Source organism: Paraburkholderia sacchari (assembly GCF_000785435.2).
Taxonomy (GTDB): Bacteria; Pseudomonadota; Gammaproteobacteria; order Burkholderiales; family Burkholderiaceae; genus Paraburkholderia; species Paraburkholderia sacchari.
Genome location: NZ_JTDB02000006.1, coordinates 229,310 through 344,652 on the forward strand (window position 1 = coordinate 229,310; position 115,343 = coordinate 344,652).

The following is a 115,343-nucleotide window of genomic DNA, read 5'->3' on the forward strand; positions in this document are numbered from 1 at the left end:
CTTTTTCGCGATCCTGATTGCCCTGATGTTCTTTGGCGACAAGGTGAATACACTCTATAAAGACCTGTTGTACACATTGCTGGGCGTGGTTGGAACCGGCTGGGCCAACGTCATCGGCTTCTACTTTGGATCTAGTGCGGGCTCGGTTCAAAAGACCCAGGCGCTAACGGCAGTGATTACTGCGCGGCAACAACAACAGCAGTCAACTTCAGGACCGCCGCGCTCGAAGCCGGCGGCCTGACTTTCATAAAGTCCTAGTGATGGGCATACAGTGGCAGGAAAGGATCTTTTGCGCGCGGTGCGCCCTCGCTCGTTGGCCGCGATGAATCCGGCGCGTGCGGTTGCGGGCATTGTGGAATGCTTGTGCGAGGCGCAGACAGGCTCAGAACCTTGGTGAAATCATTCGCGGCCTTTACGCGCGCCGTGAAGTTCAATGCGCCGCCAAGCCCAAGCACGGCGTCCGTGGTCTTCAGGATCGACGTATGATCGTACAGCGTGTGGTCGATCGTGCCGGCAGGAACGAAAGGCGAAACAACGATCGCGGGCACCCGCACTCCAAGCTGGTTGAATGCAAACTTGTGCGTGTTCAGCGCAGGATTGTCGGTCGAGCCCGGCGCGACCGCTGCGGGCGGCGTCACATGATCGAAAAATCCGCCATGCTCGTCGAACACGATCAGCAGCACGCTATTGGGCCACAGCGCTGAACCGCTAATGGCGTCGTAAACCTGTTTGACCAGCGCTTCGCCTTTGCAAACATCGCAGGCCGGATGCATCGAATTCCCATTGCGGAAGTCATTCGTGGCATCGTAGGTGGGCTCGATAAAGACGAATTTCTCCGTCACCTGCCCTGCCGCGAGTTGTGCCAGAAACGTGTGCATCGAAATAAATCGATTGAGCGAATTATGTATGCCGGCAATCCCTCGGGTCTGCGCGACATCGCCCTGCACGACGAGCCAGTCCGATGGCTGCAATGCCGAAAATATCGTGCCTGCCGGAAAGTTGAAAATGGGTGCATTCGTAAATACGGCCTGAAAAACTTGCCCCGCGCCTGGCGAATGATCGAGCCCGGACGACGTGCCCGCGACTGCAAAGAAGCGGTTGGGCCACGTGGGTCCGGGCATGGACGAAAACCAGTTGTCGCACACGCAGAACTGACTCGCCAGAAAGTTCAATACCGGCAACTGATCAGGCGTGAACACGCTGAAGGCATCGGCAACCGTATCGGAGTGGTCTTCGTACGTTGCGGCAAAACCCGTGTTAGCCGTGGCCGACGCCAACGGCGGATATTTGCCAGCCGCAAGAACGAGCGAATCGTTAAGCACGGTGGTCCCGCTGGCGACCTGGAGCCCGCATAACTGGACACACGCATCGGTGAATTCATGGCCGGGATCGAAGCCCAGCGCGAAGGGCGAGCCGTGTCCTAACGTGTATGGGGTTCCGGTTCGCCCGTAGTTGATAATGGGCTCTGCCGGCAACCCATTGGCCGTAGTGGCGCCACCGCCCGGCAGCGTGCCGGTAAAGTTGGAAAGGCCAAAGATGCTGTCGTACGAGCGGTTCTCCAGCATCAGGACGAATACGTGTTCGATCTCTGGCATAGGACTACCTTCAGGCTCGGTGTTGACGCCCATCTCGCGACGGGCTGGGAACAATGAACGGTTCGTGTACTCACACAACTCGCCAATTATGTGCGCTTTCGAACTGTTCGGTCAAAGAGTGAGGTTTCAGAGAGAAGCGGATGGGCAGGACGATTTGCATATTAATTTCTGAAACAGACCATGCATTTTCCCAGGCTGCCAGCGTCTTCACACATAAACAAATCTATTAAAATGACGAGACACCCCAAAGCTATATAACCGAGTCGCAGCATCAGGATGCAAACGGCCAGGCTCGCACGTTTGCGATCGTGAGCACGGTCGATATCGCGCCCGCGCCAAGACCGGCATCGCACCTGATCTGGACAGGCAATGTGCCCATTCTGCCGATTAGGGGATTTCCCTCATCTGGTGTAAAAACAGACGACGGAACCTAAGATTCAAAAAGGCTGCTCCGTCCGTCTGAAGATGTTCCAGAAGACGAGGGAGCAGCCGAGTTTGAGAAATGCTTCGTGAATGTCGGCCCAACGTTCGAAGCGAATGCGAAGACGACGGAAGTTGTGAAGCCACGCATGGGTACGCTCGACAACCCAGCGGAATTTGTCTTCCGCCAGTCGCGCGACCGTCTCCAGCAGGTTGAACCCGAACCAAATCCCAATTTTTTCGAGACGCCGCACCAGCGGATAACGTTCTTGAGTACGAACAGGATTCCGTTCAGTGCAGCTCGGTTCGAAACCGGCAACCGGCCTGGATACTTCTCGCGCCGCGGTTTTGGCGTCGGCAGCAATGGCTCGATCAGTGCCCACAGTTCGTCATCAACGGTCGGCGCGCCCATCCTTGGCTCCATGCGCGCTGACCTTCAGCTATGAAACCAGGGTATCGACACGTCTACTGTTGGAGTTGATCCAGGTCAATCCGCGCGTTCCTTGCGGTGCTTGAATCAACGTGCAAACAGGAGGAGCGACCATGATTCCCCGTTCCGTCAAGGCGCCGACGATTCCGATTCCGTTCCACAAGTTGCTGAAGGTGGTGGCAATCGTTGACCGCGGTGATCCCGATACCAAAGAACTGCTCGACTGGATTGCCGCAGAAAACATAAGCGTTGAGGTCACCGACAACGCCGCGCGAGATTTCGATGAAGACGCAGACGTTGGCGCTTATATCGTACGAGTCGACGGAGAACACCTTGAGCAGGCGCGTAGCCTCGCGTTTGGCGTGCGCTCGATCGGTTTTCATATCCCGCTCTGGGCGTTGGCCAACACCCATCGCATCACCGACCTCGTAGTGGCGGGCGGGCTCGGCGAAGTCGACGGCTATATCTACCTTGGCCAGCAGACCCCCGCCTTCTACGCGAAACAGGTGGCTGCAAGTCTTGTGAAGTACGGCATGTCCCTGCTTCCCCCTTTCTTTGGAGGGCTAGTCGCCTACGACGCAGAAGCCAATATCGCGTTCGACTGTCCCGGACATCAGGGCGGACAGTTCTATCGGAAATCACCGGCGGGACAGCTCTTCTTCAAGCACTTCGGTGAAAGCATCTTCCGCAATGATCTTTGCAACGCGGACGTCGATCTCGGCGATCTGCTGATCCACGAAGGACCGGCGGCGGATGCCGAGCGTCACGCCGCTGAGGTATTTGGTGCGGACCAGACCTATTTCGTGCTTAACGGTACCAGTACGTCGAACAAGATCGTGACAGGTGCCGTGTTGCGACGCGGCGACCTGGTGCTGTTCGACCGTAACAACCACAAGTCCGTACATCAGGGCGCGCTGGTGCAGGCCGGTGCCATTCCCATTTTCCTGCCAACTGCACGCAATCCTTTCGGCATGATCGGCGCGGTCGACTGGGACGCATGGGACGAAGACTGGCTGCGCGAGCAGATCCGGGTAAACCCGCTCGTGAAGGATCCCGCGCGCAGCAGCGCAGACCGGCCGTTTCGGCTCGCATGCATCCAGCTCGATACCTATGACGGCACCATCTACAACGTGCGCAAGGTGCTGGAGAAAATAGGACACCTGTGCGAATACGTGCTATGGGACGAGGCATGGATCGGATACAACGCGTTCCACCCGCTGTTCGAAGACCACAGTCCGATGCGTCTGAAGCAATTGGCGCCCGATATGCCGGGACTGTTTTCGACGCAATCGGTGCACAAGCAGGGCGCCGGCTTTTCACAGGCATCACAGATTCACAAACGCGATGAACACATCCGCGGCCAGAAACGCTTCATCGAACACAGGCGGTTTAACGAATCGTTCCTGATTCATGCGAGCACTTCGCCTTTCTATCCGCTCTTTGCCTCGCTCGATGTAAACGCGAAGATCCATGAAGGCAAGGCAGGCGAGATGCTGTGGGACAGTTGCATCGAACTGGGTATTGAGGCGCGCAAGAAGTTGCGCGAATTCGTGCACCACTACGCGGCCACGGGGCAGTGCACAGAAGAACAGTGGTTTTTCGATCCCTTCGTGCCCGACGTCGTGACGCTGCGTGATTCGAGATTCATGAAGGACGTCGAGAACATGGCCTGGGAGTCGTTGCCGACAGACGTCATCAAGCGCGAGCAGCAATGCTGGGCATTCGATCCCGATGCGGCATGGCACGGCTATTCGGGCTACGCGAAAGGTTACGCGATGGTGGACCCGAACAAGCTCACGCTGCTGACGCCCGGGATCGACAGAAAGACGGGCGGCTATCTGAGTTTCGGCGTCCCGGCAACCGTCGTTGCCAACTATTTGCGCGAGGAGGGCGTTGTTCCAGAGAAGTGCGACCTGAACAGCATTCTCTTTCTCATGACACCCGCCGAGGATGAAAGCAAGCTCAACACGCTTATCGCCCGGCTCGTCAGGTTCAAGAACCTCTGGGATCGCGACGCCGCGCTGGAGGAAGTGCTGCCGACATTGTACGCCGCGCATAGCGCCCGATACGCAGGGTACACGCTGCGTCAGGTGTGCAACGAGATGCACAACTTCTACCGGGAATCCAACGTAAAGGAATTGCAGCGGCTCTGCTTCCGTGCGTCGAGCTTCCCCGAACTCGCAATGTCGCCTGAGGCCGCTTACGAGTCGCTTGTTGCAAACGACGTTGACTACGTGCCGCTCGATTCCGTTTCGGGTCGTATCTCCGCGACGCTTGCGCTGATCTATCCACCAGGAATTGGTGTCGTCTTGCCGGGTGAGCGTTGGGACGAACGCGCGCAACCCATGCTCGACTATTTCATGGCATTTCAGGAATCGTTCAACCGCTTCCCAGGCTTTAACTACGAAGTGCAGGGCGTGTTTCAGGAACGTGAAGACGGGCGCATCAGGTTCTATACGTACGTAGTGCGCGAATAGAGGTAACAACCGATCAGGACGAGGAGAATCACCATGTCTGATCAACCCAAAAAGATGAACGTCATCCAACTGACCTTCATCGTCACGGTGAACATGATGGGCTCGGGCATCATCATGTTACCGACCAACATGGCAAAGGTGGGCGCGATTTCCCTGCTGTCGTGGCTGGTGACGGCTATCGGGTCGCTGGCTATTGCTTATGGCTTTGCCGAAGCGGGGTTGCTGAATCAGCGCGCAGGAGGAATGGCGGCCTATGCGGAGGATGGCTATGGCAAGGACGGCTACTTCCAGGTGTTCTTCCTGTACTTCCTGTCGATCGCGATCGCGAATGTGGCGGTCGCAAGTTCAGCGCTCGGCTATCTCGCGGCGTTCTTTCCTGTGCTCACGTCATCGCCCGTCGCTACCTGCATCGGCGTGATCGCTCTGCTGTGGCTCACTACCGTCGCGAACTTCGGCGGACCAAAGGTCACGGGGCGCATTGGAGCGGTGACCGTATGGGGCGTCATCCTGCCCGTCGGATTCATCTCGATCGCGGGCTGGTTCTGGTTCCACGGCGGAACATTTGCCGCAGCCTGGAATCCCAAGGGGGTCAGCCTGCTCGAGGGCATGGGTTCGAGCATTTCACTGACCCTGTGGGCGTTCCTCGGCATGGAGTCGGCAGTCCAGAACTCATCGGCCGTCGAGAATCCCAAGCGTGATGTCCCGCTCGCGTGCATGTTCGGCACACTGGGCGCGGCGGTGATCTATATCCTGTCCACGACAGCCATTCAGGGCATTGTGCCCAATGCGGACCTCGCCGCATCGACGGGTCCATTCGGCCTGGCCTTTGCGCGCATGTTCAACCCTGCAGTCGGTTCGATCGTCATGGCGCTTGCGGCGCTGGCATGCGTGGGATCGTTGCTGGGATGGCAGTTCACATTAGCCCAGACCGCCAAGGATGCGGCGGACAGCAGAATGTTCCCAAGCATTTTCGGCAAGGCGAACAGCATGGGCGCACCTATCGCAGGCATGGTCATCATGGGCGTTGTCCAGTCGCTGATGGCGCTGTCGACCATCTCGCCCAACCTCAGTGAACAGTTCGCCGCACTTGTCAATCTGGCCGTCGTCACCAATGTGCTGCCGTACATCATTTCACTATCGGCGCTGTTCGTGATGATGCGCAACGCCGGTACGACGCCCGCGAAATACCGAGTCACTGCGATCGTAACGGTCATCGCGCTCGCGTACTCGGTCTATGCGATCTATGCGTCCGGCAAGGACGCCGTGCTAGGCGGCATGCTGGTCATGGCGATCGGCTATGTGATCTATGGATTCATGGCGTTCCGCTTCACTTCGGTGACTTCCTCTGGACGCGCGGGCGCGGCCTCTGCGGCGGCTGCACTGGCAATCGCTTTTCTGCTGCTGGCAGGCCTGCTGCCACGGCCAGCCCACGCGGATGAGCCTGCTTCAGCGGGAACGCTGGCGAGAGTCAAACAGTCCGGCACGATCAATCTGGGCTACGTCAACGACGCGCAGCCGTTTTCGTACAAGGACCAGACGGGCCGGATCACGGGGTACACCGTCGCGCTGTGCCAGAAGATCGCCGACGAGATCAAGACCGAAAGTGGTCTCGGCACGCTGAAAGTCAGCTGGGTAGCCGTCACGCCCGAAGCCCGCAAGCGCGCAGTGCAGGAGCACCGGATCGACCTCTTGTGCGGTGACGCCGATACGCTCGCGGGGAGGGCCGGCATGTCGTTCTCCATCCCCGTGTATCCGGGCGGCATCGGCGCGGTCGTGCGCTCCGATGCGCCGGCCGGGCTGAAGGAAGTGTTGTCCGGAGCGAGTCCATCGCATCCCACCTGGCGTGCGGTTCCGGCGCAGCTGATTTCGCGGCAGACCATTTCGGTTATCGATGGTTCGCCCGCACAACACTGGCTCGGCGGCAGGCTTGAGCAGTTCCAGATTACGGCCTCCGTCATTCCCGTCACCGATGTGCAGTCAGGCGTCCGCAGGGTTCTGGACCGGCAGTCGAATGTGTTTTTCGGCGAACGTTCGCTGCTGCTCGCAGTCGCCAACAGTAGCCCGGCGTCCGGCGACCTGACGGTGCTCGATCGTCACTTTACCTATCTGCCCGTGGCCATCGGAATGGCGCGAGGAGACGACGATCTGCGGCTGCTGGTCGATCGCACATTGAGCCGGCTTTTCGCTTCTTCGGAGTTTCCAGCGTTGTACACGAGATGGTTCGGTGCGCCTGATGCGGATACGCGCAATTTCTTCCGTCTCAGTGCGCTTCCCGAGTGAGATCAGCGGACAAAACAAGGTGGCCCCCAGTGAGGCAGCCTGTTTGCCTGGATTCGCCAGCTATCTGCAAGGCAGGGGCGAGGCATCCAGGTATGTGTGTGATCGCGCCGCAGTCCGGGGGATTGCGGCCAAGACCAGGGGACTTCGATGACAGCTCACACCGAACCCATCCTTCGCCGCCTCGGCATGAAGGCACTTCTCGTGCATCATGAGATCGAATCGCGTTCCGCAAGCGGACGCGCCACGCAAGCGTTAATTGCCGAACTCGAGCAGCGGTTCGTCAACGTCATTGTGGCGACTTCGGCCGACGATGCCGTTGCGGTCATCGCGGCGGATCCACTCATCCAGTGTCTGTTACTGAATTGGGAACTCGGCGACGATGAAACTCATTAGCAGGCGCAGCGTGTGTCCTTACGCTTCGCGCAGCGCTTGCATCAAGAGTCCTGAATTTCACCAGCAATGCTTCTTCAAAGACGTGCTCGATGTAATCGATCGTGGCACTGATGCGCACAGCACGAAAGGCGGTAAGCCTCGAGGTCGTTCAACTGTTGCTCGGCCGAAGCGAGCATGGAACGCAGAGCCCGTTAGCTGCCTCGGAAACGCTCGTGCCTCACCGTCAGAACGGGCCGACGACCAGTCCGGCACGATCCGGGCGTGAAGTAATAGGCGATAAGGGATTGCTGCCGGAAATGGACTCCGCATAGGGCACTTCGTGCATCGCGCGCCACGTGAATGCGACTCGTCCTCGGTATTGGGGCATTACATGACGACCGGCGAACTCGGCAACTCGTCGCGTGGAGGGCTGTGAACCGGAAAATGCTTCTTCAGCAATTCGGTAACCTGCTCGATGCCTCGCAAGACGCCAGACTGGTAAGCGCCCCGTCGAAACGCTGCTTCCATCGCATGACAGATTGACTCCCACTCGCTGCTACCGACCTTCGCGTGAATACCCCGGTCAGCAATGATTTCCACGTCCCTGTCAGCAAGGAGCAAATAGATCAGCACGCCATTGTTGTATTCCGTATCCCAGACGCGAAGCTGGGAGAAGACATCAATTGCACGTTCTCGGGCAGACAACCCTTTGAAAAGCGCAGTGCTGTGCAATGCCCCCTCGACCGCGAACCTGACCTGGCCAATGTGCGCCTGATGACTTTCCTGCACCGCCTTCTCGATGGCATGAAGCGAGCGCCGAGGAAAAGCCGCGTTGACCCGCCAACGGGTCATAAACAGGTGTCTGAAAAATCGCTTCAGGTCCATGATTACCACCTGCCCGATGCACCGCCACCGCCAAATCCGCCACCACCGCCCCGGAAGATGTCGCGATTTGAACCGCCGCCGAATCTGCCGGACCCGCCGCCAATGAACCGCCCGCCGACATAGGCGCCCATACCGCTCCCCAGAAGCGTGAACATCAATGCAATCGCACCCGCAGTGACGGCCACGAGAACGGCACCGGAAAAGAACCAGGCCAGCAAGCCAATCAGACCTCCTGTGACCAAAGCGCCGGGCAGCCTCCCAAATACCGCTCGCAGTATGCCGCCGGCGATGACTGTCACCATCAAAAGTACCGGCAGCAATCCTCTGGAGCCGCCAGCACTGCCCTGCCTCTCTGGTGGTGCAGGCAACGGCTCGCCGTTGACAACATGCATGATGCTGTCAATTCCGGACGAGATGCCACCGTAGAAATCTCCCTGCCTGAATCTCGGCACAATGGTTTCGTCGATGATGCGGTTGCTTGTCGCGTCGGTGAGCGCCCCCTCGAGGCCGTATCCAACCTCGATGCGCAGTGTTCGGTCGTTTTTCGCGATAATCAGCAGAACGCCATCGTCGACATTCTTGCGACCGAGCTTCCACTGCTCGACGACGCGTATCGAATACTGTTCGATAGTCTCCGGCTGGGTCGTCGGAACGATGAGAACAGAAATCTGCGCACCCTTTTGGGCTTCGAAATCGTTCAGCGTCTGTTCGAGGGTCAGTCTTTGCTCGTCCGTGAGCGTGCGTGTCTCGTCTGTCACCCGTGATGTAAGGGAAGGCACAGCGACATCGGCGCGAACCTGAGTGCCGACAAAAGTGAGAACTGTGACGATGAGTGCAATCGCCAAGCGCACCAGGTTCAATTGGACACCCCACCCGCTGATGCCGGCGTCGCCCCGAAATCCACGCGCGGAGGTTTGGAAATTTCCGCTTCGTTACTGACCGAGAAGTTGGGTTTTTCCTGAAAACCGAAGACCTTCGCCGTCAGGTTGTCCGGGAACGACCGTACCGTTGTGTTGTACTCCTGCACCGACCGGATGTAGCGATTCCTTGCGACGGCAATCCGGTTTTCCGTCCCTTCGAGCTGTGCCTGCAAATCGCGGAAGTTCGCGTCTGATTTCAGTTGCGGGTAATTCTCGGACACCACCAGCAACCGGGACAACGACGACGTTAGCTGCCGCTGCGCTGCCTCGAACCTGGCGAAGGCCTGTGGGTCCGCAAGGAGCTCCGGCGTCGCCTGAATCGAACCCACCTGTGCGCGAGCTTCGGTTACGCGCGTGAGCACGTCTTTTTCCTGGTTCGCATACCCCTTCACCGTATTGACGAGGTTCGGAACCAGGTCTGCACGACGTTGATACTGATTCAGCACCTCCGACCAGCTTGCCTTGACCTGCTCGTCCTCGGTCTGGATGGCGTTGTAGCCGCATCCAGATAATCCAAAAACGATTGCCAGCGTAAGCAAACCCAAAAGCGTGCGTGTCAACATTTTTTCAATCCGCAAGAAGCGTAAACCTGGTTCTGGCGAGCTCGAGACAAAAAGGCGGAGACAAGCTGCCAATCGCTTACGCGGTCAGATACTTGCACGCTACGCCGCCAGTTTCCGCCCCCTTTGATGCAGGTCAATCTTAATTGACCGACAACTGTCCCCTATCGGCGTAAAACCATTGATGTACATCAATATCATTTGCCTCCCTGCCGGTAGCGTGATCCTGATGGATTCTGGCGACGGGCGCCGGAGCTTGTAACGCCAGCGCTTGTCTTGGAACCGCAGGTCACGTAGATTCGATTTGGAGAGTGCGGATGAACGAAGTTCCACACGGCGCACGCCCTTTCTGGAAATCGCGAGCGGCGATTGCCATGACTGTCTTTGGTCTAATCGCGCTCTTTCTGATGTTTTCCGAACATCGTACTCACATCCTCGGAGCGCTCCCGTATCTGCTGCTGCTCTCGTGCCCACTGATGCATCTGTTTATGCACCACGGGCACGGTCATGGGCATCGTTCGCGACCGGACGGTGTCGACCGGGCAAATCCAGGAGACGACCATGATTCACCCAGATAGTGGGTACGGCTTGTGGGGACTGGTCGTTGCCAATTCTCTAGTATTCGTCATCTTTGCCTTCAGCTTTTTCAAGCCTTCGACGAAGCGGGACTGGCGGACCTTCGGCGGATTCTCAGCATTCATCGTCGCCCTGTTTGCTGAGATGTACGGCTTCCCGCTCACGATTTACCTGCTCTCCGGGTGGCTTCAGGCCCGGTTTCCTCAAACCGACCTGTTTGCGCACGATTCAGGCCACCTCTGGTGGATGATGACAGGCCGGCACGGCAACCCGCATTTTGCCCTCCCGCATCTGCTGAGCCTCGTCTTCATCTTCGGCGGCTTTTACCTGCTGGCGAAGGCCTGGCACGTGCTATACGAGGCACAGCGCGGTGGCAAGCTGGCGACCTCCGGACCCTATGCCAGGATTCGGCACCCGCAATACGCGGCCTTTGTCGTCATCATGTTCGGGTTTCTGATTCAGTGGCCGACGCTCGTGACGCTCGTGATGTTCCCGGTGTTGGTCCTCATGTATGTGAAGCTCGCCATCCAGGAGGAGCATGAAGCCGAAGACCAGTTCGGCCAGGCCTGGCGTGACTACGCCGTGCGCACACCGCGCTTCATCCCCAAATTATCGTGGGATGATGCAGCACATGTGCATTAAGCAATCCCGGAAGCGTTCACGATGTCTGACTCGCATACCCACGTCCACGGCACTGATGAGCCCTCGGATGAACACCTGTTCGGCAAGCACGACGTATCCGAAGCCGTCGACCCGGTATGCGGGATGAAGGTCACGACGGACTCGGCAAATCACGTCAGCCATCGCGACCAGACTTACTACTTCTGCAGCCGCAAGTGCCTGGATGCCTTTCGGGCTGAACCGGACAGATACGCACGTCCGGCTGCGGCAAAGGTCATTCTCAACCGCGTGCCGGCTTCCGGTGTCATCTACACGTGCCCGATGCATCCGCAAATACGTGCCTCGGCCCCAGGCACATGTCCTATCTGCGGCATGGCCCTGGAGCCGGTCACGCCGCCGGCGTCGGAAGAACGAAACATCGAACTGGAATCGATGACGAGACGTTTCTGGGCGAGTCTCGTGCTGTCGATTCCGCTGCTGCTCATGACGATGGGCAGAATGGTATTGCCCTTTGATATCGACGCGGAACTCGACAATCTTTTCAGCGCGTGGCCCTTGCCGCACTGGATGCAGGCGTCATGGGGCCAGTGCGTTCAGGCCTTGCTTGCCACCCCGGTGGTGTTATGGGCCGGCTGGCCGTTTCTGCAACGCGGCTGGAAGTCGTTCATGACGTGGCAGTTGAACATGTTCAGCCTCATCGGACTGGGCGTCGCTGCTGCCTACCTGTTCAGCGTACTCGCACTGTTCTTCCCCGACGCTTTACCTCAAGCGTTCAGGAGTGGAAACGAACTGCCGCTGTATTTCGAGGCAGCCGCAGTAATCGTGACCCTTGTGCTGCTTGGGCAGGTCCTCGAACTTCGCGCGCGCTCGCGCACGTCGAGTGCCATCCGCGACCTGCTGCAGCTTGCGCCGCACACGGCTGTGCGCGTCCGCCCCGACGGCACGGAAGAGATTGTGCGGCTCGAAGACGTCACCGTGGGCGACACCCTGCGCGTCAAGCCGGGTTCGAAGATACCGGTTGACGGCGTGGTGGTTGACGGCCGGTCCAGCGTCGACGAGTCAATGGTTACCGGTGAACCGATTCCTGCGGAGAAGGTCGCGGGCAGCAAGGTGACCGGCGCAACTGTCAACCAGACGGGAACGTTCCTGATGCGCGCAGAGAAGGTTGGCTCCGACACGCTGCTCGCGCGAATCGTGCAGATGGTGGCGGAGGCTGGGCGCTCGCGTGCGCCTATCCAGAAACTCGCCGACCAGGTCTCGGGGTGGTTCGTGCTCGTGGTCATTGGTCTTGCCGCAGTCTCCTTCATCGCGTGGTCACTGGCCGGTCCCGCGCCCGCGCTGGCAAACGCATTGGTCGTCGCCATCAGTGTGCTTATCATCGCGTGTCCGTGTGCGCTCGGCCTTGCCACTCCCGTTTCCGTCATCGTCGGGGTTGGACGTGGCGCTCGCGAAGGCGTGCTCATCAAGGACGCGGAAGCCCTTGAGTTGATGGAGAAGGTGGACACCGTCGTAGTTGACAAGACCGGAACCCTTACGGAAGGCAAACCGCGCGTACAGACGGTCGTTGCGCTGAATGACTCGTCCAGATCCCAGGTGCTGGGTTACGCCGCAAGTCTCGAAGGTGCGAGCGAGCACCCCCTCGCGCAGGCGATCATCGAGCATGCGAAGGGAGCTGGAACACACACGAGTCGCGTAGATGCTTTCGACTCGGTTCCCGGTAAAGGCGTGACTGGAAAAATCGAAGGCCGCACGATTTCGCTTGGCAATGCGCGCTTGATGGATGAGATGAAAATCGACTGTTCGTCGGTTGCAGATAGTACGGACCAGCTGCGCGAGGCTGGTCAGACGGTGATGTACATCGCAATAGACAGCGAACTCGCCGGCTATATCGGGGTGGCGGACCCCGTGAAAGGGACGACACCCGATGCAGTGCGCCTGCTGAAAGCGTCCGGCGTCCGGATTGTGATGCTTACCGGCGACAACCCCGTCACCGCGAACGCCGTCGCAAGGGTGCTCGCGCTCGATGGCGTCAAGGCCGGCGTGCTGCCCGAAGACAAGTACAAGCATGTGCAGGAGCTTCAGTCGCAGGGGCATATCGTTGCCATGGCGGGAGACGGTGTGAACGACGCGCCTGCGCTTGCGCAGGCAAATGTCGGCATCGCGATGGGGACCGGAACGGACGTGGCCATGAACAGCGCCCGCGTCGTTCTCGTCAAGGGAGACCTGCGCGGCATCGCACGCGCCCGCGCGTTGAGCGTCGCCACGATGAAGAACATTCGCCAGAACCTGTTCTTCGCATTTGCATACAACGCGGTGGGGATTCCTGTGGCGGCTGGCGTGCTCTATCCGTGGCTCGGTCTTGTGCTCAGCCCGATTATCGCCAGTGCTGCAATGGCGTTGAGCTCGGTTTCTGTCATCGGTAACGCGTTGCGACTACGGACCGCTCCGATGTAACGCGCGAACAACGCGCCAGTCCCCGTCCGCGTTTCCCGCCCGCCTTGCCGGGCGACGGAGGAGAAGCGAATGCCCGTTCCTCGCGACCAGCGCCCGGCGCCCGAGCGTAACGATCGGTTTGTAATTCACGCCGACGGCATTGGCAATGCTCGTCACATGCGACGAGCATCCGGAACAAGACGGCCCGCTTACGACGGGCACACCAGGAATCTGTCGCTCGTCTGTACGGTAGCGAACACCTGAAAAACTTCGCTTCGCTTACGATTCTTTCTAACGCTTCTTCACACGTTCCCCGGGGAGCCATGATGGAAAGCACACCGAGCACGGTTCAACAGGAATCTGGCGCTGATGACACGCATCAGCACGAACTCTCCCCTGACCGGCTACTCCAGCTCGGTATGGGGTTCTGGGCGTCCAAGGCCCTATTGTCCGCAGTCGAACTCCGCGTGTTCACGCGCCTCGCGACACGTCCGCACGACGCTGCAGAACTCGCTGACGCGATTGGACTGCATCCGAGATCGGCCCTCGATTTTCTCGATGCGCTGGTCGCGTTGAATCTGCTGGAACGTGAAGACGGGACATACCGCAATACACCGGACGCCAACTTCTTTTTGGACTCGGCCAAGCCCAGTTACGTAGGTGGATTACTGGAAATGGCCAACGCGCGGCTATATCCGTTCTGGGGCTCACTGACAGAAGCCCTTCGCACGGGGCAGCCGCAGAACGAGGTGAAAGAAGGGGGCAACCCATTCGACGCGATGTATCGCGACGAACAACTACTACGCGGTTTCCTGCGGGCGATGAGCGGGGTCAGCCTGGGCGCGGCCAAGGCGATTGCGCAACAATTCCCCTGGCAAAACTACAGCACCTTCATTGACATCGGCGCGGCCCAGGGCGCCTTGCCTGTGCAGGTAGCGCTCGCCCATCCTCACTTGCGCGGGGGCGGCTTCGATCTGCCGGTAGTGGGTCCCGTGTTTGAAGAGTACGTAACATCGCACGGCCTTCAGGAACGGCTGCATTTCTATCCGGGCGACTTCTTCAAGGATGCCTGCCCGGCGGCCGATGTACTCGTGATGGGACACATCCTTCACGACTGGGACCTCGAGCAGAAGCTCAAACTTCTCAAGAAGTGCTACGCGGCGCTACCTCCCGGAGGATGCCTGATCGTCTACGATGCGATAATCGACGATGACCGCAGGCACAATGCCTTCGGATTACTGATGAGCTTGAATATGCTCATCGAGACGCCTGGCGGTTTCGATTATACCGGTGCGCAATGTCGCGAATGGATGCAGGAAGTCGGCTTCACGCAAGTACGCGTCGAGCCGTTAACCGGCGGCGATTCAATGGTAATTGGAACCAGGTAGAAGCTCGGAGGGAGATATCGCCGCGCGGTGGGCCCACTCCATGAGCGCCCACCGCCGCAAAGACCATTCTGGCGTCCCCTCCGCTTGTCAGGACCCGGTATTGAATCCCAATGCGGCAGCCTTGGCGCGAAGGTCCGCGAAACGGTCCGACGTCGGGTTGGTCGCGAGTGGCGATTTATCGATTGCAGAGAGCGTGCCCGACGCCGCTGGCGCCCCTGGGCAGGCGCCGTCAAATGGCCCTTGAGCAACGTTGAAGGCCGATGCGTCGGTGCGCGGTGCGCCGGCAAAATCCAGCGCGTAGGCGAGGTTGACTGTGGCGGAATCGCTGCCGCGCACGCCGAGCGGCGACAAGCCGAAACGCCATTGCAGGAGCGCATGAATCGAGCTCGGATCGAACGGATAGCGCGTGAGCGTGCCCGCGCGAACGCGGGGGCCCAGCAGCGCGAGGGGCGCGCGAAATCCGAGCCTGCCGTCGTTACCGATCGCCAGTTCATTTTTGCTGATCGGTCTGACTGGCGGCACCACGTGCTCGATAAACCCGCCCCACTCGTCGTATACGACGATCATCAATGTGCGGTTCCATATCGGGCTCGTGCGCAGCGCGTTATAGACCTGCGCGAGAAACGCTTCGCCATAATCGGCGATCGTGTAGTTGCTCGCGACAGCGCTGAAGAATTCGAGGTCCGCCGAAGTGTAGTAACCAATGGGCAGCAAGTCGCCTTGCGTCTGATTGGTGCCCGGCGTGAGCAGCCATCCGTTCATCGCACCGGAAGCCAGTTGCGTACGCCCTCCCGCGTAGCTGTGATTGGGATCGTGGTAAGCGCACGCCTGGTAGCCGTAAGCCGGGTTCGCGGAGAGCGGAAACGGCGACTGCGGCGTGCCGAAGGCGTCGACGAAGTGCTGGTTCGCTGGCATGCCCTCGGCACCAGGCACCCAGCTCAAGAAATGATCGAAGGAGCGATTTTCCATCGTTACCAGCACGACAAAATCGATGCCGGAGTTGGCGGGGTCCGGCAATGGGGCGCGGGGGAGGCTATAGCGGTCGCCGCCGTTCGGCGAAGGCACATTGGTAATCGATGGCGCAGGTGCGTCGCCACCCTTGCCACCGCCCGGGTCTCCCCCGCCACCTCCGCATCCCGACATTGCGACGCTGCCTGCAACCGCGGCCATGCCCGCGAGAAATCGTCGGCGATCGTAACGATAAAGCATCTTGTTCCCATCTTACATGGCAATGTCTCCTGGTTGACCGCCGCGCGGACATTGCGCGCGCATAACGCCGATGAAGCGAAAGAGCTCGAACAGCAAAACGCTCGTTCACAGCAATATCCGCTCCCGGCGTGGCCGATGTGGCCAGCGCAGGTGGCAAGCCAATCGAAGGAGACTCAAATGACGAACACGTACTTTGCAGAGAGCAGTCCAGTCACCCGAAACCTGCCGCGCTCGCGGGCGACAAAAGCTGGCGATCTGGCGTTCGTATCCGGTCAAGTAGCTAGAAACGAAGACGGGCGCATTGTCACTGGCACGAAGATAGAAATCGAGACCATTGCTTGCCGGCCCTGAACCGCAAAGTCTTTTTTTGCGCCCAGAAGTGCTAAATGCCGGCGTGACAACGCCCACGCGAGTCGCGCATAGCGGCTCACCGGCGTCACATCGTAGTCGGAAGAGTTGTCGCGCGCGGTGCGAAAGCCCGGCGCATGCGCGATCGTGCGCATCCTTCCCGGCGCGCGTGTCTCCTTATGCCTTTCGAATCGCGTCGTCAAGCCGCCGAAAAAAAATTCACGCAGCGAATATTTGCTTTGAATAACTAACGAGTGATGTTCACGTCGAGTTCAATCAATGCAGCAGCGCGCGCCTTACTCGCACCCTTCAGGCCGCGAATTCCAGCGCCGGATCGCGCGGTTCTCGCGGTCGAAGCCGAGCACGCTGAGGGTGGCCGTGTCGAGGTAAAGATGCGCGCCCAGCGCCGCCGAATTGCCAATCCAGCATCCGGCGAGCACACGCAGGAAATGCGCGTGTGAGAAGACGGCAATGCGCCGCTCCGACCTGCTCTGCGCGAGCATCGCCAGCAGACTCTCGACCACGCCGCGCGCGCGCGTTTCCACCTGCGTGACGCTCTCGCCGTGCGGGATCAGCGAATGCCAGACGCTCCAGTCCGGCTCGGTCTTGCGGATATCGGCGGTCGTGCGTCCTTCGTAAATGCCGTAGTCCCATTCGTGCAGATCGGCCGACACCATCATCTCGTCGCTGAGGCCCGCTAGCTGGCAGGTCTCGATAGCGCGCGACATCGGGCTCGCGAGCACCGCGTCGAAGCGCTGCAAAGCGAGCGGCTTCGCGAGCGCACGCGCCTGCTCGCGGCCATGGTCGGTCAGCGCGATGTCCGTGCGCCCCGTGTGCTGGCCGCTGCGGCTCCACTCGGTTTCGCCGTGGCGGATCAGCCAGACCTCGCCGGACGTGGCGCTCGCGTGGGTATCGACAGACATCGGGGCACTCCGGTAACGGGTTGCGGCCTCGCGGCACAGGCCGCAAGGCGCAAGAACGAGTTCGCGGAGTCATTTTAAGGCAGCGCCGCGCACCCCATGGCGCGCAGCGCACAGTGAGACCAGTGGCCGCTCAGTGCCCTTTCTCAGTGCTCCTTGTCCGGCGCCTGGATCATCTTCCAGCCATTGCCGGCCGGGTCGCGAAAGCCGGCATCGACGCTGCCGTAGCGATCCACCGGCTCCTGCGTGAATTCCACGCCCTTTTCCTTGAGCGCCGCATAGCTCGCGCGGCAGTCGGCCACCGCCAGCACGAGAGGCGGCATGGCCCCCTTGGCAACCATGGCCCGCAGGGTTTGCGCGGTGGCCTCGTCGTGCATGGGCGGGCCGGGCGCGAACAGGCCAAGCTGGAACGCGGGCTGATCCGGATGCTGGACCGTCAGCCAGCGGTAATTGCCGTTGCGCACGTCCGTATGGACCCGAAAGCCGAGTTTGCCGACGTAAAACTCGAGTGCTTCGTCCTGATCGTCGACGTACAAGCCCACTACATTGATGCCCTGGTTCATGTGACCTCCTTGGTAGATGGCCGCACTGTATCTTGGGTCAACCGGCGGCGCTTCTCCAAAACTGCCATCGTGAGATCGGGGCGCTGCGCGGCCTTCAGCACGCACGCAGGCACGCGCGCGAGCGCGGACACGCCCTCGCGCGACTCGCGGCGCATCGCGCTCGGGCTCATGCCCGTGATGTCGCGAAAGATGCGCCCGAACGTGCCGAGACTCTCCCAGCCGGTCGCGAATGCGATATCCGTGACGCCGAGTTCGGTGTCGCGCAGCAGCGTGGTGGCCTGCTCGATGCGCCGCGTCAGCAGGTAACGGTGCGGCGGCACGCCGAAGGCACGCTTGAACGAGCGCGCGAAATGCGCCTCGGACACGCCGCTGACTTCCGCGAGACGCTTGACGGGCCACGCCTCGTGCGAAGCGGCGTCCATGCGGTCGCGCGCGCGCAGCAGGCGGCGCAGTAGGGCCGGGTCTTCGAGTGCGTCGGCGCAGCGCGCCACGGGAGACGCGGCGGGAGGCCGAGCATGATGATTCTTGCGTGCAGGCATGAGGTTCGGGAGCTGGCGACCTGATCGGCTCTGAGTGCAACAAGCATACCGGAGACCGGGTTGGCATCATGCGGGCCTGCCGGCTCGCCTTGTCCGTCCTCGCGAGGCTCGGTCTGCGCCTCGCCACACCCGCAATCAGACGCTAATATCGAGAGCACCCAATTTCTGCCCATTCTCATGCATACCGACATGTCATCGCCGCGCACTTCCTCCGCCAGCCGCGCTCTTGAGGTGCTGCTGGTCTTTCTCAGGCTCGGCGTGACAAGCTTTGGCGGCCCGATTGCCCACCTCGGCTATTTCCGCCGCGAGTTCGTCGAGCGCCGCCGCTGGCTCGACGACGCGGCCTTCACCGATCTGGTCGGGCTGTGCCAGTTCCTGCCCGGCCCCGCCAGCAGCCAGACCGGTTTTGCGATCGGCCTGCTGCGGGCCGGATGGGCCGGCGGGCTCGCGGCCTGGTGCGGCTTCACGCTGCCCTCGGTGTTCTTGATGCTGGTCTTCGCGGCCATCGCGCCGGACCTCCGCGGGCCGGTGGGCGCGGGCGTAGTGCATGGGCTGAAGCTCGTCGCGGTGGCCGTGGTGGCCCAAGCGGTCTGGGACATGGCGCGGCGGCTGTGCCCCGACCATCGCCGCGCAGGCATCGCGCTCGCCGCTATTGCATTGCTCAGCGTCCTGACCACGATTTACGCACAACTGATCGCAATCGCCGCGGGCGCCCTGCTCGGTCTTGCGCTTTGCCGCTCGGCGGTCGCTGGCGATACGCGCGCCGTGCTGCCGCATTCAGGGGCATTTCCCGTTTCGCGCAAGGCGGGCATCGCCGCGTTGATCGTGTTTTGCGTGCTGCTTTTCGGGCTGCCGCTGATGAGCGCAGCCGCGCAAGGCGTGCGGGTGTTCGAAGCGTTCTATCGCTCCGGTGCACTCGTGTTCGGCGGCGGACACGTGGTGCTGCCACTGCTCCAGCACGCGACGGTCGCAACGGGCTGGGTCGCGCCGAATGACTTTCTGGCCGGCTATGGCGCGGCGCAAGCCGTTCCGGGTCCGCTCTTCACGTTTGCAGCATTTCTTGGCTGGATGATGGCGAGCCCGCCCAACCACTGGAGCGGCGCGCTGCTGGCTACCGTGGGAATCTTTCTGCCGGGGCTGCTGCTAGTGCTGGCCGCGCTGCCGTGGTGGCACGCCTTGCGCAGCCGGCCAGCGATGTCCGCGGCGCTGGCCGGGATCAATGCTGCCGTGGTCGGCTTGCTGGCTGCCGCGCTTTACTCGCCGGTATGGACGAGCGCGGTGCGCACGCAGATCGATTTCGCCATCGCCTGCGTTGGCTTTTTCCTGTTGACGCGATGGAAGGCGGCGCCGCTGGTCGTAGTGGTTTTTTGCATGGCGATGGGGATCGCGCAAAGCGTGCTGAGTTGAAAAGCGCTTCGCGGGACCCGTGCCGCCGCACCAATAAAAATGGCGCCGCAGGCATTGAGCCTGCGGCGCCATTGTGCGAGCCGCTACGACAATAGCCTGGCGCGAAAACACCTCGCGTCAGGCCATCGTCAGATTTACATCGCCACGGTGTCGGCCACGTCCTTGAAGTCCGCGATCTGGTCGAAGTTCATGTACTGATAGATCTTGTCGCCGTTCGCGTTGAGCACGCCCATGTCGGCCATGTACTCGGCCTTGGTCGGGATCTTGCCCAGACGCGAGCAAATCGCCGCCAGTTCCGCCGAGCCCAGGTACACGTTCGTGTTCTTGCCCAGACGGTTCGGGAAGTTACGCGTCGAGGTCGACATGACCGTTGCGCCTTCGCGAACCTGTGCCTGGTTACCCATGCACAGCGAGCAGCCCGGCATTTCGGTACGCGCGCCAGCCGTTCCGAACACGCCGTAGTGGCCTTCTTCGGTCAGCTGCTTCTGGTCCATCTTGGTCGGCGGGGCGACCCACAGCTTGACCGGAATATCGCGCTTGCCTTCGAGCAGCTTCGAAGCCGCACGGAAGTGACCGATGTTGGTCATGCACGAACCGATGAACACTTCGTCGATCTTCGCGCCTGCGACGTCGGAGAGCGTCTTCACGTCGTCCGGATCGTTCGGGCACGCCACGATCGGCTCGTGCACGTCGGCCAGATCGATCTCGATGACGGCGGCGTACTCGGCATCCGCGTCCGGTTGCAGCAGTTGCGGATCGGCCAGCCATGCCTCCATCGCCTTGATACGGCGCTCGAGGCTGCGCGGGTCCTGGTAGCCCTGGGCGATCATCCACTTCAGCAGCGTGATGTTGCTGTTGAGGTACTCGATGATCGGTTCCTTGTTCAGGTGCACCGTGCAACCGGCAGCCGAACGCTCAGCCGAGGCATCCGAGAGTTCGAACGCTTGCTCGACCTTCAGATCGGGCAGGCCTTCGATTTCGAGAATGCGGCCCGAGAAGATGTTCTTCTTGCCCTGCTTGGCGACCGTCAGCATGCCTTGCTTGATGGCGTACAGCGGGATCGCATTGACGAGGTCGCGCAGCGTGACACCCGGCTGCATCTTGCCCTTAAAGCGCACGAGCACCGATTCCGGCATGTCGAGCGGCATCGTGCCGGTAGCGGCCGCGAAGGCGACCAGACCCGAACCCGCCGGGAAGCTGATGCCGATCGGGAAGCGCGTGTGCGAGTCGCCGCCGGTGCCGACGGTGTCGGGCAGCAGCATGCGGTTCAGCCACGAGTGGATCACGCCGTCGCCGGGGCGCAGCGCAATGCCGCCACGCGTGCTGATGAAGTTCGGCAGCGTCTGGTGCGTCTTGACGTCCACGGGCTTCGGATAAGCGGCGGTGTGGCAGAACGACTGCATGACGAGGTCGGCCGAGAAGCCGAGGCACGCCAGGTCCTTCAGTTCATCGCGGGTCATCGGGCCCGTGGTGTCCTGCGAGCCCACCGAGGTCATCTTCGGTTCGCAGTACGTGCCCGGGCGCACGCCCTGGCCTTCCGGCAGACCGCAGGCGCGGCCAACCATCTTCTGCGCGAGCGAGAAGCCCTTGCCGCTGTCGGCCGGCTGCTGCGGCAGGCGGAACAGCGTCGAGGGCGCGAGGCCCAGCGCTTCACGCGCCTTCGCGGTCAGGCCACGGCCCACGATCAGCGGAATGCGGCCGCCGGCGCGCACTTCGTCGAACAGCACATCGGACTTGACCTGGAACTCGGCGATCACCTCGCCGTTCTTGAGCGCCTTGCCTTCGTACGGGCGCAGTTCGACCACGTCGCCCATTTCCATCTTCGACACGTCGAGCTCGATCGGCAGCGCGCCGGCGTCTTCCATCGTGTTGTAGAAGATCGGGGCGATCTTGCCGCCGAGGCACACGCCGCCAAAGCGCTTGTTCGGGATGAAGGGGATGTCTTCGCCCGTGAACCAAAGCACCGAGTTGGTAGCCGACTTGCGCGACGAACCCGTGCCGACCACGTCGCCCACGTAGGCGACCAGGTGGCCCTTTTCCTTCAGCGATTCGATGAACTTGACCGGGCCGCGCTTGCCGTCTTCCTCCGGCGTGATGCCGGGGCGCGCGTTCTTCAGCATCGCCAGCGCGTGCAGCGGGATGTCCGGGCGCGTAGTGGCGTCCGGGGCCGGCGAGAGGTCGTCGGTGTTGGTTTCGCCCGTCACCTTGAACACGGTGATGGTCAGGCTTTGCGGCACTTCCGGACGGCTCGTGAACCATTCGGCGTCGGCCCAGCTTTGCATCACGGCCTTCGCGTTGGCGTTGCCCTTCTCGGCCAGTTCCTTGACGTCATGGAACTGGTCGAACATCAGCAGGGTTTTCTTGAGCGCGTCGGCAGCAACCGTGCCGACTTCGGCGTCGGACAGCAGCTCGATCAGCGGGGCGATGTTGTAGCCGCCCAGCATCGTGCCGAGCAGTTCGGTGGCGCGAGCGCGCGAGATCAGCGCGCAGGCCGTTTCGCCCTTGGCGACGGCGGCCAGAAAGCCAGCCTTCACGCGAGCGGCTTCGTCCACGCCAGCCGGCACGCGGTTGGTGATCAGGTCGAGCAGGGTCTGCTCTTCGCCTGCGGGCGGATTCGCCAGCAATTCGACCAGTTCGGCGGTCTGCTGGGCCGTGAGCGGCAGGGGAGGAATGCCGAGCGCGGCGCGCTGGGCTACGTGAGCACGAAAGTTTTCAAGCATGGGGGACCTGCTGATATGACGTTTCGGGGAAGGGCTGTTCAGGCACTTCGAGGCTGTGCCGGGCACTGCGTTGTGCGCAATTTTAATTGCTACACCCTACTGCGTCAAATATCTTATGTCTTATATAAGAGTTGGCCGGCGCTCTTTTGCGAGCGGTTCGACGCGCGCGTGCGCTACAGCGGTGACTCGGCCGTGTACCGGATCTCCGGCGGCGTCTCCAGCTCGATCACGCAGCTCGTCGCCACCACGGCTGCTGCATTACGGCGATCAGCAGCCGTGGTGGACTGCGATCTATGTCCCCTGCGTTGGCGCGCTCAGCGCGACTTGCGCGAGTCTGATGCGGCGCACCTACTGAGGGTGCGCGTAGTCGGCGGTCGAGGTCCAGGCTTTCGGAACGGGCGCGATATGTTGTCATTGCGTCGGGTCATACGGAACCGTGTGCACACTCTCGCCGTAGTTCGGCATCGTCGCCCCCGGCGGTGCATTTGGTGGCGCATAGCCGCCAGTGCTGGGCGTGGGCGGTGGGCCGTAGTAATTCGTGGCTGGTACGGCGCCGGGCGGTGGACGTTTCGTCGATCGATTCATCCGCCCCCCTTTCTCGTGCAAGTCGCCACAAGAACGCGTCTTACCGCGCAAAACCGCGCTGCACGTACGTCAACGACCGTGCAAACGATGTGCCACAACGATACGATCCGAGGTCGGCATCGTCATTATTCAGTGATAGCGTCACCATTTGTTACCCCCAAAACACCATAGCGCGCCGCAATCTTTCAATCAGGAGCCCGTCATCATTTACTTCGCATTCCAAATTACATAGGCAAAAAAAACGCCACCTCGAAAGGTGGCGTTCATTTTATGCGCGGCGTTCACACCATCATGACCGCCTCGCCCGACTTCGCCTCCACCGGCTTCACCGCGCCTGCCCGAGCTCCATCGGCCACCAGCCTGCGATACCGCGACAGCGCCCAGAGCGGGAAATACGCGGTATAGCCGTGATACTTGAGGTAATAAATGCGCGGGAAGCCCGGCGCGTTATGCGAGCGATGCCACCAGAAGCCCTCGCTGTCCTGTACAGAAAGCAGATACGCAATGCCGCGCCGCACCGACTCCGATTCGCAGTCGCCGAACGCCATCTGCGCGAGCAGCGCCCACGCCGTGAAGTTCGACGCGCTCTCGCCGCCATTCGTGCCCGCAAGGTGCTGGTCGATATAGCTGTCGTTGGTCTCGCCCCAGCCGCCGTCCGCATGCTGGCGCGACCTGAGCCAGGCGAGCGCCCGCGCGATATACGGCTGCGAAGGATCCTCGCCCGCCAGCGCGAGACCCGCGAGCACGCTCCATGTCCCGTAGATGTAGTTGGTGCCCCAGCGCCCCCACCAGCTGCCATCGGGCTGCTGCGTCGCCTTGATGTAGTCGATCGCACGCGCGAGCGCGGCCTTGTCTTCCTCGCGGCCCGTCACGCCGAAGCACAGCAGCACGCGGCCCGACACGTCCTCGGTGGGCGGATCGAGCAGCGCGCCGTGATCCGCGAACGGAATCGCGTTCAGATAGAGCCGGTCACAATCGGCATCGAATGCCGCAAAGCCGCCATTGCGCGATTGCAGCCCGCGCATCCAGTCGAGTGCGCGCGTCACGCGCGCGGCATACGGATCCGTGCCTGTGGCGCGCTCGATCGAGCGGCCCCGGCGATGCAACATCGCGGCCACGACCGCGCTGTCGTCGATGTCGGGGTAATACGGATTCGCGTACTGGAACGCCCAGCCGCCCGGCTGCACATCGGGCCTCACATTCTCGATCCAGTCGCCCGTGAGGTCGTCCACCTGGCGCGTCGCAAGCCAGTCGTAGGCGCGCGTGATCTGCTGCTGCAATTGCGCGCTGGGCGTCGATTCAACGCCCGGCGCGTCAGATGCATCCGGCACCGCCAGCGCCTGTTCGAGCGCCATCGTACTCCACGCGGTGTCCCATACGGGCGAGAGGCACGGCTGGCAGTACATGCTGCCGTCCGGACGCTCCACGAGCAATTTCTCCAGCGCGTTCTCGCAATCGCGACGCAGCGGATGATTCTCGTGATAGCCGAGCACTTCCATCATCTGATAGCTGTAGACGATGGGCGGGAAAATACCGCCCATGCCGTCCTCGCCGTTCATGCGTTCCGCGCACCATGCTTCCGCATGCTTCATCGCGCGCTTGCGCCACGACTGCGGAATCAGCGGCTCGAGATGGCGAACCGTGCGATCCAGCGCGAGAAAGAGCCTGCGCATGCCCTTGCCGCGCGGGAAATACTCGCGCTCGTCATCCGGCGGCGTGACGAACAGCTCGGGGATCGACACGTTGTGCGGATTGTGCGCTTTCGCCTTGAGCGAACACAGCGCGAGCAGCGGCACCATGGTCGTGCGCGCCCAGTACGCGACCTTGTACATCGAGATGGGCACCCACTTGGGGAACAGCACGAACTCGATCGGCATGAACGGCGTGGCGCGCCACGGCACCTGGCCGAAGGTGGCCAGCAGGATGCGCGTGAAGACGTTGGATTTCGCCGCGCCGCCCAGCTTCAGAATGGCTTCGCGCGCGCGCACCATATGCGGTGCATCGGGTGCGTCGCCGGCGGCCTTGAGCGCGAAATATGCTTTCACGCTCGCGGAGACATCGGGCGCGCCGTCCACGTAAAGGTCCCACCCGCCGTGCGTTTCGAGGCGCTGGATCGCACGCAGATAGCGCGCCATTTTCTCCTGGCGCGCCGTGTCGATCTTCGCCATGAAATGCATCATGAGGATGTATTCGGCGGTGATCGTCGCGTCGGATTCGAGCTCGAAACACCAGCTCCCGTCGGGATGCTGCCGGCGCGCGAGCGCATCGCGCCCGCGCACGATGGCGGCGTCGAGCAGCGCCGCGCGTTGCACGTTGGTTGGCATGTCGGAATTCTTCATGGTGGCGAATAATACCATCCGTACGGAATGTTTTGCGCTTCGCCCCCCGATGGTAAGATCGATGCATGAAGAATTCCCCCGTCAAAGCCTCTGCCCGCGCGGCAGGACACGCCGCCGGAAGCGCTGCGCGCCCGGCGCGGCGGCCCGTGCAGGTGTCCGCGCAAGTGCCCGAAAAGGCCCCTCGTGAGGCCGCGCGGCATCCCGGTGCAGAATCTGTCGAAACGTCAGACGGGAAGAATGCAGAGCCGCACGGCGCTCCGGCTTCGGGCACACGCCGCAAGAAAGCGCCCGTGCAGGTACGCGCCCAGTTGCTCCAGGCGGCCTCCGATATCGCCACCGATCACGGCGTGCAGGCCGTGACGCTCGACGCCGTGGCCGAGCGCGCTGGCGTGACCAAGGGCGCGCTGCAGTATCACTTCGCCAACAAGCAGGGGCTGATCGACGCCCTGTTCGAGCAGACGCTGGAGCGCTTCGGTGCGCAAATGGAAGCGCGCATCGCGGCGGACCGCAACGACCCGCACGGCGCAAGCGCGCGCGCCTACCTGCATTCGACGCTCGACGAAACGAGCCCCGCCGCGAGCACCAACGTATTGCGCGTGCTGGTGGCCGCGATGATGACCGACCCCGAGATCCGCGAGCGCCACTCCGCGCCCATGCGCAAGTGGACGCGGCCCGACCCGCTGCCGCTCGAACACGCGGCGCGGCTCATGATCTGCCGGCTGGTAGCGGACGGCCTGTGGATCTCGGACCTGCTCGGCTATCAGAACCTGTCGCCCGAGTTGCGCGACGAGGTCGTGAAGCAGATCGAGCGCATGACGATCGATAAGGCTTCCTGAGCGTTTGCCGATACGCCGTTGCGCCCGGCGAGCCACGCAAACCGCTCAGCGCACATCCTCTCCCAGCCACTTCTTGCTGATCGAGCTGTATTCGCCGTCCTTGTAGATCGAATCGAGCGCGGCGTTGATCGCGTCGCGCAGTTTCGGACTATCCTTGCGCACCGCAATCGCCATCAGCTCCGGATACAGCAGCGGCCCCACCGGCTTCGCGTCGATCTGCTTGTCGCGGATCGTCAGAATGCCGGCGATCCGGTCCGTCACGAAGCCCTCGATCCGATGGTTGCGCAAATCGATCAGCACATCGGGCAGTCCTTTGTAGGTCTTCACGTGGACACCGGGCATGTTCTGGCGCAGCCACGCTTCGTAGGTCTCGCCCAGCGTGACGCCAACGGTCTTGCCGTTGAGCTGGCCGATGCTCTGCACGTTGCTGTCCTTGGGCACGAACAACTGCGCGCCGGAGCGGTAATAGCTCTGCGTGAAATCGACGGCCTTCTTGCGATCGTCGGTGATCGCGAGACTGCCGATGATCGCATCGTACTTGCCGGCCAGCAGCCCGCCGACAATGCCGTCCCACGCTGTCGTGACCGGCACCGCCTTCGCGCCGAGCTTCGCCGAAACGCGATCGCCGATATCGACGTCGAAGCCCTGCAGCTTGCCGGACTCGTCGATGAAGTTGAACGGCGGATACTTGCCGCTCATGGCGAAAGTCAGCGTGCCGCTCTGCTTTACTTTGTCGAGGTCTTCGGCGTGCAGAGTGAAACTCGCGGCGCCAATGAGCATGGCGCAGGCCGTGATCGTGAACCGCTTGAGGATGGTCATTGCTGGTCTCCAAAAAAAATATATGACGTATCGAACTGGCCCACACAGCGCGTCGTGCGCCGGCGCGCCATCATGAGCGAGCGACTTCGAATAGCGCGGCCGCGCCCTGGCCGCCGCCGATGCACATCGTGACGACCACGTAGCGGACGCCGCGCCGCGCGCCTTCCAGCAGCGCGTGCCCGACGAGGCGTGTGCCGGTCATGCCATAGGGATGGCCGAGCGCGATGCCGCCGCCATTCACGTTGACGCGCTCGCGCGACAGGCCGAGTGCGTCGATGCAATACACCACCTGCGAGGCGAATGCCTCGTTGATCTCCCACAGGCCGACATCGTCGATCGACAATCCCGTGCGCTCGAGCAGCCGCCGCACGGCCGGCACCGGGCCGATGCCCATTTCGTCGGGGCCGCAGCCCACCACCGAGCACGCGGTCATGCGCCCGAGCGGCGCGGAAGACAGCGTGCCGAGCATTGCGTCGGACACCACCGCGCAAGCGGCCGAGCCGTCGGCCAGCGCGCACGCATTGCCCGCCGTTACCGAACCGCCTTCGCGTACCGCATCGAGCTGCGAAAGCGCTTCGACGCTCGTGCCGGGCCGCCTGCATTCGTCGGCGCTTACGCGCAACGCGCGCGGCTCCGACGTGCCGCGCGCCTTGTCGTGCTCGATCTTGCGGACGTCAACGGCCACGATCTCGTCGCGCAGCAAGCCGGCCTCCGCAGCCGCAGCGGCGCGCCGCTGGCTCAGCGCCGCATAATCGTCCTGCGCCTGCCGCGAAACGCCATAGCGCTGCGCAACAACTTCGGCCGTGTCGACCATCGGCATGTACGCATCGGGCTGCAGCGCTAGCAGCTGCGCGTCCTGCTGCCGATGCCGGTTCATATGCGCGTTCTGCACGAGGCTGATCGACTCCACGCCGCCCGCGAGCACGACCTCGGCCTCGCCAGTGGCGATGCGCGCCGACGCCAGCGCGATCGACATCAGACCGGACGAGCATTGCCGGTCGACCGTCATGCCCGGCGTGGCCACGGGCAGCCCCGCCGCCAGCGCGCCGAGCCGGCCGATGTTGTAGTACTGCGAACCTTCTGGCAAGGCGCAGCCGAGTATCACGTCGTCGATGCGTTCGGGATCGAGCCCGCTGCGCGTCACGCTCGCGCGCAGCGACAACGCGGCCAGCGTGGGCGCCGCCGTATCGTTGAACGCGCCGCGATACGCGCGCCCGATCGGCGTGCGCGCATAGCCAACGATCCATGCATTGCGCGAAGCTCCGGTCATGCGCCCTCCTCGTCCACAGTGAAATCCGCTTCGGTGATCGTGCGCAGCTCGGCGACACTCATCGCGCCAAGCCGCTCGACGAGCCGCAGCCCGCGCTCCGAACATGCAAAGACCGCATGCTCGGTGATGATGGTGGTAACGCGCTTGCTCGCGGTAAGCGGCAGCGTGCAGCGCGTGACGATTTTCGGCCGGCCAGCCTTGTCGACGTGCGGCATCGTCACGATCACGCGGCGCGCCTTTTGCGCGAGTTCCGCGCCGCCGCCAATGCCCGCCACCAGGCTGCCAGGCACGAGCCAGTTCGCCAGATCGCCCTGCGCCGAAACCTGCAACGCGCCCAGGAACGTGATGTCGATAAGGCCACGCCGGATCATGCCGAACGATGTCGCACTGTCGACGATCGCGCCGCCCGGCACGACCGACACATAGCCACCGCCCGCGTCGATCAACTGGCTGTCGAGATCGTCCGGGCGCGCGAGCGCCCCCACGCCGACGATGCCGTTCTCCGAATGCACCCACGCCGCCGCGGGTTCGTCGAGATAAGCGGGAATCAGCGTCGGCAGGCCAATGCCGAGATTGATCAGCTGGCCACGCGCGACTTCGCGCGCGGCGCGCCGCGCGATCACATGGCGCGGATCAGCGCAGGATGGGCCGGTATTCATCGAGTTCTCCGTCGATCTGGATCAGGCCATGCACATGAATGCCCGGCGTATGCACGCAATCGGGCGCAAGCGGCGCGTCGCAAACGGTGCGCGTTTCGACCAGCACCCGCCTGGCCGCCATCGCCATCAGCGGGGAAAAATTGCGCGCCGCGCCGCGATAGCTGAGGTTGCCGTACTGATCCGCGCGCTCCGCGCACAGCAGCGCGAAGTCCGCGTGCAGCGCCGGCTCGAAATAGAGCGTGCGTCCGCCTACCGAAATGGTTTCGCGCGACGCCCCCAGTTCCTCGGGCAGCTCGATGTCGTTCACGACGCCCGGCAGCCCGACGCCCGCACTGCGAATCTGCTCGGCGAACAGGCCTTGCGAGAAGAACTCCACCTCCAGCGTGCCGGCCAGATGCGCGCGCCGCGCGGGGCCGCTCAGTCCCAGATGCGTCGTCAGCAGCCGGCTCACCGCGCCGGATTCGATGAGCCGCGACACGCCATAGCCGTCCTGGTTCGCATCGTTCTTGATGATCGTGAGATTGCGCCTGCCCTGGCGACCGAGCTCCGCTAGCAGCGAGAACGGCGTGCCCGGCGAGCCGAAGCCGCCGACCATGATCGACGCTCCGTCGGGAATGAGCGCGATCGCGTCGGCCAGTTGCATGAGTTTGCCTGTCGGTTTGCTCATTGGGTTGCTCATCGCGGCCGGCCTCACAGCGCGAGCGCGCGAAACGCGTCGTCGAGCCGGTTCGCGATCTCGTCGCACTGCGCACGGGTGGTGATCAGCGGCGGCGCGATCAGCGTGTGGTCGCCCGTCTCGCCCATCAGCGACTTGCGCGGATAGATGATCACGCCGTGTTCGCGCGCGCAGCGCGTGACCTGCTCGCCGAACTTAAGCGACGAATCGAACGGCGCCTTCGTCTCGCGATCGGCCACGTACTCCATCGCGAGCAGGAAGCCGCGCCCGCGCACGTCGCCGATGAAGTGATGGCGCGTGGCCAGTTCCTCCAGCAGACCGCGCAGGTAAGCACCCGTAGAAGCCGCGTTCTCCACCAGTTGCTCGCGCTCGATCACGCCGATCACAGCCAGCGCCGTGGCGCACGCGAGCGGATTGCCCGCGTACGTATAGCCATGCTGAAACCCGCCCGATGCGAGGACCGGGTCGGTCAACTCGGCGCGCGTGACGATTGCCGAGGTCGGGTAGTAACCCGCGCCGAGCCCTTTCGCAAGACACAGAATGTCGGCCTCCACGTTCCAATGCTGGAAACCGAACCAGCGGCCGGTGCGTCCCACGCCGGTCATCACCTCGTCGAGAATCAGCAGGATGCCGTGCCGCGAGCAGATCTCCCGCACGCGCGCGAAATACGCATCGTGCGGCACCTCGGCCCCCGTGCTCGCGCCGCCGATCGGCTCGGCAATGAACGCGGCCACGTTGTGCGCGCCCACTTCGCGGATGGCGGCATCGAGTTCGTCGGCGCACTCCAGCGCATATTGCTCCGCGCTTTTGCCCGCGGGCACGCGGTACTGCGTAGGCGAAGAGATCTTCGGATAGAGCTGGAACATCGGCTGAAACGGCTGCGTGAGCGGCGTATAGCTCGTCATCGCGAGCGCGCCCATGGTCGAGCCGTGATACGAAGGCTTGCGCGCGATAAACACGCTGCGCTGCGGCTCGCCCATGCTGAACCAGTACTGACGCGCGAGCTTGAGCGCCGACTCGACCGACTCCGAGCCGCCGCCCGAGAAGAATACGCGGTCGTAGCGGCCGCCCACGAGATCGATCAGCTTGTCCGCGAGATCGAGCGCGGGCTGGTTTTCGAACTGGGTGCGATACGCGAATGCCACCTTGTCGAGCTGGGCCAGCATTGCGTCGCGAATCGCCGGATGCGCGTGCCCGAGTTGCGCGACGATCGCGCCCGAGCAGGCATCGATATGGCGATTGCCTTCGGTGTCCCACGCGTAGATGCCCTCGGCCCGCGCGATGGTCGGCAGCTTCACCGCGGACTGGTAGAAAAGATGATCGCTCATTGACGTCGATTCCCTCGTAAGTTCGTATGCCAGTCGCCGGCCGCTCAGCGGATATCGGCGAGAAATGCTTGAGTGCGTTCGTGCGCGGGTTGATGGAAAATGTCCGCCGGGCGGCCCGCTTCCACCACGCGCCCATCGGCCATGAAAACGACCCGGTCGGCCACGCGTTCGGCAAAGCGCATTTCGTGCGTGACGACCATCATCGTCATGCCGGCCGCGGCAAGCCGCTCCATGACCGCGAGCACGCCGCCCACCATCTCCGGATCGAGCGCCGAAGTGGGCTCGTCGAACAGCATGGCCTCGGGCTTGAGCGCAAGCGCGCGTGCAATCGCTACCCGCTGCTTCTGGCCGCCCGACAAATTGCCTGGATAAACGTCCTGCTTGTCGAGCACGCCCACCTTGTCGAGCAGTTCACGCGCTTCGTCGCGCGCCTGCGCCGCGCTCATGCGGAGCAACTGCACCGGCGCGAGCATGAGGTTCTCCAGCACGGTCAGATGCGGAAACAGGTTGAAGTGCTGAAACACCATGCCAACCTTCATTCGCATCGCGTTCAGGTAGCGCTCCTGTTCGCCGTGGCTGCGGTGCGGATCGTTCACGAGGCTGCCCAGCACTCTCACCTCGCCGCGCGTGGGCGTCTCCAGATGATTCACGCAACGCAGCAGCGTGCTCTTGCCCGAGCCGCTCGGTCCGATCAGCACGACCACCTCGCCCTTGTTCACGTCGAGCGAAATGCCCTTGAGCACTTCGAGCGGCCCATAGGTCTTGTGGATATCGCGCAGCGCGATGCGCGGTTCGGCGTGACTCATGACGTCCGGCCTCCCTTGAGAATCAGGCTCCGTTCGAGCTGGCGCAGCAACAGGCTCGTTCCCGTCGTTAGCAATGCATAGATCATGGCGCAGGCGAAGTAGAGCTCGAATGGCTTGAAGGTCGCGCCAACCAGTTGCTGCGTGCGCATGAAAAGCTCCGCGAGCGTGATGGTCGAAACGAGCGAAGTGTCCTTGGTCAGGATGATGAGGTTGTTGCCGAGCGGCGGCACGATCAGCTTGAGCGCCTGCGGCAGGATCACGAGGCGCATCGTTCGCGCGGCGCTGAAGCCGAGCGAGCGCGACGCCTCGATCTGTCCGTGTGGAATCGCCAGGATCCCGGCGCGTATCGTTTCCGCGTTATAGGCGCCGACATTGAGCGCGAGACCGATCACGCCCGATGCGAACGGCGAGAGTTCGAGGCCGAACTGAGGCAAACCGAAATAAATGATGAATAGCTGCACGAGCAGCGGCGTGGAGCGGATCAGCCAGATATAGGCGCCCATCGCATCGCGCACGATGCGATGCCGCGAGAGCCGGCCGAGTGCGGCGGCAAGCCCGATGACGAGTCCGGCTACGGTCGCGAGCAGCGTCAACTCGACCGTCACGAGCGCCGCTTCGAACAGCATCGGCAGGTATTTGAGAACTATGTGGATGTCGAACATGGCTCGATCAGCCGGCCCCCTGCGCGACGGCAAGGCACTGCCGGGTGGTGTCTCCTCTTTTGTTGACCGATTTCATTCATCACCTTGAATTCGCCTGAAAGACTTGGTAAAGAATGACTTTTTTGTATTGCATGACGAGATCGAAGTCTCGCTTTGAATTATTTTTCGGTCAATATATGAAATTATTCGATCAATTGATTGACGAGAGCGAACACCATGCGGACAGAATTCAGCCTGCGCGACATCGAGATTTTTCACGCGATCGCCACGACGGGGTCCACGCGCCAGGCGGCGGCGCGGCTTGACATGACACAGTCGGCGGTCAGCCACGCGCTCGCGCGGCTCGAGGGCAGCTTGCGCATCAAGCTATTCGAACGCGAGAACCAGCGGCTACAGATCTCGCCGGCCGGCCGCTATATGCTCGACGAAGCGGCGCAACTGCTCGGCCGGCTCGATCGCATCGAAGAGGAAATCTCGCTGTTGCAGGAAAGCGGTGTGGCGTCGGTGCGGGTGGGCTGCGCGCCGGGGCTGTGCCACCGCTTTGGCCCGAGGCTCGCGCATCAATACGCGCAGGCGCACCCAGGCACGGGCGTCGCGCTCGACATTGCGGCAAGCGGCGCGCTGATAGCGGACGTCGAAGGCGGGCGCCTCGATTTCGCGATCGTCTCGTACCAGATCCACGAGCCCGCGCTGATTTTTACGCCGGTGTTCAGCGCGCGGATGGTGGCGCTGCTGACCCGCAAGAACCGGCTCGCGAAACGCGAACAACTGACCTACGACGATCTGGCCGACCAGCAATACATCAAGCCGATCCAGTCCGATCATCTGGTCTTCCACGATTCGGGCGAGCGCAGGCGCCTCGGATACGAGCTGCGGGTCAACCTGAGTTCACTGGGGGAAGTGATCCGGCTCACGAACGGCGTGAGCCTGCTCAACGCGCTGACTGCGGCTGATTTGTGCGCGAACGGCGATCTCGTTGCGCGCGCATTCGATTCGAACCAGTGGTTCAACTTCTATCTCGTGCACCGCCGCGCGCTCAAGGACAATCGCGCGGTTGGCGACGTGCTTGAAATCGCGCAGGCCTGCGTGCGCGAGACGGCGGCGCAGACGGCTTACCCGGAGGCGTTTTCGGTTGAGTAGGCCACTATATTCGTGAGCAAGCGCCGCGCGCGCGCCGCAAACAGCGCCCAGGCGAGATCGATGGCGATGAGAACCGCCAGCATCGTGAGAACCAGCTCCGACCACTCGAACACGCCCACACGCGAAAGGTCGACCATCGTCGGCGGCAAGGCCATATAGAAAATCCCGATCTTCGGGTTGCCCAGCGTGACGGCGGTCCCGCCGAGAAACATGCGCAGCGGCGAGCGCTTGCCCGGCAGCTTGTCCGCCTGAAGCGCGGCGGGCGCGAACCACATCTTCCACGCGAGAAACAGCAGATACGCGACGCCCAGGAATTTGAGCACGATAAAACCGAGCGCAAAGGTATGCGCGAGCGCCGCGAGCCCGGCAACGGCACAGGTCAGCCAGACCGCTTCGCCGATCCACATGGCGGCGAGGAACGGCAGCACGTCGCGAAAACCGCTGGTCAGCACACGGGCCACCAGCGCTGCGACGCTCGGGCCCGGCATGCCGGCCACAATCAGCAGGGCGAGCGCGAATGCGCTCAAACTGGAAACCGCCATGGAAATCTCCTGGTGCACGAGCTAGAGCGCCCGCGCGCGAGAGCCAGTTTAACGCGTGCCAATCACCACCTACGACTGGCCGTCCGCTACGAAAACGACGATCGCCTCCCCGCCGCCGTGTAAACTGCTGCCTTTTTTGCCTCTTGTGGTATGGTCCATCCCCCGCAGCGCACCTCATTGAGCGGTCCGGCCCTCGTTCGCCTGCTGGCGCGCCTGAGCGAGGCCGAAGTGCAGGCATCGCCGCAGCCGCTCGCGGACCGGCTGAGCCAGTGGCTCGGCTGGACCGACGCGATCGCGCTCTCGACGGTGCTTGCCGCTCCGGCAGCGGCGAGTGCCGTGGCAAACGGCGCGCGCACGAGTGGCGACGACGAAGCGCAGCGGTGCCTGAGCCTGCGCTCGGCGCTCTCGAAGGCGATTGCGCTCGACGGCGTGCTCGCGCCCGCGAAGGCGCGCCGCGCGGGCGTCTATGGTCACGCTGGTCACGCGCGCGGGTTGCAACCAGCGCCGGTTCCGCAAGCACCCGTTACCGACGAAACCGATGCCGATTACGCCGTCTTTCGCCAGTGCTACGTCGCACTACAGCAAAAGATGGAGACCGACATCGGCGACTTGCGCGGGCGTCTGCGCAGCCGGCTCGCGACGGTGTCGCCCGCCATGGCGAAGCTCGCGACGCTCGATGCGATCATGGAACGCTCGCTCGCCGCGCGCGAACGCAGCCTGCTCGGCGCGGTGCCCAGCCTGCTGGGCGCGCATTTCGAGCGGCTGCGCAAGGTGGCCCGCGAGGCCGCGGCCCGCGAAGCCCAGACCGCAGCCAACGCTGCACAAGATGCGGGAAGTGCTCAACAAGCGGAAGGCGCAGCCGCGGCAAAGGCACCGGCTCATGCCGCGCCTGGCGCTTGGCTCGACGCGTTCCGCAAGGATGTACAGAGTGTTTTGCTCGCCGAACTCGATGTTCGGTTTCAACCGGTCGAAGGGCTGCTCGCAGCGCTTCGCGCCCACTAGCGCCTGCTAACCCAAACGCTATGTCCAGACTTCGTATCGATCTCGTTGTTTTCCTCGCCGGCCTCGCCGCAGTGTGCTGGATCGCCGCCGGCTACGCCGGCTCGAATCCGCTCGCGCTCGCGGTCACCGTGCTGATCGGCGCCTGCTATGTGGCCGGCGCGTTCGAGCTCTACCGCTACAAGCAGGCCACCGCCACGCTCGCGCACGCGGTCGGCGGCGTGGGCACCGCGCCCATGCCTGCCGCTTCGCTCGGCGGCTGGCTCGATCAGTTGCATCCGAGCCTGCGCAGCGCCGTGCGTGCGCGCGTCGAAGGCGAGCGCGTCGCGCTGCCCGGCCCGTCGCTCACGCCCTATCTGGTCGGTCTGCTGGTGCTGCTCGGCATGCTGGGCACGCTGCTCGGCATGGTGACGACGCTGCGCGGCACCGGCGTGGCGCTCGACGGCGCCACCGATCTCGACGGCATCCGCGCCGCGCTCGCCGGCCCGATTCGCGGGCTCGGCTTCGCGTTCGGCACATCGATCGCGGGCGTGGCGAGTTCGGCGATGCTGGGCCTGCTCTCGGCGCTGTGCCGCCGCGAGCGCATCGAGACCGCCCAGCGCCTCGACTCGCTGATCGCCACCACGCTGCGCCCGTTCTCGCACGCGCACCAGCGCGAAACGAGCTTCGCGCTCATGGCGCGTCAGGCCGATGCGATGCCCAAGCTGGTCGAGCGCCTCGAAGCGATGATGACAGCCATCGAGCGCCAGGGCGCCGCGCTCGGCGAGCGCCAGATCGCGAGCCAGCAGGCCTTCCTCGGCAACGCCGAGGCGGCTTATGCGCGCCTCGCAGCGTCGGTGGGCGAATCGCTCAAGGCGAGCGCCGCCGAAAGCGCGCGCGCTGCCGGCGCGGCGTTCGCGCCGGTCGTGGAAGCGACCATGGCGGGTCTCGCGCGCGAAAGCGCCGCGCTGCACGGCACGCTCACGCAAGCCGTGGAGCGCCAGCTCGACGGCCTCGCCTCGGGCTTCGAGGCCAACGCCACGCGCGTGGCCGGCATCTGGAACGAGGCGCTGGCTGACCAGCGCCGTTCGGGCGAAGCGCTCGCGCGCGACCTGCAAGGCGCGCTCGAACGCTTCGCCGCAACCTTCGAGGAGCGCTCGGCCAATCTGGTGCAGAACGTCGATGCGCGGCTCGCGGCGTCGGCTTCCGGTGTGTCGCAAGCGTGGCAGGACGCGCTCGCGCGTCAGGAGCGCGCCGGCGAAAAACTCGCGGGCGACAATCAGCAGGCGCTCACCTCGGCCGCCGCGACCTTCGAGCAGCACTCGGCCGCGCTGCTGCGCGCCGTGAGCGACGCGCACGCGAATCTGCAAACGCAGCTTGTCGCGCGCGACGAGGCGCGCCTCGCAACGTGGACCGAAACGCTTGGCGCGATGAGCGCCACGCTGCGCGACGAGTGGAGCGCGACCGGCACGCAGGCGGCGGAACATCAGCAGGCCGTGTGCGCGACGCTCACGCAAACCGCCGAAGCAGTCGCCGCCCAGACCGAAGCGCACGCGAACAAGACGCTCGCCGAAATCTCGCGCGCGGCCGTTGCGGCAGCGGCTGCGTGGCAAGCGGCCAGCGCCGAGGCTGCGGAGCGTCAGCAGGCCGTGTGCGAGACGCTGAACAAGACCGCCAGCGATATCGCCGCGCACGCCAGCGCGCACACGGACAGCACGGTCGCCGAAATCACGCGTGTGGCCGAGGCTTCGTCGGCGGCGTGGCAGGCGGCTAGCGCGCAGGCAGCGGAGCGTCAGCAGATCATCTGCGATGCGCTGGCAAAGACGGCGAACGATATTTCAGCGCAAACCGAAGCGCATGCGAGCGGCACGATTGCGGAAATCGCGCGCGCGGCAGAAGCCAACGCATCGGCGTGGCAAGCAGCAAGCGCTCAAGCAGCGGAGCGCCAGCAGATCATTTGCGATGCACTGGCGAAAACGGCGAACGACATCGCCACGCAAACCGAAGCGCATGCGAGCGGCACGATTGCGGAAATCGCGCGTGCTGCGCAAGCGAATGCATCGGCATGGCAAGCCGCAAGCGCGCAAGCAGCGGAACGCCAGCAGATCATCTGCGATGCATTGACGAAAACGGCTAACGACATCGCCACGCAAACCGAAGCGCATGCGAGCGGCACGATCGCGGAAATCGCGCGCGCGGCAGAAGCCAACGCATCGGCGTGGCAAGCAGCAAGCGCGCAAGCAGCCGAGCGCCAGCAAGCCACCTGCGATGCGCTCGAAAAAGCCGCCTGCAACATCGCCGCACATACCGAAGCGCACGCCAACGGCACCATCGCCGAAATCGCGCGCCTCGTCGATGCCGCGTCGGAAGCGCCGCGCGTGGCCGCCGAAGTGGTCGCCGAACTGCGCAAGAAGCTCTCCGAGAGCATGGTGCAGGACACCGCGATGCTCGAAGAGCGCGGCCGCCTGCTCTCCACCGTCACCACGCTGCTCGACGCCGTGAACCACGCGAGCACCGAGCAGCGCACCGCCATCGACGCGCTCGTGCAAACCTCGGCGGGCCTCATGCAACGCGTGGGCGAGCGCTTCTCCAGCCAGGTTGAGACCGGCGCGCAAACGCTCGAAGGCGCAGCCGCCCAGGTCACGGGCAGCGCAGTGGAAATGGCGAGCCTCGGCGATGCGTTCGGCGCAGCGGTCCAGCACTTCGGCGAGTCGAACGACAAGCTCATGACGCAATTGCAGCGCATCGAAACCGCGCTCGACAAGTCGCTCGCGCGCAGCGACGACCAGCTCGCCTACTACGTCGCCCAGGCGAAGGAAGTGATCGACCTGAGCCTGCTTTCGCAAAAGCAAATCGTCGAGAATCTGCAGCGCTTGCGCGTGCAGGCAGGGGCTGAAGCCGCATGAACGACGAAATCGACGGCGGCGTGGAGCCCACCGCGCCAGTCTGGGCCGCGTTCGGCGATTTGATGGCGGCGCTGCTGGGCGCGTTCGTGCTGATCCTCGTCGGGGTGATCGGCATGCAGCTCGAAGCGTCGACGCGCCTCGCCAACGAGGTCAAGCAGCGCCAGATCGAAACGCAGCGGCGCAAGACGCTCGAGCAGGCGCTGGCCGGCCCGCTCGCGGCGGGACGCGTGACGCTCGTGAACGGGCGCATCGGCATCAGCGGCAACGTGCTGTTCGCGCTGAACTCGGATCAATTGCAGCCGCAAGGGCGCGAGCTGCTCAAGAGTCTCGCGGGTCCGCTCGCCGCGTATCTGCGCGACCGCGACCAGATTCTGATGGTGAGCGGTTTCGCCGACGATCAGCAGGTGCATGCCGGCAACCGCCGCTTCGCCGACAACTGGGAACTCTCCGCCCAGCGCGCGCTCACGGTGACGCGCGCGTTCATCGATGCGGGCGTCCCGGCGCAATCGGTGTTCGCGGCGGCATTCGGTTCGGAGCAGCCCGTGAGTTCGAACGCCGACGAAGCGGGCCGCGCAAAGAATCGCCGCGTGGAGATCGCCGCTGTGCCGAGGCCCGCGAGCAGCAGCGCGCGTACACAAACCGGGGCGCGTGACGGCCATGAGTGACGGCGCCCGCGAACTCCCCTGCGAGCACGAGGAAACGACCGCACACGTAGCCACGCACACCCGCGCCACGCTCGATGCCTGGCGCGCGCAAGGCGCAGACCGGCTCGATCCCGTGCGCTACGCGTTGATCGACGCACTTGACCGGCGCGCCACCATGCATGCGGGCGCGGCGCGGCGCGTGCTCGATGCGCGCATCGACGGATTGCTCGCCGACTATGCCGGCGCGATCGAGCGCGCGGCATTGCACGCGGGATCGAATCCGCCAGGGCACGCGGAGAACGCGTCACCGCAAGGCGCAAGCGCGCACCGCACGCTCATGGCGCACCTCGGCAACGCGGAACATCTCGCCCGCGGCGGGCCGCCTGCGGAACTGCTCGATTACTTCCGCGAAGTCTGGTCGCACCTGAGCGCCGACCAGCAGGTGCAACAGTCGCTCGATCAGGTGCCGAAGAATGCGGGGCCGCTCAATTCGAGCAGCCTTGTGCACCGCGCGCTGCTGCTCATGCGCGAACTCTCGCCGGGGTATCTGCGCCAGTTCCTCGCGTATGCCGACGCGCTGTCGTGGCTTGAGGACCTGAGCGCCGCCACGGCGCCCGCGCCCAAGGAGATGCCGCGCGCGAGTAACGCAAAGGCGGCCGTGAAAGCCTCGCCCAGGAAGGGAACGCGCACGCGCAAAGGCACTGCTTAGGTGCGGACCTCGGGCGAGCCGCCAATGCCTCCTATCCACAAGCCCCTACGGCGATAACCCGCAAACATCCCGCGCAGAGGGGCGCACCGCCGTGGCGCGCCGCGGCGGATACCGCACCGCCCCCGTGCGTTCGGTCGCGCCGATTTTGCGCAAGCCGCACCGCTGTGGCGCATGGGACGCGGCACAGGCGGACTCTACAAGGGGGTCGTAGCATATCGAAGACTGGCACGATATTTGTTTTACCTTGCGCTGCACCCGTTCGGCAGGAAAAGAACGCGTGCACCACCCAGCCGGAGCGCAATGGAGAGAACTCAATGAAGCCATTCGACGAAATGCTGTCCGGCGATACAGTCAGGCCGCCTTATGTGCGCCTGAAGCAGTGGCTCGACACGCAAAATCCCGCGAGCCTCGCCCAGAAGGCCCACGACGCCGAAAGCGTCTTTCGCAGGACCGGCATCACATTCGCGGTGTACGGCGACGCCCAGGCCGCGGAACGGCTGATTCCGTTCGACATCGTTCCGCGCATCATCTCGGGCCAGGAGTGGAGTTGGCTCTCGCAGGCCATCGAGCAGCGCGTGATGGCGCTCAACGCCTTCCTCGACGACATCTATCACCGGCAGGAGATCGTGCGTGCCGGGATCGTGCCGAAGCATCTGATCTCGCATAACGAGGCCTTCCTGCCCGAAATGATCGACTTTCGGCCGCCCGGAAATGTCTACACGCACATCATTGGCGTCGACATCGTCCGTACCGGCGAAAACCAGTTCTATGTGCTCGAGGACAACGCACGCACGCCATCCGGTGTGTCGTACATGCTCGAGAACCGCGAGACGATGATGCAGCTGTTCCCGGGGCTGTTCCAGCAGGTCAAGGTGCGGCCGGTCGAGAATTATCCGCAGATGCTGCGCCAGTCGCTCGCCGCGGTGTGCCCGCCCGGCGGCAACCTGGACAATCCGACCGTCGCAGTGCTCACGCCCGGCATCCACAACTCCGCGTACTACGAGCATTCGTTCCTCGCGGATCAGATGGGCGTGCATCTCGTCGAGGGCAGCGACCTCCAGGTGGTCGATGGGCGTGTCGTGATGCGCACGACCGAGGGCCTCAGGCCGATCGACGTACTCTACCGCCGCGTCGACGACGCCTTCCTCGATCCGCTGACCTTCCGGCCCGATTCGGTGCTGGGCGTCGCCGGGATCATGGACGTCTATCGCGCGGGCAACATCACGATTGCGAACGCGCCAGGCACCGGCATCGCCGACGACAAGGCGATCTATTCGTACATGCCCGAGATCGTGCAGTTCTACACGGGCCGCAAGGCACTGCTGCAGAACGTGCCGACCTGGCGCTGCGCTGAGAAGGACAGCCTCCAATACGTGCTCGATCATCTCGAAGAACTCGTCGTGAAGGAGGTGCATGGCTCGGGCGGCTACGGGATGCTGGTCGGGCCGGCCGCGTCGAGGGCCGAGCGCGAGGCATTCGCCGCGAAGCTGCGCGCGAAGCCGTCGAACTACATCGCGCAACCCACGCTGGCGTTGTCCACCACGCCGATCCTGACCGAGGCCGGCCTCGCGCCGCGCCACGTGGACCTGCGGCCGTTCGTGCTGGTGTCGGACCGCATCCGCATCACGCCGGGCGGCCTCACCCGCGTCGCGCTCAAGGAGGGCTCGCTCGTCGTCAATTCGAGCCAGGGAGGCGGCACCAAGGATACCTGGGTGCTGGCCGACTAAACGGCCCCAATGACCCAAGTGGCCCCAGTGGCCCCAACCGCCGCGCGACCGCGCGCCTCTACCGCGCGCGACGTGGACAACAATGCAACGGAGTGGACCCGAGATGCTTCTTGGACGGACTGCGAGCGGACTCTACTGGATGTACCGCTACATCGAGCGCGCGGAAAACACCGCGCGCATCGTCGATGCCGGCTTGCGCATGGCGCTCACGCGCACGAGCGACGCGCCGGCCGAATGGTCGTCGGTGCTCGTGAGTACCGGCGCCGATGCCAGCTACCGGCAAAAATACGACGCCTACGCGGCCGAGCCGGTGAGCGATTACCTGCTGCGTGACCGGGACAACCCGTCGAGCGTGCTGTCGTGCATCGAGGCCGCGCGCTCGAATGCGCGCATGGTACGCACCGCGCTCACGCGCGAGGTCTGGGAGAGCGTAAACGGTGCGTGGCTGTCGATCGGTCAAGGGCTCGCCCAGCCGGTTGCGGCCAGCGAGCTGCCCGCTTTCCTGGACCACGTGAAGCGCGAGACCGCGCAGATTCTCGGCAGCTTTTACAGCACGATGCTGCGCAACGAGATTTTCGACTTCGCGCAGATCGGCGCGTTCATCGAACGCGCGGACAACACGGCGCGCATTATCGACGTCAAGTACCACCTGTTGCTGCCGTCGGTGTCGCATGTCGGCACGATTCTGGACAATTACCAGTGGGAGTCGATCCTGCGCAGCGTCGCCGCGCACCGCTCGTACCGCTGGGTGTACGACGTGCAGTACAAGCCCGTGAACATCGCCGACTACCTGATCCTGAACGGCCGGATGCCGCGTTCGCTGCGCTTTTGCTACGCCCGGGTCGTATCGAGCCTCGGGCATCTCGCGAAGGACTACGGCGTCACGCATCCGTGCCACGCCACCGCGGCGGGCATCCACCGCATGCTCGACGAAAACACCGTCGAGCGGATCTTCAAGAGCGGCCTGCACGAATTCCTGACCGACTTCATTACCCGCAACAATGGCCTCGGCGCGGACATCGCCGAAGCCTACAACTTCGATTGAGCCTGCCATGAGACTCGCCATTCGCCACATCTCGCGTTTCCGGTTCGAAGATCACGTCATGCATGTGTTGCAGCGTCTGCGTCTGCGCCCGCAGTCGGGGCCCGGTCAGACGGTGCGGGCGTGGCAGGTGACGATCGACGGGGTCGAGGCTGGGCTGTCCTACGCGGACGGCCTCGGCAACCAGATCAACCTCGTGCGGCACGAGCGCGCGACACGCCCGGAGATCGTGATCGTCGCGGCCGGCGTGGTCGAGACCCAGGACCGCGCAGGCATCGTCGGTCCTAACGACGGCTATGCGCCGCCGTGGATCTTCGAGCGCGAGACTGAACTCACGCGCGCCGGCGAGCGCATCCGCTCGCTGGCCGCCGCGCTGCCGCCCGAGCATCGCGGTCTCGACGCGCTGCACTGGCTGATGAGCGAGGTGCACGACCGGATCGCGTATGCACCGGGCAACGCCGCAACCGCGCCGGAGGAAGCGGAGAGCGTGCTCGGCGAAGGCGAGGGCACGAGCCGCGACCATGCCCACGTCTTCATCGCGGCGGCGCGAGCGCTCAATATTCCGGCTCGCTATATCTGCGGCTATCTGCTGGCCGACGGCGCCGCGCAGCGGATGGTCGACGCGATGCAGCACGCTGGCGGCGAGCAGCAGGAGCAGAGCGCCGGGATCAACGTGTCGCTGGGGACAAGCGCGACGATGCTGCCAGCGGGCCGCGCACAGGACGATGCACTGGACGACGCGCGCGCCGTCGCGCTGGCGTTGCCTCCCTGCGGCCACGCGTGGGCCGAGGCGCACGTCGACGGGCTCGGCTGGGTCGGCTTCGATCCGTTCATGAACCGCTGCCCTGACGAACGCTACGTGCGCGCCGCAACCGGATTCGACTATCGCGACACGCAGCCCGTGACGGGGCCCGGCACGCAGACGCTCGGCATCGAGATCAGCGTCGTGCAGTCGCCGGAACTCGTCTGAGCGCACGCACCGCGAAGCACTGACGCCTTTTCGCTTCCCGCGCCGGGTGCAACGCCCTGGCGCGGGTGGTGTCCGACGCCCCTGTTCAAACCGGAACCGCCATGTCCATCCATGTCGCGCTGCATCACGTCACCCGCTACCGCTACGACCGGCTCGTCAATCTCGGACCGCAGGTCGTGCGTTTGCGCCCGGCGCCCCATTGCCGCACGCCGGTTCTCTCGTATTCGATGACCGTCAAGCCGACCGCGCACTTCGTCAACTGGCAGCAGGACCCGTTCTCGAACTATCTCGCACGGCTCGTGTTCCCGGAACGCACGCGCGAGTTCGAGATCACGATCGATCTCGTCGCCGAGATGTCGGTGTACAACCCATTCGACTTTTTCCTCGAGGAGAGCGCCGGGCAGTTTCCGTTCCGCTATGACGAGGCGCTGGCCGTGGAGTTGGCGCCCTATTTCGCGTGCGATCCGCAAACTTCCGATGCGCCGGTCTTCCGCGCGTGGCTCGACGGGATCGACCGCACGCAGACCGGCACCGTGAACTTCCTCGTCGCGCTGAACCAGCAGTTGCAGCGCGACATCCGCTACCTGGTGCGGCTCGAACCCGGCGTGCAGACCCCGGCGCAGACGCTCGGGCTCGCGTCCGGCTCGTGCCGCGACAGCGCCTGGCTGCTCGTGCAGCTCTGCCGGCATCTCGGGCTTGCCGCGCGCTTCGTGTCCGGCTACCTGATCCAGTTGACGCCCGACGTGAAATCGCTCGACGGCCCGAGCGGCACCGAAGTCGATTTCACCGACCTGCATGCGTGGTGCGAAGTCTATCTGCCGGGTGCGGGCTGGATCGGGCTCGATCCGACCTCCGGGCTGCTCGCTGGCGAAGGACACATTCCGCTCGCATGCACGCCGCAGCCGACGAGCGCTGCGCCGGTCGAGGGGCTCATCGACGAATGCGAGGTCGCGTTCGATCACACGATGACGGTCACGCGAATCTACGAAGCGCCGCGCGTGACGAGACCCTATACCGACATGCAATGGAGCGCGGTGCTCGCGCTGGGCGGCGAGGTGGACGCGGCGCTCGAAGCGGGCGACGTGCGGCTCACGCAGGGCGGTGAGCCGACCTTCGTGTCGATCGACGACCGCGACGGCGCCGAGTGGAACACCGACGCGCTCGGGCCGACCAAGCGCGGCTACGCGAGCGCGCTCGTGCAGAAGTTGCGCGCGGAGTACGGTGAAGGCGGCTTCCTGCATTTCGGGCAGGGCAAGTGGTATCCGGGCGAGCAGTTGCCGCGCTGGGCCCTGTCGATCTTCTGGCGTGCGGACGGGCAGCCGGTCTGGCACGATCCGTCGTTGTTCGCGGACGAGCGCGAGCCCTCGTCCTGTACGACCGCGGACGCGAAGCGCTTCATCGACACGCTGGCCGCCCGTCTGAACCTGACGCGCGAATTCATCCGCCCGGGTTACGAAGACGTCTGGTATTACCTGTGGCGCGAACGCCAGTTGCCCGTCAACGTCGATCCGTTCGATGCACGCCTCGACGACGAGCTCGAACGTGCGCGGCTGCGCAAGGTGTTCGAGCAGAAGCTCGACAGCGTGGTGGGCTACGTGCTGCCGATCCGTCCGCTAGAAGGCGGGCCCGGCCCTGGCGGCGCGCGCTGGGAGACCGGGCCGTGGTTCTTCCGCGACGAGCGGATGTACCTCGTACCCGGCGATTCGCCGATGGGCTACCGGCTGCCGCTCGACTCGCTGCCGTGGGTCAGCCGTGCCGACTATCCGTACCTGATCGAGCGCGATCCGTTCGCGCCGCGCGAATCGTTGCCGGACGCCAGCACGCTGCGTGCGCGCCATGCTGCGCCGGGTGCCGTGCCGCAATCCGCGCCGAACGCCGCGCCGCTGTCGCCGCGCGAGACGCCGCCCCCACGCACCGTGTTGCAGGCACAGGAGGCAGGCCTGCCCGGCGCGCTGCATCCTCGAACCGACGCGCATCGCTTTCCCGCGCGCTTCGAGTCGGCCGACTGGATCACGCGCACGGCGCTATGCGTCGAGGTTCGCAACCAGATTCTGTATGTCTTCATGCCGCCGCTCGCCGCGCTCGAACACTACCTGGAGTTGCTGGCCGCGATCGAGCTGAGCGCGGGCGAACTCGGCATGAAACTCGTGCTGGAGGGCTATGCGCCGCCGCGCGACGCGCGCCTGAAACTGCTGCAGGTGACCCCGGACCCGGGTGTGATCGAGGTGAACATCCACCCGGCGGCCAATTTCGGACAGCTCGTGAGCCACACGGAATTCCTGTACGACGCCGCCTGGCAGACACGTCTGTCCAGCGAGAAGTTCATGGTCGATGGCCGCCACGCCGGCACTGGCGGAGGCAACCACGTGGTGCTGGGCGGCGCGACGCCCGCGGACAGCCCGTTCCTGCGGCGGCCCGACCTGCTCGCGAGCCTGATCGGCTATTGGCACAATCACCCGTCGCTGTCGTACCTGTTCTCGGGGCTCTTCGTCGGGCCGACGAGCCAGGCGCCGCGCGTCGACGAGGCGCGCAACGACCAGGTGTATGAGCTCGACATCGCGTTCAGGGAAATCCAGCGCAACAAGCTGCTGTACGGCGAAGACATGCCGCCGTGGCTCGTCGACCGGGTCCTGCGCAACATCCTGATCGACGTGACCGGCAACACGCACCGCAGCGAGTTCTGCATCGACAAGCTCTACTCGCCGGATTCGTCGACGGGCCGCCTCGGGCTCCTCGAACTGCGCGCGTTCGAGATGCCGCCGCATGCGCGCATGAGCGTCGTGCAGCAACTGCTGCTGCGCGCGCTGATCGCGCGCTTCTGGGCGACGCCGTATACGACGCCGCTCACGCGCTGGGGCACCGGGCTGCACGACCGCTTCATGCTGCCCGTGTTCCTGAAGATGGATTTCGACGACGTGCTGACCGAACTCGCCGATGCGGGTTTCGCGTTCGACCCCGCGTGGTTCGCGCCGCACTTCGAGTTCCGCTTCCCGCTTTACGGGAAAATCGCGGTGAACGGGATCGAGCTGACACTGCGCGGCGCGCTGGAGCCGTGGCACGTAATGGGCGAAGAGGGAGCGAGCGGCGGCACGGTGCGCTACGTCGATTCGTCGCTCGAACGGCTGGAGGTGCGCGTGAGCGGGCTCAACGACAACCGCCATGTGGTGACCGTGAACGGCCGCGCGCTGCCGCTGCAACCGACCGGCATCTTCGGCGAATATGTGGCCGGCGTGCGCTACAAGGCATGGGCGCCGCCCTCCGCGCTGCATCCGACGATCGGCATTCACGCGCCGCTGACGTTCGACGTGGTCGACACGTGGATGCAGCGCTCGCTGGGCGGCTGCCGGTATCACGTCGCGCACCCGGGAGGACGCAATTACGCGACGTTTCCCGTCAACGCGTACGAGGCCCAGAGCCGCCGTCTCGCGCGCTTTGTCGCGATGGGGCATACGCCGGGACCGATGGTCGTCGCAGCGCCCGTGCCGAGCCGCGAGTTTCCGTTTACTCTCGATCTGCGGCGCGACTGAAGCGCGGGACGCTACGGGCTGAACACCCTCGCCACTTCCTGAAGAACCGATTGCGCGTCACCTGGTATTCACGACGACCAGGGTCACGCGACAACAACGCGACAACGATACGATGCACACGCTCTTCGACACCGGCGCGCAATCCGACGCGGCGGAGCTGGCCGCCGCGCTGGCCTTGCCCGCCGGCGCGGGGCGCTACGACGAGCTGCGCGGCAGCGCGGCGGGCCTGCATGCGCCCACGCTTGCGCCCGCCTGGCGCGAGTTCTTCACGGCGGTGGGCAGCGACGGCCTCGCCGATCTCGACCGCCGCGCAGACTCGCTCCAGCGCCGGATGCGCGAGAACGGCCTGTTCTACCAACTCCACGAGCAGCGCGCGGGCGACGGCGCGGCGGGCCCCTGGTCGCTCGACCTGCTGCCGCTGATCGTCACGGCGAGAGACTGGGACGTGATCGAGCGCGGCGTGCTCCAGCGCACGCGGCTGCTCAACGCGATGATGGCCGACCTGTACGGCCCGCAGACGATTCTTGCGCGCGGCCTGCTGCCGCCTGCGCTCGTGACCGGGCACCCGGGCTACCTGCGGCCGATGCGTGGCGCGCGCGTGCCGGGCGGCACCTGGCTGCACATCGTTGCGTTCGACCTCGCGCGCGCGCCGGACGGTCAGTGGCGCATGATGGCGCAGCACACCCAGGGCGCGACCGGGCTGGGCTATCTGCTGGAAAACCGCCTGATCGTGTCGCAGCTGTTTCCGCGCGCGTTCCGGGGGCTGCGCGTGCAGCGGCTTGCAGCCGCGTACCGGGCGCTGCTTCAAAGCCTGCAGTCGCAGAGCCCCGCTGCCAGGAATTCGCGGATCGTCCTGCTCACGCCAGGCCCGCACAGCGCGACTTACTTCGAGCACGCGTATCTCGCGCGCTACCTGGGGCTCACGCTCGTCGAGGGCGGCGACCTGACCGCCCGCGACAACCATGTGTTCCTGAAGACACTGCGCGGGCTCGAGCCTGTGCACGGGATCCTCCGCCGTGTCGATGACGCGTGGCTCGATCCGCTCGAATTGCGTCCCGATTCGCTGCTCGGCGTGCCGGGGCTGCTCCACGCGGTGCGCGCGGGCAACGTGCTGCTCGCGAACGCCCCGGGCTCGGGCTTCCTCGAATCGCCCGGCGTGCTGGGGTTCCTGCCGCGCCTCGCGCAAAGCCTGCTGGGCGAGGTGCTTACGTTGCCCGCAGTCCACTCGTGGTGGTGCGGCGAGGCCGCCGCGTGCGCGGACGCGCTGCCGCAACTCGCACGCGCGATGGTGCGGCCGACGTGGCCCGCCGCCGCGCAGGCAGGTGGCGAAACCGCGCCGGTAATCGGCGCGCGGCTCACGCCCGCGCAACTCGACGAGTGGCGAGCGCGAATCACGGACGATCCCACGCGATACACCGTGCAGGCGGACCTGCCGCTGTCGCAGGCGCCGACCTGGCCCGTCCGCGCGTGGCGGGACGCCGCCGACAGCGCGCGCATCGTGCCGCAGCCCATGCTGCTGCGCGTGTTCGCACTCGCGGACGGCGAGCAAAGCTGGCGGGTGCTGCCGGGCGGGCTATCGCGCGTCGGCACGCGCGACGCCCTGTTCAACGCGCCGATGCCGCGCGGCGGCAGCACCATGGACACGTGGGTGATGACAGAAGGCGCAGTCGACAAGACGACGCTGCTGCCGCCCCGCCTCGGCCCCGACGATCTGGTCGGCCGCTCGCGCACGATTTCCAGCCGGGCGGCCGAGAACCTGTTCTGGCTCGGCCGTTACACGGAGCGCGCGACGAATTTCGTGCGGCTCGCGCGCTGCGCGCTGGTGAGGCTGCGCGGAGAAGACGACGCCGACAGCATCGCGCACCTGCAACTGCTCGACACGCTATGTCATGAAAACGGCCTCGTCGCGGCCGACGCGCCGCACGCGCCGGAGCAGCCGCAAGCGTTTCAGGCGGCACTGGGCGCGGCGCTTGCACACGGAGCGAACCGCGCGACCGGCATTGCCTCCTGCATGTTCGGCATGCGCGCGGCGGCGGCCGCGATTCGCGAGCGGCTGTCGCGCGAGCAGTGGCGGTTGATCGACGATGCCGCGCAGTTGTTCGTGGACAGCCCCGAAGTGGCGGAGGCGGAAGACCAGCTCGGCAACGACGCGCTGCAACTGCTCGACCGGCTAGGCCTGCTGCTCGGCGCCATCACCGGCGCGCAGACCGACAACATGACGCGCGACGACGGCTGGCGGTTGCTGTCGATCGGCCGACAGATCGACCGGCTGGATTTTCTGGGCAGCGTACTGCGCTTTGCCTTCGAGGACGAGACGATGCAGCAGCAGGACGGCTTCGAACTCGTGCTCGACCTGTTCGACAGCACGATCACATTTCGCTCGCGTTTCCAGCGCTGCTTCGACATCGCGCCGCTGCTCGCGCTGCTCGTGCTCGACACGGACAACCCGCATTCGCTCGCGTGGGCCGCACAGGCGCTGCGCGGACGGCTCGCGAAAATCGAAAGCGCCGAGCGGCCTGCCACGGCGGCGCAACTCGGAGATGAGATGCCGGACATCGCGCAATGGTCGCTGCACGCCCTGTGCGAGACCGACGAGACGGGCCGCTACCGTACGCTGCTGGACCGGCTCGTGGCGACCGGCGCCGCGCTGTGGAACCTGTCCGACCGAATCGGCGAGCGCTATTTCAGCCACGTACGCGAGGCGGGCAGGACGCTATGGTGACGCCGTCGAAATCCGCAGCCGGCGCCAATACAGCCAATACAGCCGATACCCCCGATTCCCGCCGCGGACGCCTTTTGCGCGTGACGCACGACACGCACTATCAGTATGCGGCGCGCGTCGAAGCGGCCAGGCATCAGGCGCGCCTCACGCCGCTCTCGACGGCGCGACAGGCGCTGCTGTCGTTCGCGCTCGACATCGAGCCGCAGCCGGAACAGGTCAGTGTCGAGACCGATGCGTTCGGCAATGCACGCACATCGTTTGGCCTGAACCAGCCACACGAAGCGCTGTTCGTGCGCAGCCGCAGCGTCGTGCGCGTCGTGCCGCCGACGCTTTCGGCGGGCAGGCGCGGCGAAGCGCCCGACGCAATCGCGCGGCCCGACGCCGCGAATACGAGCACGTGGGAGGCCGTGCGCGAGCGGTTTTGCTATCGCCGGGACGTGCCGTACGATCCGGCGAGCGAGTTCGTGTTCGCCTCGCCGCATGTTGCGTGCGATGCGGCGCTGGCCGCGTACGCGCGACAGAGCTTCACGCCGCAACGTCCGCTCGTGCAGGCTGCGTGGGATCTGATGCGGCGGATCCACGCGGATTTCGAATACAAGCCGAGCAGCACCGACGTAACCACGAGCGCACTCGATGCGCTCGCGATGCGCCAGGGCGTGTGCCAGGACTTTGCGCACGTGATGATCGGCGCGATGCGTTCGCTGGGGCTGGCCGCGCGTTATGTCAGCGGCTATCTGCTGACGCAGCCGCCGCCGGGGCAGCCGCGCTTGACTGGCGCGGACGCCTCGCACGCGTGGGTCGAGGTGTACGACCCGGCGTGGCCCGAGGACGGCGGCTGGCTACAGCTCGATCCGACCAACGACCGCACGGCCGGTGACGATTACGTGATGCTGTCGATCGGGCGCGATTACGCCGACGTGACGCCGCTGCGCGGTGTGATTCGCGGCGGCGGCGCGGACCAGGTGCTCAAGGTTGCGGTAACGGTGGAGCCCGTTGAGGAAGCGTGAATCATGTTGACCGGGCTTGTGCAACAAGCCGCCGGCCGTGCCGCCGCACATCGCCTCAACGATGCGCCTGGGCAAGCGGCTTGGCCTCGCCCCCGCCGGTTTTGCGCCCGAGCACCAGCGTCACCACGGCTGACACCGCGAGCGTCGCCGCCACCACATACAGACCCGCACCATAGCCGCCGGTCGCGCTCTTGAGCCAGCCGATCACCGAAGGCCCGACGAAGCCGCCCAGATTGCCGAGCGAATTGATCATCGCGATCCCCGCGGCGGCGCCCGCGCCCGAGAGGAACGCGCTCGGCATCGCCCACAGCGGCGCCTTGGCCGCGCTGATACCCACGTTGGCGAGCACGAGCGCACCGATGATCGCCGCTGTGCCGTTCGCGCCGGCGGCCAGCACGAACCCGGCGCATGCGAGCAGGCACGGCACCACCACGTGCCATGTGCGCTCCTGGGTGCGGTCCGAATGGCGCGCCCACAGCACCATTGCCACCACCGCCGCCACGCTCGGGATGCCCGTGAGCAAGCCCGTCTGGAGCGGGCTGTAGCCGAACTGCTTGACGATCAGCGGTGCCCAGATGCCGAGCGTATACAGCCCCGCCGACGTGCCGAAGTAGATCAGCGCCAGTGCCAGCACGCGCGGATTGCACAGCGCCGCCAACACCGCGCCCGTATGGCCGTGCTGCGCATTGCGCGCACTCGCTTCCTCGTCGAGCCTGGCCATGAGCCAGGCCTTTTCGTCGCTGGCGAGCCACTGTGCCTTTGCCGGTGCATCGGTCAGGCAGCGCAGCACCGCGAAGCCCAGCACGACGGCGGGAATCGCTTCGAGCACGTAGAGCATCTGCCAGTCGGCGAGACCGAACATCGGCTTCATCTGCATGATCGCGCCCGAGAGCGGCGAGCCGATGGCCGTGGAGATAGGCGCGGCGGCCATGAACCACGCGGCGGCCACGGCGCGCTGGCGCGACGGGAACCACTGGCTCAGGTACAGGATGATGCCGGGAAAGAAACCGGCTTCCGCGATGCCCAGCAGGAAGCGCAGCGTATAGAAACTCGCAGGACCGCTAACGAATGCCGAAGCCGCGCTCACGATGCCCCACGTGACCATCACGCGCGCGATCCAGACGCGCGCGCCCACGCGATGCAAGATCAAATTTGAAGGCACTTCGAAGAGGAAGTAGCCGATAAAGAACAGGCCGCCGCCAAAGCCGAACGCCGCCGACGACAATCCGATGGCCTTGTTCATCGACATCGCGGCGAAGCCCACGTTGACGCGGTCGAGAAAGCTCACGAAATACAGCAGCATCACAAACGGAATGATGCGCCACATGAGTTTCTTCGAGACTCGGGTTTCGAGTTCGGAATGCATGTGTCTCCTCCTTGGAGACCGTGCCGCGCGCGAGGCGCGGGTCACGGTTTCAAAGCGGCGCGTGCGTGTGTCGTGGTGGATTCGTGTGGTTGCGCACGCGCCGTCAAACAGTGATTCAGGCCGTCATTCAGGCAGCAACGGCCACCTTCTCGATCAGCGCGCACACCGCATCGGTGACTTGTGCGGTAGTGGCCGTGCCGCCGAGGTCGCCCGTGTGCAGCGCCGGGTCGGCGCTCACGCGCTCGATCGCATCCATCACCTGCTGCGCGGCGGCCTGCTCGCCCAGATGTTCGAGCAGCATCACCACCGACCAGAACGTGCCCACCGGGTTCGCGAGGCCCTTGCCCATGATGTCGAACGCCGAGCCGTGGATCGGCTCGAACATCGACGGATAGCGGCGCTCGGGGTCGATGTTGCCGGTGGGCGCAATGCCAAGGCTGCCCGCGAGCGCGGCGGCCAGGTCGCTCAGGATGTCCGCGTGCAAGTTGGTCGCGACGATGGTGTCGAGCGTGGCCGGACGGTTCACCATGCGGGCCGTTGCGGCATCAACGAGTTCCTTGTCCCACTTCACGTCCGGGAATTCGGCGGCGATCTGGTTGGCGATCTCGTCCCACATCACCATCGCGTGACGCTGCGCGTTGCTCTTAGTGATGACCGTGAGCAGCTTGCGCGGACGCGACTGCGCAAGCCGAAACGCGAAGCGCATGATGCGCTCGACGCCGGCGCGCGTGAGGATCGAGACATCGGTGGCCGCCTCGATCGGATGCCCCTGGTGCACGCGCCCGCCCACGCCCGCGTATTCGCCTTCGGAGTTCTCGCGCACGATCACCCAGTCCAGGTCTTGCGGGCCGCAGCGCTTGAGCGGCGCGTCGATACCTGGCAGGATGCGCGTCGGGCGCACGTTCGCGTACTGATCGAAGCCCTGGCAGATCTTCAGGCGCAGGCCCCACAGCGTAATGTGATCGGGCACGTCGGGGTCGCCCGCCGAGCCGAACAGGATCGCGTCCTTGTCGCGGATCTGGTCGAGGCCGTCGGCGGGCATCATCACGCCGTTGGCGCGGTAGTAGTCGGCGCCCCAATCGAAGTTCTCGAATTCGAACGCGAACGCGCGGTTCGTGCGCGCGAGCGCTTCCAGCACGGCCTTGCCCGCCGGCACGACCTCCTTGCCAATACCGTCGCCGGGAATGGTTGCGATGCGATACGTCTTCATGGTGTCCGTCTCCACGTCCTTCGATTGAATGTGGGACCGACTTTACCGAACCTGAAGCGCTGCAACCGGTGCTAGACTCAAAGCATTCTTAACTTCAATTCACAAGTGCGGGTCATTCATGAGTGAAGCCGTACATCCCGCCGATCTCGCGTTCTTCTCCACGCTTTCGGCGGCGGGCAGTCTGAGTGCGGCGGCGCGCGAGCTGGGGCTCACCGCCGCGGCCGTGAGCAAACGCCTCACGCAAATGGAGCAGCGCGCGGGCGTGCCGCTCGTGAACCGCACCACGCGACGCATGATGCTCACGCCCGAGGGCGAGCTGTACCTGGAGCGCGCGCGGCGCATTCTCGACGAAATCGACGAACTGGCCGAACTGCTCGGCAGCGCGAGAAAGAGCCCCAAGGGCCTCCTGCGCGTGAACGCGACGCTTGGCTTCGGGCGCAGCCACGTGGGGCCGGCCATCTCGCGCTTCGTGGCGAAGCATCCGCAGGTGAGCGTGCAATTGCAGCTTGCGGTGGCGCCGCCGCCGCTCACCGACGACACCTTCGACGTCTGCATCCGCTTTGGCGAGCCGCCCGACACGCGCGTAGTGGCGCGCCGCCTCGCGGCCAACCGGCGTCTGCTGTGCGCGTCGCCCGCGTATCTCGCGCGGCGCGGCGTGCCCGCCACGCCGCAGGAGCTCACGCGCCACAACTGCATCGGCATTCGCCAGGGCGACGAGGCTTACGGCGTCTGGCGTCTCATCGCGGGACGGGGGGCGGCGCACAAGACCGAGGCGGTGCGCATCAACGGCAATCTCACGACCAACGATGGCGAGATCGCCGTGCGCTGGGCGCTGGAGGGGCACGGCATCCTGATGCGCGCCGAATGGGACATCGCCGAGTATCTGGCCGATGGCCGGCTCGTACAGGTACTGCCCGAGTATGACACGCCCAACGCCGACATCTACGCCGTGTATTTGCAGCGGCACCAGATGTCCACGCGCATTCGCGCCTTTGTCGACTTTCTCGCGCAGGAATTCGAGGCGCGGCGGGGCTGAAAGGCCGACCGTTCAGTGTGAATTGCATGCGCTTGTCTCCCCGGAAGTCGCCGCTCGCGGCCGCTTCGAAAGCGGTTGGCGATGCGTGAGATTCTTGGGGCGGACAAAATGCCCGGCAATGGCGCGATGACCCAAAGAAGTTGTCGATCGTCTCTTTCGATTGGCTTGAAATTCAATAGCCGGAAATGGCAGGTGTCTCTCGACGCCCTTTTATATTGGGCTGTTACCCATTTCTATCCATACGAGTCGCCAGCCCGCGGGGTTCAAATGCGAGTTGGCGTTTCATGCATGGAATATTGGCGGGATATTCGGTGACCTTCCGCGCAAGCCCGCTCAGGCCGCGTTTGAGCGCGCGACGATGCCGCGTGGCGGATCACTAGCCACCCAGAAGGCGATCAAGCGCTGATCCGCTGGGAGTGCTCCTCGGCCCAGCGACGCCCCTCTTCCACTTTGATGGCCAAGCGCAACGCCTGCTTGCAGGAACTCACACATCAACCGGGTTTCACGGCCAAGGTCAAAGCGTGCGCACTCAGGAAGCCGACGCCCGGCGCACGAACACGCGCCGCGTGAGATCGAACGCGACGAGATTGCCCGATACCACCAGCAGCAGCCCCAGCACGGTCAGCCATGTCCAGCGGTAGCCTTCGAATACGGTCGATATCGCGAGCGCCACGATCGGGAACAAGACCGTGCAATAGGCGGCCCGCTCGGGGCCAATCCTCCCGACCAGCATGAGATACGCCGTAAAACCCACCACCGAGCCCGCTACCGCGAGCCAGGCGAGCGCTCCGAGGTAACGCGCATCAAACTCGATTGTGAAAGGCAATCCGGCTAGCGCACTGCCCGCCAGCAGCACCGCCGTGCCGATCAGCATGGCCCAGCCATTCGTGACGAGCGGATGCAGCCCCATCGATTGCATGCGGCTCGACAGCAAATTGCCGATCGAAAAGCACTGCGTGCCGAGAAACGCAACCGCGAGCCCGAGCCAGGCGGTGTGATCGCCGATATGGCCGGCCATTTGCTGCACGAACAGGCACACGATCCCAGTCAGGCCCAGCACGGCCCCGCCCACCGCGGTAGGCTGCAACGGCCGGCCCATGAAAAGGCGCCCGTTGATCGAATTGAGCAGCGGCGCCGTCGAGAACACCACGGCCACGAGACCGCTCGGCACGATGTTCTCGGCATAGTAGAAGCACAGGAAATTGAGGCAGAAGAGCGCCAGGCCCTGAGCCGCCAGATAGCGCCACGCGTCGCGCGGTGGCCATACGGGCCTGCGCACGAGACGCAGCAACGCGAACATCAGAAGCGCCGCAATGCCAAAGCGCCACGCAATGGAAACGGGCGCAGGCACGACACCAAGCTGCCACTTGATGGCAATCCAGGTGGTACCCCAGATCAGCACAGTGAGCGCGTAAAGCAGAAAATTCATGGCTGGAAATAACCGGGACTCAATGCTTCAACTATGGCGCGCAGTAGCGGCACGCACTTGTCCAGGATTGCGCATTTCTTGCCGACGACCTTCGCGAGGCGGAGCCGGAGCGTATACTCGAATTCGCTAACCGCTCGCTGTAACCAACCCATAATCGCTTCGATACCACCTAGCCGCCCGCTCGCCGAACCATGGATGCTCCTTCGTCGCCTCCCGTGCTCGATCTCGCCAGCACGCCGTTCGGGCTGCATTCGGTGTGCCGCACCTTGAGCGCCGCCAATGCGACGCTAGAGCGGTTCGCGTGGCTTGGCGATCAACTCGCGGTGGCGGTCTGGACGCGCGAGACGCGCGAAGCCGAGACCATCTACGAACAGCCGGGCCATCACACGCTGTCATGCTATATCGACGGCGGCTACCGCACCGAGCGGCAGAAGCTGCCAGGCGTTTACGGCGCGCCAAGCCGGCTCTGCGCGCTGCCTGGCGATCACGAATCGCGCTGGTGGGTGCGCGGCCACATGCATTTCATGCACCTCTATTTTCTGCCCGGGCATTTCACGCAACGGGCCATTCGTGAACTCGACCGGGAACCGCGCGAACTCACGCTCGCCGACCGCACGTATTTCGAAGACGAGCGCATTGCCGCGCTTTGCCAGACGCTCGCCAATGAGGACTGGGCCAATCCGGAGGGCCTGCTGCGCAGCAATGAAACGGCCCACGAAGTGCTGAGCCTGCTGCTGGCCAGCCAGGGCGTGCGCCGTCCGGGCGCAGCGCTCAAGGGCGGCCTTTCGGTGGCCACACGGCGGCGTCTGCGCGAGTACATCGACGCCCATCTCGACGAACCCTTGACGCTGGGCGCGTTGGCCGAAGTCGCCTGCCTCTCCGAATACCACCTCGCGCGCATGTTCCGCGCCTCGTTCGGACAGCCGCCGCACGCATGGATTGCGGCGCAGCGGCTCGAACGGGCTCGCGCGCTGTTGCGCACTACTGGCCTGCCGCTCGCACAGATTGCAAGCGCATGCGGCTACGCGAATGCAAGCCACTTCAGTCATCGCTTTCGCGATGCATTCGGCGCCGCGCCCAATGTGTATCGGCAAGCGCTTCGCAGCGGCGGGATGGTGGTTCCAGCCTGATCACGGCTGGCGAAAACAGTCCTGTGGTACGCACGCGCCACTAGCGCTCTCGTCCAATGCCTTTCGCGGGAACCCGGCTTTTATCGCCCGGGTTGCCCGCCGCGCAGGGTCTATTTTTTTGCGTAGCTAACTTCCATTCCGGCCCGCACGTCCTGCTGAATCCCGTACTGCGCAAACGGATACCGCAGACCGTTCTTCGCGAGCGCCTCCATGCCCGCAATGGCCTTCGCCAAAGTCTCTGGGGGCAGCGCCATCAGCATTTCGTCGTCGAGCACACCGCCGTATCGGCGCTCGGCAAAGCAGGGAATCGACAGGCTCGGCTCGCCCGTCTTCAACGCCCTGCCCCACGAATCCGCGCAGGACGATTCGCCCACCACGCTCCAGTCGAAGCGCTTGTAGCCCGACCACTGCAAGCCATTGATGAAATACATCATGGCGCCCGGTGTGGCATAGAAGAGCGCGATGGCCGGGTCGATGCGGCCAGCGGCAAGCGGGGACACCACCAGCGCCTCATACTTGCCGTCCGGAACGCAGTCCATTGCTGCTTGATGCTCGCGGGAATCTTCGAGCGTGGCATACCAGACACCGGCCATTTGCTCGCCCGATTTCCATTCGGCATCCTTTGCATTTCCCAAGCCCACGACAGACCGGCATTGCGACCCGACCAGATCTTCAGCCGTTACACCCACCGTAAAACCCAGGCGGGCGGCTTGCCCCACGATCTGGTCGAGAGTATGAATCGCCTTCGGGCGGCGAATCCGATAAATCGCCTCCATCTCCTCGCGCCGCTCGTACAGCGCCATGCCAAACGGCAGACTGCGCAGCTTGAGCAAGCGCTCGAGGTCTGCCGCCAGTTTTCCCAGCTCGTCTTTCATCAAGGTCGTCTCCCAAACAACGACGGCAACACGCTCACACGGCTATCGCGCGCAATCGGCCAGCAGGTTCGCAAGCACCGACGCGCCCTGTGCGAGATGTGCGGGGTCGGCGTCCTCAGCCTCGTTGTGGCTGAGCCCGGCCTTGCACGGCACGAACACCATCGCGGTCGGCGCCACATAGGAGAGATTCACTGCGTCGTGCCCCGCGCCGCTGTGCATCTCCAGATACGGATAGCCCGCTGCAATGGCAGCCTCGCGCACGCGCGCAACGCACTGCGCGTCGAACACGACCGGCTCGTACTCGGCGACCTTCTCCACCCGCACGGTCGTGCCGCGCAGCGCGATGCGTTGCAGACAGATCGCTTCGATATCGGCAACGAGACGTTCCAGCGCAGGCCGCGAAGGATGGCGAACATCTACGCTGAACCCGACCTTGCCGGGTATCGTGCTCGGCGAGTTCGGCTGGCAGGCGACATGGCCAACGGTCACGCGCGCATCGGCATCGAAGGCATGGCCATGCTCGACGATTGCCGCGATCATTGCGGCAGCCACGCCCATCGCGTCCTTGCGCACGCTCATCGGCGTCGTGCCCGCATGCGACTCGAAACCGGTTACCGTGACGTCGAGTTCGTAAATGCCCTGCACGCCGGTCACGACGCCAATCGGAATACCGGCGTTCTCCAGCACCGGGCCTTGCTCGATATGCGCCTCGAAGTAGGCTTTGGGCATCTGCCGCTCGCGCTCGGGACCGGCGAAGCCGGTGCGTTCGAGTTCATCGCCGAGCAGCACGCCCGTCTGCATGCATGGCCTCGCGCGTGCATAGTCGAGATCGAGCGTGCCCGCGTAGACCGCAGAGCCCATCATGCCCGGCGTAAAGCGCGAGCCCTCTTCATTGGTCCATGCCACGACGTCGACCGGATGCCGCGTCGCAATGCCCAGATCGTTGAGCGTGCGAATGGACTCGAGACCCGCGAGCACGCCATAAACACCGTCGAAACGGCCGCCGAGCGGCTGCGTGTCCAGATGGCTGCCGCACATCACGGCTGGCGCATCGGCCTGGGTGCCGGGCCGGCGCGCGAACACGTTGCCGATCGGGTCGATACGGATTTCGCAGCCTGCCTCCTCGCACCAGCGGATGAAAAGACGACGGCCCTGCACGTCTTCGTCGGTCAACGCGAGACGGCAACTGCCGCCGTGCGCGGTAGCCCCTATCGTCGCCATCTCCATCAGCGAATCCCAGAGCCGTTGCTGATTAACGCGGATCATTGTGGTTGCTCCCGAAAAGTATCTGGCCTATACGCCCGCGGCGCGGCCCCTGCAGGAACGAGCCAATGCCGAAGCTTGCCGGCATCCACATTGCGCTATGCTGATACCCCTCGTTCAGAAGGAACACGCATGAAGTTTTCGAAATACCTGTTATTGACGGCATTGACATTGTCCGCGGCAAGTCACGCGCAAACCTCGCAGACCTATCACTTCGGCGAAGGGCAAACCAGTTTGGGCGCAAGCCAAAACACGCCGCAACATGCACGCACCAGTTCGCCGCCGCCGCTTCCCGGCGCCCAACCGACACAACCGCTGCCTCCGGGCGAACCGCACCCGCAAGCGAAGCCGAAAGCCAAATCGAAGCCGAAGCACAGCACGCACCATCGACGCCATACGACGCACCACGCGCCGGTTCAGGATCCGTATTCGCGTCCCTGACACGCCATCGAGTTCAAACCCGCTCGCCAGAACCGGCATGCGCAAGCGACGCTCAAAAGTAAAATCCCTGCCCAGCGTCATTCGCCGGACAGGGATTGTGTGAACGCTACCACACGCGAGCCTGAAGGCTCAACTCATGTGAAGTCCACCGTTAAGCGAGAAGTCGGCGCCGGTTGAAAATCCCGCTTCGGCAGAAGCGAGCCACGCGCATATGGATGCGATTTCATGCGGCTCACCAAGACGCCGCACCGGAATGCTCGCCACGATTTTCTCGAGCACTTCGGGCTTCACCGCACGCACCATGTCGGTCCCGATGTAGCCAGGCGAAACAGTATTGACCGTTACGCCTTTGGTGGCGACCTCCTGGGCCAACGCCATCGTAAAGCCGTGAATCCCCGCCTTGGCCGTCGAATAGTTCGTCTGACCAAACTGCCCTTTCTGGCCGTTGACCGACGAAATATTGATGATGCGCCCCCACCCGCGATTGACCATGCCGTCAATCACCTGCTTGGTCACGTTGAAGAGGCTGGTGAGATTGGTATCGATCACGGCGTCCCACTCTTCGCGCGTCATCTTGCGAAATACGACGTCCCGGGTAATTCCGGCGTTGTTGACGAGCACATCGACTTCACCGACTTCCGACTTTACTTTTTCGAAAGCCTTCACCGTCGATTCCCAATCGGCGACATTACCCTCTGATGCAACAAAATTGAAACCCAACGCCTTTTGATCCTCGATCCATCGTGCGCGGCGTGGTGAATTCGGACCGCACCCAGCGATGACAGTAAAACCATCGCTGTGCAGCCGCTGGCAGATTGCGGTTCCAATGCCACCCATTCCGCCAGTTACGTAGGCAATGCGCTGTGCCATAAGTCCTCCAAACATTTCTCGGTTGTATAAGGAACGGCTTCAACAGGAGGATAAAAGGCAGTGTGCATCAGCATATGATGCGGGGGCGATGGGCACTATCCCTTATGGAAATATCGGGCTGCACAACGGCATAAATAGCGCTTTATCTTTTACCGCTACGAGTCAAGCGACTATTGCCGCGTTTTGTCGCCTTACTATGATCTCCGGCAATTATCATGTTTGTAAATAAACATGTTGCATCGTTTCAAACGCTCACGCACTCGCCAAATCATCTGATCAATAGCACTGCTGTATAAAATTCCGAATCTATCAATAGTCGGTCATTTATGCACCGCCCGTCATGTTGTATAGACATTTTAGCGCAACTTCCTTAGTGGATATCCACCTGCGCGGCCCGATGGCAGCAGCCAGGGCAAATCCCTATCCTCTCGTCCGCTCACGCGTTTCGCCCCACAATTTCTCGTAAAACAGGCGATTTATCGCCGAACCGTCGATTTCCCCCAATTTATGACCGTACCGCCGCGCTGCCGGCAGGAGTCGGCGCGGGGTCTTCGCTTGCGCACGCCAATTTACGTGGTCTAGACTGCTAAACAGTTTCATCGGTGGCTCGAACCCGCTCGCAGTGCAAGTACACCCATTGCTGTAGTTCATTCAACCAGCCGCGCGGTCCTTGTCCGTCGCGCGCCCCATTCAGGGAACAAGTCATGAACCGGATCGTCAAGTTTCTCGCCGCCTCGCTTGCCACAATGCCGCTCGTTTCGTTTGCCCAGGACACCACGACGATTCGTTGGGGCATCGACCCCACCTATCCGCCGTTTGAAGCAAAGCAGCCGGACGGCTCGCTCGCCGGCTTCGACATCGATTTGCGCAACGCGATTTGCGCGCAACTCCATGCGAAATGCATATGGGTCGAACAAGGTTTCGACGGCATGATTCCCGCGCTTCAAGCGAAGAAGTTCGACGTGATCATGTCGGCAATGACCGCTACCGACGACCGCCTCAAGCAGATCGACTTCTCGGACAAGCTTTATTCGTCGCCGGGTGCGCTCGTCGCGCCGCGCGGCTCCAGGCTGCAACCGACTGTGGCGTCGCTCGTCGGCAAGCGTATCGGCATCGATCAGGGCACGACGCAGGAGGTGTATGCAAAGGCAGAGTGGGCGCCCAAGGGCGTCACGATCGTGACGTACCAGAACCAGGATCAGGTTTACGACGACCTCGTCAATGGCCGCCTCGACGCCACCTTCCAGGACAAAACGCAGGCCGGCTACGCATTCCTCAATACGCCGCGCGGCAAGGCCTTCTCGTTCGCCGGCGGCGACGTGACCGATGCTCGCATCATCGGTCATGGCGTCGCCATGGGGCTGCGCAAAGGCGACGCCGATATGAAGAAGCGCCTCGACGGCGCAATCGCCGCCATTCGCGCGGACGGCACCTATCAGAAGATTGCCGCCAAATATTTCGACTTCGATATTTACGGCGCCAAGCAATAAATTCAATTACCGCGAGGGCAATCATGGCCATCAATATTCGTGACCGCGTAGCGCAGGCTGTCACGCCCGAACTCATCGAAGCGTTCCGCACGGACGGCGCCGTGTGCATCAAGGGCATTTTTTCGCCGGACGAAATCGAAGCGCTGAAGGCCGGCATCGAGACCAATCTGGCTCACCCGAGCACGCGCTCGAAAGTGGCGAGCCGGCCCGAGGATCCGGGCTGGTTCTTCGAAGACTTCTGCAACTGGGAGCACAACGCCGCGTATCGCGAGTTCATCGCGCGCTCGCCCGCGCCAACGGTGGCGGCAGCGCTGATGGGCGTCGATACGGTCCGGCTCCATCACGACCATCTGCTCGTGAAAGAACCGGGCACGCAGCAGCGCACGCCGTGGCATCAGGACCAGCCCTATTACAACATCGAAGGCGACGACAACGTCAGCATGTGGATTCCCGTCGATCCGGTCCCGCTGGAATCCACGCTGGAATTCGTCGCGGGCTCGCACCGCGGTCCCTGGCTCATGCCGCGCACGTTCATGGACAAGGAAGCGAAGTGGTTTCCCGAAGGCAGTCTCGCCGATCTTCCGGACATCGAAGCAAATCGCGATGCATTCCCGATCCGGCGCTGGGCGCTCGAACCCGGCGACATGGTCTGCTTCAGGATGCTGACGCTGCACGCGTCGGGTGGCACGCGCAACAGAAGGCGCGCGTTTTCGATCCGCTTTGTCGGCGATGACGTTCGCCACGCGCCACGCCGATGGAAAACCTCGCCGGACTTCCCCGGACTCGCCGAAGCACTGCCGGACGGCTCGCCGCTCGTGCATCCGCTGTTTCCGGTCCTGTGGTCGAAAAGCGATGGTCAGGTGAGCACGCTCTAAAATCGCGATGCACAACATAGGGCGGCGAGCCGGGATGCACCGCCGCTTTTTTGTGCGCGTTACTCCCTCAGCGCGAAGCTTGCGCGAATCAAACCTGATGACGCGTGGCGCCCGGCTTGAAACGCGAGCCGAGCCGGTAACGGTTGCCCGGATGCACGAAGCGCGCGAACGTCACCGGCAGCCCGTTCGTCCAAGTACGGCGCGTAAGCGTCAGGCACGGCTCGTTGGCACGCATGTCGAGCAAGCGCGCCTCGTCTTCAGTGGGCATGGCCGCATCGACGATATGCTCGATCTCGAGTTCGTAATGCGACACGTTGTTGTACAGATACTCGGATGGCGGTTCCACCTGGAAGTCCTGATCGATGAAACCGGGCGCCGCGACCGGGTTCACATACCGTTCCTCCAGTTGGATCGGCCGGCCGTTCTCCTCGTGCACGCAAATCACATGAAATACGGGAGCATCGACCGGCAAGCCGAACGCCGCCGCGATTTCGGGCGTCGCGTGCCCGCGCGTCTGGCTGATGACGTGACAGCGATATTGATGCCCGCGCGCGTGAATCTCGTCACGCACGTGCGCAATCATCAACAGATTCGATTGCGGCTTTTCCTCGGCTACGAATGTCCCCACGCCCAGGATGCGCTGCAATGTCCCTTCGTCGGTCAATTCGCGCAGCGCCCGGTTCACGGTCATTCGCGCGACGCCGAGTTCCGCGGCGAGATCGAGTTCGGAGGGGATCCGCTCCCCGATCTTCCAGTCGCCGGCATGAATACGCTTGCGAACGAGTGCCTTGATCTGCTGGAAAGGCGCGTCGACCTTTTTGATCATCGAGGGTCCTGATAGGCGGGCGGCGAAACTGCAGATTTTATAACGGCCAGGCGACGCTTTGGGGTAGGTAACGGTTTCTCGGCGAGTGAGGAATACCCCGCCCCTTCAAAACGGCATCGGCACACTAACCCGGGGCCGCGAACCCATCGAGCAAGGACTGCAGCCGACGCTCCTGAGCATGCATGATCCCCGGCGTGCAACGGAGTTCGAGCACGCGTCCTTGCCAATAGTCCGAACCGAAAATCGCCATCGATTTGTCCGCGTTTATCGCGATTTCGAGGTGAGCGATGGCGCTATCCAGATTGTGGACTGTGTAGGGGCTGAGGGGTCGCCGCCCAATCTCTTCTGGTGTTTCGGTTTCTGTTTCTGCTTCTATTTCTGTTGCTGCCCCGTTCCTTGTTTTTGCCCTCGCCCGGTTGGTCCCCTCGTGCTCTGCCTGCTTGCCCCCGGCCAGGCTCGCCCGAATGGTCTCCTCGTGTGTTGCTCGCTGGCCCGCCGCCAGATTCGGCTGGATGGTCTCCTCACGCTCTGCCCGCTTTTGCCCCGCCAGGCTTGCGTGCTTGCTGCATTCAGATTCGGGGATCGAGCTCATGGCGCAAGGCGATCGAAAGATGGGACGTGCGCATGGTGGTGATCCCCCTCGTCTGATTTGCAACGACTCCATCGTGCGCTTCCCGGGGCTCGCACAATACCGGGCATGCGGAGGGAAAAGCGCCTCCGGAAGGCGGCCCCATAAGAGTCCCCCGCTTTGGGGGGATAGCACCCCTTGCGATTGCGGGTACTATGGTTAAGGGCCTGTTCACATCAATAACGGGCTTGTGCTGGAGAGGCGCCGATGGACAACCTGTATTTCCGTCACGTACTGCTCGTCGAAGACGAAGGCCTGACGCGCATCGCGATGAAGAGTCTGATCCTCACGTCGGAGCCCACGCTCGACATCGACGAGGCCGGCTCGTACGCCGCCGCCGTCGAGCGGCTGCAAAACAAGGCATACGACCTCGTTTTTCTCGACTATCAAATCGGGGGCAATCACACCGGACTGGACCTGCTGCACTGGCTGCAGGAAAACGAGTGTGCGGCGCACGTGGTGATGCTGTCCGCGCAGGACGACCGCGAGACGGTGCTGGACTGCATCAAGAATGGCGCCGGCGGCTTCATTTCGAAGGCCAGCGAAGAAGGGGGCGCGGTGTTCCGCGAAGCGCTTCAAACGATCCTGAACGGGCGCGTCTACCTGCCCAACAGCGTGCTGGGCAAGGGCGGCCACACCCCGCAGCCGCCGGGCCCGAACAAGGGCATTCCAATCGATTCGCTAAACCTGCCGCCGCGCCTTGCGCAAACCTTGAGTTTTCTTTTGCAGGGCATGTCGAACAAGGCCATCGCGCGAAAAATGAATATCACGGAGAACACCGCGAAGGAGTACATCAGCGATCTGCTGAGCCGCTTCAACGTTTCGCGGCGCACTTTCCTGATTGTCGAAATGGCGCGCCGGGGCATCGAGATCCCTACCGTTGCGCGCGCTTCCACGTCCTGAACTACGTCTGAGCACTACGCCCTAAACGCGGGCCGACGCCTCGGTCAATTCGAGCATGCGCGCAATCAGCACGTCCGTGGAGAGCGGCTTGCTGAGCACGCAGCGCTCCGGCAACACGCCCTGCGTGCTGGCTCCGGCTTCCCCCGTCACCACGAGGCACGGCACAGGCCGCGAAAAGTGCTCGCCGAGCAGACGGATCACATCGTGCGCGGAGGACATCTCCGGCAACCGATAGTCGCTGATGACGAGGTCCGGCACGCGCTCGATCTCCTGCAAGAGTGCTTCGAACTCGGCCACCGAGCGGGCCGAATCGAACAGCACGCCCCATAGCGCAAACAGCGCCTCCATCGACGCACGCACGAGGCTGTCGTCCTCGACCAGCAACACATAGAGCCCCCGTAGCGACGACGGAGAAGGCGCCGGCGACAATGCCGGATCTGCGGGCGATATCTCCACATCATGGAGCGCAAAGGGTTCGGCTACCGGCATGCGGACCGAGAAGCGCGAGCCTAGCCCTTCGATCGATTTCAGTTCGAGACGGTGGCCTTCGAGCAACGACACCACCGCATTCACAATCGACAAACCGAGGCCAAGCCCTTTCTCGCGGTCGCGCTCCGGATTGCCGATCTGCACGAACGGCTGGAAGATCGAATCCCAATGCTCGGGTGCAATGCCTATGCCGTTGTCGATCACGTCGACCCGAACATAATTCGGCATGCGAACCAAACCGACGATCACCGCTGCGCCGCCAACCTTCGAAGGATCCGCATATTTGATTCCGTTCGCGATGAGGTTGCTCAGCACGCGCGGCATCCAGTCGGCGTCGGTGCGTACCCATGCGGGTTTTTGCTGCGTATTCGGCGTATTCGGCGTATTCCGCGTTTTCCCGTACCGCAGCGCAACGCCGCGACTCTGCGCGAAAGCCGCGAGTTGCTCGATGGTCTCTTCGATCACGCGGTTCAGGTCGACACTCGTATAAGTCGGGTCGACGTGCCCCGATTCGAGCTTCGACAGATCGAGCACCGCATTGAAGAGCCGCGCCGTTAGCACCGATGCCTTGCGCGCCTCGCCAATCAGTTTGCCGGACGCTTCGACATCGCGCGCTTCCAGCGCTTCGTCGGCCGCCGCCAGAAAGAGGTTCAATGCGTGCATGGGCTGCCGCAGATCATGCGCTGCCGCCGCCAGAAAGCGCGATTTCGCGCGGCTCGCCTGCTCGGCGGCTTCGCGCTGCTGCTCGCGCAAGGCAATCAGCGCTGCCGATTTGGTTTCCTGATCGCGCCGTGCGCGCTCGAGGTCGCGATGCTTTTGTGCGAGTTCCGCGTTGGCGCGTTGCAATGCTTCGTTGCCCTGGGCCAGCGCCTGGACGGCCACGTACCGGTCGCGCACATGCCGCTCGGCATTCACGTTGACGCTATGGCCCAGGACCGCGACGTTCAGCAAATAGAACATGCCCGCCGCGAAGTTGTCCGATTCGATTGCGTGCGTAAGCAATTGCGCCATCACAATCACGGCGATCACGCACACGGTCAGCATCAGCGTCGCCTTTGCCCGCAGGCGAAGAAAACCAAACTGGTAAAAAAGAATTAAATAAAAGCCGACAAAAAAATGCGTGAAATTGAACGGGCGCGGCGCGAGAAGCGTTTGAACCAACAGGCATAGACACATGCCCGCCAGGCCGCCCAGCAAGATCCAGTGCGCGAGCGTGTCCCGCTGAAAGTCGAGCCGGAAGGCCAGCACGATGCCGATGCCTGCAACCAGTGCACCGGCGCAGCGGAACGTGAAGATCTCCGAAAAGTACGGCTGAAACACGGGACTGGTCCGCGCCAGACTGATTTCCCAATAGCCGAAACATACCCAGATCAAGGTGCCGAGCACCAGCGCCGCGCGACGGAAATCGGCGAAACGCCGGCCATAGTCCTCCGTGAACTCCTGTTCGACCCGCGGGTCGTCGAACCGGGCTGGCCAGCACAGCATGTCGACCAGCCATGCACGAATCGCGCCTGGCGCCGACGAGCGTTTAAGGAAATTCGACTCCGCCGACGCCTGAAACCTGAATATGTTCATCGCATCTCGCCGGTATGCTCGATGGTCTCGCGAAGCAAGACAGGATAAGTCTATTTTATGAAAAATCGATGCGCTTCGGCACAGGATTGGCATTTGCGATACTTTCTGCCTAAGCTATTTTGACCGATGGCCACGAGCGTCGAGTCCCCAGGGAGACCTCCATTGCCAGCCAATGCCCTGCATCGTTCGCTAATCTCGCTACTCCACGTCGAGCGACGATTCGATCCGTTTTTTCGGCCATTTCTCGACGCATTGGCCCAGGAGCCCATTGCCGGCCTGGTGCAGGCTGCAATCAATGCGCAAAGACCCAACGACAATCTCGCGCTGGCGCAGGAACTCGCGCTGCCGGACGAGAATGCGATCGTCCAGCAGATCATCGAACGCATGAGCGCGTATATGCGCGAGCAATACCAGCCCGGAACGTTCCAGCGAGCGGGCAACACGAAAACACACGGCGTGCTGCGCGCCGAATTCCAGGTGCATGGCGATATTCCGCCCAACCTGCGTCATGGCATTTTCAGCGCGCCGCGCAGTTATCCGGCCTGGGTCCGGCTAGCCGGGCCGGGCCCCGACAGCCCACCCGATATCGAGGACGTGGGTGTCCTGAGCATCGGCATCAAGGTGATGCAGGTTCCCGGCCCGAAGCTCCTTGACGACGAGCGCTTCACTCAGGATTTCACCGGCATCAGCACCCCCACGTTCACCACGCCAAACATCATCGAGAATGCCAAGCTTCAGGCGGCCGTCCTGCGCCGCACGCCGCTCTTTTACTTCATCAACCCGTTCGATTCCCACCTGCTGGACGGCATCATGCAGGGCCTGTGGGCGCGCACGCAATCGAGTCCGCTACAAACCGGCTATTGGAGTTGCGTGCCGTACCTGCTGGGCGAAGGCCAGGCAGTTCAATACGCGTTCAAACCCAGGTCCCGGGAAATCAGCGCCATTCCAGGCCTACCGGGGCGCCCCAACGATAACTATCTCCGTGAGGCGATGATCCAGACGCTCGCCGAGCGCGCCGTCGATTTCGACGTCTTCGTGCAGGTGCAAACCGATCCCCACCGCATGCCGATTGAAAACGCGTCGGTGCGCTGGCCCGAGCACCTTTCAACGCCCATACGCATCGCGACAGTGCATTTTCCGGCGCAGCAGTTTGCATCGCCAGCCCAACTCGCGTTCGCCGGCCAGTTGTCCATCAACCCGTGGCATAGCCTTGCCGAACATCGGCCACTAGGCAATCAGAATCGCGCGCGCCTTGCGATATACAAAACACTCTCGGCTTTGCGTCAATCGATGAACGGCACGCCTCACGTCGAACCGACCGGCGACGAAGTGTTCGAGTGATCCAGCGTCGCGAGAAAGCGCAACGCGCGAAGGCTCGGCATGAAGAAATACGCACCGCCCACGACCGAAACGAATTGTGGCAATCCCGCGATCTGGCACGCCGCGCCCTCGGCTTGGGGGAGGCTGAACCGATCCGTTTCGCTACCGTCACTGAGCGGCTGCCGATCGCCAACCAGCGGATCGCGCTCTGCCGCGAGACCATTGAATTTAGCGCCAGTAATCCATGCGCCTTGAATAAATTCGAACTGACGCGAGATATTGGCGCCAAGACAAATAAAGTGAAGTCCGGTTTCGACTGTTTCGCCTTTATCGGCAATCGCCGCTTCGGGTAGCAGGCTCTGACCATATTCTCGACCGCGCCGCAGCATGCGATGAAAGCGGCTCGATGCAACCAGATCGCCGCGCAATGCGGCCGCGTCGAAGCCCAGCGTGGTCAGGAGGCGTGAAAGCAGGCCGACTTTGCCACCGTTGCCGCTGGTGTCCGGTAAATCGCCGTTGCGAGGATTGGCGCGCCGCACGTGAGCGCCGAATGGGCACCGCATCCCCTCTGGGTCCCCCGCATAGGTGAACGCATTGAGTTGCTCGCGGCCCGCCTTTGTGCCGGGATCGGGCGACGGCGTTGGTGCGCCTTCGACGAGCGATACGCCCGCCATCGTCCGACCGACCATCGCTTCGGCCATCGCCTTGCGGGCGGCTGGATCTCCGTTCGCGCGGGTGTCGTGAAATCGCCAAAACCCCTGCACATCCTGGCGCAGTTGCCGCAACACCAGGTACGATCCATTGCGCCCCAGGTCCCGTTTGCCCGGCGCATCCTCAGCCGGTGCGAGCTGGTCGTGAGGATCATCGGCGGGATCAAGCAAAGGACGCTCGGTGAAACGCCCATATTCGTTTGTGTACCCGAGCAGGAATTCGCCCAGTTCGATGAGATTCGAGTATTCGGGCTGGGTGTGATCGTGCGAGGGCAACGTCAGTTGCCAATCGAGTTCCGGCTGGCTGATGCCATCGGCAAAACCGAACGGCTCGAGGCCTTTCATGTCCGTCGTCGGTAAAACGGCTTCCACTGAGAACGCGGTGGTCCATTCCGGCCCGGTCACCGTCTGCGTCCACTCGGTCAGCCGTCCTGGCGCCGCGTACAGCAGCACCACCATATGCGGTGCCGTCGACCCGCCCCACTTCCAGTTCTCAGGCGCATTCGGACCTACGTCGCCGAGCCTTCTGGAGCGGTTCGCATCCGCACTCATGCCGCCGATGAATTCGGAAGAGAACTCTTCGATCAACGACTGCGGAACACCAAGCGCGCGCAGACCGTCGCTTGTCAGCGCGACTTGCAGAACCTCGCGAACCGACTTCGCGGCAAGCGCCGCACTCGTCACCGGCGCGCTCGACAGCCAGCGTCTGGCGGCCTGTGCATCTGCGATGCGCAGCACGTAAAAGCAGGCTTCGGTCAGGCGCGCATAGGCATGCCGCACGAGGCCTTGAATATCGTCCAGTTCGACTGCCACGGCACGTCTCCCTTATCGACTTTCAGGACTTTCAGAGTAGCTTCAGCCATTCCCGCACCTGCTCATCCGTAGCGCTTGACGCTTCAAGGCCCTCGCGGATGCGCGTGTTGGTGGCGAGATCGAACGCAGTCAGCCCCGGATAGGCCTTGTACCAGACTTCCGTAGGCAATTCGTGCCGCCGCAGATAGTTCTTGAAATGCTGCTCGTTGCGCGCGCCCTCGACGACGAGCCAACTCGTGCGCGGATAGCCCACCCCATTGCTGAATACCAGATTCAAGCCCCACGCCACCTTGTTGATGAAATCGTCCATGTAGCTGTCGAGGCTTCCGTCGTAGTTGCTCGCGAACATCAACCGCTGCTTGTCGTCGAGCAACACCCAGCGCGCGAAATGTATGGTCTGCACACGGGTTAAATGGCCGCGGTTGTAGATATGGCGGCACGAGTAATCGAGAAGCAACAGCAGGACGATCACCGCATAGCGCCTGAAACGCCCCGGCTTCACGCTGCCGAGCGCCGTGAATTGATTGGTGACGTCATAGTCTTCCAGCACTCTCAGTTTCGCGAGTTGCGCCTCCGGGGGCCGGTAAACGACCTCCGGGTCGGTTGTTTCGAGGCGGCGCAGTTTCCACGCGAGAAATGGCAACGCTACGATCATCAGCGGCAGCGCGGCGAGCAGCACCAACGGCACCCACACGGCGTGAAGCCATTCGCGAACCTGCCAACCCAGCGGTGTCGGTTCGGGGTCAGTCAGGCTGAGGCGCCCGGCGCTTCGTTCCGCTTCGACCAGGTCGCGCAGATGCTTGCGGATGGACTGCGGATCACCGTTCGCACGTCCGCCGGCACCGCGCGGAACGTTCGCGGACAAAAAATGCCGCAACGCGCGCTCCTCCACGATCTGCCGGACCGGACGGCCGATCCAGTTGACGTAGGCCGCTGCAGCCGGCTTATCGTGTTCGAGCATCCACGCGGCAAGTTTGCTGCCGGAATCAAACCCTTCGCAATGCGAAAAGATCGAGCGCAGCCCCTCGCCGGCCCGGCGCACCAGATCGTCGATGAAAGCCTGCTTCGAACCATCGCAATCCCCAAGGAACGCCAGATACACTGGAAAATCTGCAGGCTTGACACCGTACAGCGCAATATCGCCGGCCGTCACGTCTTCCAGAATCACGAAGCGCGCGAAATGCAGACGATCGAATCTCCCGAATGGAACCAGCGCGTTGTCCGGATTGACACTGCCTGGGCAGTGGTTCATTGTCGCGAGAAGCGTTCTCAACGCCGCCACCTTGCCAGGCAGCAAAGGTGCGACCACCATAAAGCTCGATTGCGGGGTCACGGCGAACCGTCCTTTAAAACTCGAGACTAAAGCAGATCAAGCGGCTTTTGTCCCAGTACACCAACCCAAGGTACACGTTCGGCGCAATCAGGCGAATTTCGTCGCGTATCCAGTGAGCGACGATCGATGTCTTGCTATAGTCCAAAACGATGCATTCGTTGCCGTCGAACCAGCTTTCGCCCTTATAAACAGTGGCCTGGATGGCATCGATCCCGAATGGGGAGATTTTGTTTTTCAGGACCCCATTCTGCGAATCAAACACCTTTCCTTGCCACGCGAAAACCTTCACCAGGTTGGCCGCCGCGTCGCTGATCATGGTTCCTGGAGCAACAATCGCCGTTCCTCTGGCTTCTCCATTGGGAATATCGCCAGCCGGGCTGTTGCGGAACAAATCATCCAGTTCGGCCTGGCTCATGGACAGTAGCTTGCTGGTGTCGTACGCCATCTTCCACCTCCGGTAAGTTACGTCTGGCTCGTTGCGTTTTTCAGGATCATGTCCGCCGCTTTTTCTGCAACCATGTAGATCGCGCTGGCCGGAAAGAAGCCCGGAATCTTCGGAAACACCGACGCGTCCACCACACGCAAGCGACGTACGCCGTGAACGGAAAGCGTGCTGTCGAGCACGCCTCCAGCCGATGGATCACCGATCGCGCAGGTGCACGACGCATGATGGCCCCATGCGTTGTCGCGCACGTAACCGGCAATCGCCGCTTCGTCCTGCACACCAGGACCTGGCAACTCCTCTTGTGCGATCAAGCCGCGCTCTGCAAGCGGCGCTGCCAATCCGCGCACGAATTTGACGGCCTCGACGACCGAACGCATATCGTCCCCGGAAGCATCGCTGCCTTCTTCGAAATAGTGAAAATCGACAAGTGGCATATCGAGCGGATTCGCGGAGCGCAGCCGCACCGTTCCCGCATTGTTGCGGGTGTGCGCCTTGAGGATGGTCCACGACAGGAAATCGTTGTGCTGCGCAAACCCCGATGAAAATCCCGGGTAATAGCCGATGAAACGCTCGACCAGCGCCATGCAGAAAATGTCCGGGGGCAACGAACGCGCCTTTGCGGAGCGCGCAATGGCAACCGCCGCGCCGTTGGTGATGTAAACGCCCTCACGCAGATCGGACCACGCGCGATAGGCCGGGTCGTTGGTCGTGAACTCCGCGCCCTTGAGCACTTCCCATGGTTGCGCCATGCGGCTGATCACCGCAATTTCATAGCGGTCCTGAAGATTGCTTCCCACCCCTTCGAGATCGACCCGAACGGGAATGCCATGCGCCTTAAGATGCTCCGCTGGACCGATGCCCGACAGCATCAATAGCTGCGGCGTATTGAATGCGCCGCCCGCCAGAATCACCTCGCGACGCGCACGCACTTCGCAGCGCGCACCCGGCGCGGCACTACATTCAGGATGCGCTTTATACAGACGTGCGCCCTTCAGATACTCCACGCCAACCGCAGCGCCGTTCTCGTCGAACAACACCCGCGTGGCGAGCGAATCGAGCGAGATTTTCAGGCGGGACGGAAATCGCTCCGCCACGTCCAGCACGCGCTCGCGCACGCCATGCCGTGCATGGTCGCGCGTGCTGAGCGGCGTATAGCACACACCCCGAAAACAGCGTCTGCCCCACAGTCGCGAATTCGGATCGCCCTGCCAGCGAACCAGGCCGAGCAGCGCATGCAAACGCCTTGGGATACTGCGCGCGGTGAGTTCCATCGCGCCGAAAACGACTCGCATCAGGTGGTCGTCGGCCAGCGCCTTCTTTGGCGTTGCATGCTCGGTGGTCAGCCAGCCGTCAAAACCATGCGCGGTCGGGTTGATGCCGAACCGGCGCGCGAGCGCCCAAAGTGGACGGTGGCGGCATTGCTCGAGCTTCTTGCCATACCGGCGCATGGCCGAGGCTCGCCAGGACCGGTCGCCGGTCAATTGCGCTATGCCGTCCCAGTCCGAGTCATGCGGATACACGAAAATCATCGCGTTGTGCGCAGTGCACCCGCCCACCGTTGCGGCACGCGGGTACAGCACGCCTTCGGGTGTACATTTCGGATCGCGCTGCTGCTGAGCGTCGGACGCATAGTGGCGCACGAAGAAGTTCCAGCTCATCGCCGGATTCTCCGAAGCGCACGCATGGAATGCCGGCACGTGATAATCCGCGGGCATCCGATCCGCCCCGCTCGCTGGCGCATCGCCTCCGGCCTCGATCAGCAACACCCGCATGCCCGCCTCCGCAAGCCGCGCGGCGAGCGTGCCGCCCCCCGCGCCGGAACCCACAATCACGTAATCCCATACCTCATCGTCTGGAGTGGACATAGCCTGTGGACCGTCGAGGTCTCTTGCTCAAAACGTTTTCAGGAATGCGATCAATGCTCGCTTGTCGTCATCGCTCAGGACCGGCTCTTTGCCGAAAGAGCGCTCGTCGACAGTCAGCCCGTTCTGGTCGTTGAACTCTGCAGTGCCGAAGTAGTGACCGCGATTCACGATGAAATCAGGACACTTGCTGAGCGCAAGCATCGGCTTCTCAAGGCCCGCGTACTTCTTGAGCAATTCCTCGTCGGTCGCGTTGTCCGGCATCGTCAGCAAACTCTTGCCGAGCTTGAATGCCATGTTCGTCAGTTGTCCGATATGCTGACCTACGACCAACGGATCGCTGCTTTCAGGCAACGGCCGGATGTTGGCCAGCAAATTGATCGGAACTTGTGCCGGAACCGGCCCAAGCGCGAGATCGCCAGTCTTCTGATCGAACAGTTTCGGGTCGATCCTTTGCAATGTGGACTGCAGCGACGCTGGCAGATAGCCCTTCGGTATCGTGATCTGGCTGCGCACCGTCGTCCGGTCGATGAGGCCCGGCACTTGGTCGCCCAGCACCGCATCGTGCTGCCGCTTTTCGGGCCACAGCATTTGTTCGATCGATGCGTTGAACACCTTCATGCGGCTCGCAACCGACGGATCGCTATCGAACTTCTCCAGCCCGACCGAGTTGTTGAGCAGGAACGGCGCGGTCGACCAGATGCTGATCAGCGAGGGAACCCGCGTATAGCCCCGGCCTCCGGCAGGCATGTGGTATTGCCACGGATTGCCGGAGAATGGATCGTTGAGCGTGACCGACCCGACCGAAGGCAGCGTCTTGTACGACTCCGATGAGAAGTTGTCCCAGATATTTCCACGAATTGCGTTGGTCGCAAGCGGACTGCAGATGTTGGTCCGCAATAACGTCACCGGAATTCGGGCGTCGCTCGACAGATAGTTTCCGTCGAGGAAGTCCGGCGCATTGACGACCTTGCGCATTTGCGTCTTGTATTCGTCCGTTTGCGTCCATTTCCAATAGCGTTTGAAGCACGCCATATAGGTTGGCCCGTTACAGTCGTGCAAATTGAGGCTGGCCGGCACCGGCGGCCCCTTGCTCGAATGGCAGCGCGCGCAGGTATCCGCGAACACGTTCTTGCCGCGCTGGAGCAGCGCCGCCCCATCGGTGGCGGATGCATCCGTGAGGTATTGCTTTCCTCCCGGCGCATCGGTCAAATGGTCGGGCTGCGACGCCGCAATCAGATACAGCGCCATATTGACCGTGCCCGCTTCCGTCACTTGCCAGTAGGTCGAATTCTTTCGCGCCACGGCAATCTGAATGGGCGAGATTGGCTTACCGCCAAAAACCGGGTTGAAATGCAGCAGCCATTCTTCGCTGAACAAGCCGATGTTCAGATACACGCGATTGAGCGCGCCCAGCACGCCTACCGAATCCGCGCCATCCTTGAGAACGCGCGGAGTCCACACGGTGTTGGGCGCATTAAAGAATTTTGTAAGCGGTCCGTCCGAAACAAAATCATTGAGTTGTTTGTTATCGAGTTCCCCGCCCGCGAGTTTTTCCTTCCCGATCTTTAGCGCCATTCCCAAGCGGGCATGAAGATCGTAAAGCGCATTCATCGTCCGGGGGTTGTTGATGTTGTCCGTCGACACGAGCGACGTATCCATCGTTCCGGGCCGCCACGTGTGTGTGAGCTGATACATGAAGTTCTGCTGCCCTTCAGGTTTTGCGGCGTTATGGATGAATAGCCGGTCCACCCACATGTACTGCGCCCCGACCGTGCCGCTCAGATCGGCCCATTGCGGATGCTCGGGATCGGCGCTCGGATGAATCGGGCTCGGGCCAATATGGCAAAACGCGCAAGTCATCCCCACACGGTAAGGACGAACGAGATTGGGATTGTTGTAATACGAGGGATCCTCATAGTAGCGGCGCGCGTCCCACGCCTTTTCGGCCTTCTCGTCGAAATCCGGGTTGGGAAACAGACGCAGGCCGACAATTCCCGTTGCATATCCATAGAAGGAGCCAACCGGCAGTGTTTTGCCGTCGCTAAACGTCGTGCCCCGCGCACCGGTCTTCACGCCCGGATATTTATCTTCATTCTCGAACGGGTCCTTCGGACACTTGTCGCCAACGGTACGTTGATCGAGCCATAAGCCAAAGCGCTGCGGATCGGGGGCCGTCGCCTTTTCGAAGCAAGGCTCGTTGATTACCCCCAGATAGCGCCAGCGGTCGTCCCGCGAATGCCCCTGGCCCGGCCAGGAACTGATCGACTTGATGATGTCGAACGCGCCGAATGTGTCTTTCGTCATTCTGTCCCAGAACCGGTCGTTACCCCCGCTCCAGACGAGCCACATATTGCGCCCTCTGACTTCTTCCGGACTCAGGGCGATACCCCGGTCCATCTCCTTGAAGTAGTCCTCGTCCGCTTGAGGAAACGACGCCGCATTGCGGCCCGCCTGTCTGGCTTCGTCCTGCACTTGACCGGATTGGGGCGCCGCACTCGCGCCCATGCTGAGTATCCCGAGGAGGACAAGTATCCATACATGTAATTGTCTTTGCCGATTCACGGTCGCCTCCTGTTTTGATGTTCTCGCCGGAATACACATTCGTGCGCCATCGCAAGCCGCCATTACGCGCCATAACGGCATGTATAGGAACCCTAGGAATCACCTTGGCCGAAGTCAAGCACCCTCTCCAGTTCGTCCGCCAACTTTTCCCACGCCTCCAGATCGACAAAATGTCCGACGCCTTCGAGCGGCCTCCAATCACCGTTGCATCCTGCATCACCGAAGCTCTTGCGCGCGACCAGCGCAGGCAAGGCGCCGTCCTTCATGCCCCAGATCACGGTAACGGGCACGCTGATCGGCGTGGCATACAGCCCATACAGTTTTCTGTGCCGCTCCGGCAAAAGGATGGTCAACACGATCTGCCGATAGTATTCGATCGGCCCATGCATATCGGCTGTGTTTGCAAAACGCGCGACGAGTTCATCAACGAGCTCAACGTCCATCGTCCCGGGCTGGCCCTGTCTGATCAGGAAAGTCCATTTCAAAATCTTTCTGCCAATCGCGGTGGTCATGAACCACTCGGGAAACCATGGAATCTGAAAGAACGGCACCCACGGAATACGAAACGGTTGCCAGTCATCGCATGTAACCACCGCACGCACGAGCGTTCGAGGGTGCGTGCAGTTGACTACAACCAACTTGCTTATCAAGCTCGAATAGCGATGTGCGAATATCCACCCCAACGCACCGCCCCAGTCATGCGAGACAAGCACACATTGGCGAATGCCCAAGACTTCTATCAACGCCTTGATGTCATCAGTAAGCGTAAAAACGTCGTAGCCGCTTTTCGGATAACTCGAACCCGGATACCCACGAAGATCGGGCGCATAGATTCGCGACCGTGGCAATAGATGCATGAGGTGACGCCAACTCATCCATCCTTCCGGGAATCCGTGAATGCACAGAACCGGCGCGGCGTTTTCCGGACCCGATACGGCCACATGAAACGTGACGCCATTTGCTTCGACAAGCCGATGAACAATATTCGCAGCCATGATTCAGCACTCGTTCAGCCCTCTGCGCCTGACTGGGAACCGGCGCAGCGTTGCAAACGACTGACCAGCATGGAGCCATCCTTGAGGGGCTTCTCGAGCAAATGACGCCCGATCAGGTAGCCGAGTTTCCGGTAGCTTTCGAACTGAGCCTCGTTGAACCATTGATCGACCGTGGACTGCTGCGGGAACGCAGGCTCGACAATGGCGTAGTTGCGCAGGTCCGAAGCGCACGCGTAAATCTCCTGCGTCAAAGTAGGCTTGATCAGAATGAGCCTGCCTTCGAACGCCGCCGCGTCAGGCGCGCTTCCCCCGAGGCCCGGATAACGAATCACCCCTTCCACCACGTGATTCGCGCTGAACGGCGGAGGATTGTCGCTAGATTCGCGCCGCAACGGATCGACATCAATGATGATATCCACGCCGAAATCGGCCGAGCACTTTCGTATCGCATCGGCAAGGTCGTCGAACTGCAAGGGCGCGTCCTCTCCGCAATCACAAAGAACAATGAGGCTGACGCGCCGCCGAACGAGTTCGTAAATGCCCAGATTGTCGAAGTGCCCGCCATCGGACAGATAGACATAGCGCGACGTGCTATCGGCGGCGCCAAAGAGCTCATTGAGGTATAGTGCTCCGCCGAACTCCGGGCTCGACCGCTTCGGCACATTGCGCGACGCAGGATTCGGGCACCAGCGGCCAAGCCGCACATTGAACAGCGTGAGCAGGAACGCGACGCCCGGATCGGTGTGGAAGCCGGAATTCGGACTGACCGCGGCGCCCGAGACCGCGACGGCACCGCCCAGCATCGGCCCGATATCGTCCAGTGGCCCGAAGGTATGCTTGCCCCGCATATATTGCGCGGTCTTCATGAAGCTCTTTTCGGAGTGACCGGGTTCCATCGCGCAGCGCAAGTGAAATCCGCAATAGAGCGGCGAGAAGAAGAACGACGCGGCCTTGCGCTGCTGCCACGCCAGATTCTCTCCGGACGTCATGTTCAGCGTCGTATTGATGATGTGATAAGGACGCTGGGCAAAATTGCGCTTCTCGTTGGCCGCAAGATGGCTGAGGGGAATATCATCGTCGATATCGAAACCGGTGAACGGGTGCGGATGCCGCGTTCCCATCGCTGCGCGTGATGCCCCCAGATAGCATCGCGTCAATCGATTCCGATAAAAATTGTAGAGCGAGAACAGATTGATATCGACGCGCCAGGCCAGCAACAAGCCAACAACAAGAAAGCAGAAAAATACCACCAGCACGGTATAGACTTTGAATCCGCGAAGTTCGATTTGATGTTCCGACTGTCGCGACAATTGAGTCGATACCTCGGCCACCGCCTGCGCGAAATCCGGCTTGGGAGCGTGCACTGCAGGGCTTTTCGGCGACGTTGACTGGTCCGCAGCGTGCGCAACCTGCACACTCATTTCAGCCGTGCCAACCGGAAGCAACCGGTACTCGCCGTACGAGATAATCACGGCCAAACCGATAATAAACACATACGGCACGATGACCAGTCCACGCTCCAGACATGACTTGCGCGAACCGTCCGTCTTCTTCGACGCTCCTGTGACCACACCCCAGAGCGATGCAACAAGCCACGCCGGTCCGCCCGCATAGGTCAGCCATGCATCGCCCCACAAGACAAGCGCCGAACCGTAGATTCCCGCGGTAAGGATTCCTCCGCCCCCGACCGTGACCGCAAGCAGCCATCCCCCATAACGCGCCCACCATTCATGCACGTCGTAATCGAAGATGCGGCCGACCAACCCCAGATGCAGCACGATGGTCAAGGCAAATACCTGCAAAATCATGAACGGTGCAATGGATACGGCAAACCATAACGCTTGCTCGTGGCCATGCGCATGAGCCACAGCACGTATCCCCTCATGCATGAGAGACAGCAGCACGCCGCCCGTTGCGCCCGCCAGCGAACCGGCGACCACGATGGCGATGCGCTTCGAAAGCGGCACTATGCGCCTCCTGCGCCGATGAACCTTACGAGTGCCTGCGTGTTGCTCCAGCCCGGAAGCCGGGTACCGGTCCTGTGCTGGCAGCACACATGCGACAACCGCATAGAACAGCGTGAAGAAAATCACCCAGCGCCCCATGTCCCACCCTGTAACAAGGCCTCCGCTGTTCGTCATTTCGATGGCCATAAGAAATGCCGCGAGAACGCCAGGCAGAATCACATATAGCAAAACAAACCCAGTCTTTGCACACGGACTCGTTTGATCGGCGCGCAGATTAAACACGATCCCGGCGACGCTCAGCGAAAGCAACAGCAGACCCAACGTTCCGGGAAGCCACAGACAGAATGCGCATTGAAGCAGCGTCTGTGCGGCGAGGAACACCACTCGCGGCGAAGACAGCACCACCACGATCGACGCAAGAAAGATCGCCTGAATCAACACAAGATTGCGAACGTATGCCGAGATCGCGGCCAGCGTGTCGGTGCTCAACAGGCCAACCCGTGGCGTCAGGTAATTGCTGTATTCGCGCAGGAAGCCTATTGACGCATCTTCCTCCGCTTTGGGGGGTCCCCCCGGCGAAGTGTTGGGACTCAGCACCGACTCGAGATCCGCAACGTTTCCATTGGGAAAGCGATGCAGCATTTGCGCGGAAAGCCAACTGCCGATATAGCCGCCGCCAGAGACGGTGGAAAGATAGTCGAACTCGCGCAATACCTTGCCTTCACAAAGAGCCTGGATCACGCCAAGACTAAAGGTCGCGCTTCGTATACCGCCCCCGGACAGCGCCAACCCCTTCAGGTGTAGTCGCTCGCTTTGCCGCAGTGCATCGGCTTCAGTGCCGGGCGCCCCTGGGCTGACTGGGGAACCACGTTCAATTGGATCGATTTGGCCTTTGCGCGCCTTCACGATTTCATTGAGTTCTTCATGAAGCACTTGCGCAAAATCGTGGGCGACGCTTTGCCTTCTCGACCCCGCCGAATTCCTTGCCTGGCTTTCCCCGGTGGACGGCGCGTTCATGGCGCTCCAAGACAGAATTAAATTCTGAAACGACGCGATGATTAGAAACAACAGGTTGGTGTATCAAGCCGTTTCTGGTTTAGCGAATCGGCCTGAATATCGCCTTCCTTCGATGCAACAGTAGTACGGAATTTTCGGGTGAACAACCCTACTTTCTTTCCCCCTCTTTTGGGGGGATGAGATGGGCGTGGCGAACGACGGGCTCGATTTGTTATCTTTAGTGCGTTGCTTGCGTCGTGCTCTGGTTGCACAGTTTTGGTCCGAGGGGGAGGTCAGACCGAATAGTGTTTGCGCCTCAAACAACAAACCCAGCTCAGAAGGCCGGGTTTGTTATTCCATGAAGCGCGATAGAAGTGATGCTAATTTTTCGCTAGTTTGTTAGCACTCCATCCGTTGATGCGGACCAGCTCAATGGCTTCTATTTGCACGACAACACCGCGACACCAGCGATGATATGTGCATTCGGTAACGTGTCTGAGAATCCCAGTGCCGGTCTCGCCGCCAATCTCGCCACCACCGAGACCGCCAATCAGCGCGCCGCCCGCAATGTGCAGTCCGGCGCGATTCGTCCCACCCTTATCCCACGACTTCGACTCGCCAACGGCCTTGTACACCTCCATATCTCCCGATGAGTGCCCGGAGACCGCCTGGTGTCCTGCGTCGTGGTGATACTCACATTGTGCGCGGCACTCAGCGACACATCGTTCGCGCTGACAATCGTGCTGACCGCCACGTTGATATCGGGGCCGCTCGCAATCGACACGCTATCCGCACAAACGAGGTTGCGTTGCGACAGGATTGCCGTCGAATTGTTCGAGCTGGCTGCCTCCTTGCCGCTCACCACATTGCTGTGACTATGCTGCTCCTGTATGTTCTCGACACCTGGCGGACGGCGTACTGTTGTACGCGACGGCGATCCGTTTGACTGCGAAGACGGTGGTCCAGTTGGCGAAGGACGTAGCTGGATTTATCGTCGAGAATATTGTCGACGAGAATAACGAGGCACCGCATGAGTGAGTGACGCTTATGGCGAAGCTTCAGCGCATTTGTGCCTGATATTTAGTGGCTTTGCGTATAGGTAAGCAATTCATCGACATATTTCGATCGGCGACCATTCACTTGAACGACCTCACCAGGCGCTGCCGCATTCTGTTCAGTTTGAGAGACGCACACGTTAAACTGGTCCTCCCGATCATCAATTTTGGAAAAGATCAACCCGTAACAGCTATGTTTGCCACGGGTGATGTATTTATCGGTAATACGATAAGTGGCAACATACGGGGCGCCCGTAATCTGGTTGATCGCATTGGCAACACCCATCGTTGCCAACAAGACAAGGATGGCTGAACAAATTGATCCAGTTATCCACGATTCGCGAGGTTCCATCTGACGCTCGTCCCTTGCATAGCGTGGCTTGTACCAGCTACCGACAAGAATCTTCTGGAGCCGCCATGCAACGAAAATACCCGCAACAATTGCAACGGGAGCGGCCAGTCGCCAGTAATCGTGGCTGATTCGGATTGCAAGCCCGGACGGCAAGCCGCAAGCGAGCGCAATTCCCGTCGCAATAACGAGTGAAATGGGACCGTATGTGCTGCGGCCGTTCGAGACGAACACGGACTCCTTGGATTGCATATAGGATCGATCCAGTAACTTCTCCAGGGACATCGCCACGCAATCATCGTAGCCTTTGCGTACCATCTTTTCAACGAGCAGGCCCTTGAACGCAGGGAATTCGTACACCTGTTTAATGTGGTCAAGAAAGACTGTGCATTATTGCCCGCCAGTCCTGAACGTTGACCCAGATTCGAATCTTCTACATCTATGCGCTCGCTACCATCACCCTTCCAAATATTCCTACTTGCAATCTGAGGCCCATTCCCGGCAGCGCGAATGTGAGATCGTGGCCAGCATTGAACTGCACTCCGGGCGCAGGCGCGAAGTCGCCCTGCAGGTTGATCGCCACGTCGTTCGCCGCGCTCACCGCGAGGTCGTGTGTCGCGCCGATCTGGCCATGGGTATTGTCTATCGCGCCCGTGGTCGCGACGGTCTATTTATCCCAGTCAAGATCATGCATCGCGCAAGAAACGTGTCGTGCCCAGACAACGCTCACCTCATTCGCGTTTCAGTCACCTCGCGCACAACGGAACTACTCCACGCGCTAGCGGTCTGGATTCCATGGCTACAGCGTAGTGGCATTGCCATTGCGATCCAGTTCGTAGACCTTATGATCCTGCAAGCGGCGCTTCAGCCATACACCCGCCTTGCCCAGCACGCGCGCTTTCGACCAGATCAGGTCGACTCCCACCAGCCAGTCGGTGTGGGGATACGCGGCCAGTTGCAGCTCCACGAACTCCCCTTCATCGAGCTCGCGCAGGATCAACTGGCGCGGCAGTGTCGTCCAGCCCAGTCCGGCGCGCGTCATTTCCAGCAGCGCAAGATAGCTTTCCGCCTGCCAGCTGCGCGCCGAGTCGAGATATTCCGTGCTGGGCAGCGTATTGTTGTGCGCGCTGAACACGAGGCGGCGATGCGAGCGCAACTCGGCAAAGCTCACACTCGCCTGGCGCGCCAGCGGATGATCGTGGCGCGCCACGTGGGCCAGAATCAGCTTGCCCATCTGCGAAAAGCCCAAGTCGCGCGGGTAATCCGGCTGTGCAAACGCCACGCCCAGATCCACCTCGCCCTTCAGCAGCAACTCGCTCACGTCGCCGTGAAAGGGATGGCGAATGTCGAGATCAACGGCGGGAAACTGTGCGGCGAAGTCCGTGATCGCCGGCATCAGCGCGTTGTACGGCACTTCGATCGCGAGCGTCAGTCGCGGCTCGACCAGCTCCCCCAGATCGTTGGCCTGCGACTCCAGATCGAGGCAACGCTCCAGCACCACCTCCACTTCGTTGAGCAGTTTGCGGCCCGCCGGCGTGAGCGCGGGCAGCTTGCTCGTGCGGTCGAACAGCGGCAAGCCCCAGTCCACTTCGAGATTGGCGATTGCCGTGCTGATGGTCGATTGCGTCTTGCCCAGGCTGCGCGCCGCCGCCGAGAACGAGCCGGTCTTGGCCACGCGGGCAAACATTTCAAGCTGGTCGAGCGAATAGCGCATTGCGCTTCCCTGATCTATTGAAAAAATCGATGGATATTCATTTGGTGGCCCCGCAAACGTGATGGATTATGACGTACCGGCCCGTGCCTGACCAGCCGCCCGGGACCAATGACAAAGGAGACAACTTCATGAGCAAGCGAAGCACTCATCCGGTTGACGAGATTCTGCCGCTGCGCCAACTCGCGAGCTACGGATTGCAGCACGTGCTGGTGATGTACGCGGGGGCTGTCGCCGTGCCGCTGATCCTCGGCAGCGCACTCGGCCTCACGCAGCAGCAGATGATCACGTTGATCAACGCCAACCTGCTGACATCGGGCATCGCCACGCTGATCCAGACAATCGGCATCTGGAAGTTCGGCGCGCGTCTGCCGCTGATCCAGGGCTGCTCGTTCATCGCCATCGCGCCGATGATCATGATCGGCAAGCAATACGGGATCGCCTGCGTGTTCGGCTCCGTGATCGCGGCCGGCGCGCTCACCGTGCTCATCGCGCCGGTATTCAGCCGCTTGCTGCGCTTCTTTCCGCCTGTGGTGATCGGCAGCCTCATTACGATTATCGGCGTTTCTCTGATGCCGGCGGCCGCGATCTGGCTCGGCGGCGGCAACCCCGACGCGCCCGGCTTCGGCTCCGCCGCGAATCTGCTGCTCGGCTTCGCCACCGTGGGCATCACGCTGTTCGTTTATGCGCGCTTCAAGGGCTTTATCGGCAATCTTTCGGTGCTGATCGGGTTGATCGTGGGCACGATTATCGCAGCCGCGTGCGGCATGACGAGCTTCGCGCATGTGGGCGACGCCGCCTGGTTCGAGATCAGCGCGCCGTTCGCGTTCGGCATGCCGCGCTTCGCGGTGACGCCCACGCTCGTGATGGCGCTGGCCATGCTGGTCATCATGGCGGAGACCACCGGCAACGTGTTGGCCATCGGCACCATCATCGGGCGGCCGTCCTCGCAGCAGACGCTCGGCAACGCGTTTCGCGCCGACGGCCTCTCGACCATGCTCGGCGGCCTTTTCAACAGCTTCCCGTATAACGCGTTCACGCAGAACACCGGCCTCATCGCGCTTTCGAATGTGAAGAGCCGCTACGTGGTGGCGTCCGCCGGCGTCATCATGGTGCTGATGGGGCTCTTTCCGAAACTCGGCGCGCTGATTGCCTCGGTGCCGCGTCCGGTGCTCGGCGGCTGCGCGATCGTGATGTTCGGCATGACGACCGTGGCCGGCATTCAGGAACTTTCGCGCGTGAAATTCGACGGCACGCGCAACGCGATCATCGTTGCGGTGTCGGTGAGCGTAGGCGTATTGCCGATGTCGTTCCCCACGCTGTTCGCCCAGATTCACGGCCCCGTCAAGTTGATTCTCGACAGCGGCATCTTCCTCGGCGCGATTACCGCCATCGTGCTCAACGTGCTGCTCAACCGCGACAAGCAGGAAGGCGGCGCGCACGAAAGCACGCCTGCATTAGCCGGCAACGCCGGCACCGAAGCCCGTTGAACGCAGCACCGCTATTTTCTTGACCTAACTTTTCACACGACGTTTCACCCAACACAACGGACAAAATCAAATGAACGCCAATACGGATCTCGCCCCCGCCCAACTCGCCGAACGCGACCTCGCCCTGCTGCGCAAAGCCATCGAACTGGCCGACGAATCGCGGCGCAACGGCCGCCATCCGTTCGCGGCACTCGTGGCCGACGAGGACGGCAACATCGTGGCGTCCGCCGGCAACAACTCGATGCCGCCGCAAGGCGATCCCACCCAGCACGCAGAGCTTGCCGCAGCCGCCCAGGCCGCGCGCATTCTCTCGCCGGAGCAGCTCGCGCGCTGCACGCTCTATACGAGCGCGGAGCCCTGCTGCATGTGCGCAGGCGCCATCTACTGGTGCAACATCGGGCGCGTGGTGTATGCGCTTTCCGAACACCGCCTGCTCTCGCTCACCGGCGACCACCCCGAGAACCCGACGTTCTCGCTGCCGTGCCGCGAGGTGTTCACGCGCGGCCAGCGCCATATCGACGTGGTCGGCCCGCTGATCGAAGACGAAGCCGCTTGCTCGCATCATGGCTTCTGGAAGTAAGGGCGCGGGTTTTTTGCACGCGTTCCGGTCGACTCTTGTCGAAATCGGAATCGGCGGAATGCACTTCAGCGAAAACCCTACTTAACCGACCTTCGGCGATTGTCTATGTTGTCTACCCAACCGGCGGATTGAACAGACTTTGCCGAAGGTGCGGCGAGCTTTCACGGCGGCCCTCAATGTCGATACTGGAGACTCAAAGGCTATGAAAAAGCTTGCCCTGTTCATGGCGATCCTCGCGATCGCAACCTCCTCGTTCGCGAAGGACTGGTCCACCATCCGATTCGGCGTCGATGCGAGTTATCCGCCATTTGAATCGAAGGCCGCAGACGGCAAACTGGTGGGTTTCGACATCGACCTCGGCAACGAGATCTGCAAACGTCTGAACGCCAAATGCGTCTGGATCGAGCAGGAATTCGACGGCATGATTCCGGCGCTCAAGGCGAAGAAGTTCGACGGCGTGCTCTCGTCGATGTCGATGACGCCGCAGCGCCAGGAGCAGATCGCGTTCTCGTCGAAGCTGTTCAACACGCCTACGCGCCTCGTCGCCAAGAAGGGCACCAACCTGCTGCCCACGGCCGAGTCGCTCAAGGGCAAGTCGGTGGGCGTCGAGCAGGGCACGATCCAGGAAACCTACGCGAAGACGAACTGGGCGCCCAAGGGCGTGAACGTGGTGCCCTACCAGAACCAGGACCAGGTCTATGCCGACCTGCTCTCGGGTCGTCTTGACGGCGCGCTCCAGGACGCGGTGCAGGCCGATATCGGCTTCCTGAAGACGCCGCGCGGCGCGGGCTACGAGTTCGCGGGCAAGGAGATTCCCTCGGACGGCGCCGGCATCGGCCTGCGCAAGGAAGACACCGACTTGAAGGCGAAGATCGACAAGGCCATCGCCGACATGCTCAAGGACGGCACGTACAAGAAGATCGAAGCGAAGTACTTCGACTTCGACGTGTACGGCAGCAGCAACTAAGCCCTCAACAAGCTGTCACGAAAGCCCAGGCCATCCGGTCTGGGCTTTTTTGTTTGCGATACCGCATGCGATGTTATCTATACATTAGCGCCGCGTGGCATGCTCCCGCATTGCGTTCATGCTCTCCAACGCTGCGGCGATGCGCTCGACAACGGGCCTCCAATCGCCCGGCCGAGGCTGCCGGAACAACGTGACACTGTCATACCATCGTTGTTCCTCGGCCGTTCCCCAAGCCCACTGTGAAACATGGTCCAGCATCGCATACACGGGCACGCCAAGCGCGCCACCCAGGTGCAGCGGCGCGCTATCTATGGTTACCACTGCGTCGAGTGCGCTGACATGCGCAGCGACATCGTCGAACCCATACCGATAATCGCCGGTCAGGTCGCAGTGAGGCAGGCTCGCAGGCAGCGGTGGACCTGCTGGCGTAAGCGGGTGAAAAACCACGCCGGGAAGCGCAAATATCGGTGCAAGCTGCGCCAGCGTCATCGAGCGTTGCGCATCGCGTCGGTGCGCGGGATCCCCACGCCATACCAGTCCAATCTGCAGCGCCTCGGTCCGCGGCGTGCGCTCGCGAACGTGAGATTTCCATGCCGCAGCGCGGGACGAATCCGCGCTCAAATAACGCTTCCCGTCGACCTGTCCGGGTTTTAGACGAAGCGCAAAAGGAACACTCATCATCGGCAGGCAATAATCCGGCTTGCCGTGCAGTGCGTATGCACCCGTCTCGATCTCGATGCACGTCTGGTAATGGCGAGCAAACAAGGGATGCAAGGACCGCCGGCATGCCAGAACCATCTGGCCGCCTTCATCGCGTACACGTGCCGCGAGTGCCGGAATAAAGCGCATCATCTGAATATCGTCGCCGTTGCCTTGCTCACTAAAAACCAGCAACGTTCGACCTTCCAGACGTTGGCCGTTCCAGCGCGGAGCGACGCGCGACATAATGGACACGACGCTATTGTGCGCGCGATCCGTTCGGGCCAGTCGCGCTTCGTAGCGCGCCCAACCGCGATGCCAGTCACCCTTGCGCAATTCCAGTTCCGCAAGATCCACGGCAGGTGTGGTTGCCGACGGAACCAGCTTGAGCGCGCGCTCGTAGAGCCGGCGCGCAGCGCCATAACGACCTTGCTCCGCGACGAATTGTGCCAGCGCGGCGGCGACGTTGGCATTCCCGGGTATGGCTGCGTCGGCAATGCGCATGGTCCTTTCCGCGCTTACCGGGTCGTGCCGCCGCCATTGTGCGCAAGCCAATTGCCACGCAATCTCTACGTCACCCGGGTTATGGACAAAATGAGGAAGACACAACCTCTCGACCGATTCCCAATCGCCAGCAAAGCGTCGTTCCAGGACGATTTGGAGCAACGATGCCGCATTTCCGGCTGATCCACCCAATGTGGTTGCACCCGCAAGCCGGATATCAGCACGGGTAGCTTGTGAAAAGGGTTTATTCATTTGATCATCCATAGGAAATCCGCACCATGCGTAGCCTCATTGGAAAATCTTGAGCGAGATATTTCTCTTCTGATACACGAAAATTCTTAAAAGCACTCGTACTGCAACGGCGGCGGCATGGAAGTCCGACGCCATTTGTGCCTGCGTCGGCACGCTGCTCCGCGAAGCGGGCAGCAGGAGCCAAAACTGCTGTGCGATAGAGACGCATCGCGTGCTGCGGCATCGCAATGCGTCCCGGATATGTGCGGCAAGTCGATCGGGAGGGTCAGAGTCGATGGATCGGCGTCATTTCCTCAAATCGTCGGCATTCTTCACGATTGCGGCGGCCACCGGCGCGCGCACCGCTTCGCGCCCGGCGCTCCCCGCCGGTGCCGCAAGCAATAGCCTCAACCGCTTTGGCCTCTACCGCTTCGCGCAGGGCGTCGCCAGCGGCGATCCGCGCGCGCGCTCCATCGTGTTCTGGACACGGTGCGTACCCGCGCCCGCGGACGAACAGCACCACGCAAAGCGCGCCATGCGCGCGGTCCCGCTGCGACTCGAAGTGTCGACGCAGCCGGACTTCTCCGCACTCATCGCCAATGTGCCACTCTCGGCATCGCCCGACTACGACTTCACCGTGCGCACCAAGGTCACGGCGCTCTCGCCGAACACGACCTATCACTATCGATTCATCGCCGACGACGACATGAGCGCCAGCGGCGTTGCGCGCACGGCCCCCGATGAAAACGAAGCCAACGACCTGATTCGCTTCGCGTGGATCAATTGCCAGGACTGGGGCGTCAATCACTGGCAAGCCATGACGCTGCTCGCAGACGAAAGCGATCTCGCCTTTGTCGTGCATGTCGGCGACTATATCTATGAAACAGTCGGGGGCCCGCGAAGCGATGCGGTCGAGACGGCGCATCCGGCGCTGAAACTACCCGATGCGAAGCGGCTCGCAGACGGCACGCTCTATGCCGATTCGCTCGAAGACTATCGCACGCTCTATCGCACCTATCGTTCCGATCCGCGCTTGCAAACGCTGCACCAGCGCCTGCCGATGATCGCGGTATGGGACGACCACGAATTCTCCGACGATTGCTGGCAGGATCATCAGGTCTACACCAACGAGGAAAGGCAGGTGACCAGACGCCGCCGCAACGCCAATCGCGCGTGGGCGGAGTACATGCCAGTGGACTGGAGCGACGTGCGCTTCGAGCCGGACAACCCGTCGTTCATGAACATCCGCATCTACCGCGATTTTCGGTTCGGAATGCTAATGCATCTCGTGATGACGGACGAGCGCCTCTATCGCGACGATCATGTCGTAAGCGAAGCGGCAATTGCCCACGCGCACTTGCACGACCCGGTGCACGGCAACGACGCCGCCGGCTCGCGCTACTTCGTCCAGCAGAACGTCCTCCAGCGCTTCGAAACGTGGGATACCCGGCACCTCGGCCGCGCGCCATCGATACTCGGCCCGGAGCAGACGCAGTGGTGGAAGGACACCATGAGGCGCTCGCCGGCGGTGTGGAAGGTGTGGGGCAACGAGGTGATGCTGAATCGCCTGTGGGCTGTGATGCCGGGTGCGCCAAAGGATCCGGCCGCGCGCCTCGTGATCGACTGCGATTCATGGGACGGCTATCCGGCGCACAAACACGACCTGCTCTCCTGGTTGAAGGAACAGGGCATCCATAACGCAGTATCCATCTCGGGAGATCTCCATGCGTTTCAGTGCGGCGTCGTGCGCGACGACCCGGACCCCGTAAGGGGAACGCCCGTGATCGTCGACTTCGTGTGCGCCGGAATCAGCAGCACGTCTTTCTATGCCTACGTCAAGGCGGGCTGGTCCGGCACGCCGTTCGCGTCGCTGGCAACCACGCCGGCCAGACTCGACGCCTTCCTGAAGACGAACAATCCGGACCTGTGCCACGCCGACCACGATGCGCATGGCTACGCGTCGGTCACCGTGACGCCCGAGCATTTCTCCGTGGTGTTCAACAAGATGAAGCCCTTGAACCCGGACGGCACCGCGCCCGCGGATGCCCTGCTCGATCGCACGCGGCTGACCGTGCCGAGGGACGCGGTCGAAGTGCGCGTCGAGCGCTTATAGATCCCGGCCGCTTTTTCTCCGCATAGTTAGCGGCGTTCCGCTTCACGCGCCGATGCGCATCTCCATCTGCGCGAACGCCTCGCGCAACATCGCGCAAAATGCCTCGCCGGGCATCGAGAGCGCCTGCGAGACGGGCGTCGCCAGATAGAAGTGATCACGCACCTGCGGCTCGAACGGCTTGACGATCACGCGCTGGTCCGCATAAGCAGCCGTGACCGGATCGATCAGCGCCACGCCCGCGCCGTTCGCCACGAACGCCACGATCGTCTTCGATAGCTGTGCCTCGATCGACATCGAGCGCGTCACGCCCGCCTCCACGAACACCCGGTCGATCGCGCTGCGCGCCTCGAAACTCGGCGGGAACGAGATGAACGGTTCGCCGCGCAAGTCGGCGGGCCGCACGAAGCGCTTGCGCGCGAGCCGGTGCTGGCGCGGCAGGATGCAGCGCATGGCCGCTTCCGCCAGCCGCTCGCTGCGGATCGCGGGATGCGGAACGGGCTCGGCAATCAGCCCGATATCGCACTGGCCCGAGGCCACCTTGTCGACCACCGTGGACGCGCTGTGCGCGAGCAGCGTGACGTCGATGCCGGGATGCTCGCGCGTAAAGCGCGTGACGATCTCGGGCAGCAGGTCGAGCGCCACGGCGGGCGAGCCCGCCACGCGCAGCGTGCCCAGCCGCATCGCGCGGATCTGCTCGGCCGCCTGCGCCACGCGATCGAGCCCGACGAACGCGCGCTCGACCTCCTCATACAGCACACGCGCCTGAGCGGTGGGCACGAAGCGGCCCGGCTGCCGCTCGAACAGCGTGAAGCCGATCCGGTCTTCGAGGTCGGCTATGAGCCGGCTGACCGCCGGCTGCGAGATATGAAGCTCTTGCGCGGCGCGCGTCACCGTGTGGCGTTGCATCACCGCTCGAAAGGCTTCGATCTGGCGGATTCTGAGCGAAGGCGCGTTCATAACATTGGATTATGGGTAACTGAACAAGCTGTATTGGACGGCTCATTTTGCCCGCCGCAAGATCCAATCTGCAACGAAAAACATGCAAGGAACCGGATCGCCATGGCATATAACACCCAAACCCCGCCCAAGCCGCCCCGGAGCGGTGCGTGAGCGCACGCGGGACACGCAGCTTCGACGTCGTCGTGGCCGGTGGCGGCCTGGTCGGCATGGCCATCGCCTGGGGCGTCACGCGTCTGGGCCTGCGCGTGGCCGTCTGCGACGGCGAGGACATCGCCTTTCGCGCGGCGCGCGGCAACTTCGGGCTCGTCTGGGTGCAGGGCAAGGGCGGGCGCTGCCTGCCCTACGCGCGCTGGTCGCGCCAATCTTCCGAACGCTGGAGCGCGTTCGCCGGCCAGCTGCAACGCGAAACCGGCGTGAACTGCGGCTTCGAGCGCCCCGGCGGCATTGAGCTTTTCGAGCACGAGACAGAACTCGAAAGCGCGACCGCGCTGCTCGAATCGCTGCGCCGCCAGGATGCGGCGCTCACCTATGAAGTGCTGAACCCGGTTGCATTACGCAGGCGCATTCCGGCTGCGTCTGCGGCGCTTGCGGGCGCACTCTGGTCGCCGAACGACGGTCACGCGAATCCGCTTTACACGCTGCGCGCGATGCTCGAAGCCTTCCTCGCCTGCGGTGGCGTCTACCTGCCGCGCAACGAGGTGCGCGAGGTCCGTCCGCGCGCGGGCCGCTTCGAGATCGACACGCCCTCGGGTCTGCTCGAAGCGGAGCGCGTGGTGCTCGCGGCCGGTTTCGACAACGCGCGGCTAGCGCCGATGGTCGGCGTGCACGCGCCCATCTCGCCGCTGCGCGGCCAGATCATGGTCACGGAGCGGCTCGCGCCGTTTCTCGCCTATCCCACGCTGGTGGTCCGGCAAACCCCGGAAGGCTCCGTGTTGCTAGGCGACTCGGCCGAGGACGTCGGCTTCGACGACGGTCAGACGCGCTCGGCCATGGTCGATATCGCGCGCCGCGCGCGCACCGCGTTTCCGGCGCTCGCGCACGCGCGCATCGTGCGCTCGTGGGGCGCGCTGCGCATCATGACGCCGGACGGGCTGCCCGTTTATGAAGAATCGCGCAGCCATCCGGGCGCGTTCGTCGCGATCTGCCACAGCGGCGTGACGCTGGCCGCCGCGCACGCCGACCTCGTCGCGCCCTGGATCGCCGGCGGCGCGGCGCCCGCCGAACTCGAAGCCTTCACCACAGCGCGCTTCGCCGCGCCCAAGGTTGCACCCCATGTTTGAACTCATCGCCCCCGCCGCAGCAAACGATGCGCGCGTGCACATCCATATCGACGGCATGCTTCACGACGTGCCCGCGCATTACAGCGTCGCCGCCGCGATGCTCGCGAACGGCGCCACCGCCTGCCGCGCGACCGCGGTGAGCGGCGCACCGCGCGGACCCTTCTGCATGATGGGTGTCTGCTACGACTGCCTCGTCGAAATCGACGGCGTGCCCAACGTCCAGGCCTGCATGACTCAGGTGCGCAGCGGCATGCAAGTCCGCGCGATGAACGGCAAGGCGGAGCTGCCATGACGCGCCGCCAATGCGATTTGCTGATCGTCGGCGCGGGCCCCGCCGGCATGGCCGCCGCCATCGCGGCGCGTACGGCCGGACTCGCCGTCACCGTGGCCGATGAAGGCCCCTCGCCGGGCGGCCAGATTTATCGGAATCTCACCGCAGCGCCGGCACGGATAGCCCAGTGGCTCGGCAAGGACTACGAAGCGGGCCGCCCGCTCGTCGCTGGCCTGCTCGCGAGCGGCGTGCAGTATCTGCCGCGCAGCGTCGTCTGGCAGATCGCCTTCGAGCCGGAAGCGGTTGCGATGCTCACGCAAGGCGCGCCCGAGGGCGGCACGCTGGAAGTCGGCGCTCGGGCCGTCCTGATCGCAACGGGCGCGCAGGAAAGGCCGTGGCCCGTACGCGGCTGGACCCTGCCCGGCGTGATGGGCGTGGGCGCTGCGCAAACGCTGCTGAAGTCCGCGGGCCTCGCGCCCGGCGACGACACCGTGATCGCGGGCAGCGGTCCGTTGCTCTGGCTGTTTGCCGCGCAACTGCTGAACGCGGGGCGACGCGTGCGTGCGCTGGTCGACACGACGCCGCGCGACGCCTGGCGTCGCGCCCTGCCGCATGCCCTGCCCGCGCTGCGCGGCGCGGACTATCTGCTCAAGGGATGGCGCATGCTGCGCGCGGTGCGCAGCGCCGGCATCCCCATGTACAGCGGCGCGAGCGGCGTGACGATCGAAGGCAACGGCCGTGCCGAACGCATTCGCTTTTGCGACGCCAGCGGCGTTGAGCACACGCTGGAGAGTTCGCTCGTGCTGCTTCATCAAGGCGTGATTCCGTCGACGCAACTCGCCCGCTCGCTGGGTTGCGTACATGAATGGGACACGCACGCGGCCTGCTGGCGCCCGCAACGCGACAGTCGTGGCCGCAGCAGCGTGCCAGGCGTCTGGATCGCCGGCGATAGCGCGGGCATTGGCGGCGCGCAGGCTGCGGCGCTGGCCGGCGAAATCGCCGCGCTCGACATCGCCGCCGCGCTCGGCCGGCTCGACGCATCAACTCAGGCCGCGCGCGAACGCCCCGTACAGCGTGCGCTGCGTCGCCATCTGGCCGTGCGCCCGCTGCTCGACGCGCTTTACACACCGCCGGCCACGCATCGCATTCCGGATAACGAAACAATTGTCTGCCGCTGCGAGGAAATCACGGCCGGAGAAATTCGCGAACTCGCCAGGCTGGGCTGCCAGGGGCCGAACCAGATGAAGGCGTTTACGCGCTGCGGCATGGGCCCGTGCCAGGGCCGGTGGTGCGGCACGACAGTGGGCGAACTGATTGCGGAAGTCCAGCAGCGCGAAGTCGCCGATGTGGGCCACTACCGCATACGCGCACCGATCAAGCCGATTAGCGTGGGCGAAATGGCCGACGCCCTCGAACTCGCGGACGACTTCCGGCGCGGCGACTTTCCAAGTTGATTCGCGGCCAGCCATACACACACTTGCACCCCAATCCACAAACGAACGGAGACCCAGCATGAAGACGCGCCTTACGATCCTCCTCTCGGCTGCCGCCATGGCCTTCGCCTCGCATGCCGCCCTTGCGAAAGACTGGACGACGATCCGCATCGGCGTCGACCCCACCTACCCGCCGTTCGAGTCCACCGCGACCGACGGCAGCATGAAGGGCTTCGACATCGATCTCGGCAATGCGCTGTGCGCGAAGCTCAACGCCAAATGCGTGTGGGTTTCCAGCAGCTTCGACGGTTTGATCCCCGGCTTGCAGGCGCGCAAATTCGACGTGATTCTCTCGTCGATGGCGGCCACCGAGCGGCGCCGCCAGCAGATCGATTTCACGGACCGTCTTTATCGCAACCAGACGCGCCTGATCGCGCGCGCGAATTCCGGACTCCTGCCTGAAGCATCGAAGCTTTCGGGCAAGCGCATCGCTGTCGAGCAAGGCACGATTCAGGAAACCTATGCGCGCGAAAAATGGTCCGCTTCGGGCGTCGAGGTCGTGCCGTATCCGAGCTATGACCAGGCTTATGTGGATCTCGTCAATGCGCGCGTGGATGGCGTGCTGATGGACGCCGTGCAAGGGCAGCTTGGCTTCCTCTCCACGCCGCAAGGCAAGGGCTTTGCGTTCGCGGGCGGCACCGTTTACGACGCGAAGATCATGGGCAACGGCGACGCCGCGGGCGTGCGCAAATCGGACGCCGATCTGCGCGACGCGCTCAACCGCGCCATTGCACAGATCCGCAACGACGGCACGTACAACAAGATCCAGTCGAAGTACTTCGACTTCGATATGTACGGGAATTGAGGTAGCCGCTTCGAAAGACACGTGCAACAACGGGGCCGATTTCAAGGCCCCGCTTTTTGCGCATTTCAACCTTCAGTGTTCTCGAAGAAATAACCCGGCACGTCCGGCCCCCACAGATACAGGGAGTCTTCGGGCGGATGGTTGCTGCCGGGCCACTCCGTGCCGGCCCCAACGTAGTCGATATCGGACGAGTATTCCCAGAACGAACCCCACGGGTCGCGCACGTACTGAAAGTAGTTCGATCCGAGCACGTGGCGCCCAACGCCCCATCCGTCGACATAGCCCGCACGCTGCATCTGCATCTTGCCCAGGCCGACTGCTTCGACATCCGGAACATCCCATGAGCTGTGGTGCCATCCCTTCCTTTCGCCGCATGCGAATGCGACCAGGTGATGATCGCTGCCATGGCGCGCGTGCAGGAACGCGACGATGCCCTCGGACCCGTCGGATAGCGTCAGGCCCAATGCGCGTTCGTAAAAGGCGACCGCGCCGTCCACGTCCGGCGTGAACATCAGCACATGAGAAAGGCGTGCGGGACGGGTAAGCTGCGCTTCGGCGCGCGCACACGCGCCGCGTGAACGCCGGGGCGCCGATTCGTTGCTCGACACCGGCTTGCACCCCGGCGAGGTTTTGACGCCCGCCTTGAGTCGCAAAAGGTTTCCGTCCAGATCGTGGAACCAGAAGCCGTCGTCCGGCGCGAGCCGCGCGGGCGCGGCGGCCTTGCCGCCGGCTGCCAGAATCTGCTCGCACAAGGGCTCGAAGTCGTCGTCGAAGCAGTTCAGCGCGAGATACGCGAGCTGCTTTCGCGCCCCCTCGCGCACCCTCGCCCATACGTGATCGCTTTGCGGCGTGCGCAGCAGCAACTCATCCGGCTGCCGCTCCAGCTCGAAGCCGAAGGCGTCGAGAAAGCGCGCGGCCTCCCCGAGGTCTGGCACATCGAGCGCGAAATGGTCGATCGAATGAATGCCGAAACGCGCGCGCCTGGTCGTCGTCGATGTCATGATCTCAACTCCCGTGTCAGGCGGCCACGCCGCTTGCATGAGCCTGCGCGCCGCTCGTTGCGCGCGGCGCAGCGCCGAGCACCTGCGTCAGCACGCGCCGCAATTCTCTCGCAGGGTCCGCCGCGCGCGTGTTGCAGCGCCAGGCGACGAAGCGATCCGGCCGCACCAGCACGCAGCCATCGTCCTCGATCTCGCGTTGCGCGGCCCACTGCCCGTATGCATCGAACGTAGGCGTTGCATGCGCGATCGACACCGCATCGATCCTGATGCCGAATTCGTCGCTCACCTGCCGCGCCGCATCGATCCAGGCCTCGCCGCCCCTTCCGGTCAGCACCGTGAACACCCCGTTGCCGACCAGATCGAGCGTCGACACCTGCTTGCCCTCGCGCTCGATCCACGCATGCGGAAGATACGCGCCGGGCGCCGTGGTGGCGTGGTAATACAGCTCGGGATCGCGCGGTGCAGCGGGGAAGGTCGCGCCGTCGCGCACGACCGCAGCCGATTCGTAGCGCTGCCCCAGTTCGACGCCATGACAGTTGAACTGATAGTTCTGTTGGTCGACGGCCTGCGCGAGCGCCTTGCGGCGCGCCTTGCCGGTTTCGCTGTCCGAGAACAGCTCGTTGAGCGAGGCCCAGCCTTCCTCGGCGCTCTGCCCTTGCGAGAAGCCGAGCGCATTCGCAATCGGCAGCATCTCGCCAACCGATTTGATCGCCCGGTTCACGACGCCCTGGGCAACCGGCTGCCGCTCATCCGAGTAGGTTTGCAGGAGCGCGGGCGAGGCGTCGCCCTTGACGATCATCGCGAGCTTCCAGGCCAGATTGAACGCGTCCTGCACAGACGTATTCGAGCCGAGCCCGTTCGCCGGCGGATGCCGGTGCGCCGCATCGCCCGCAATCGCCACGCGGCCCTTGACCATGGTGCGCGCGACCATCCGGTTGATGGTCCACTTCGAAACGGCCTTCACGCGAATGGGAATATCCGCTTCGCCGATGGTGGCGCGGGCGCGCGCGATCACCGCTTCCTCGCTGAGATCGGGCTCGCCCTCTTTCGGGTCGTACATGAAGAGCAGCACCCACTCGTTCCACGGGCGCACGCAGATCCAGGTGCCGCTGCCCACCCAGTAATCGCTGCCCGGCTGGGTCATCCAGTACAGCACGCCGGGGCGGTGCGCCGTGTACTTCGCCAGATCGACTTCCAGCCAGCAGTTGACTGCGCAGCCCAATCCCATCTCGCCGTCCATCTCGAAGCCAAGATCCCGCACGACGACGCTCTGCGCGCCATCCGCTCCCACGGCGTAGTCGGAGATCACTTCGATCTCCTCACCGGTCACGCGATCGACGAGCCGCGAGTAGACAGCCTCTTCGGTCTGCCGAATCGACACCAGCTCCGTATTGAAGAGAATCTGCGCGCCATACTCGCGCGCTGCCGTGAGAATGACCGGTTCGAGCAGGTGCTGCGGCGCGTTGCACATTTGCGAGGGGCTCGCCGCTTCATAGTCGGACTTGCGCCCGACACCGGTGCCCCATGTTTGCAGCCGCGCGAGTTCCGTGCCGGCAAAGCTGGTTGCCCACACATTATTCGACATCAGCTCGTGGGACGTGGCGAGGGCTCGCACGCGATCCTCGATGCCCAGATCGCGAAACACCTCCACGGTGCGCTGATTCGTGATGTGCGCGCGAGGCGAATGAGCCGTGCCGGCGTAGCGCGTAATCGCCAGCACTTCGACACCGTATTTCGCCAGCAATGCGGCTGTCGTGAGTCCGGCGGGGCCGGCACCCACCACAAAAACCGGAACGTGAATCTTTTTCATGTCTCCTCCTTCAGGTAACCTAAACGATTGTGCGGCGCTCGATCATCGCTGGATCGGCGCGTCTTCGTCGACGACGGTGTTGCGCAATACGCCAAGACCTTCGATCTCGACTTCGCACACGTCGCCGGCGCGCATGATGAGCTTCGGCTCGCGCGCCCAGCCAATGCCGGCAGGCGTGCCGCTCACGATGACATCGCCGGCTTCGAGCGTGATCGCTTCGCTGATGACCGAGATGAGCGAAGCGACGTCGTGCAGCATGTCGTTCGTATTCGCCAATTGCACGACCTTGCCGTTCAGGCGCGTTTCGAGCTTGAGGCCCGCGCCGCCCGCGGGCAGTTCATCTGCTGTGACGAACATCGGGCCGAACGCGCCGGTGCCGTCGAAGTTCTTGCCGACCGTCCATTGCGGCGACTTGAACTGGTACTCGCGCACGGATCCGTCATTGAAGATCGAGTAGCCCGCCACGCAGGAGAGCGCATGCTCCTTCGAAATATGACGGCCGCCGCCGCCAAGGATGACCGCCAGTTCGCCTTCGAAATCCAGCGAGTCGGAGATGCGCGGACGGATCATGGGCGCATCGTGGCCAATCAGGCTAGAGTTCAGCCGCGGGAAGATGGTCGGATAGTCGGGCTGCTCGTACGGGCTTTCCTTCGTGTGGTCCGCGTAGTTGAGCCCGATGCACAGCAGCTTGCCGGGGCGCGCAAGCGGCGGCAGATACGCTACGGAATCGGCCGGAAATATTTCGTCGGTCGCGAGGGTCGACGCATCGAGGGAAGCGAGATCGACTCCGCGCGCGAGGAGGTCATCGAGGGTCGTTTCGCCGAGCGAGCGGATGGTGTCGCCCTGGACGATTCCGAGCAGCCGGCGGCGGTTGTCGGGGGAAAAATGGACGTATCGCATTGCGTCTCCAGATGTTGTTAACTTGATGGCATGTCGAGGCTCGATGAGGGAAGAATAGAAATGGGCTCGCGGCCGCGGTAGATCGCGCGGCCGCACAGAGTGTTCTGTCAAAGGAACAATCGAAGAGCGAGCAAACGAAGTGCGCGGCTGAAGTGGATAGCGCGCGCAAAGCGCTCACTCGTCTTTCTGGATGTGCGTGGCGAGATGATCGATCAGCAGCCGCACGGCTGGCAGGAGACCTCTGCGTGACGGAAAGACGGCGTGAACCAGCCCGCCCTTGGGCGTCCAGCCTGGCACCACGTCGACCAGCGTGCCTTCTTCGAGCTCGTTTTCGACCACCATATAGGGCATCTGAACGATGCCTACGCCTTTCAGGGCGGCCTGCCGGAGCACGGTCAAGTCGTCGGTGATATAGCGCGGTGCGTGATGTACGCGCACCTCGGCGCCGTCCGGACCGACCAGATCCCAGACGTGATCGCGCTGCGGTCCCCAGTCGAGGCTGGGCACGCCGGCGAGATCCGCTGGATTGGCAATCGGCCCGTGCTTTTCGAGGAGCGCCGATGCAGCAACGAGGCGCTGCGGGCTGCCAGAAAGCACCCGCATGACCAGCCCGCTATCTTCGAGCGGCGGAAAGCGCACGCGCAGCGCGAGATCGAAGCCTTCGCCGAGGACGTCGACCCGGCGATTGGTTGCATCGAGAAGAATCCGCACCTTCGGGTACAGCATCATGAAGTCGGCCACGAGTGTCCCGATGCGGTACTCGAGCAGCGTGGTGGGGCAACTCATGCGCACCACGCCCTGGGGTTCGGAAACCCTGCGCTCCATGACCTCGCGGGCGGCATCGGCTTCCACGAGCACGGCAATGCAGCGTTCGTAGAATTCCTGCCCCGTCTCCGTTACCGAGAAATGCCGTGTGGACCGGTTGAGCAGACGAACGCCATATCGGGCTTCGAGGTCGGCAACGCGCCGGCTCAGCTTGGACTTGGGCATATTGAGCGCCCGGCCGGCCTGGGTGAAACCGTGGTTCTCGACTACTTTCACAAAGTAGAAGATGTCGTTTAGATCGTCCATGACTGTTCCTTTGACAGGACAATCGAGACATATTAGGGCATGGGCGCCAACCACTGCGGTGTTCTTCTCATGGAACACAGTCGGCGTTTTCGTGGGCTGGAAGCTCTTGCGTCGTCCGCATAGGATTACTTTTGCATGCGGAGCCGATGCGGCACGCATCGCCCTCGGGATGTCACTTTCACTTCCTGCACTGTTTCCGGAGCTAACCATGGCAAGCGAACCCATTCGCGACCCCGCGAACGACCATCTGCTCACCCCGCAGAATGCGGCATTCATCGTTATCGATTACCAGCCGGTCCAGGTAAATTCCATCGCATCAATGGATCGCCAGTTGCTGGTCAACAACATCGTGGGCACCGCCAAGGCCGCAGTCGCCTACAAGCTGCCGATCATTCATTCGACGGTCAACGTGAAGACCGGCCTGAACAAGCCGCCGATCCCGCAACTGCGCGCCGTGCTGGGCGACTATCCGACCTACGACCGCACGAGCATCAATTCGTGGGAAGACGTTGAATTCCGCCAGGCCGTTGAAGCCACCGGCCGCAAGAAGCTGATCATGACAGCGCTTTGGACGGAAGCCTGCCTGACGTTCCCGGCACTCGATGCGCTGAAGGCCGGCTATGAGGTTTATGTCGTGGTCGATGCGGTCGGCGGCACGTCTGTCGCAGCGCACGATGCCGCGTTGCGCCGCATCGAACAGGCAGGCGGGAAGATGATCAGCGTCGCGCAACTGTTCTGCGAGTTGCAACGCGACTGGGCTCGCAGTGAAACCGTGCCGGCGTTCATGGATCTGTTCATTTCAACCGGTGGTACAGCCGGTATTCAGTTTTCGTACGATAAGAGCTGATGGGCTTATGCGCGCGGACGGTTGGGGTAGCCGTCCGCGCGTAATTTGCCTACATTACCCACCATCGGGCGGCGAAGAGGTCAACATGCACTTCAGTGAGCGAACTTTCAAGGACGCACTTGGAGCGACCGTTATACAGAGCCGCCTGGGACCTTCACAAGGCAGGCACGGATACGAGAAGCTCTTGTTCCCGGGCATCGAAGTAGGATTAGCGGGCTGGCAGAGATCGCACAGTCAAGGTGGCGGCACGGGATTTGAAAGCCCACATGCTATTCGCTACGCCCCGGAAGAAGTGAATCAGCAGTTTCAGCGCTTGGGTATAGAACGATATCTCAGAGAGCTTGTAGAGCTGAAACCTGCTGACACCGAACTTTGGCTTACCACAGTAACAACGACTCATTCCCGGACGCTTCGGCTAAAGGAAATTCAGTACCGCGTGGATGCTGTGAAGAATGGTCTGTCCCGCAAATTGTTTGAGGCAAGCATCGAGATCCCGGATCAACGGGTTAATCCGAAAGTGATCATTCATGCCACGCCATTCGTGAAGACATTTTAGAGTTTCAGTGAACGAAAAAGGCTTCACTGCATGAATGCAATCATTCGGCGCCTCCATGACTGAGCCTCGTCTGACCTTGCTCGACCAGCCGTTGAACGGCCGAAACCGCTACGCCATTCTGTTTCGGATCCAGAATGCCAAAAAGCCCGCAACACGCATGCGCAAGATCGAGGAGTTCATCGGCATGCTGAATCGCGGCGAAACCATTCATCCCTAGCGCCAGGCAATTGCTGTCCCGGCAGACGGTCACGGTCATCGCGGATGCCGGAGTAGGCATTCTCGCGCTCGTGTGAAACCTGCTCACGAGCGCTCGCGCAAGGCTGTGCAATGCATCGCATCGCAGCAATAGACGTCCATGGGTCCGCGCCAGCAACCTCGCCAGCAATTGATTCTGATCAAAAGAGACAGGCAGCGCGTTGTCATCATGGTTTTAATCAGCGTTTATCTGAATCTCTTGTCGCGCTCGTTATTTTAGTTAGCAATCAAATTAAATATTACAAGTGTCGATTTTGGATAGAAGCATCCTTTGGAAAGACCAGATGAGCCAGGAAGGCTCTGTTATCTGATTCAAGGAGAGATTTCATGTCTGATTCCGCATCCGCAGCCGGCTCCGGCCCGGCGGCCAAGCCAGCCGTCACCGCCGAGCCCGCCCCGAAACTGCGCCTGGGTGCGCTAACCGCGCTGGTCGTGGGATCGATGATCGGCGGCGGCATTTTCTCCCTGCCGCAAAACATGGCGGTCAGCGCCGGCGCCGGCGCCGTGCTGATCGGCTGGGCCATCACCGCGGTCGGCATGCTGACGCTTGCGTTCGTCTTCGAGACGCTCGCCAACCGCAAGCCCGATCTCGACGGCGGCGTCTACATCTACGCGAAGGAAGGCTTCGGCGACTATATGGGCTTTTCCTCCGCGTGGGGGTACTGGATCAGCGCGTGGCTCGGCAACGTCGGCTACTTCGTTCTCCTTTTCAGCACCTTCGGCTACTTCTTCCCGGTCTTCGGCGAAGGCAACACGCCAATCGCCATCGTTTGCGCATCTGCGCTGCTGTGGGGCGTGCATTTCCTCGTATTGCGAGGCATCAAGGAAGCGACCTTCGTCAATCTGATCACCACGATTGCGAAGATCGTCCCCATCGTCCTGTTCATTCTGATCTGCGCCTTCGCTTTCAAGTCGCACGTCTTCACGAATGACTTCTTCGGATTGGGCAATGCGAAGCTCGGCAGCATCACGAATCAGGTCCGCAACATGATGCTCGTGACCGTCTGGGTGTTCATCGGGATCGAAGGCGCCAGTATCTTCTCCGCGCGCGCGGAAAAGCGCACCGATGTCGGCAAGGCAACTGTCGTCGGTTTCGTGGGCGTCCTGCTCGTGCTCGTGCTGGTGAACGTCCTGTCGCTCGGCATCATGACCCAGCCGCAACTCGCCGCCTTGCAAAACCCGTCGATGGCCGGCGTGCTCGAGCATGTCGTCGGCCACTGGGGCGCAGTGCTGATCAGCGTGGGGCTCGTGATCTCGCTGGCCGGCGCACTGCTGTCGTGGGTGCTGCTGTGCGCCGAAATCATCTTCTCCGCAGCGCGCGACAGCACGATGCCCAAGTTCGTGCGCAAGGAGAACGCAAAGCGTGTGCCGTCGAACGCGCTCTGGCTGACCAACGGCCTGACCCAGATCTTTCTGCTGATCACGCTGTTCTCGAAGGGAACTTACCTGTCTCTGATTTACCTGGCAACGTCGATGATCCTGCTGCCGTATTTCTGGTCGGCGGCCTACGCACTGCTCCTTGCCTGGCGTCGTGAAACCTATGAGCGCGAGCCGAAGGAGCGCACCAAGGACCTCGTGATCTCGGCGATTTCGGTGATCTACGCGCTGTGGCTGCTCTACGCGGGCGGGCTCAAGTACGTCCTGCTGTCGGCACTGCTTTATGCGCCGGGCGTCGTGCTGTTCGCCAAGGCGAAGCGTGAAGCCGGTCAACCGGTCTTCACACAGATCGAGAAACTCATTTTCGCGGTGGTCGTGGTCGGCGCAGGCGCCGCCGCATTCGGCCTTTACCAGGGGTATCTCACGCTTTAATTCCAGGAGAAACATGATGGGCACGGAAACACCCCAATATGGCGTTCATTCCGAAGCAGGCAAGCTGCGCAAGGTAATGGTGTGCTCGCCCGGTCTCGCACACCAGCGCCTGACACCGAGCAATTGCGATGAGCTGCTCTTCGATGACGTCATCTGGCTGAACCAGGCCAAGCGCGATCATTTCGACTTCGTCACCAAGATGCGCGAGCGCGATGTCGAAGTGCTGGAGATGCACAACCTCCTCACGGAGACGGTGCAGAATCCGGAGGCGCTGAAGTGGATCCTCGACCGGAAGGTGCGCCCGAACACTGTCGGCGTCGGGCTCGCCAGCGAGGTTCGGTCGTGGATGGAAGGGCTCGAACCGCGCAAGCAGGCCGAGTTTCTGATCGGTGGCGTTGTCGCGGAGGACATTCCCGACACCGCCCACAGCAACGCCCTCAAGTTGTTTCGCCAGTATCTGGGTTACTCGAGCTTCGTGTTGCCGCCGCTGCCGAACACGCTCTTCACGCGCGATACGACCTGCTGGATCTATGGGGGCGTGAGCCTCAACCCAATGTACTGGCCGGCCCGCAGGCAGGAAACGCTGCTGGCGACGGCGATCTACAAGTTCCACCCCCAATTCGTCGGTCAACCGTTCGAGTTCTGGTACGGCGACCCGGACGAGGACCACGGCGCGGCAACGCTCGAAGGCGGCGACGTGATGCCGATCGGCCGCGGCGTCGTCCTGATCGGCATGGGCGAGCGCACCTCGCGGCAGGCGATCGGCGCGCTTGCGCAGAGCCTGTTCGCGAAGGGCGCGGCGCAACGCGTCATCGTCGCCGGGTTGCCGAAGTCCCGCGCGGCCATGCATCTCGACACGGTATTCACGTTCTGCGATCGCGATCTCGTCACGGTGTTCCCCGAAGTCGTGAATGAAATCGTCGCGTTCTCGGTGCGGCCCGACGAATCGCAGCCCTCGAATCTGAACATCCGCCACGAAGAAAAGCCGTTCATCGACGTCGTGGGCGAGGCACTCGGTCTGCCGAAACTGCGCGTCGTGGAGACGGGCGGCAACAGCTTCGCTGCCGAGCGCGAACAATGGGACGACGGCAATAACGTCGTCTGCCTCGAACCCGGCGTAGTCGTCGGCTACGACCGCAACACCTACACGAACACGCTGTTGCGCAAGGCCGGCGTCGAGGTCATCACGATCAGCGCGAGCGAGCTGGGCCGCGGCCGGGGCGGCGGCCACTGCATGACATGCCCCATCGTGCGTGACCCGGTCGATTACTGACTCACCCACGCATCTGCCCACGCATCCGGGCCCGTCCCCGCCGGCCGCGGGCCCTGCACTCGACGACTTGCTTCCACCCGGCCCATTTACGTTGGAGAACCGCTATGAGTTTCAATTTGCGCAATCGAAGTCTCCTCAGCCTGATGCACCACACGCCCCGCGAGCTGCGCTATCTCCTCGACCTCTCGCGCGACCTGAAGCGCGCCAAGTACACCGGCACCGAGCAGCAGCATCTGAAGGGCGTGAACATCGCGCTGATCTTCGAGAAGACGTCCACGCGCACGCGCTGTGCATTCGAGGTCGCCGCCTACGACCAGGGCGCGAACGTCACCTACATTGATCCGCATTCCTCACAGATCGGCCACAAGGAGAGCATGAAGGACACGGCTCGCGTGCTCGGCCGCATGTACGACGCGATCGAGTATCGGGGCTTCAGGCAAGACATCGTCGAAGAACTTGCGAAGTACGCGGGCGTTCCGGTGTTCAACGGTCTCACCGACGAATATCACCCGACCCAGATGCTCGCCGACGTACTGACGATGCGCGAACACAGCGACAAGCCGCTGCCGCAGATCAGCTACGCGTACCTCGGCGACGCGCGCAACAACATGGGCAACTCGCTGCTGCTGATCGGTGCGAAGCTCGGCATGGATGTGCGCATCGGCGCGCCGAAGGCGCTTTGGCCGAATGCGGAGCACATTGACGCTTGCCAGCGCTTTGCCGCCGAAAGCGGCGCCCGTCTCACGCTAACCGAAGATGCGAACGCCGCGGTCAATGGCGTGGACTTCGTGCATACGGACGTCTGGGTTTCGATGGGCGAACCGGTCGAGGCGTGGGGAGAGCGCATCGGCGAGCTGCTGCCTTACCAGGTCAACATGGCGCTGATGAAGGCCGCGCAAAACGCGCAGGTGAAGTTCATGCACTGCCTGCCCGCATTCCATAACAGCGAAACCGAGGTCGGCAAGAAAATCGCCCAGCAGTACCCGGCGCTCTCCAACGGGATCGAAGTGACCGAGGATGTTTTCGAGTCGCCGCTCAATATCGCCTTCGAGCAAGCCGAGAACCGTATGCACACGATCAAGGCGATCCTCGTCTCCACGCTTGCAGATCTCTGAGCAGCCGCGTGGCCCCGGTTGACGCGGCGCGCCCGATGCAAGGGCGCGCCGCGCGCCATCGAAACGAATTTTGAAAGGGGCAGCATTATGCGTATCGTCATAGCGTTGGGCGGGAACGCCCTCTTGCGGCGCGGCGAGCCGATGACATCCGGCAACCAGCGCGAAAATGTGCGAATCGCGGCGCAGCAAATCGCGCAGATCGCACCAGACAACGAGCTCGTGATCGCGCACGGCAACGGCCCGCAAGTCGGCCTGCTCGCGCTGCAGGGCGCGGCTTACAAGGAAGTCGAAACCTATCCGCTCGACGTGCTCGGCGCGCAAACCGAAGGCATGATCGGCTATCTGATCGAACAGGAACTCGGCAACCTGCTGCCCTACGAAGTTCCGTTCGCGACGATTCTCACCCAGGTCGAAGTCGACGCGCGCGATCCCGCGTTCCGCAACCCGACCAAGCCAATCGGTCCGGTCTATGGCAAAGAGGAGGCCGAGCGTCTTGCCAAAGAACGCGGCTGGAGCATCGCGCCGGACGGCGACAAGTTTCGCCGCGTCGTGGCGAGCCCACGGCCGAAACACATCTTCGAAATCCGGCCGGTCAAGTGGCTGCTCGATCACGGCACGATCGTCATCTGCGCGGGCGGCGGCGGCATACCGACCTGCTACGACGAGGCGCGCCAGCACCTGACCGGAGTCGAAGCCGTAATCGACAAGGACCTTTGCTCCGCGCTGCTTGCCGAGGAGCTAGACGCCGACCTGCTGATCATCGCCACCGACGTCGATGCCGCCTATGTCGATTGGGGCAAGCCGGGCCAGAAGGCCATCGCGCAGGCCCATCCCGACGCGCTCGAGAAGCTGGGCTTCGCCGCCGGATCGATGGGGCCCAAGGTTCAGGCGGCGATGGAGTTCGCCCGCAATACCGGCAAGGACGCGGTGATCGGTTCGTTATCGGACATCGTTGCCATTACGAAGCGCCAGGCCGGCACGCGCGTTAGCATTCTCGAGCCTGGCATCCAGTATCGCGCGGCAGCGGCCAGCTAACGCCGCAGCGCATCATGCCTCCAGTGAAACCCTCAATGTCACAAGCGGAGATCCGACCAAAGTCTTATTCATCGTGTCGAATTGCGCTGCTATGCTGGACCTCGACGTGCAGCGCCGCACGGCACCATTCCCGATACTCCGAACTGAACTGCGATGAGCAGGCGAGCCGCTCACTGGAGGTGCGCGTGCTTCGGCACCGCCGTGCTGCTCTGGCAGGCGGGTGCGCTGCACGCCCAAGAACTGGAACCTCGAACCTACTCCGCCTCCCCGGTCGGCACGAACTTCATTGTCGCGGGCTACTCGCACGTGAGCGGAGACGTTCTCACCGACCCTTCCCTCCCGATCAGCGGCGTGCGCGCGCAGATCGACAATTTTGTGCTCGGCTACGTCCACACATTCGCGCTCGCGGGCCACACGGCGTCGTTTGGTCTGGGTGTTCCGTTCCAGCGCGCGGACCTGAGCGGACTCGTGATCGACGCCCCGACCCAGGTCCATCGCGGCGGCGTTGGCGACATGCAAATGCGATTCGCCCTCAACCTGTTCGGCAATCCCCCGCTTTCGCCGGAGGAATTCGCGCAAGCGCCGCCTCGCACCTCGCTGGGCATCAGCCTGACAGTCCAGGCGCCCACTGGACAGTACGTTCCCACGCGTCTCGTCAATCTGGGTAACAACCGCTGGGCGTTCAAACCTGAAATCGGCGTGTCGCAACCGTGGGGTAACTGGTTCTTCGAGGCTTCGGTGGGTGTTTTTTTCTTCACCGCCAACACGAGCTTCTTCAACGGACATGAGAAGAGCCAGGCGCCGCTCGCGATCACGCAGCTCCATGGCGGCTACACCTTCCGTCCCGGCTTATGGCTCGCCGTCGATCTCGGTTATGCCCTGGGCGGCGGCGCCAGTGTGGACGGTGCGTCGAGCGGCAGTTCCCAGGCGAACCTGCGCGGCGGAGTCACGCTCGCGGTGCCAATCGCACGCGGCTGGTCGGCCAAGCTCGCCTGGTCGCGCGGCTTCGTCGCACGGGCAGCGGGCAACTACCAGATCGTGACGGTGGCGCTTCAATATCGCTGGTTCGACCGGTGAACGCTCATCGCTGCCCCTTTATCGCGGCGTTTGCGGCAAAGGCACGCGATTGACGGAGATCAACGAGTAGAGGAAGCGAAATACTAGAGTGGGTGCGAACGGCTTCCCGGTTTCCGATGCGCTGTTCTTCATTGCGCCGGACCGGTCCGTGGGACTGCCGACATTGCAGGCGGTCTTCGTTGCACGACACACTTGAAAGGTCGGGATATGGGCTTCCTTGCTCGCTTTATGCGTTCCTCGCGAACCCCCGGCGCGCTTGCTGAAGGCGCACGCCTGGACGAAATGATCGAACGTGTCGTTGCCATGGAGTCCCGTTTGCGGTTGGCGAAAAGTTACCGAAAACGCCTTGGCGGATCGATCCGCATCTCGCTTCGCTACATCGACGATCTAACTGGTTCGTTGCCCGCGCCTCACGAGGCCAACACGGCAGCCTGGTCGACCGACCCGTTGATTCGCGCATTCTTTGCGACGGCGGAAGACCTGCCAAAAGCGTTCAGCCGCTCGGAGACGTTGCGCGAATACTTCGCTTGTCATCCCGACATTACGCACGCCCACGTCACGCTGGGGATGGCGATGATCGAGCGGCACGTGCTGGGTGTCGCCCTCGAGGGCGATTCGGTACGTCATGAAGTGCCGCAGACCAAGCTTTGTTTCATGGACCACCGCGTCAGCATCTGCGCGCGCTCAGACCCGGAGCTGCGCGAGGAAATTGTGCGCAGGATGATCGATCAGCTGGCGCTGGAAGGACTGGCGAAACTCGCCGCCGACCGCCGCGAACTGGTCGAGAAAGGACGTGAACTGCTCGAGGCGCGCGTGAAGTTGCTGGAGCAGCGAGGTACAGGTATTCGCTTTCTGGTAGGTGACGCACCAGACACCGCAGCGGACGAACTGAAACGGCTACAGGCCCAAATCGAAGAAAACGCGTGCGACCTCGCTGCGCTTCGCGTCCCGACCGAGGCGATCGAACTCGAACTGGAGCGGGTCTGCGAGGTGTTTTCCAAGCCTGCGGAGCATATCTATGTCGAGAACCGCAGTGTTCGCCTCGACCTGATGAACGTGGTGAGAAACGACGAAACACAAGCCAGCCGCGTTATGGAGTTCCGCCTCGCACGGATCCCTGGCGATCCGCCTCGTATGCGTGCGTTCGCACTCGTGCGATTTCCACGTGCCGAACTCCTGCCGGCCGGGCTGCATATCGACGCCGCAACACTCGCGTCATGGGAATGAAGAAGGCCTGCCCGGTCATGGGATGAATTCGAATTCGAGCAAGGGAGCCGAGCGATGAATCACTTACTGCATTCAGGATCACGAAGCATAGAGCGAACGGCGCCGACCGCTGCCGATATTCTCCAGGATACGCAGAACTTTTCGCTGGTGCTGGGCGGCCCCCTTTTCCAGCTTCTGCGCCGCACGCGCATGGCCGACGATGCACTGGAACTGGTGCGCCAGCGGGTTATCGTCATCTCGCTCGTGGCGTGGCTGCCGCTACTGGTGCTGGCCGCTGTGGACGGGCATTTGCTGGACAAGCGCGTGGCCGTGCCCTTCCTGCTGGACCTCGAAGTTCATATCCGCTTCCTTGTGGCAGTGCCTCTTTTGATCGTCGCCGAGCTGGTTGTGCATCGGCGCCTGCGTTCAATCGCTCGGGCATTCCTCGACCGGAACATCATTCCGGAAGCGTCGGTGCCACGGTTCGATGAGGCAATCAGGTCGGTGTTTCGTCTGCGCAATTCCGTGGTTGCCGAGCTGCTGATGATCGCCCTGGTATACGGTGTTGGCGTCCTTGTCGTGTGGCACCACTACACTGCAATGCAAACCACTTCGACATGGTACGCAGCCCCCACCCCCGGAGGCTTGAAACTGTCGCTCGCCGGATACTGGTATGCCTACGTGAGCGTTCCACTCTTCCAGTTCCTGTTGATCCGCTGGTATTTCCGGCTGTTCGTCTGGACGCGGTTTCTCTGGCAGGTGTCGCGCATCGAACTCAACCTCGTTCCGACTCATCCCGATCGCGTCGGCGGCTTGGGGTTCCTCGCCAATACCGTTTATGCCTTCACGGCGCTGCTTGCCGCGCACGGCGCAATGCTCGCTGCCCAGTTCGCCAACCGCATTTTCTACGCCGGAGTCGCACTCACCGAATTCAAGGTGGAAACAGCAACGATGGTTCTCTTCCTGTTGTGCCTGGTCTTTGGTCCTTTACTGGTCTTCGCGTCACAACTGGCCCAGGCGAAGCGAACAGGCCTGAGTGAATACGGCGCCCTGGCACAACGGTACGTGCGTGAATTCGATACCAAGTGGCTGCGCGGGGACTCGTCCGGCGGCGAGCCGTTGGTGGGCAGCGCCGATATTCAGTCGCTCGCCGATCTCGCCAACAGTTTCGACGTTATCCGAACCATGCGCATCGCGCCCATTACCAAAGATGCCGTTGTTCGCCTCGCAGCCGCGGTACTTGTGCCCATTGTGCCGCTGGCGCTCACGATGATGTCGCTGGAGGATCTGCTGAAAAGACTGTTCGGATTGGTATTCTGACGTCTCTGGTTCGCGTGCCGAGTGCCGGTTCTACGCGCTGTTTTGGCCGCACCCATCAGATAACAAAAGCGGCCTGAACGGCGTAAATTTGCACAGTTAGCGAGCGGGCGACCGACCGTACCCGGCTCGCGCCTGCGTTAGCTCCTTGTCGAAGCGAGCGCGATTACGCCGGCGAGCCCCGGGACAGCTTGCATCTATTCGTCCGTTCTGGCCGGAATCCGGCCCTCGCGGATAGCGCGGACGAACTCGCGATAGTCACGCCGGTTCTGGGAACTATATTCGGTCGCAAACTCGGCGATCGCATCGTCGAACGTCTGCCCGGAGCCCATGTACCCCGCGATCATTGCGGCATCGCCCGAACGGGCATGTGCACGTGCAAGGGCGTGCGCGCACATCCTCGCATATTGCCGCAGCATCCCCGAGTCCCAGTCCTCGATGACAGCGGATATTTTCATGTCACGCAACTGACGGATATAGAAGTCGCGGCCATTCGTTCCGCTAGTCCATCCGAGAAACACGTCGCTTGCGCTCTGCATGAGGCGCTGCCCGGCGATTACCCGCTGACCGTGGTTGGAATGCAGGCTTTTGCCTGCATAGGGTTCCAGCACCGACGCCCGTGCTTCCTTCACCTGCAGGAACAGCGGGTCGTTGTCCGAGGCCATGAACAGCCCCACGGCACAGATCGTGCCGACACTACCGACGCCGACCACCTTCACTGCCAGATCGACGAAATGGAACCTGTCGAACAGGACACGCACATGTTCGGGCAGGCTCTCGCGGTATGAGGCGATGGCTTCGGCGTAATCCGATTGGACACCAGGAGCCTCTTCCTCGGCAGGATGGAAAATCAGCGGGGGGAGGTCCTTGATCCTGGGCTCTGCGCCTTCCTGCGAAACGAGTTTCGGATACAGGTGGTCGGGCAGTTGCTTGCGTCGCTCCACCTCGATCCGTTCCGCGATCCGCTTGCGCGCCGCTTCGATGACAGCCTGATCGCCGGACCGGTCCTGATACTTTTGCAGATCGATTCTGTCGTACCAGACGTCGAGTGCCCGCATCCCTGCGTAGTCGTGCATACGTTCGCGATACTCGCGCACGAGATCCATGGCCATGCGAGCAGCATCGCTAGCCGGCATTTCCAGGTGTTGCGCTGCAATCACCACACTCGCGGCCAGGCGCTTGAGGTCCCACTCGAACGGCGCGGGTAGCGTTTCGTCCAGATCGTTGATGTCGAAGATCACGTTGCGCTCCGGCGTCGCGAAGCCGCCGAAGTTCATCAGGTGCGCGTCCCCGCATGCCTGCACGCGCAGCCCGCTTGTTGGCGCGGTGGCGAGGTCGGCCGCCATCAGCGCAGCCGCTCCGCGATAGAACGCAAACGGTGACGCGGACATGCGCCCGAACCGGATCGGGATCAGGTCCGGGAGACGGCCTTCGTTGGATTCGCTCAAGAGTTCGACAGGGTCTCGGCGATCCTTCGCTGGCTTCCATCCAGCCTGAGACGAACGCGGCACCGCGTCGCGAATCAGGCGCCCTTCCGCCGCCCGCTCATCGGGCGTGCGGTACGGAGCAGGCACCGCGTGAATATCGCGTGCGATCTTGCGTGAAACTGGCTTGTCCATGACATCCCCTAACTGGCTTGGTCTTCACCTGGTCTGCCCGCGTCATTTGGGACACCGCTCTGGCATGGCCCTGTATGCTCGCGCTCAGGCGCCAATCCATAGTGTCCGTCGACGTTGTGAAATGCCGGCGAGCCATAGGGCAATCCCGCGTTCGCGGTATTTCTGTTCCGTTTTGATGGGGCGCGGAATCGTTGCTGCTCCTTGAGCTACAACGTTTTTATTCAAGCACCTTCTGTCCGGTGCCGATTGATTCAGGTCAACGGCAGCGCCGCGGGCAACCACTCAGAAGGAAGGCGTGCTCATCATCCCGATCGTGCTCGTGGTGATGAGAACGATCTAGTTCCATTTCAGTATTCGGTGGACTAGCGTCTTGCGCTTCCCGACATTCCGACCACTGCCAACATGAATTGGCCGTTCAAGCCGCCTGTCTCGCTTCAAGAGCGTGCCACGACGGCGCGTGACCAATGCGCTCCAGAAAATCGTCGAGATTTCGCCTCGACAACGCGATCGTCGCCGCACTGTCTAGCGGATGAAACAAAAAGACCGGCTCGTGCGCGAGGTCGTTGTCGATCACGAGGCGAATATTATGCGCGTGGTCATTGACCAGGGCGAGTGGGCTCAACGATCCAGGCAGCACGCCGAGCTGATCGAAAAGGCGATCGGCCGAAGCGAACGACAGACGTTTGCTGTTCAGCGTCTTCGCAACGGCAGACAGGTCCAGCGATTTATGTGCGGTCGTGACGACGAGGTATAAGCCGCCATGCTTGTCCTGTAGCAGAAGATTCTTGCAGCGTGCGCCTTCGAGAGAAAGCTTGAGTGCCCCGGATTCCGCCATGTTGAGCACCCGATCATGGCATTCATATTCAAACGGCACGTCTTGCTGCTCGAGCAGCCTGAGCAGCCCGTCCCTTTGTATCATTTCCCATTCACTCCAGAATGTTGCAAATGCCGCCCGCGACCTTACGCGGCCGGCATGGAACTGGTCAACGCGGGTCAAAAACCGGATACGATGCCGTGTCGATCGCCGACAGGGTGTCTTCGCGCGACAGCAGGCCAGATTCGTCGAGAATCTCCACCAGTGGCCGACCTTCCGCAACCGACTGACGGGCCAGCTTGCTGACACGAGCATATCCAAGTTTGGGCACGAGCGCCGTGGCCACAGCCATCGAATCCATCAGGTGTCGCTCATTGCATGCAACGTCTGCGGTGATGCCGGCAACACACTTCTGTGCGAACCTCTCGATGCCGTTGGTCAGCAGCGCGATGCTGTCGAACACGCGGGACGCCACCACAGGCTCGAAGTGATTGATTTCGAGCTCGCCATACTGGACGGCCTGGGCTACCGCGACATCATTGCCGAAAACGGCGAAGCTCAGCTGGATCATGGCCATCGGCAGCACCGGGTTCACTTTGCCCGGCATGATCGAAGAGCCTGCCTGCGCTTCGGGAAGGCGCAGTTCCCCGAGGCCACCGACAGGTCCGGAGGACAGAACCGTCAGGTCCGATGCGATCTTTGCGAGGGATACCGCGCAGGTGCGCAGCTCACCCGAAACGCGCGAGAACACGTCCATATTCTGCATCGCGTCGAACGGGTTTGCTGGCGCGACATAGTCGACGCCCGCGATGTTCGAGAGGTGCCTGTAGACTGCGGATCGATATCCAGCGGGTGCACCAAAACCCGTACCAATCGCCGTACCGCCGAGCGGCAGTGTGCGAAGTTTGTCGCGCACGGCGGTCAATTCTTCCGCCAGACGTCGCGCAAGCGAAGCGTAACCGCCAAAAACCTGGCCGAGGCGCATCGGCTGCGCGTCCTGCAGACAGGTACGACCGAGGTGGAGGATGTCGGCAAATTCGACGGCCTTCCCCTCGAACTGGATCGCCAGCTTTTCTACTTCCCCAATGAGTGGTCCGAGCATCGCGTACGCCGCAATCTTCAGTGCGGCAGGGTATACGTCATTCGTGGATTGCGAGCGGTTAACATGGTCATTGGGATGTATCACATCATACGAGCCTGGCGCGTGGCCCAAAAGCTGTTGTGCCCGATTGGCGATCACCTCGTTGAAGTTCATGTTCGTGGAGGTTCCACCCGAGCCCTCGAGCAAATCGACGATCAGGGAGTCACCCAACTTGCCTTCGATGATTTCCTGGCACGCCCGACCGATTGCATCGCATTGTTCAGGCGTAATCACGTCGGTGTCGCGGTTCGCGAGCGCCGCGGCCCATTTGCACYGAGCAAAGGCCACGGGGAACGCCGGATAGTGCGCGATAGTGAGCGGTGAAACTGTCAGGTTGTCTGCACCCCTCACCGAGTTGACGCCATACAATTTCTCATCGGGAATTTCGACTTCGCCCACATAGTCTCGTTCCGTACGCGTTTCAGCTCTGATTTGACTGTTCATTTGAGTTCCTGCTTTCAAAATCGATGAGTTGTTCGATTTCCTGACCAAGTGATTTTTTCACTCGCGGCAGGAACGACGTTTCGATAACTTCTGACGCGGTATCGCACGCGTCTTCAAAAAAAGCGCTGTATTCGTCCCGGCGCGCGACCAGGTACAGCGACCGCTCGAGGCCGAGCCTGTCGACAACGTGGGTGGTCACCTGGTCTGCATAGGCCGCCCCCTGAAGCAGGCACATCGGCGAGGTCACGGCCCATCCGATCCCTTCGGCAACCATCGATGTGAGCGCATCGGCGGTGTCGAGCTCGAGCCGCGTCGGGGCGCGCGCTTCGATCCTTCGCAGATAACGCTCGATCTGCATGCCAACCTGCGATTTTCGGTTAAAGCGGACGATGGGCAAGGCATTGGCCAAGGCCCGGATGTCATCAACGGTTCGGATCGGTTTGCGAAAATCCCGGGGCGTGATGACGAGGTACTTCTCGGAGAAGAGCCGGAACCGGACAACATCGTTGGCGTCTATCAGGGCATCGCTCGTAACGATGAGATCGAGATCGCGTCGCAGCAGTGCCTCGCCTTGCTGAGGGCTCAATCCCGTGCGGATGGACAGTTGCGATACCTTGCCCAGCAGCAGCTTCGTAAAAACCGAGCCGCATGTGGCCGCGAATGAGTCGACCAGTCCGATGCGCAGATCAGGCTTGATTCCTCGCCCCGCTTCGACAACCTGAGCCTTCAGATTGGCGATTTCCTCGCTGAGTACCGCACCACGATTCCTCAACGCAATGCCGAACGGCGTCAACGCGAGGGGGCGGGTCGTGCGATTGACCAGCACAACCCCGAGTTCGTCCTCTAATTGGCGGATGATCTGCGAGACACCCGATTGGGAAATGCCCATGCGGGCGGCAGCCCCCGACATGCTGCCCTCTTCCGCGACTGCGACGAAGACCTGTACCGCGTACATATCGATTGGCTTGTTGGACGACACGATCGGCTCCCCTCATAGTTTCGGTCAGCGGACGTTCCAGGCCTGCGACAACACGCGTCGGACAGTTATACGCCCGGATTTCCGTTGCGATGAGCCGACGTGTGCAGACTCGGGTTCTGGCCGCCATCCACTGCCGGTTCGTTGCTGCCGTGATCGGAACTCATATCCGAAAGATTCTCTTTGCCCGTTTCCGGCGCGAGAAGATGACAGAACACGCCACCGAACACCAACACGGCCACGCACACACCGAGCGCGGCGTGAATACCAACCTGTTGCACGGCCACGGGCAGAAGAAACGTGCTGATCGCAGAACCGAACCGGCTGGAGGCCACGGCCAGCCCAACACCTGATGCGCGCAGATGGGTCGGGAAAAGCTCCGGCGGATAGACGAACTCGAGGTTCGCCGCGGCCGAGAGAATGCAGGCGAAGATGCCGAATGCGAGTATCGTGCCGAGTGGCCCGAATCCGGCGTAGGCGAGCACCGCAAGCCCAATCGCGGCAAGATAGAAGCTACCCACCAGAAACGCGCGTCGCGAGAGCCTGTCGGCAATCAGCAGTCCAAAAATTGCTCCGGCGAACAGCAGCACGTTATAAACG

92 protein-coding genes and 3 pseudogenes (2 of these 95 running past the window's edge) are annotated in these 115,343 nt (G+C 62.8%); 46 read left to right on the top strand and 49 right to left on the bottom strand.

Going from position 1 to position 115,343, the window contains the following annotated elements:
* Nucleotides 1-241, top strand: the final stretch of a protein-coding gene (locus NH14_RS21445; protein ID WP_052148159.1) for a hypothetical protein. It extends 416 nt beyond the left edge of the window; only the last 241 of its 657 coding nucleotides appear in the window; the start codon falls outside the window, past its left edge; it ends in the stop codon at nucleotides 239-241.
* A 13-nt stretch (nucleotides 242-254) separates the two neighbouring features.
* Here the strand turns inward: NH14_RS21445 and NH14_RS21450 are convergent, their stop codons facing one another.
* The gene (locus NH14_RS21450; RefSeq protein WP_084225598.1) at nucleotides 255-1,628 is read right to left on the bottom strand and encodes an alkaline phosphatase family protein; all 1,374 of its coding nucleotides are present in this window, start codon (nucleotides 1,626-1,628) and stop codon (nucleotides 255-257) included.
* 404 nt (nucleotides 1,629-2,032) lie between these two features.
* Nucleotides 2,033-2,427, bottom strand: a pseudogene (locus tag NH14_RS21455) (transposase).
* 131 nt (nucleotides 2,428-2,558) lie between these two features.
* On the opposite strand from NH14_RS21455, the gene speC reads away from it, so the two are divergent.
* From speC to NH14_RS21470, 3 genes and pseudogenes are all read left to right on the top strand, one after another.
* Entirely contained in the window at nucleotides 2,559-4,922 is a 2,364-nt protein-coding gene (speC, locus tag NH14_RS21460; RefSeq protein ID WP_035528665.1) for an ornithine decarboxylase, read from the top strand.
* A 33-nt stretch (nucleotides 4,923-4,955) separates the two neighbouring features.
* Complete coding sequence (potE, locus tag NH14_RS21465) at nucleotides 4,956-7,202, top strand: putrescine-ornithine antiporter (RefSeq protein WP_035528663.1); 2,247 nt, start codon at nucleotides 4,956-4,958, stop codon at nucleotides 7,200-7,202.
* Nucleotides 7,203-7,349: 147 nt separating this feature from the next.
* A pseudogene (locus NH14_RS21470) lies at nucleotides 7,350-7,592 on the top strand (Orn/Lys/Arg decarboxylase N-terminal domain-containing protein); the annotation flags it as partial.
* Between the two features lie 369 nt (nucleotides 7,593-7,961).
* On the opposite strand, the gene NH14_RS21475 reads toward NH14_RS21470, so the two are convergent.
* From NH14_RS21475 to NH14_RS21485, 3 genes are read right to left on the bottom strand one after another with little or no spacing between them, the layout of a single operon-like run.
* The gene (locus NH14_RS21475; protein ID WP_035528657.1) at nucleotides 7,962-8,459 is read right to left on the bottom strand and encodes a TPM domain-containing protein; all 498 of its coding nucleotides are present in this window, start codon (nucleotides 8,457-8,459) and stop codon (nucleotides 7,962-7,964) included.
* A gap of 2 nt (nucleotides 8,460-8,461) precedes the next feature.
* Nucleotides 8,462-9,319 carry a TPM domain-containing protein gene (locus NH14_RS21480; protein WP_035528654.1) on the bottom strand — a complete coding sequence of 286 codons (858 nt, stop codon included), beginning with the start codon at nucleotides 9,317-9,319 and terminating at the stop codon, nucleotides 8,462-8,464.
* Nucleotides 9,316-9,942 carry a LemA family protein gene (locus tag NH14_RS21485; protein ID WP_035528653.1) on the bottom strand — a complete coding sequence of 209 codons (627 nt, stop codon included), beginning with the start codon at nucleotides 9,940-9,942 and terminating at the stop codon, nucleotides 9,316-9,318. The genes NH14_RS21480 and NH14_RS21485 overlap by 4 nt, the downstream gene beginning before the upstream one ends.
* Nucleotides 9,943-10,346: 404 nt before the next feature.
* Between NH14_RS21485 and NH14_RS21490 the strand changes: the two genes are divergently transcribed.
* The 4 genes from NH14_RS21490 (at nucleotide 10,347) to NH14_RS21505 (ending at nucleotide 14,957) form a co-directional block, all read left to right on the top strand.
* The gene (locus NH14_RS21490) at nucleotides 10,347-10,517 is read left to right on the top strand and encodes a DUF2933 domain-containing protein (RefSeq protein ID WP_407947173.1); all 171 of its coding nucleotides are present in this window, start codon (nucleotides 10,347-10,349) and stop codon (nucleotides 10,515-10,517) included.
* The gene (locus NH14_RS21495) at nucleotides 10,501-11,157 is read left to right on the top strand and encodes a methyltransferase family protein (RefSeq protein ID WP_035528814.1); all 657 of its coding nucleotides are present in this window, start codon (nucleotides 10,501-10,503) and stop codon (nucleotides 11,155-11,157) included. The genes NH14_RS21490 and NH14_RS21495 overlap by 17 nt, the downstream gene beginning before the upstream one ends.
* Nucleotides 11,158-11,178: 21 nt before the next feature.
* Nucleotides 11,179-13,590, top strand: coding sequence for a heavy metal translocating P-type ATPase (locus NH14_RS21500; protein ID WP_035528651.1), 2,412 nt, complete (start codon nucleotides 11,179-11,181; stop codon nucleotides 13,588-13,590).
* Nucleotides 13,591-13,895: 305 nt separating this feature from the next.
* Nucleotides 13,896-14,957 (top strand): methyltransferase, encoded by a 1,062-nt coding sequence (locus NH14_RS21505; RefSeq protein ID WP_035528811.1) that lies wholly within the window; start codon nucleotides 13,896-13,898, stop codon nucleotides 14,955-14,957.
* An 87-nt stretch (nucleotides 14,958-15,044) separates the two neighbouring features.
* On the opposite strand, the gene NH14_RS21510 is transcribed toward NH14_RS21505, so the two are convergent.
* Entirely contained in the window at nucleotides 15,045-16,166 is a 1,122-nt protein-coding gene (locus NH14_RS21510) for an alkaline phosphatase family protein (RefSeq protein ID WP_035528649.1), read from the bottom strand.
* Nucleotides 16,167-16,343: 177 nt separating this feature from the next.
* Here NH14_RS21510 and NH14_RS21515 point away from each other — a divergent pair, with 177 nt between their 5' ends.
* On the top strand, nucleotides 16,344-16,517 hold the full coding sequence (locus NH14_RS21515; RefSeq protein ID WP_237179722.1) for a RidA family protein: 174 nt from the start codon (nucleotides 16,344-16,346) through the stop codon (nucleotides 16,515-16,517).
* 293 nt (nucleotides 16,518-16,810) lie between these two features.
* Here the strand turns inward: NH14_RS21515 and NH14_RS21520 are convergent, their stop codons facing one another.
* The 3 genes from NH14_RS21520 to NH14_RS21530 all read right to left on the bottom strand — a co-directional run bounded on the left by NH14_RS21520 (nucleotide 16,811) and on the right by NH14_RS21530 (nucleotide 18,536).
* Nucleotides 16,811-17,437 carry a histidine phosphatase family protein gene (locus tag NH14_RS21520; protein ID WP_052148157.1) on the bottom strand — a complete coding sequence of 209 codons (627 nt, stop codon included), beginning with the start codon at nucleotides 17,435-17,437 and terminating at the stop codon, nucleotides 16,811-16,813.
* A gap of 143 nt (nucleotides 17,438-17,580) precedes the next feature.
* Nucleotides 17,581-17,997, bottom strand: a complete 417-nt coding sequence (locus tag NH14_RS21525; RefSeq protein ID WP_035528644.1) for a VOC family protein — start codon at nucleotides 17,995-17,997, stop codon at nucleotides 17,581-17,583.
* Complete coding sequence (locus tag NH14_RS21530; RefSeq protein WP_052148156.1) at nucleotides 17,994-18,536, bottom strand: helix-turn-helix transcriptional regulator; 543 nt, start codon at nucleotides 18,534-18,536, stop codon at nucleotides 17,994-17,996. The genes NH14_RS21525 and NH14_RS21530 overlap by 4 nt, the downstream gene beginning before the upstream one ends.
* A gap of 177 nt (nucleotides 18,537-18,713) precedes the next feature.
* On the opposite strand from NH14_RS21530, the gene chrA reads away from it, so the two are divergent.
* Nucleotides 18,714-19,943: a chromate efflux transporter gene (gene chrA, locus NH14_RS21535; RefSeq protein WP_035528638.1), complete on the top strand. Its 1,230-nt coding sequence runs from the start codon at nucleotides 18,714-18,716 to the stop codon at nucleotides 19,941-19,943.
* Nucleotides 19,944-20,077: 134 nt separating this feature from the next.
* Here chrA and acnB read toward each other — a convergent pair whose 3' ends face one another.
* Both acnB and shc read right to left on the bottom strand, forming a co-directional pair.
* The gene (gene acnB, locus NH14_RS21540) at nucleotides 20,078-22,663 is read right to left on the bottom strand and encodes a bifunctional aconitate hydratase 2/2-methylisocitrate dehydratase (RefSeq protein ID WP_035528635.1); all 2,586 of its coding nucleotides are present in this window, start codon (nucleotides 22,661-22,663) and stop codon (nucleotides 20,078-20,080) included.
* An 866-nt stretch (nucleotides 22,664-23,529) separates the two neighbouring features.
* Nucleotides 23,530-25,572, bottom strand: coding sequence for a squalene--hopene cyclase (gene shc / locus NH14_RS21545; protein WP_035528806.1), 2,043 nt, complete (start codon nucleotides 25,570-25,572; stop codon nucleotides 23,530-23,532).
* Nucleotides 25,573-25,751: 179 nt separating this feature from the next.
* On the opposite strand from shc, the gene NH14_RS21550 reads away from it, so the two are divergent.
* The gene (locus NH14_RS21550) at nucleotides 25,752-26,423 is read left to right on the top strand and encodes a TetR/AcrR family transcriptional regulator (protein WP_052148165.1); all 672 of its coding nucleotides are present in this window, start codon (nucleotides 25,752-25,754) and stop codon (nucleotides 26,421-26,423) included.
* Between the two features lie 45 nt (nucleotides 26,424-26,468).
* On the opposite strand, the gene NH14_RS21555 is transcribed toward NH14_RS21550, so the two are convergent.
* The 7 genes from NH14_RS21555 to NH14_RS21585 all read right to left on the bottom strand — a co-directional run bounded on the left by NH14_RS21555 (nucleotide 26,469) and on the right by NH14_RS21585 (nucleotide 32,643).
* Nucleotides 26,469-27,242, bottom strand: a complete 774-nt coding sequence (locus tag NH14_RS21555) for an ABC transporter substrate-binding protein (protein WP_052148155.1) — start codon at nucleotides 27,240-27,242, stop codon at nucleotides 26,469-26,471.
* 70 nt (nucleotides 27,243-27,312) lie between these two features.
* Nucleotides 27,313-28,512, bottom strand: a complete 1,200-nt coding sequence (locus NH14_RS21560) for an acetyl-CoA C-acyltransferase (protein WP_035528632.1) — start codon at nucleotides 28,510-28,512, stop codon at nucleotides 27,313-27,315.
* A complete protein-coding gene (locus NH14_RS21565; RefSeq protein ID WP_035528629.1) occupies nucleotides 28,509-29,171 on the bottom strand; it encodes a 3-oxoacid CoA-transferase subunit B in 663 nt (220 codons plus the stop codon). Before NH14_RS21565 ends, NH14_RS21560 begins: the two co-directional genes overlap by 4 nt.
* Nucleotides 29,146-29,838 (bottom strand): CoA transferase subunit A, encoded by a 693-nt coding sequence (locus NH14_RS21570; protein WP_035528627.1) that lies wholly within the window; start codon nucleotides 29,836-29,838, stop codon nucleotides 29,146-29,148. Before NH14_RS21570 ends, NH14_RS21565 begins: the two co-directional genes overlap by 26 nt.
* 23 nt (nucleotides 29,839-29,861) lie before the next feature.
* A complete protein-coding gene (locus tag NH14_RS21575) occupies nucleotides 29,862-31,175 on the bottom strand; it encodes an aminotransferase family protein (protein ID WP_035528624.1) in 1,314 nt (437 codons plus the stop codon).
* 44 nt (nucleotides 31,176-31,219) lie between these two features.
* Complete coding sequence (locus tag NH14_RS21580; RefSeq protein WP_035528621.1) at nucleotides 31,220-31,981, bottom strand: amino acid ABC transporter ATP-binding protein; 762 nt, start codon at nucleotides 31,979-31,981, stop codon at nucleotides 31,220-31,222.
* On the bottom strand, nucleotides 31,978-32,643 hold the full coding sequence (locus NH14_RS21585; RefSeq protein ID WP_035528619.1) for an amino acid ABC transporter permease: 666 nt from the start codon (nucleotides 32,641-32,643) through the stop codon (nucleotides 31,978-31,980). The genes NH14_RS21580 and NH14_RS21585 overlap by 4 nt, the downstream gene beginning before the upstream one ends.
* A gap of 216 nt (nucleotides 32,644-32,859) precedes the next feature.
* On the opposite strand from NH14_RS21585, the gene NH14_RS21590 reads away from it, so the two are divergent.
* Nucleotides 32,860-33,783: a LysR family transcriptional regulator gene (locus tag NH14_RS21590; protein WP_035528617.1), complete on the top strand. Its 924-nt coding sequence runs from the start codon at nucleotides 32,860-32,862 to the stop codon at nucleotides 33,781-33,783.
* On the opposite strand, the gene NH14_RS21595 is transcribed toward NH14_RS21590, so the two are convergent.
* Complete coding sequence (locus tag NH14_RS21595; protein ID WP_052148154.1) at nucleotides 33,756-34,325, bottom strand: LysE family translocator; 570 nt, start codon at nucleotides 34,323-34,325, stop codon at nucleotides 33,756-33,758. The two genes, NH14_RS21590 and NH14_RS21595, sit on opposite strands and share 28 nt — an antisense overlap.
* Before the next feature lie 150 nt (nucleotides 34,326-34,475).
* On the opposite strand from NH14_RS21595, the gene NH14_RS21600 reads away from it, so the two are divergent.
* The 10 genes from NH14_RS21600 to NH14_RS21645 all read left to right on the top strand — a co-directional run bounded on the left by NH14_RS21600 (nucleotide 34,476) and on the right by NH14_RS21645 (nucleotide 50,557).
* A complete protein-coding gene (locus NH14_RS21600) occupies nucleotides 34,476-35,327 on the top strand; it encodes a DUF3348 domain-containing protein (RefSeq protein ID WP_035528614.1) in 852 nt (283 codons plus the stop codon).
* A gap of 20 nt (nucleotides 35,328-35,347) precedes the next feature.
* A complete protein-coding gene (locus NH14_RS21605; protein WP_035528611.1) occupies nucleotides 35,348-38,209 on the top strand; it encodes a DUF802 domain-containing protein in 2,862 nt (953 codons plus the stop codon).
* Nucleotides 38,206-38,874, top strand: coding sequence for an OmpA family protein (locus NH14_RS21610; RefSeq protein ID WP_035528609.1), 669 nt, complete (start codon nucleotides 38,206-38,208; stop codon nucleotides 38,872-38,874). Before NH14_RS21605 ends, NH14_RS21610 begins: the two co-directional genes overlap by 4 nt.
* A complete protein-coding gene (locus tag NH14_RS21615; RefSeq protein WP_052148153.1) occupies nucleotides 38,867-39,562 on the top strand; it encodes a DUF2894 domain-containing protein in 696 nt (231 codons plus the stop codon). The genes NH14_RS21610 and NH14_RS21615 overlap by 8 nt, the downstream gene beginning before the upstream one ends.
* A 314-nt stretch (nucleotides 39,563-39,876) precedes the next feature.
* Nucleotides 39,877-41,289: a circularly permuted type 2 ATP-grasp protein gene (locus NH14_RS21620; protein WP_035528607.1), complete on the top strand. Its 1,413-nt coding sequence runs from the start codon at nucleotides 39,877-39,879 to the stop codon at nucleotides 41,287-41,289.
* Between the two features lie 103 nt (nucleotides 41,290-41,392).
* Nucleotides 41,393-42,334, top strand: a complete 942-nt coding sequence (locus NH14_RS21625; protein ID WP_035528605.1) for an alpha-E domain-containing protein — start codon at nucleotides 41,393-41,395, stop codon at nucleotides 42,332-42,334.
* Between the two features lie 7 nt (nucleotides 42,335-42,341).
* Complete coding sequence (locus NH14_RS21630; protein ID WP_035528603.1) at nucleotides 42,342-43,301, top strand: transglutaminase family protein; 960 nt, start codon at nucleotides 42,342-42,344, stop codon at nucleotides 43,299-43,301.
* A gap of 101 nt (nucleotides 43,302-43,402) precedes the next feature.
* On the top strand, nucleotides 43,403-46,828 hold the full coding sequence (locus NH14_RS21635) for a transglutaminase family protein (protein WP_035528601.1): 3,426 nt from the start codon (nucleotides 43,403-43,405) through the stop codon (nucleotides 46,826-46,828).
* A gap of 112 nt (nucleotides 46,829-46,940) precedes the next feature.
* The gene (locus NH14_RS21640; protein ID WP_035528599.1) at nucleotides 46,941-49,550 is read left to right on the top strand and encodes a circularly permuted type 2 ATP-grasp protein; all 2,610 of its coding nucleotides are present in this window, start codon (nucleotides 46,941-46,943) and stop codon (nucleotides 49,548-49,550) included.
* A complete protein-coding gene (locus NH14_RS21645) occupies nucleotides 49,544-50,557 on the top strand; it encodes a transglutaminase family protein (RefSeq protein ID WP_035528595.1) in 1,014 nt (337 codons plus the stop codon). The genes NH14_RS21640 and NH14_RS21645 overlap by 7 nt, the downstream gene beginning before the upstream one ends.
* A gap of 55 nt (nucleotides 50,558-50,612) precedes the next feature.
* Here the strand turns inward: NH14_RS21645 and NH14_RS21650 are convergent, their stop codons facing one another.
* Both NH14_RS21650 and NH14_RS21655 read right to left on the bottom strand, forming a co-directional pair.
* A complete protein-coding gene (locus NH14_RS21650; RefSeq protein WP_035528592.1) occupies nucleotides 50,613-51,923 on the bottom strand; it encodes an MFS transporter in 1,311 nt (436 codons plus the stop codon).
* Between the two features lie 127 nt (nucleotides 51,924-52,050).
* Complete coding sequence (locus NH14_RS21655) at nucleotides 52,051-53,133, bottom strand: tartrate dehydrogenase (RefSeq protein WP_035528589.1); 1,083 nt, start codon at nucleotides 53,131-53,133, stop codon at nucleotides 52,051-52,053.
* A 118-nt stretch (nucleotides 53,134-53,251) separates the two neighbouring features.
* Between NH14_RS21655 and NH14_RS21660 the strand changes: the two genes are divergently transcribed.
* Nucleotides 53,252-54,169: a LysR family transcriptional regulator gene (locus NH14_RS21660; RefSeq protein ID WP_035528586.1), complete on the top strand. Its 918-nt coding sequence runs from the start codon at nucleotides 53,252-53,254 to the stop codon at nucleotides 54,167-54,169.
* 529 nt (nucleotides 54,170-54,698) lie between these two features.
* On the opposite strand, the gene NH14_RS21665 is transcribed toward NH14_RS21660, so the two are convergent.
* Nucleotides 54,699-55,598 (bottom strand): DMT family transporter, encoded by a 900-nt coding sequence (locus tag NH14_RS21665; RefSeq protein WP_035528584.1) that lies wholly within the window; start codon nucleotides 55,596-55,598, stop codon nucleotides 54,699-54,701.
* Between the two features lie 191 nt (nucleotides 55,599-55,789).
* Between NH14_RS21665 and NH14_RS21670 the strand changes: the two genes are divergently transcribed.
* Complete coding sequence (locus tag NH14_RS21670; RefSeq protein WP_035528581.1) at nucleotides 55,790-56,728, top strand: helix-turn-helix domain-containing protein; 939 nt, start codon at nucleotides 55,790-55,792, stop codon at nucleotides 56,726-56,728.
* A gap of 110 nt (nucleotides 56,729-56,838) precedes the next feature.
* Here NH14_RS21670 and NH14_RS21675 read toward each other — a convergent pair whose 3' ends face one another.
* From NH14_RS21675 to NH14_RS21685, 3 genes are all read right to left on the bottom strand, one after another.
* Nucleotides 56,839-57,603: a DUF169 domain-containing protein gene (locus NH14_RS21675; protein WP_035528578.1), complete on the bottom strand. Its 765-nt coding sequence runs from the start codon at nucleotides 57,601-57,603 to the stop codon at nucleotides 56,839-56,841.
* Nucleotides 57,604-57,645: 42 nt separating this feature from the next.
* Nucleotides 57,646-58,869 (bottom strand): Zn-dependent hydrolase, encoded by a 1,224-nt coding sequence (locus NH14_RS21680; protein WP_035528575.1) that lies wholly within the window; start codon nucleotides 58,867-58,869, stop codon nucleotides 57,646-57,648.
* Between the two features lie 567 nt (nucleotides 58,870-59,436).
* Nucleotides 59,437-60,177 (bottom strand): 3-ketoacyl-ACP reductase, encoded by a 741-nt coding sequence (locus NH14_RS21685; RefSeq protein WP_035528572.1) that lies wholly within the window; start codon nucleotides 60,175-60,177, stop codon nucleotides 59,437-59,439.
* Nucleotides 60,178-60,881: 704 nt separating this feature from the next.
* Here NH14_RS21685 and NH14_RS21690 point away from each other — a divergent pair.
* Nucleotides 60,882-61,667, top strand: a complete 786-nt coding sequence (locus NH14_RS21690) for an ABC transporter substrate-binding protein (RefSeq protein WP_035528569.1) — start codon at nucleotides 60,882-60,884, stop codon at nucleotides 61,665-61,667.
* Nucleotides 61,668-61,690: 23 nt separating this feature from the next.
* Nucleotides 61,691-62,542 carry a phytanoyl-CoA dioxygenase family protein gene (locus NH14_RS21695; RefSeq protein WP_035528567.1) on the top strand — a complete coding sequence of 284 codons (852 nt, stop codon included), beginning with the start codon at nucleotides 61,691-61,693 and terminating at the stop codon, nucleotides 62,540-62,542.
* A gap of 88 nt (nucleotides 62,543-62,630) precedes the next feature.
* Here the strand turns inward: NH14_RS21695 and hutC are convergent, their stop codons facing one another.
* Nucleotides 62,631-63,368 (bottom strand): histidine utilization transcriptional repressor HutC, encoded by a 738-nt coding sequence (gene hutC / locus NH14_RS21700; protein ID WP_035528559.1) that lies wholly within the window; start codon nucleotides 63,366-63,368, stop codon nucleotides 62,631-62,633.
* Nucleotides 63,369-63,492: 124 nt separating this feature from the next.
* Complete coding sequence (locus NH14_RS21705) at nucleotides 63,493-63,960, bottom strand: hypothetical protein (RefSeq protein ID WP_052148151.1); 468 nt, start codon at nucleotides 63,958-63,960, stop codon at nucleotides 63,493-63,495.
* A 243-nt stretch (nucleotides 63,961-64,203) separates the two neighbouring features.
* Between NH14_RS21705 and NH14_RS21710 the strand changes: the two genes are divergently transcribed.
* Nucleotides 64,204-64,899, top strand: coding sequence for a response regulator (locus tag NH14_RS21710; RefSeq protein WP_035528556.1), 696 nt, complete (start codon nucleotides 64,204-64,206; stop codon nucleotides 64,897-64,899).
* Nucleotides 64,900-64,920: 21 nt separating this feature from the next.
* Here the strand turns inward: NH14_RS21710 and NH14_RS21715 are convergent, their stop codons facing one another.
* Nucleotides 64,921-66,963: an ATP-binding response regulator gene (locus NH14_RS21715; protein ID WP_052148150.1), complete on the bottom strand. Its 2,043-nt coding sequence runs from the start codon at nucleotides 66,961-66,963 to the stop codon at nucleotides 64,921-64,923.
* A 126-nt stretch (nucleotides 66,964-67,089) separates the two neighbouring features.
* Between NH14_RS21715 and NH14_RS21720 the strand changes: the two genes are divergently transcribed.
* Nucleotides 67,090-68,304 carry a catalase family protein gene (locus NH14_RS21720; RefSeq protein ID WP_052148149.1) on the top strand — a complete coding sequence of 405 codons (1,215 nt, stop codon included), beginning with the start codon at nucleotides 67,090-67,092 and terminating at the stop codon, nucleotides 68,302-68,304.
* Here the strand turns inward: NH14_RS21720 and NH14_RS21725 are convergent.
* From NH14_RS21725 to NH14_RS21770, 10 genes are all read right to left on the bottom strand, one after another.
* Nucleotides 68,268-69,806 (bottom strand): Dyp-type peroxidase, encoded by a 1,539-nt coding sequence (locus tag NH14_RS21725; protein WP_035528550.1) that lies wholly within the window; start codon nucleotides 69,804-69,806, stop codon nucleotides 68,268-68,270. The genes NH14_RS21720 and NH14_RS21725 overlap by 37 nt on opposite strands.
* A gap of 31 nt (nucleotides 69,807-69,837) precedes the next feature.
* Nucleotides 69,838-71,139 (bottom strand): hypothetical protein, encoded by a 1,302-nt coding sequence (locus tag NH14_RS21730; RefSeq protein ID WP_052148148.1) that lies wholly within the window; start codon nucleotides 71,137-71,139, stop codon nucleotides 69,838-69,840.
* Nucleotides 71,140-71,152: 13 nt separating this feature from the next.
* The gene (locus tag NH14_RS21735; protein ID WP_035528547.1) at nucleotides 71,153-71,584 is read right to left on the bottom strand and encodes a hypothetical protein; all 432 of its coding nucleotides are present in this window, start codon (nucleotides 71,582-71,584) and stop codon (nucleotides 71,153-71,155) included.
* A 17-nt stretch (nucleotides 71,585-71,601) separates the two neighbouring features.
* A complete protein-coding gene (locus tag NH14_RS21740; RefSeq protein ID WP_035528545.1) occupies nucleotides 71,602-73,449 on the bottom strand; it encodes a GMC family oxidoreductase in 1,848 nt (615 codons plus the stop codon).
* Between the two features lie 27 nt (nucleotides 73,450-73,476).
* Nucleotides 73,477-76,011 carry a hypothetical protein gene (locus NH14_RS21745; protein ID WP_035528543.1) on the bottom strand — a complete coding sequence of 845 codons (2,535 nt, stop codon included), beginning with the start codon at nucleotides 76,009-76,011 and terminating at the stop codon, nucleotides 73,477-73,479.
* Between the two features lie 92 nt (nucleotides 76,012-76,103).
* Nucleotides 76,104-77,006 carry an alpha/beta fold hydrolase gene (locus tag NH14_RS21750; protein WP_035528541.1) on the bottom strand — a complete coding sequence of 301 codons (903 nt, stop codon included), beginning with the start codon at nucleotides 77,004-77,006 and terminating at the stop codon, nucleotides 76,104-76,106.
* 14 nt (nucleotides 77,007-77,020) lie between these two features.
* The gene (locus NH14_RS21755) at nucleotides 77,021-79,990 is read right to left on the bottom strand and encodes a patatin-like phospholipase family protein (protein WP_084225589.1); all 2,970 of its coding nucleotides are present in this window, start codon (nucleotides 79,988-79,990) and stop codon (nucleotides 77,021-77,023) included.
* A gap of 359 nt (nucleotides 79,991-80,349) precedes the next feature.
* Complete coding sequence (locus tag NH14_RS21760) at nucleotides 80,350-80,604, bottom strand: hypothetical protein (RefSeq protein ID WP_152617179.1); 255 nt, start codon at nucleotides 80,602-80,604, stop codon at nucleotides 80,350-80,352.
* 445 nt (nucleotides 80,605-81,049) lie between these two features.
* Nucleotides 81,050-81,733, bottom strand: a complete 684-nt coding sequence (locus NH14_RS21765; RefSeq protein WP_035528534.1) for a hypothetical protein — start codon at nucleotides 81,731-81,733, stop codon at nucleotides 81,050-81,052.
* Between the two features lie 439 nt (nucleotides 81,734-82,172).
* Nucleotides 82,173-83,087, bottom strand: coding sequence for a LysR family transcriptional regulator (locus NH14_RS21770; protein WP_035528531.1), 915 nt, complete (start codon nucleotides 83,085-83,087; stop codon nucleotides 82,173-82,175).
* 128 nt (nucleotides 83,088-83,215) lie between these two features.
* Here NH14_RS21770 and NH14_RS21775 point away from each other — a divergent pair, with 128 nt between their 5' ends.
* The 3 genes from NH14_RS21775 (at nucleotide 83,216) to NH14_RS21785 (ending at nucleotide 86,121) form a co-directional block, all read left to right on the top strand.
* A complete protein-coding gene (locus NH14_RS21775) occupies nucleotides 83,216-84,574 on the top strand; it encodes a nucleobase:cation symporter-2 family protein (protein ID WP_052148145.1) in 1,359 nt (452 codons plus the stop codon).
* Nucleotides 84,575-84,644: 70 nt separating this feature from the next.
* Nucleotides 84,645-85,154, top strand: a complete 510-nt coding sequence (locus NH14_RS21780; protein WP_035528528.1) for a nucleoside deaminase — start codon at nucleotides 84,645-84,647, stop codon at nucleotides 85,152-85,154.
* Nucleotides 85,155-85,356: 202 nt separating this feature from the next.
* A complete protein-coding gene (locus tag NH14_RS21785) occupies nucleotides 85,357-86,121 on the top strand; it encodes an ABC transporter substrate-binding protein (RefSeq protein WP_035528525.1) in 765 nt (254 codons plus the stop codon).
* 84 nt (nucleotides 86,122-86,205) lie between these two features.
* Here NH14_RS21785 and NH14_RS21790 read toward each other — a convergent pair whose 3' ends face one another.
* Nucleotides 86,206-87,588 carry a tetratricopeptide repeat protein gene (locus tag NH14_RS21790; RefSeq protein WP_152617178.1) on the bottom strand — a complete coding sequence of 461 codons (1,383 nt, stop codon included), beginning with the start codon at nucleotides 87,586-87,588 and terminating at the stop codon, nucleotides 86,206-86,208.
* A 262-nt stretch (nucleotides 87,589-87,850) separates the two neighbouring features.
* Between NH14_RS21790 and NH14_RS21795 the strand changes: the two genes are divergently transcribed.
* Nucleotides 87,851-89,668, top strand: coding sequence for an alkaline phosphatase D family protein (locus NH14_RS21795; RefSeq protein ID WP_035528522.1), 1,818 nt, complete (start codon nucleotides 87,851-87,853; stop codon nucleotides 89,666-89,668).
* Between the two features lie 42 nt (nucleotides 89,669-89,710).
* Here NH14_RS21795 and NH14_RS21800 read toward each other — a convergent pair whose 3' ends face one another.
* Complete coding sequence (locus NH14_RS21800) at nucleotides 89,711-90,625, bottom strand: LysR substrate-binding domain-containing protein (RefSeq protein ID WP_035528520.1); 915 nt, start codon at nucleotides 90,623-90,625, stop codon at nucleotides 89,711-89,713.
* A 149-nt stretch (nucleotides 90,626-90,774) separates the two neighbouring features.
* On the opposite strand from NH14_RS21800, the gene NH14_RS21805 reads away from it, so the two are divergent.
* The 4 genes from NH14_RS21805 to NH14_RS21820 are packed head-to-tail and all read left to right on the top strand — an operon-like array spanning nucleotide 90,775 to nucleotide 94,477.
* Nucleotides 90,775-91,908, top strand: coding sequence for an NAD(P)/FAD-dependent oxidoreductase (locus tag NH14_RS21805; RefSeq protein ID WP_035528517.1), 1,134 nt, complete (start codon nucleotides 90,775-90,777; stop codon nucleotides 91,906-91,908).
* On the top strand, nucleotides 91,901-92,200 hold the full coding sequence (locus tag NH14_RS21810; RefSeq protein WP_035528512.1) for a (2Fe-2S)-binding protein: 300 nt from the start codon (nucleotides 91,901-91,903) through the stop codon (nucleotides 92,198-92,200). The genes NH14_RS21805 and NH14_RS21810 overlap by 8 nt, the downstream gene beginning before the upstream one ends.
* A complete protein-coding gene (locus tag NH14_RS21815) occupies nucleotides 92,197-93,633 on the top strand; it encodes an FAD/NAD(P)-dependent oxidoreductase (RefSeq protein WP_035528509.1) in 1,437 nt (478 codons plus the stop codon). Before NH14_RS21810 ends, NH14_RS21815 begins: the two co-directional genes overlap by 4 nt.
* A gap of 58 nt (nucleotides 93,634-93,691) precedes the next feature.
* Entirely contained in the window at nucleotides 93,692-94,477 is a 786-nt protein-coding gene (locus tag NH14_RS21820) for an ABC transporter substrate-binding protein (RefSeq protein WP_035528507.1), read from the top strand.
* 65 nt (nucleotides 94,478-94,542) lie between these two features.
* Here the strand turns inward: NH14_RS21820 and NH14_RS21825 are convergent, their stop codons facing one another.
* From NH14_RS21825 to NH14_RS21840, 4 genes are all read right to left on the bottom strand, one after another.
* On the bottom strand, nucleotides 94,543-95,478 hold the full coding sequence (locus tag NH14_RS21825; RefSeq protein WP_035528771.1) for a VOC family protein: 936 nt from the start codon (nucleotides 95,476-95,478) through the stop codon (nucleotides 94,543-94,545).
* A gap of 16 nt (nucleotides 95,479-95,494) precedes the next feature.
* Entirely contained in the window at nucleotides 95,495-97,288 is a 1,794-nt protein-coding gene (locus tag NH14_RS21830) for an FAD-dependent oxidoreductase (RefSeq protein WP_035528504.1), read from the bottom strand.
* A 42-nt stretch (nucleotides 97,289-97,330) separates the two neighbouring features.
* Complete coding sequence (locus tag NH14_RS21835; RefSeq protein ID WP_035528502.1) at nucleotides 97,331-98,188, bottom strand: fumarylacetoacetate hydrolase family protein; 858 nt, start codon at nucleotides 98,186-98,188, stop codon at nucleotides 97,331-97,333.
* A gap of 174 nt (nucleotides 98,189-98,362) precedes the next feature.
* Nucleotides 98,363-99,259, bottom strand: coding sequence for a LysR substrate-binding domain-containing protein (locus NH14_RS21840; protein ID WP_035528501.1), 897 nt, complete (start codon nucleotides 99,257-99,259; stop codon nucleotides 98,363-98,365).
* 208 nt (nucleotides 99,260-99,467) lie between these two features.
* Here NH14_RS21840 and NH14_RS21845 point away from each other — a divergent pair, with 208 nt between their 5' ends.
* The 10 genes and pseudogenes from NH14_RS21845 (at nucleotide 99,468) to NH14_RS21890 (ending at nucleotide 109,752) form a co-directional block, all read left to right on the top strand.
* Entirely contained in the window at nucleotides 99,468-100,106 is a 639-nt protein-coding gene (locus NH14_RS21845; RefSeq protein ID WP_035528498.1) for a hydrolase, read from the top strand.
* Nucleotides 100,107-100,290: 184 nt separating this feature from the next.
* Nucleotides 100,291-100,662, top strand: coding sequence for a polymorphic toxin type 4 domain-containing protein (locus NH14_RS21850; RefSeq protein WP_161790853.1), 372 nt, complete (start codon nucleotides 100,291-100,293; stop codon nucleotides 100,660-100,662).
* Between the two features lie 91 nt (nucleotides 100,663-100,753).
* Nucleotides 100,754-100,879, top strand: a pseudogene (locus tag NH14_RS21855) (YdeI/OmpD-associated family protein); the annotation flags it as partial.
* Nucleotides 100,880-101,358: 479 nt separating this feature from the next.
* On the top strand, nucleotides 101,359-102,726 hold the full coding sequence (gene arcD / locus NH14_RS21860) for an arginine-ornithine antiporter (RefSeq protein WP_237179733.1): 1,368 nt from the start codon (nucleotides 101,359-101,361) through the stop codon (nucleotides 102,724-102,726).
* Nucleotides 102,727-102,742: 16 nt separating this feature from the next.
* Complete coding sequence (gene arcA, locus NH14_RS21865) at nucleotides 102,743-103,999, top strand: arginine deiminase (RefSeq protein ID WP_035528493.1); 1,257 nt, start codon at nucleotides 102,743-102,745, stop codon at nucleotides 103,997-103,999.
* Nucleotides 104,000-104,103: 104 nt separating this feature from the next.
* Nucleotides 104,104-105,114 carry an ornithine carbamoyltransferase gene (locus tag NH14_RS21870; RefSeq protein ID WP_035528490.1) on the top strand — a complete coding sequence of 337 codons (1,011 nt, stop codon included), beginning with the start codon at nucleotides 104,104-104,106 and terminating at the stop codon, nucleotides 105,112-105,114.
* A gap of 87 nt (nucleotides 105,115-105,201) precedes the next feature.
* Nucleotides 105,202-106,149 (top strand): carbamate kinase, encoded by a 948-nt coding sequence (arcC, locus tag NH14_RS21875; RefSeq protein WP_035528766.1) that lies wholly within the window; start codon nucleotides 105,202-105,204, stop codon nucleotides 106,147-106,149.
* A 153-nt stretch (nucleotides 106,150-106,302) separates the two neighbouring features.
* A complete protein-coding gene (locus NH14_RS21880; RefSeq protein WP_084225585.1) occupies nucleotides 106,303-107,226 on the top strand; it encodes a transporter in 924 nt (307 codons plus the stop codon).
* A gap of 207 nt (nucleotides 107,227-107,433) precedes the next feature.
* A complete protein-coding gene (locus tag NH14_RS21885) occupies nucleotides 107,434-108,453 on the top strand; it encodes a hypothetical protein (RefSeq protein WP_035528488.1) in 1,020 nt (339 codons plus the stop codon).
* A 54-nt stretch (nucleotides 108,454-108,507) separates the two neighbouring features.
* Nucleotides 108,508-109,752: a hypothetical protein gene (locus NH14_RS21890; RefSeq protein WP_035528486.1), complete on the top strand. Its 1,245-nt coding sequence runs from the start codon at nucleotides 108,508-108,510 to the stop codon at nucleotides 109,750-109,752.
* Between the two features lie 194 nt (nucleotides 109,753-109,946).
* Here the strand turns inward: NH14_RS21890 and NH14_RS21895 are convergent, their stop codons facing one another.
* From NH14_RS21895 to NH14_RS21915, 5 genes are all read right to left on the bottom strand, one after another.
* Nucleotides 109,947-111,368: a DUF2252 domain-containing protein gene (locus tag NH14_RS21895; RefSeq protein WP_052148143.1), complete on the bottom strand. Its 1,422-nt coding sequence runs from the start codon at nucleotides 111,366-111,368 to the stop codon at nucleotides 109,947-109,949.
* A 415-nt stretch (nucleotides 111,369-111,783) separates the two neighbouring features.
* The gene (locus NH14_RS21900; protein WP_052148142.1) at nucleotides 111,784-112,287 is read right to left on the bottom strand and encodes a prolyl-tRNA synthetase associated domain-containing protein; all 504 of its coding nucleotides are present in this window, start codon (nucleotides 112,285-112,287) and stop codon (nucleotides 111,784-111,786) included.
* A gap of 64 nt (nucleotides 112,288-112,351) precedes the next feature.
* Complete coding sequence (locus tag NH14_RS21905; protein WP_168727152.1) at nucleotides 112,352-113,767, bottom strand: aspartate ammonia-lyase; 1,416 nt, start codon at nucleotides 113,765-113,767, stop codon at nucleotides 112,352-112,354.
* Nucleotides 113,745-114,746, bottom strand: coding sequence for a LysR family transcriptional regulator (locus NH14_RS21910; RefSeq protein ID WP_035528482.1), 1,002 nt, complete (start codon nucleotides 114,744-114,746; stop codon nucleotides 113,745-113,747). Before NH14_RS21910 ends, NH14_RS21905 begins: the two co-directional genes overlap by 23 nt.
* Nucleotides 114,747-114,811: 65 nt before the next feature.
* Nucleotides 114,812-115,343, bottom strand: the final stretch of a protein-coding gene (locus NH14_RS21915; RefSeq protein ID WP_084225583.1) for an MFS transporter. It continues 863 nt past the right edge of the window; the window shows 532 of its 1,395 coding nt (coding positions 864-1,395); its start codon lies off the right edge, out of view — the gene reads right to left on this strand; the stop codon is at nucleotides 114,812-114,814.

Coding starts and splice junctions, on each gene's coding strand:
- NH14_RS21450 (WP_084225598.1), bottom strand. CDS start 1,628: ATGGGCGTCAACACCGAGCCTGAAGGTAGTCCTATGCCAGAGATCGAA.
- speC (WP_035528665.1), top strand. CDS start 2,559: ATGATTCCCCGTTCCGTCAAGGCGCCGACGATTCCGATTCCGTTCCAC.
- potE (WP_035528663.1), top strand. CDS start 4,956: ATGTCTGATCAACCCAAAAAGATGAACGTCATCCAACTGACCTTCATC.
- NH14_RS21475 (WP_035528657.1), bottom strand. CDS start 8,459: ATGGACCTGAAGCGATTTTTCAGACACCTGTTTATGACCCGTTGGCGG.
- NH14_RS21485 (WP_035528653.1), bottom strand. CDS start 9,942: ATGTTGACACGCACGCTTTTGGGTTTGCTTACGCTGGCAATCGTTTTT.
- NH14_RS21490 (WP_407947173.1), top strand. CDS start 10,347: ATGTTTTCCGAACATCGTACTCACATCCTCGGAGCGCTCCCGTATCTG.
- NH14_RS21495 (WP_035528814.1), top strand. CDS start 10,501: ATGATTCACCCAGATAGTGGGTACGGCTTGTGGGGACTGGTCGTTGCC.
- NH14_RS21500 (WP_035528651.1), top strand. CDS start 11,179: ATGTCTGACTCGCATACCCACGTCCACGGCACTGATGAGCCCTCGGAT.
- NH14_RS21505 (WP_035528811.1), top strand. CDS start 13,896: ATGGAAAGCACACCGAGCACGGTTCAACAGGAATCTGGCGCTGATGAC.
- NH14_RS21510 (WP_035528649.1), bottom strand. CDS start 16,166: ATGCTTTATCGTTACGATCGCCGACGATTTCTCGCGGGCATGGCCGCG.
- NH14_RS21515 (WP_237179722.1), top strand. CDS start 16,344: ATGACGAACACGTACTTTGCAGAGAGCAGTCCAGTCACCCGAAACCTG.
- NH14_RS21520 (WP_052148157.1), bottom strand. CDS start 17,437: ATGTCTGTCGATACCCACGCGAGCGCCACGTCCGGCGAGGTCTGGCTG.
- NH14_RS21525 (WP_035528644.1), bottom strand. CDS start 17,997: ATGAACCAGGGCATCAATGTAGTGGGCTTGTACGTCGACGATCAGGAC.
- NH14_RS21530 (WP_052148156.1), bottom strand. CDS start 18,536: ATGCCTGCACGCAAGAATCATCATGCTCGGCCTCCCGCCGCGTCTCCC.
- chrA (WP_035528638.1), top strand. CDS start 18,714: ATGCATACCGACATGTCATCGCCGCGCACTTCCTCCGCCAGCCGCGCT.
- acnB (WP_035528635.1), bottom strand. CDS start 22,663: ATGCTTGAAAACTTTCGTGCTCACGTAGCCCAGCGCGCCGCGCTCGGC.
- shc (WP_035528806.1), bottom strand. CDS start 25,572: ATGCCAACCAACGTGCAACGCGCGGCGCTGCTCGACGCCGCCATCGTG.
- NH14_RS21555 (WP_052148155.1), bottom strand. CDS start 27,242: ATGACCATCCTCAAGCGGTTCACGATCACGGCCTGCGCCATGCTCATT.
- NH14_RS21560 (WP_035528632.1), bottom strand. CDS start 28,512: ATGACCGGAGCTTCGCGCAATGCATGGATCGTTGGCTATGCGCGCACG.
- NH14_RS21565 (WP_035528629.1), bottom strand. CDS start 29,171: ATGAATACCGGCCCATCCTGCGCTGATCCGCGCCATGTGATCGCGCGG.
- NH14_RS21570 (WP_035528627.1), bottom strand. CDS start 29,838: ATGAGCAAACCGACAGGCAAACTCATGCAACTGGCCGACGCGATCGCG.
- NH14_RS21575 (WP_035528624.1), bottom strand. CDS start 31,175: ATGAGCGATCATCTTTTCTACCAGTCCGCGGTGAAGCTGCCGACCATC.
- NH14_RS21580 (WP_035528621.1), bottom strand. CDS start 31,981: ATGAGTCACGCCGAACCGCGCATCGCGCTGCGCGATATCCACAAGACC.
- NH14_RS21585 (WP_035528619.1), bottom strand. CDS start 32,643: ATGTTCGACATCCACATAGTTCTCAAATACCTGCCGATGCTGTTCGAA.
- NH14_RS21590 (WP_035528617.1), top strand. CDS start 32,860: ATGCGGACAGAATTCAGCCTGCGCGACATCGAGATTTTTCACGCGATC.
- NH14_RS21595 (WP_052148154.1), bottom strand. CDS start 34,325: ATGGCGGTTTCCAGTTTGAGCGCATTCGCGCTCGCCCTGCTGATTGTG.
- NH14_RS21600 (WP_035528614.1), top strand. CDS start 34,476: ATGGTCCATCCCCCGCAGCGCACCTCATTGAGCGGTCCGGCCCTCGTT.
- NH14_RS21605 (WP_035528611.1), top strand. CDS start 35,348: ATGTCCAGACTTCGTATCGATCTCGTTGTTTTCCTCGCCGGCCTCGCC.
- NH14_RS21610 (WP_035528609.1), top strand. CDS start 38,206: ATGAACGACGAAATCGACGGCGGCGTGGAGCCCACCGCGCCAGTCTGG.
- NH14_RS21615 (WP_052148153.1), top strand. CDS start 38,867: ATGAGTGACGGCGCCCGCGAACTCCCCTGCGAGCACGAGGAAACGACC.
- NH14_RS21620 (WP_035528607.1), top strand. CDS start 39,877: ATGAAGCCATTCGACGAAATGCTGTCCGGCGATACAGTCAGGCCGCCT.
- NH14_RS21625 (WP_035528605.1), top strand. CDS start 41,393: ATGCTTCTTGGACGGACTGCGAGCGGACTCTACTGGATGTACCGCTAC.
- NH14_RS21630 (WP_035528603.1), top strand. CDS start 42,342: ATGAGACTCGCCATTCGCCACATCTCGCGTTTCCGGTTCGAAGATCAC.
- NH14_RS21635 (WP_035528601.1), top strand. CDS start 43,403: ATGTCCATCCATGTCGCGCTGCATCACGTCACCCGCTACCGCTACGAC.
- NH14_RS21640 (WP_035528599.1), top strand. CDS start 46,941: ATGCACACGCTCTTCGACACCGGCGCGCAATCCGACGCGGCGGAGCTG.
- NH14_RS21645 (WP_035528595.1), top strand. CDS start 49,544: ATGGTGACGCCGTCGAAATCCGCAGCCGGCGCCAATACAGCCAATACA.
- NH14_RS21650 (WP_035528592.1), bottom strand. CDS start 51,923: ATGCATTCCGAACTCGAAACCCGAGTCTCGAAGAAACTCATGTGGCGC.
- NH14_RS21655 (WP_035528589.1), bottom strand. CDS start 53,133: ATGAAGACGTATCGCATCGCAACCATTCCCGGCGACGGTATTGGCAAG.
- NH14_RS21660 (WP_035528586.1), top strand. CDS start 53,252: ATGAGTGAAGCCGTACATCCCGCCGATCTCGCGTTCTTCTCCACGCTT.
- NH14_RS21665 (WP_035528584.1), bottom strand. CDS start 55,598: ATGAATTTTCTGCTTTACGCGCTCACTGTGCTGATCTGGGGTACCACC.
- NH14_RS21670 (WP_035528581.1), top strand. CDS start 55,790: ATGGATGCTCCTTCGTCGCCTCCCGTGCTCGATCTCGCCAGCACGCCG.
- NH14_RS21675 (WP_035528578.1), bottom strand. CDS start 57,603: ATGAAAGACGAGCTGGGAAAACTGGCGGCAGACCTCGAGCGCTTGCTC.
- NH14_RS21680 (WP_035528575.1), bottom strand. CDS start 58,869: ATGATCCGCGTTAATCAGCAACGGCTCTGGGATTCGCTGATGGAGATG.
- NH14_RS21685 (WP_035528572.1), bottom strand. CDS start 60,177: ATGGCACAGCGCATTGCCTACGTAACTGGCGGAATGGGTGGCATTGGA.
- NH14_RS21690 (WP_035528569.1), top strand. CDS start 60,882: ATGAACCGGATCGTCAAGTTTCTCGCCGCCTCGCTTGCCACAATGCCG.
- NH14_RS21695 (WP_035528567.1), top strand. CDS start 61,691: ATGGCCATCAATATTCGTGACCGCGTAGCGCAGGCTGTCACGCCCGAA.
- hutC (WP_035528559.1), bottom strand. CDS start 63,368: ATGATCAAAAAGGTCGACGCGCCTTTCCAGCAGATCAAGGCACTCGTT.
- NH14_RS21705 (WP_052148151.1), bottom strand. CDS start 63,960: ATGAGCTCGATCCCCGAATCTGAATGCAGCAAGCACGCAAGCCTGGCG.
- NH14_RS21710 (WP_035528556.1), top strand. CDS start 64,204: ATGGACAACCTGTATTTCCGTCACGTACTGCTCGTCGAAGACGAAGGC.
- NH14_RS21715 (WP_052148150.1), bottom strand. CDS start 66,963: ATGAACATATTCAGGTTTCAGGCGTCGGCGGAGTCGAATTTCCTTAAA.
- NH14_RS21720 (WP_052148149.1), top strand. CDS start 67,090: ATGGCCACGAGCGTCGAGTCCCCAGGGAGACCTCCATTGCCAGCCAAT.
- NH14_RS21735 (WP_035528547.1), bottom strand. CDS start 71,584: ATGGCGTACGACACCAGCAAGCTACTGTCCATGAGCCAGGCCGAACTG.
- NH14_RS21740 (WP_035528545.1), bottom strand. CDS start 73,449: ATGTCCACTCCAGACGATGAGGTATGGGATTACGTGATTGTGGGTTCC.
- NH14_RS21750 (WP_035528541.1), bottom strand. CDS start 77,006: ATGGCTGCGAATATTGTTCATCGGCTTGTCGAAGCAAATGGCGTCACG.
- NH14_RS21755 (WP_084225589.1), bottom strand. CDS start 79,990: ATGAACGCGCCGTCCACCGGGGAAAGCCAGGCAAGGAATTCGGCGGGG.
- NH14_RS21770 (WP_035528531.1), bottom strand. CDS start 83,087: ATGCGCTATTCGCTCGACCAGCTTGAAATGTTTGCCCGCGTGGCCAAG.
- NH14_RS21775 (WP_052148145.1), top strand. CDS start 83,216: ATGAGCAAGCGAAGCACTCATCCGGTTGACGAGATTCTGCCGCTGCGC.
- NH14_RS21780 (WP_035528528.1), top strand. CDS start 84,645: ATGAACGCCAATACGGATCTCGCCCCCGCCCAACTCGCCGAACGCGAC.
- NH14_RS21785 (WP_035528525.1), top strand. CDS start 85,357: ATGAAAAAGCTTGCCCTGTTCATGGCGATCCTCGCGATCGCAACCTCC.
- NH14_RS21790 (WP_152617178.1), bottom strand. CDS start 87,588: ATGGATGATCAAATGAATAAACCCTTTTCACAAGCTACCCGTGCTGAT.
- NH14_RS21795 (WP_035528522.1), top strand. CDS start 87,851: ATGGATCGGCGTCATTTCCTCAAATCGTCGGCATTCTTCACGATTGCG.
- NH14_RS21800 (WP_035528520.1), bottom strand. CDS start 90,625: ATGAACGCGCCTTCGCTCAGAATCCGCCAGATCGAAGCCTTTCGAGCG.
- NH14_RS21810 (WP_035528512.1), top strand. CDS start 91,901: ATGTTTGAACTCATCGCCCCCGCCGCAGCAAACGATGCGCGCGTGCAC.
- NH14_RS21815 (WP_035528509.1), top strand. CDS start 92,197: ATGACGCGCCGCCAATGCGATTTGCTGATCGTCGGCGCGGGCCCCGCC.
- NH14_RS21820 (WP_035528507.1), top strand. CDS start 93,692: ATGAAGACGCGCCTTACGATCCTCCTCTCGGCTGCCGCCATGGCCTTC.
- NH14_RS21825 (WP_035528771.1), bottom strand. CDS start 95,478: ATGACATCGACGACGACCAGGCGCGCGCGTTTCGGCATTCATTCGATC.
- NH14_RS21830 (WP_035528504.1), bottom strand. CDS start 97,288: ATGAAAAAGATTCACGTTCCGGTTTTTGTGGTGGGTGCCGGCCCCGCC.
- NH14_RS21835 (WP_035528502.1), bottom strand. CDS start 98,188: ATGCGATACGTCCATTTTTCCCCCGACAACCGCCGCCGGCTGCTCGGA.
- NH14_RS21840 (WP_035528501.1), bottom strand. CDS start 99,259: ATGGACGATCTAAACGACATCTTCTACTTTGTGAAAGTAGTCGAGAAC.
- NH14_RS21845 (WP_035528498.1), top strand. CDS start 99,468: ATGGCAAGCGAACCCATTCGCGACCCCGCGAACGACCATCTGCTCACC.
- arcD (WP_237179733.1), top strand. CDS start 101,359: ATGATCGGCGGCGGCATTTTCTCCCTGCCGCAAAACATGGCGGTCAGC.
- arcA (WP_035528493.1), top strand. CDS start 102,743: ATGGGCACGGAAACACCCCAATATGGCGTTCATTCCGAAGCAGGCAAG.
- NH14_RS21870 (WP_035528490.1), top strand. CDS start 104,104: ATGAGTTTCAATTTGCGCAATCGAAGTCTCCTCAGCCTGATGCACCAC.
- arcC (WP_035528766.1), top strand. CDS start 105,202: ATGCGTATCGTCATAGCGTTGGGCGGGAACGCCCTCTTGCGGCGCGGC.
- NH14_RS21880 (WP_084225585.1), top strand. CDS start 106,303: ATGAGCAGGCGAGCCGCTCACTGGAGGTGCGCGTGCTTCGGCACCGCC.
- NH14_RS21885 (WP_035528488.1), top strand. CDS start 107,434: ATGGGCTTCCTTGCTCGCTTTATGCGTTCCTCGCGAACCCCCGGCGCG.
- NH14_RS21890 (WP_035528486.1), top strand. CDS start 108,508: ATGAATCACTTACTGCATTCAGGATCACGAAGCATAGAGCGAACGGCG.
- NH14_RS21895 (WP_052148143.1), bottom strand. CDS start 111,368: ATGGACAAGCCAGTTTCACGCAAGATCGCACGCGATATTCACGCGGTG.
- NH14_RS21900 (WP_052148142.1), bottom strand. CDS start 112,287: ATGATACAAAGGGACGGGCTGCTCAGGCTGCTCGAGCAGCAAGACGTG.